At 60.4% G+C, this 115,343-nt stretch carries 98 protein-coding genes, 4 tRNA genes and 3 pseudogenes (2 of these 105 cut by a window edge); 54 read left to right on the top strand and 51 right to left on the bottom strand.

Annotation, left to right across the window (positions count from 1 at the left end; genetic code table 11):
• Positions 1–943, bottom strand: partial view of a serine/threonine transporter SstT gene (gene sstT / locus ACXR0M_RS09565; protein WP_458831660.1) — the 5' portion only. It extends 290 nt beyond the left edge of the window; only the first 943 of its 1,233 coding nucleotides appear in the window; the start codon lies at positions 941–943; its stop codon lies off the left edge, out of view.
• A 330-nt stretch (positions 944–1,273) separates the two neighbouring features.
• On the opposite strand from sstT, the gene ACXR0M_RS09560 reads away from it, so the two are divergent.
• Complete coding sequence (locus ACXR0M_RS09560; protein ID WP_458831659.1) at positions 1,274–2,437, top strand: MFS transporter; 1,164 nt, start codon at positions 1,274–1,276, stop codon at positions 2,435–2,437.
• Here ACXR0M_RS09560 and nhaR read toward each other — a convergent pair.
• Positions 2,432–3,331: a transcriptional activator NhaR gene (nhaR, locus tag ACXR0M_RS09555; protein WP_458831658.1), complete on the bottom strand. Its 900-nt coding sequence runs from the start codon at positions 3,329–3,331 to the stop codon at positions 2,432–2,434. The two genes, ACXR0M_RS09560 and nhaR, sit on opposite strands and share 6 nt — an antisense overlap.
• A 242-nt stretch (positions 3,332–3,573) precedes the next feature.
• Between nhaR and ACXR0M_RS09550 the strand changes: the two genes are divergently transcribed.
• A complete protein-coding gene (locus tag ACXR0M_RS09550) occupies positions 3,574–3,816 on the top strand; it encodes a hypothetical protein (protein ID WP_458831657.1) in 243 nt (80 codons plus the stop codon).
• Positions 3,817–3,844: 28 nt separating this feature from the next.
• Positions 3,845–4,594: a TerC family protein gene (locus tag ACXR0M_RS09545; protein WP_458831656.1), complete on the top strand. Its 750-nt coding sequence runs from the start codon at positions 3,845–3,847 to the stop codon at positions 4,592–4,594.
• A gap of 185 nt (positions 4,595–4,779) precedes the next feature.
• Here the strand turns inward: ACXR0M_RS09545 and ACXR0M_RS09540 are convergent, their stop codons facing one another.
• On the bottom strand, positions 4,780–4,947 hold the full coding sequence (locus tag ACXR0M_RS09540) for a hypothetical protein (protein WP_458831655.1): 168 nt from the start codon (positions 4,945–4,947) through the stop codon (positions 4,780–4,782).
• Between the two features lie 233 nt (positions 4,948–5,180).
• Between ACXR0M_RS09540 and ACXR0M_RS09535 the strand changes: the two genes are divergently transcribed.
• The 3 genes from ACXR0M_RS09535 (at position 5,181) to ACXR0M_RS09525 (ending at position 6,365) form a co-directional block, all read left to right on the top strand.
• A complete protein-coding gene (locus ACXR0M_RS09535; RefSeq protein WP_458831679.1) occupies positions 5,181–5,852 on the top strand; it encodes a peptidase C39 family protein in 672 nt (223 codons plus the stop codon).
• A gap of 87 nt (positions 5,853–5,939) precedes the next feature.
• Positions 5,940–6,146 carry a DUF6021 family protein gene (locus ACXR0M_RS09530; protein WP_458831654.1) on the top strand — a complete coding sequence of 69 codons (207 nt, stop codon included), beginning with the start codon at positions 5,940–5,942 and terminating at the stop codon, positions 6,144–6,146.
• Positions 6,147–6,158: 12 nt separating this feature from the next.
• Positions 6,159–6,365: a hypothetical protein gene (locus tag ACXR0M_RS09525; RefSeq protein WP_458831653.1), complete on the top strand. Its 207-nt coding sequence runs from the start codon at positions 6,159–6,161 to the stop codon at positions 6,363–6,365.
• Between the two features lie 124 nt (positions 6,366–6,489).
• Here the strand turns inward: ACXR0M_RS09525 and pbpG are convergent, their stop codons facing one another.
• Positions 6,490–7,428, bottom strand: a complete 939-nt coding sequence (gene pbpG / locus ACXR0M_RS09520; RefSeq protein ID WP_458831652.1) for a D-alanyl-D-alanine endopeptidase — start codon at positions 7,426–7,428, stop codon at positions 6,490–6,492.
• 231 nt (positions 7,429–7,659) lie between these two features.
• Positions 7,660–8,514 (bottom strand): bifunctional methylenetetrahydrofolate dehydrogenase/methenyltetrahydrofolate cyclohydrolase FolD, encoded by an 855-nt coding sequence (gene folD / locus ACXR0M_RS09515; RefSeq protein ID WP_458831651.1) that lies wholly within the window; start codon positions 8,512–8,514, stop codon positions 7,660–7,662.
• Positions 8,515–8,789: 275 nt separating this feature from the next.
• Between folD and ACXR0M_RS09510 the strand changes: the two genes are divergently transcribed.
• The 11 genes from ACXR0M_RS09510 (at position 8,790) to ACXR0M_RS09460 (ending at position 19,738) form a co-directional block, all read left to right on the top strand.
• Positions 8,790–8,866 (top strand) — tRNA-Arg (locus ACXR0M_RS09510).
• A gap of 32 nt (positions 8,867–8,898) precedes the next feature.
• Positions 8,899–8,974, top strand: a tRNA-His gene (locus tag ACXR0M_RS09505).
• A 58-nt stretch (positions 8,975–9,032) separates the two neighbouring features.
• Positions 9,033–9,117: transfer RNA gene (locus ACXR0M_RS09500), tRNA-Leu, on the top strand.
• Between the two features lie 76 nt (positions 9,118–9,193).
• Positions 9,194–9,269: transfer RNA gene (locus tag ACXR0M_RS09495), tRNA-His, on the top strand.
• Between the two features lie 399 nt (positions 9,270–9,668).
• Positions 9,669–10,979, top strand: coding sequence for a trigger factor (gene tig, locus ACXR0M_RS09490; RefSeq protein ID WP_027614582.1), 1,311 nt, complete (start codon positions 9,669–9,671; stop codon positions 10,977–10,979).
• A 92-nt stretch (positions 10,980–11,071) separates the two neighbouring features.
• Complete coding sequence (gene clpP, locus ACXR0M_RS09485) at positions 11,072–11,707, top strand: ATP-dependent Clp endopeptidase proteolytic subunit ClpP (protein ID WP_007951559.1); 636 nt, start codon at positions 11,072–11,074, stop codon at positions 11,705–11,707.
• Between the two features lie 112 nt (positions 11,708–11,819).
• On the top strand, positions 11,820–13,103 hold the full coding sequence (clpX, locus tag ACXR0M_RS09480; RefSeq protein WP_003223632.1) for an ATP-dependent Clp protease ATP-binding subunit ClpX: 1,284 nt from the start codon (positions 11,820–11,822) through the stop codon (positions 13,101–13,103).
• Positions 13,104–13,265: 162 nt separating this feature from the next.
• Positions 13,266–15,662, top strand: a complete 2,397-nt coding sequence (gene lon, locus ACXR0M_RS09475) for an endopeptidase La (protein ID WP_458831650.1) — start codon at positions 13,266–13,268, stop codon at positions 15,660–15,662.
• A gap of 148 nt (positions 15,663–15,810) precedes the next feature.
• On the top strand, positions 15,811–16,083 hold the full coding sequence (locus ACXR0M_RS09470) for an HU family DNA-binding protein (RefSeq protein WP_008077714.1): 273 nt from the start codon (positions 15,811–15,813) through the stop codon (positions 16,081–16,083).
• Between the two features lie 236 nt (positions 16,084–16,319).
• Positions 16,320–18,191 (top strand): SurA N-terminal domain-containing protein, encoded by a 1,872-nt coding sequence (locus tag ACXR0M_RS09465; RefSeq protein WP_458831649.1) that lies wholly within the window; start codon positions 16,320–16,322, stop codon positions 18,189–18,191.
• Between the two features lie 659 nt (positions 18,192–18,850).
• Entirely contained in the window at positions 18,851–19,738 is an 888-nt protein-coding gene (locus ACXR0M_RS09460; RefSeq protein WP_458831648.1) for a DUF2242 domain-containing protein, read from the top strand.
• A 419-nt stretch (positions 19,739–20,157) separates the two neighbouring features.
• Here ACXR0M_RS09460 and ACXR0M_RS09455 read toward each other — a convergent pair whose 3' ends face one another.
• A complete protein-coding gene (locus ACXR0M_RS09455) occupies positions 20,158–21,198 on the bottom strand; it encodes an AraC family transcriptional regulator (RefSeq protein ID WP_458831647.1) in 1,041 nt (346 codons plus the stop codon).
• A gap of 3 nt (positions 21,199–21,201) precedes the next feature.
• Positions 21,202–22,332 carry a nitrilase-related carbon-nitrogen hydrolase gene (locus ACXR0M_RS09450; RefSeq protein ID WP_458831678.1) on the bottom strand — a complete coding sequence of 377 codons (1,131 nt, stop codon included), beginning with the start codon at positions 22,330–22,332 and terminating at the stop codon, positions 21,202–21,204.
• 206 nt (positions 22,333–22,538) lie between these two features.
• Between ACXR0M_RS09450 and ACXR0M_RS09445 the strand changes: the two genes are divergently transcribed.
• Entirely contained in the window at positions 22,539–24,578 is a 2,040-nt protein-coding gene (locus ACXR0M_RS09445) for an oxidoreductase (RefSeq protein ID WP_458831646.1), read from the top strand.
• 140 nt (positions 24,579–24,718) lie between these two features.
• The gene (locus ACXR0M_RS09440) at positions 24,719–25,633 is read left to right on the top strand and encodes a 1-aminocyclopropane-1-carboxylate deaminase/D-cysteine desulfhydrase (protein WP_458831645.1); all 915 of its coding nucleotides are present in this window, start codon (positions 24,719–24,721) and stop codon (positions 25,631–25,633) included.
• A gap of 161 nt (positions 25,634–25,794) precedes the next feature.
• Here ACXR0M_RS09440 and ACXR0M_RS09435 read toward each other — a convergent pair whose 3' ends face one another.
• Positions 25,795–26,343, bottom strand: a complete 549-nt coding sequence (locus ACXR0M_RS09435; protein WP_458831644.1) for a cytochrome b — start codon at positions 26,341–26,343, stop codon at positions 25,795–25,797.
• 324 nt (positions 26,344–26,667) lie between these two features.
• On the opposite strand from ACXR0M_RS09435, the gene ACXR0M_RS09430 reads away from it, so the two are divergent.
• Positions 26,668–27,312, top strand: a complete 645-nt coding sequence (locus ACXR0M_RS09430; protein ID WP_458831643.1) for a hypothetical protein — start codon at positions 26,668–26,670, stop codon at positions 27,310–27,312.
• 217 nt (positions 27,313–27,529) lie between these two features.
• Here the strand turns inward: ACXR0M_RS09430 and ACXR0M_RS09425 are convergent.
• Both ACXR0M_RS09425 and ACXR0M_RS09420 read right to left on the bottom strand, forming a co-directional pair.
• Positions 27,530–27,718 (bottom strand): annotated as a pseudogene (locus tag ACXR0M_RS09425) (2-aminoethylphosphonate--pyruvate transaminase); the annotation flags it as partial.
• 72 nt (positions 27,719–27,790) lie between these two features.
• A complete protein-coding gene (locus tag ACXR0M_RS09420; RefSeq protein ID WP_458831642.1) occupies positions 27,791–29,179 on the bottom strand; it encodes a type VI secretion system Vgr family protein in 1,389 nt (462 codons plus the stop codon).
• A gap of 220 nt (positions 29,180–29,399) precedes the next feature.
• On the opposite strand from ACXR0M_RS09420, the gene ACXR0M_RS09415 reads away from it, so the two are divergent.
• On the top strand, positions 29,400–30,104 hold the full coding sequence (locus ACXR0M_RS09415) for a YebC/PmpR family DNA-binding transcriptional regulator (RefSeq protein ID WP_458831641.1): 705 nt from the start codon (positions 29,400–29,402) through the stop codon (positions 30,102–30,104).
• Between the two features lie 74 nt (positions 30,105–30,178).
• Here the strand turns inward: ACXR0M_RS09415 and ACXR0M_RS09410 are convergent, their stop codons facing one another.
• Complete coding sequence (locus ACXR0M_RS09410) at positions 30,179–31,492, bottom strand: leucine-rich repeat-containing protein kinase family protein (RefSeq protein WP_458831640.1); 1,314 nt, start codon at positions 31,490–31,492, stop codon at positions 30,179–30,181.
• A gap of 197 nt (positions 31,493–31,689) precedes the next feature.
• Positions 31,690–32,811 (bottom strand): cell division protein ZapE, encoded by a 1,122-nt coding sequence (gene zapE, locus ACXR0M_RS09405; RefSeq protein ID WP_458831639.1) that lies wholly within the window; start codon positions 32,809–32,811, stop codon positions 31,690–31,692.
• 285 nt (positions 32,812–33,096) lie between these two features.
• Here zapE and ACXR0M_RS09400 point away from each other — a divergent pair, with 285 nt between their 5' ends.
• The 7 genes from ACXR0M_RS09400 (at position 33,097) to ACXR0M_RS09370 (ending at position 39,765) form a co-directional block, all read left to right on the top strand.
• Positions 33,097–33,618 (top strand): Csu type fimbrial protein, encoded by a 522-nt coding sequence (locus tag ACXR0M_RS09400; RefSeq protein WP_458831638.1) that lies wholly within the window; start codon positions 33,097–33,099, stop codon positions 33,616–33,618.
• A 102-nt stretch (positions 33,619–33,720) separates the two neighbouring features.
• Positions 33,721–34,254 carry a Csu type fimbrial protein gene (locus tag ACXR0M_RS09395; protein ID WP_458831637.1) on the top strand — a complete coding sequence of 178 codons (534 nt, stop codon included), beginning with the start codon at positions 33,721–33,723 and terminating at the stop codon, positions 34,252–34,254.
• Between the two features lie 20 nt (positions 34,255–34,274).
• Positions 34,275–34,811: a Csu type fimbrial protein gene (locus ACXR0M_RS09390; protein WP_458831636.1), complete on the top strand. Its 537-nt coding sequence runs from the start codon at positions 34,275–34,277 to the stop codon at positions 34,809–34,811.
• Positions 34,812–34,815: 4 nt separating this feature from the next.
• On the top strand, positions 34,816–35,316 hold the full coding sequence (locus ACXR0M_RS09385; protein ID WP_458831635.1) for a Csu type fimbrial protein: 501 nt from the start codon (positions 34,816–34,818) through the stop codon (positions 35,314–35,316).
• A gap of 34 nt (positions 35,317–35,350) precedes the next feature.
• The gene (locus tag ACXR0M_RS09380; RefSeq protein WP_458831634.1) at positions 35,351–36,139 is read left to right on the top strand and encodes a fimbrial biogenesis chaperone; all 789 of its coding nucleotides are present in this window, start codon (positions 35,351–35,353) and stop codon (positions 36,137–36,139) included.
• Between the two features lie 294 nt (positions 36,140–36,433).
• Positions 36,434–38,797 carry a fimbria/pilus outer membrane usher protein gene (locus ACXR0M_RS09375; protein WP_458831633.1) on the top strand — a complete coding sequence of 788 codons (2,364 nt, stop codon included), beginning with the start codon at positions 36,434–36,436 and terminating at the stop codon, positions 38,795–38,797.
• The gene (locus tag ACXR0M_RS09370) at positions 38,794–39,765 is read left to right on the top strand and encodes a Csu type fimbrial protein (RefSeq protein WP_458831632.1); all 972 of its coding nucleotides are present in this window, start codon (positions 38,794–38,796) and stop codon (positions 39,763–39,765) included. The genes ACXR0M_RS09375 and ACXR0M_RS09370 overlap by 4 nt, the downstream gene beginning before the upstream one ends.
• Before the next feature lie 101 nt (positions 39,766–39,866).
• Here ACXR0M_RS09370 and ACXR0M_RS09365 read toward each other — a convergent pair whose 3' ends face one another.
• Together ACXR0M_RS09365 and ACXR0M_RS09360 are read right to left on the bottom strand one after the other, a co-directional pair.
• Positions 39,867–40,622, bottom strand: a complete 756-nt coding sequence (locus tag ACXR0M_RS09365) for an anti-sigma factor family protein (protein WP_458831631.1) — start codon at positions 40,620–40,622, stop codon at positions 39,867–39,869.
• Complete coding sequence (locus tag ACXR0M_RS09360; protein ID WP_458831630.1) at positions 40,619–41,125, bottom strand: RNA polymerase sigma factor; 507 nt, start codon at positions 41,123–41,125, stop codon at positions 40,619–40,621. Before ACXR0M_RS09360 ends, ACXR0M_RS09365 begins: the two co-directional genes overlap by 4 nt.
• A 235-nt stretch (positions 41,126–41,360) precedes the next feature.
• Here ACXR0M_RS09360 and ACXR0M_RS09355 point away from each other — a divergent pair, with 235 nt between their 5' ends.
• The 5 genes from ACXR0M_RS09355 to ACXR0M_RS09335 all read left to right on the top strand — a co-directional run bounded on the left by ACXR0M_RS09355 (position 41,361) and on the right by ACXR0M_RS09335 (position 46,842).
• Complete coding sequence (locus tag ACXR0M_RS09355; RefSeq protein WP_458831629.1) at positions 41,361–42,938, top strand: amino acid adenylation domain-containing protein; 1,578 nt, start codon at positions 41,361–41,363, stop codon at positions 42,936–42,938.
• Complete coding sequence (locus ACXR0M_RS09350) at positions 42,935–44,269, top strand: ferredoxin reductase domain-containing protein (RefSeq protein WP_458831628.1); 1,335 nt, start codon at positions 42,935–42,937, stop codon at positions 44,267–44,269. Before ACXR0M_RS09355 ends, ACXR0M_RS09350 begins: the two co-directional genes overlap by 4 nt.
• A 50-nt stretch (positions 44,270–44,319) precedes the next feature.
• Entirely contained in the window at positions 44,320–45,087 is a 768-nt protein-coding gene (locus ACXR0M_RS09345; RefSeq protein WP_458831627.1) for an enoyl-CoA hydratase-related protein, read from the top strand.
• Between the two features lie 118 nt (positions 45,088–45,205).
• On the top strand, positions 45,206–46,300 hold the full coding sequence (locus tag ACXR0M_RS09340) for a catalase family peroxidase (RefSeq protein WP_458831626.1): 1,095 nt from the start codon (positions 45,206–45,208) through the stop codon (positions 46,298–46,300).
• Complete coding sequence (locus ACXR0M_RS09335) at positions 46,297–46,842, top strand: cytochrome b (protein WP_458831625.1); 546 nt, start codon at positions 46,297–46,299, stop codon at positions 46,840–46,842. The genes ACXR0M_RS09340 and ACXR0M_RS09335 overlap by 4 nt, the downstream gene beginning before the upstream one ends.
• Before the next feature lie 217 nt (positions 46,843–47,059).
• On the opposite strand, the gene ACXR0M_RS09330 is transcribed toward ACXR0M_RS09335, so the two are convergent.
• Both ACXR0M_RS09330 and ACXR0M_RS09325 read right to left on the bottom strand, forming a co-directional pair.
• Positions 47,060–48,211, bottom strand: a complete 1,152-nt coding sequence (locus ACXR0M_RS09330) for a M14 family metallopeptidase (RefSeq protein WP_458831624.1) — start codon at positions 48,209–48,211, stop codon at positions 47,060–47,062.
• 477 nt (positions 48,212–48,688) lie between these two features.
• Entirely contained in the window at positions 48,689–49,027 is a 339-nt protein-coding gene (locus ACXR0M_RS09325; protein ID WP_458831623.1) for a DUF6124 family protein, read from the bottom strand.
• Between the two features lie 131 nt (positions 49,028–49,158).
• On the opposite strand from ACXR0M_RS09325, the gene ACXR0M_RS09320 reads away from it, so the two are divergent.
• A complete protein-coding gene (locus ACXR0M_RS09320) occupies positions 49,159–49,818 on the top strand; it encodes a LexA family protein (protein ID WP_458831622.1) in 660 nt (219 codons plus the stop codon).
• A gap of 39 nt (positions 49,819–49,857) precedes the next feature.
• Here the strand turns inward: ACXR0M_RS09320 and ACXR0M_RS09315 are convergent, their stop codons facing one another.
• The 4 genes from ACXR0M_RS09315 to ACXR0M_RS09300 form a co-directional block, all read right to left on the bottom strand.
• Positions 49,858–51,807, bottom strand: a complete 1,950-nt coding sequence (locus ACXR0M_RS09315) for an acetyl/propionyl/methylcrotonyl-CoA carboxylase subunit alpha (RefSeq protein ID WP_458831621.1) — start codon at positions 51,805–51,807, stop codon at positions 49,858–49,860.
• Complete coding sequence (locus ACXR0M_RS09310; protein WP_458831620.1) at positions 51,807–52,622, bottom strand: gamma-carboxygeranoyl-CoA hydratase; 816 nt, start codon at positions 52,620–52,622, stop codon at positions 51,807–51,809. The genes ACXR0M_RS09315 and ACXR0M_RS09310 overlap by 1 nt, the downstream gene beginning before the upstream one ends.
• Before the next feature lie 13 nt (positions 52,623–52,635).
• Complete coding sequence (locus ACXR0M_RS09305; protein WP_458831619.1) at positions 52,636–54,240, bottom strand: carboxyl transferase domain-containing protein; 1,605 nt, start codon at positions 54,238–54,240, stop codon at positions 52,636–52,638.
• 97 nt (positions 54,241–54,337) lie between these two features.
• The gene (locus tag ACXR0M_RS09300) at positions 54,338–55,501 is read right to left on the bottom strand and encodes an isovaleryl-CoA dehydrogenase (RefSeq protein ID WP_458831618.1); all 1,164 of its coding nucleotides are present in this window, start codon (positions 55,499–55,501) and stop codon (positions 54,338–54,340) included.
• 359 nt (positions 55,502–55,860) lie between these two features.
• Here ACXR0M_RS09300 and ACXR0M_RS09295 point away from each other — a divergent pair, with 359 nt between their 5' ends.
• The gene (locus ACXR0M_RS09295) at positions 55,861–57,558 is read left to right on the top strand and encodes an AMP-binding protein (RefSeq protein ID WP_458831617.1); all 1,698 of its coding nucleotides are present in this window, start codon (positions 55,861–55,863) and stop codon (positions 57,556–57,558) included.
• Positions 57,559–58,224: 666 nt separating this feature from the next.
• On the opposite strand, the gene ACXR0M_RS09290 is transcribed toward ACXR0M_RS09295, so the two are convergent.
• From ACXR0M_RS09290 to ACXR0M_RS09280, 3 genes are all read right to left on the bottom strand, one after another.
• Entirely contained in the window at positions 58,225–59,124 is a 900-nt protein-coding gene (locus ACXR0M_RS09290; protein WP_458831616.1) for a hydroxymethylglutaryl-CoA lyase, read from the bottom strand.
• Between the two features lie 144 nt (positions 59,125–59,268).
• On the bottom strand, positions 59,269–59,670 hold the full coding sequence (locus tag ACXR0M_RS09285) for a MerR family transcriptional regulator (protein WP_458831615.1): 402 nt from the start codon (positions 59,668–59,670) through the stop codon (positions 59,269–59,271).
• A 198-nt stretch (positions 59,671–59,868) separates the two neighbouring features.
• Positions 59,869–60,798, bottom strand: coding sequence for a LysR family transcriptional regulator (locus ACXR0M_RS09280; RefSeq protein WP_458831614.1), 930 nt, complete (start codon positions 60,796–60,798; stop codon positions 59,869–59,871).
• 157 nt (positions 60,799–60,955) lie between these two features.
• Here ACXR0M_RS09280 and ACXR0M_RS09275 point away from each other — a divergent pair, with 157 nt between their 5' ends.
• On the top strand, positions 60,956–62,185 hold the full coding sequence (locus ACXR0M_RS09275; protein WP_458831613.1) for an acyl-CoA dehydrogenase: 1,230 nt from the start codon (positions 60,956–60,958) through the stop codon (positions 62,183–62,185).
• 138 nt (positions 62,186–62,323) lie between these two features.
• Here ACXR0M_RS09275 and ACXR0M_RS09270 read toward each other — a convergent pair whose 3' ends face one another.
• Complete coding sequence (locus tag ACXR0M_RS09270; RefSeq protein WP_458831612.1) at positions 62,324–63,658, bottom strand: substrate-binding domain-containing protein; 1,335 nt, start codon at positions 63,656–63,658, stop codon at positions 62,324–62,326.
• Between the two features lie 162 nt (positions 63,659–63,820).
• Positions 63,821–64,633 carry an exodeoxyribonuclease III gene (gene xthA / locus ACXR0M_RS09265; protein ID WP_458831611.1) on the bottom strand — a complete coding sequence of 271 codons (813 nt, stop codon included), beginning with the start codon at positions 64,631–64,633 and terminating at the stop codon, positions 63,821–63,823.
• A 323-nt stretch (positions 64,634–64,956) separates the two neighbouring features.
• On the opposite strand from xthA, the gene ACXR0M_RS09260 reads away from it, so the two are divergent.
• From ACXR0M_RS09260 to ACXR0M_RS09230, 7 genes are all read left to right on the top strand, one after another.
• Entirely contained in the window at positions 64,957–65,607 is a 651-nt protein-coding gene (locus ACXR0M_RS09260; protein WP_458831610.1) for a GNAT family N-acetyltransferase, read from the top strand.
• Between the two features lie 66 nt (positions 65,608–65,673).
• Positions 65,674–67,401 carry an autotransporter assembly complex protein TamA gene (locus ACXR0M_RS09255; RefSeq protein ID WP_458831609.1) on the top strand — a complete coding sequence of 576 codons (1,728 nt, stop codon included), beginning with the start codon at positions 65,674–65,676 and terminating at the stop codon, positions 67,399–67,401.
• On the top strand, positions 67,398–71,072 hold the full coding sequence (locus ACXR0M_RS09250; protein ID WP_458831608.1) for a translocation/assembly module TamB domain-containing protein: 3,675 nt from the start codon (positions 67,398–67,400) through the stop codon (positions 71,070–71,072). Before ACXR0M_RS09255 ends, ACXR0M_RS09250 begins: the two co-directional genes overlap by 4 nt.
• Before the next feature lie 227 nt (positions 71,073–71,299).
• Positions 71,300–71,782, top strand: coding sequence for a MarR family winged helix-turn-helix transcriptional regulator (locus tag ACXR0M_RS09245; RefSeq protein ID WP_458831607.1), 483 nt, complete (start codon positions 71,300–71,302; stop codon positions 71,780–71,782).
• On the top strand, positions 71,772–73,241 hold the full coding sequence (locus ACXR0M_RS09240; RefSeq protein ID WP_458831606.1) for an efflux transporter outer membrane subunit: 1,470 nt from the start codon (positions 71,772–71,774) through the stop codon (positions 73,239–73,241). The genes ACXR0M_RS09245 and ACXR0M_RS09240 overlap by 11 nt, the downstream gene beginning before the upstream one ends.
• Positions 73,242–73,255: 14 nt before the next feature.
• On the top strand, positions 73,256–74,458 hold the full coding sequence (locus tag ACXR0M_RS09235; protein WP_458831605.1) for an efflux RND transporter periplasmic adaptor subunit: 1,203 nt from the start codon (positions 73,256–73,258) through the stop codon (positions 74,456–74,458).
• Between the two features lie 237 nt (positions 74,459–74,695).
• Positions 74,696–76,225: a DHA2 family efflux MFS transporter permease subunit gene (locus ACXR0M_RS09230; protein ID WP_458831604.1), complete on the top strand. Its 1,530-nt coding sequence runs from the start codon at positions 74,696–74,698 to the stop codon at positions 76,223–76,225.
• 103 nt (positions 76,226–76,328) lie between these two features.
• Here the strand turns inward: ACXR0M_RS09230 and lpxH are convergent, their stop codons facing one another.
• Together lpxH and ACXR0M_RS09220 are read right to left on the bottom strand one after the other, a co-directional pair.
• Positions 76,329–77,081 carry a UDP-2,3-diacylglucosamine diphosphatase gene (gene lpxH / locus ACXR0M_RS09225; protein ID WP_458831603.1) on the bottom strand — a complete coding sequence of 251 codons (753 nt, stop codon included), beginning with the start codon at positions 77,079–77,081 and terminating at the stop codon, positions 76,329–76,331.
• Positions 77,078–77,584, bottom strand: coding sequence for a peptidylprolyl isomerase (locus ACXR0M_RS09220; RefSeq protein ID WP_458831602.1), 507 nt, complete (start codon positions 77,582–77,584; stop codon positions 77,078–77,080). Before ACXR0M_RS09220 ends, lpxH begins: the two co-directional genes overlap by 4 nt.
• A 249-nt stretch (positions 77,585–77,833) precedes the next feature.
• Here ACXR0M_RS09220 and ACXR0M_RS09215 point away from each other — a divergent pair, with 249 nt between their 5' ends.
• Both ACXR0M_RS09215 and cysS read left to right on the top strand, forming a co-directional pair.
• Positions 77,834–79,534, top strand: coding sequence for a glutamine--tRNA ligase/YqeY domain fusion protein (locus ACXR0M_RS09215; RefSeq protein ID WP_458831601.1), 1,701 nt, complete (start codon positions 77,834–77,836; stop codon positions 79,532–79,534).
• A gap of 21 nt (positions 79,535–79,555) precedes the next feature.
• Positions 79,556–80,938, top strand: coding sequence for a cysteine--tRNA ligase (gene cysS, locus ACXR0M_RS09210; RefSeq protein ID WP_458831600.1), 1,383 nt, complete (start codon positions 79,556–79,558; stop codon positions 80,936–80,938).
• 201 nt (positions 80,939–81,139) lie between these two features.
• Here cysS and ACXR0M_RS09205 read toward each other — a convergent pair whose 3' ends face one another.
• A complete protein-coding gene (locus ACXR0M_RS09205; protein WP_458831599.1) occupies positions 81,140–82,987 on the bottom strand; it encodes a sigma-54-dependent Fis family transcriptional regulator in 1,848 nt (615 codons plus the stop codon).
• Between the two features lie 382 nt (positions 82,988–83,369).
• Here ACXR0M_RS09205 and ACXR0M_RS09200 point away from each other — a divergent pair, with 382 nt between their 5' ends.
• From ACXR0M_RS09200 to ACXR0M_RS09175, 6 genes are read left to right on the top strand one after another with little or no spacing between them, the layout of a single operon-like run.
• Positions 83,370–84,464 carry an ABC transporter ATP-binding protein gene (locus ACXR0M_RS09200; protein WP_458831598.1) on the top strand — a complete coding sequence of 365 codons (1,095 nt, stop codon included), beginning with the start codon at positions 83,370–83,372 and terminating at the stop codon, positions 84,462–84,464.
• Positions 84,464–85,579 carry an ABC transporter ATP-binding protein gene (locus ACXR0M_RS09195; protein WP_458831597.1) on the top strand — a complete coding sequence of 372 codons (1,116 nt, stop codon included), beginning with the start codon at positions 84,464–84,466 and terminating at the stop codon, positions 85,577–85,579. Before ACXR0M_RS09200 ends, ACXR0M_RS09195 begins: the two co-directional genes overlap by 1 nt.
• Positions 85,576–86,442 (top strand): carbohydrate ABC transporter permease, encoded by an 867-nt coding sequence (locus ACXR0M_RS09190; RefSeq protein WP_458831596.1) that lies wholly within the window; start codon positions 85,576–85,578, stop codon positions 86,440–86,442. The genes ACXR0M_RS09195 and ACXR0M_RS09190 overlap by 4 nt, the downstream gene beginning before the upstream one ends.
• A gap of 9 nt (positions 86,443–86,451) precedes the next feature.
• Positions 86,452–87,252: a carbohydrate ABC transporter permease gene (locus ACXR0M_RS09185; RefSeq protein ID WP_458831595.1), complete on the top strand. Its 801-nt coding sequence runs from the start codon at positions 86,452–86,454 to the stop codon at positions 87,250–87,252.
• Positions 87,253–87,262: 10 nt separating this feature from the next.
• Complete coding sequence (locus ACXR0M_RS09180) at positions 87,263–87,535, top strand: DUF2160 domain-containing protein (protein ID WP_458831594.1); 273 nt, start codon at positions 87,263–87,265, stop codon at positions 87,533–87,535.
• Positions 87,536–87,582: 47 nt separating this feature from the next.
• Positions 87,583–89,325 (top strand): ABC transporter substrate-binding protein, encoded by a 1,743-nt coding sequence (locus ACXR0M_RS09175; protein ID WP_458831593.1) that lies wholly within the window; start codon positions 87,583–87,585, stop codon positions 89,323–89,325.
• A gap of 78 nt (positions 89,326–89,403) precedes the next feature.
• Here ACXR0M_RS09175 and ACXR0M_RS09170 read toward each other — a convergent pair whose 3' ends face one another.
• The 4 genes from ACXR0M_RS09170 to ACXR0M_RS09155 form a co-directional block, all read right to left on the bottom strand.
• Entirely contained in the window at positions 89,404–90,279 is an 876-nt protein-coding gene (locus ACXR0M_RS09170; RefSeq protein ID WP_458831592.1) for an alpha/beta fold hydrolase, read from the bottom strand.
• Positions 90,273–91,223 carry a class I SAM-dependent methyltransferase gene (locus ACXR0M_RS09165; RefSeq protein ID WP_458831591.1) on the bottom strand — a complete coding sequence of 317 codons (951 nt, stop codon included), beginning with the start codon at positions 91,221–91,223 and terminating at the stop codon, positions 90,273–90,275. Before ACXR0M_RS09165 ends, ACXR0M_RS09170 begins: the two co-directional genes overlap by 7 nt.
• Complete coding sequence (locus tag ACXR0M_RS09160; protein ID WP_458831590.1) at positions 91,220–92,455, bottom strand: YcaO-like family protein; 1,236 nt, start codon at positions 92,453–92,455, stop codon at positions 91,220–91,222. Before ACXR0M_RS09160 ends, ACXR0M_RS09165 begins: the two co-directional genes overlap by 4 nt.
• Positions 92,456–92,526: 71 nt before the next feature.
• Positions 92,527–92,655 (bottom strand): hypothetical protein, encoded by a 129-nt coding sequence (locus ACXR0M_RS09155; protein WP_458831589.1) that lies wholly within the window; start codon positions 92,653–92,655, stop codon positions 92,527–92,529.
• A 394-nt stretch (positions 92,656–93,049) separates the two neighbouring features.
• Between ACXR0M_RS09155 and ACXR0M_RS09150 the strand changes: the two are divergent.
• From ACXR0M_RS09150 to ACXR0M_RS09140, 3 genes and pseudogenes are all read left to right on the top strand, one after another.
• Positions 93,050–93,329: pseudogene (locus tag ACXR0M_RS09150) on the top strand (DUF2790 domain-containing protein).
• 155 nt (positions 93,330–93,484) lie between these two features.
• Entirely contained in the window at positions 93,485–93,853 is a 369-nt protein-coding gene (locus ACXR0M_RS09145; protein ID WP_458831588.1) for a thioredoxin family protein, read from the top strand.
• 469 nt (positions 93,854–94,322) lie between these two features.
• Positions 94,323–94,703: a DUF6124 family protein gene (locus tag ACXR0M_RS09140; protein ID WP_458831587.1), complete on the top strand. Its 381-nt coding sequence runs from the start codon at positions 94,323–94,325 to the stop codon at positions 94,701–94,703.
• Positions 94,704–94,894: 191 nt separating this feature from the next.
• Here ACXR0M_RS09140 and ACXR0M_RS09135 read toward each other — a convergent pair.
• The 19 genes and pseudogenes from ACXR0M_RS09135 to ACXR0M_RS09045 all read right to left on the bottom strand — a co-directional run.
• A pseudogene (locus ACXR0M_RS09135) lies at positions 94,895–95,344 on the bottom strand (OprD family outer membrane porin); the annotation flags it as partial.
• 100 nt (positions 95,345–95,444) lie between these two features.
• Positions 95,445–95,759, bottom strand: a complete 315-nt coding sequence (locus ACXR0M_RS09130; protein ID WP_027614657.1) for a helix-turn-helix domain-containing protein — start codon at positions 95,757–95,759, stop codon at positions 95,445–95,447.
• Entirely contained in the window at positions 95,749–96,099 is a 351-nt protein-coding gene (locus tag ACXR0M_RS09125; RefSeq protein ID WP_458831586.1) for a toxin, read from the bottom strand. The genes ACXR0M_RS09130 and ACXR0M_RS09125 overlap by 11 nt, the downstream gene beginning before the upstream one ends.
• A 579-nt stretch (positions 96,100–96,678) precedes the next feature.
• The gene (nuoN, locus tag ACXR0M_RS09120; protein WP_458831585.1) at positions 96,679–98,142 is read right to left on the bottom strand and encodes an NADH-quinone oxidoreductase subunit NuoN; all 1,464 of its coding nucleotides are present in this window, start codon (positions 98,140–98,142) and stop codon (positions 96,679–96,681) included.
• Positions 98,143–98,149: 7 nt separating this feature from the next.
• On the bottom strand, positions 98,150–99,682 hold the full coding sequence (nuoM, locus tag ACXR0M_RS09115; RefSeq protein ID WP_458831584.1) for an NADH-quinone oxidoreductase subunit M: 1,533 nt from the start codon (positions 99,680–99,682) through the stop codon (positions 98,150–98,152).
• A 39-nt stretch (positions 99,683–99,721) separates the two neighbouring features.
• A complete protein-coding gene (nuoL, locus tag ACXR0M_RS09110; RefSeq protein ID WP_458831583.1) occupies positions 99,722–101,575 on the bottom strand; it encodes an NADH-quinone oxidoreductase subunit L in 1,854 nt (617 codons plus the stop codon).
• A complete protein-coding gene (nuoK, locus tag ACXR0M_RS09105) occupies positions 101,572–101,880 on the bottom strand; it encodes an NADH-quinone oxidoreductase subunit NuoK (RefSeq protein ID WP_003180046.1) in 309 nt (102 codons plus the stop codon). The genes nuoL and nuoK overlap by 4 nt, the downstream gene beginning before the upstream one ends.
• Before the next feature lie 3 nt (positions 101,881–101,883).
• Positions 101,884–102,384: an NADH-quinone oxidoreductase subunit J gene (gene nuoJ / locus ACXR0M_RS09100; RefSeq protein WP_007951462.1), complete on the bottom strand. Its 501-nt coding sequence runs from the start codon at positions 102,382–102,384 to the stop codon at positions 101,884–101,886.
• A 9-nt stretch (positions 102,385–102,393) separates the two neighbouring features.
• Positions 102,394–102,942, bottom strand: coding sequence for an NADH-quinone oxidoreductase subunit NuoI (gene nuoI / locus ACXR0M_RS09095; RefSeq protein WP_075120557.1), 549 nt, complete (start codon positions 102,940–102,942; stop codon positions 102,394–102,396).
• A gap of 11 nt (positions 102,943–102,953) precedes the next feature.
• Positions 102,954–103,961 (bottom strand): NADH-quinone oxidoreductase subunit NuoH, encoded by a 1,008-nt coding sequence (gene nuoH, locus ACXR0M_RS09090; RefSeq protein WP_003223797.1) that lies wholly within the window; start codon positions 103,959–103,961, stop codon positions 102,954–102,956.
• Positions 103,958–106,672, bottom strand: a complete 2,715-nt coding sequence (nuoG, locus tag ACXR0M_RS09085) for an NADH-quinone oxidoreductase subunit NuoG (protein ID WP_458831582.1) — start codon at positions 106,670–106,672, stop codon at positions 103,958–103,960. Before nuoG ends, nuoH begins: the two co-directional genes overlap by 4 nt.
• Positions 106,673–106,808: 136 nt before the next feature.
• Positions 106,809–108,164 (bottom strand): NADH-quinone oxidoreductase subunit NuoF, encoded by a 1,356-nt coding sequence (nuoF, locus tag ACXR0M_RS09080; RefSeq protein WP_458831581.1) that lies wholly within the window; start codon positions 108,162–108,164, stop codon positions 106,809–106,811.
• Entirely contained in the window at positions 108,161–108,658 is a 498-nt protein-coding gene (gene nuoE, locus ACXR0M_RS09075) for an NADH-quinone oxidoreductase subunit NuoE (protein ID WP_003223804.1), read from the bottom strand. The genes nuoF and nuoE overlap by 4 nt, the downstream gene beginning before the upstream one ends.
• A 2-nt stretch (positions 108,659–108,660) precedes the next feature.
• Positions 108,661–110,445: an NADH-quinone oxidoreductase subunit C/D gene (nuoC, locus tag ACXR0M_RS09070; protein ID WP_458831580.1), complete on the bottom strand. Its 1,785-nt coding sequence runs from the start codon at positions 110,443–110,445 to the stop codon at positions 108,661–108,663.
• Positions 110,446–110,518: 73 nt separating this feature from the next.
• Complete coding sequence (locus ACXR0M_RS09065; RefSeq protein ID WP_285416146.1) at positions 110,519–111,193, bottom strand: NuoB/complex I 20 kDa subunit family protein; 675 nt, start codon at positions 111,191–111,193, stop codon at positions 110,519–110,521.
• A 10-nt stretch (positions 111,194–111,203) separates the two neighbouring features.
• A complete protein-coding gene (locus tag ACXR0M_RS09060; RefSeq protein WP_003223812.1) occupies positions 111,204–111,617 on the bottom strand; it encodes an NADH-quinone oxidoreductase subunit A in 414 nt (137 codons plus the stop codon).
• A 635-nt stretch (positions 111,618–112,252) separates the two neighbouring features.
• Positions 112,253–113,578, bottom strand: coding sequence for an isocitrate lyase (gene aceA, locus ACXR0M_RS09055; RefSeq protein ID WP_003223815.1), 1,326 nt, complete (start codon positions 113,576–113,578; stop codon positions 112,253–112,255).
• A 474-nt stretch (positions 113,579–114,052) separates the two neighbouring features.
• Positions 114,053–114,790 carry a secretin N-terminal domain-containing protein gene (locus ACXR0M_RS09050; protein WP_458831579.1) on the bottom strand — a complete coding sequence of 246 codons (738 nt, stop codon included), beginning with the start codon at positions 114,788–114,790 and terminating at the stop codon, positions 114,053–114,055.
• 243 nt (positions 114,791–115,033) lie between these two features.
• Positions 115,034–115,343: the 3' portion of a GNAT family N-acetyltransferase gene (locus ACXR0M_RS09045; RefSeq protein ID WP_458831578.1), read on the bottom strand. 116 nt of this gene lie beyond the right edge of the window; the window shows 310 of its 426 coding nt (coding positions 117–426); its start codon lies off the right edge, out of view; the stop codon is at positions 115,034–115,036.

Here is a 115,343-nt window from a genome sequence, read left to right as displayed (position 1 = left end):
GCACGGCGGCCAGGGTCAGTACGGTGATGGTGATCGCCGCGCCGGCCATGTTGATGGTCGCGCCCAGTGGGATCGATACCGAATAGGTGTCTTCGTGCAGGCCCAGGCGCTTGCTCAGTTCCAGATTGACCGGAATGTTCGCCGCCGAACTGCGGGTGAAGAACGCGGTGATCCCGCTTTCGCGCAGGCACTTGAGGGTCAGCGGGTACGGGTTGCGACGCAGTTTCCAGAACACGATCAGCGGGTTCATCACCAGCGCCACGAACAGCATGCAACCGAGCAATACGGCCAGCAGGTGCGCGTAACCGATCAGCGCGCCGAAACCGGAAGTGGCGAGGGTCGAAGCCACCAGACCGAAAATGCCCAGCGGGGCGAAGCGGATTACTACGCGCACGATCAAGGTCACACCGTTGGACAGGTCGCCCAGCACTTCACGGGTGGTGTCCCCGGCGTGACGAATGGCGACGCCCATGCCGATCGCCCAGGCCAGAATGCCGATGAAGTTGGCGTCGATCAGCGCCTTCACCGGATTGTCCACCACGCTCAGCAACAGACTTTGCAACACTTCACCAATCCCGCCCGGCGCCGTCACGGCGACGTTTTCGGTGGACAGCACCAGATGCGAGGGGAAGGCCATGCTGGCGATCACCGCTACCACCGCCGCAGCGAAAGTGCCCAGCAGATACAGGAACAGAATCGGCCGGATATGGGTTTCCTGACCGTGCTTGTGGTTGGCAATCGAGGCCATCACCAGCACGAACACCAGAATCGGTGCCACGGCTTTCAGCGCCGAGACGAACACTTTGCCGATGAACGCGGTGCCTTTCGCCGCTTCCGGCGCGAACATCGCCAGGGCGATACCGGCGATCAGGCCGATCAGGATCTGCGCGACCAGGCTGAGGTTTTTCAGACGTTGCAAGAGAGAAGGGGATGAAACGGTCATAACGGCATCTCTGTCTTTTTATAGGGTGCAAGGTTGCGTGAAACCGGAGATACATCGGGGGCAGGTCACCGGCACGAACCGAAAGGGTTGACGCTTCAACGCGGTCAAGCAGGCGCTGAACAGGGGTACATTTTTCAGGGCGCGGACTTTATCACAGCGTAGGCCTTATCCTTCAGGCCTGTGACGATCTGCCACCGGATTGATCGGCCAGTCGGCAGGTTTGTGCAACTCAGCGCCGACACACTCTGTTAAGATTCGCCATCCTCATTTTAATAGTTGCCAGCGGGCCTTCCGGTCATCGCTGGTGTCGTCGTTTTTGCTGGAGTGCTCATGCTGTTGCCCATCCTTCTGTTGTCCGCCGCCGGATTCACGGTGCTGACCACCGAGTTCGTCATCGTCGGCCTGCTGCCGGCGATTGCCCGCGACCTCGCGGTAACCATCCCGCAGGCCGGTCTGCTGGTGACTCTATTCGCTTTCACGGTGGCGCTGTTCGGCCCATTCTTGACCGCCTATTTCGCCCGCTTCGAGCGGCGCAAGCTGTTCATCAGCATCCTGATCATGTTCGGCCTGGCCAATACGGTTGCCGCGCTGGCACCGAACATCTGGGTCATGGCCATCGCCCGCTTGATCCCGGCGCTGGGCCTGCCAGTGTTCTGGGCGCTGGCCAGTGAAACGGCGGTGGACATCGTCGGCCCGGACCACGCCGGCCGTGCCATTGCCAAGATCGGCTTCGGCATCGTCTGCGCCACGGTGTTCGGCATTCCGGTGGGTACGCTGATTTCCGATGCGTTCGGCTGGCGCAGTGCATTCGCGATTCTGGCGTTGATCGCATTTGCCAAGGCCTTGCTGCTGTTTGTGTACCTGCCGAAAACCAGCCTGCACCAGCATCAGGTCAGCTTCGCCTCGCAATTCAAGATCCTGCGCAGCCCGCTGATGCTCGGCCATGTGCTGTTGTCGGTTATGGTGTTCAGCGGCATGTTCACCGCCTACACCTATCTGGCCGACATCCTTGAGCGTCTGGCCGGATTCAACGGCACCGTGGTTGGCTGGTGCCTGATGGCCTTTGGCGCGGTCGGCTTGATCGGCAACTCGCTGGGCGGCCGTGCGGTGGATCGTCACCCGTTGGGCGCTTCGGTGCTGTTCTGCGCATTCATGATTGCCGGCATGGTTTCGCTGGTGCCGAACATTCATTCACCGCTGGGTCTGGCGGTGGCGATGGGCATCTGGGGTGTGACTCAGGCGGCGCTGTTTCTGGTCAGCCATGTGCGCCTGATGAAGGCTGCGCCGGAAGCGCCAGCGTTTGCCGCCTCGCTGAACATCGCCGGGGCCAATCTCGGTATCGGTCTGGGCGCGATGGTCGGCGGTCGTGTCATCGACAATGCCGGTCTCGGCTTTGTCGGTTTCGCAGCCGCCGGCTTCATTCTGTTGTCGGTGTTCCTTGCCATGGTGCTGATGACGCTCAAGCCGCGGGAAGCCTGCGCCCAGGCCTCATAACGCGGTAAACAACTCGCGTCGGGCACCTTCGGTAATCGCAACGATGCCGGGGTGCTTGACCTTGCGCTCCACGGAAATGGCATAGAACGACTCGCTCACCGCATCGGTCTGGCCAATCACCTCGACGCCGTACTGGCGTCTGACTTCATCGGCAATCACGCTCGGGCCGATGAAAATCCCGCTGCCGGATTGGCCAAACGCCTGCATCAAGGCGCTGTCATCGAATTCTCCAACGATTTTCGGCTGGATCTGCTGCTCGGCGAACCAGCGCTGCAGACGGCTGCGAACCACGGTTTCCGCGCCGGGAATCAACAGCGGCGCACCGTTGAGACTGCGCGGAAAATCCTGCCCGTATTGCGCCGCCAACTGTGCGGTGGCGAAAAAACTGATCCCGCATTCCCCAAGCTTCTGGCTGTAGCCCTTGATATCGAGGTGCGACGGCATCGGGCTGTCGGAAATCACCAGGTCCAGACGCTGGATCGCCAGATCTGCCAGCAGTCGTTCGAGTTTGTCTTCGCGGCAGGTGATGCGTAGCGGCTCGTTGAGCTCCATGGTCGGCGCAATCAGACGATAAACGATGGATTTCGGTACCACGTCCGCCACGCCGACGCGAAACAGGATCTGCTGTTCATTGGGCTGGGCGCGCAGCATCAGCTCCAGCTCGCCGCCCAGCTGGAACATTTGCTCGGCGTAGGGCAGGGCTTGGCGCCCGGCTTCGGTCAACTCAAGTTGCCGACCGACGCGCTGAAACAGTTCGATGCCATAGGTTTGTTCGAGCAGCGAGATCTGCCCGCTGATGGTCTGCGGTGTGAGGTTCAGCTGTTCGCAGGCGCGCACGATGCTGCCGGTCTTGGCGACCACCCAGAAGTAATGCAGTTGTCGGTAATTGAGCATTGATGACCCCCCCCTCACCTGTAGGAGCTGCCGAAGGCTCGGGCCGCGATCGGACGATCTTTTGGCTTTTAAGAACAAGATCAAAAGATCGCAGCCTGCGGCAGCTCCTACATGTATTGATTCGTAAAAACCGAAGTATAGCCGCTAAAAATACGAATTTTCCTGAAGTGTCTGCCTCCCTAGAATGCCCATCCATCGACACGTGGTCTGTGACCCGGTCTGCTCATGCGAAGGGGAGCCTCATGAAATACACATTTCCAGCACTGATGATTGGATCTTTACTGCTTATGGCCGGTTGCGACCAGGCTGAGAAAAGCGCTCAGCAGTTGATGGGCAAGGCCGCCGAAAGCGCCAAGCAGGCCATCGACGATACGCATAAAGCTGCGGAACAGGCGCTCAGTGACGCCACTGGCGGCCTGATCGAGAAAAAACCAGCACCGGAAAAAGACGCGGAAACATCCGAATCTTCCTCCAAAGCCATCTAAACCGTCTGACAAGAATCAGGACTGACTCATGGAATATCTGTTAGAACTCGTCGCCAGCCCCGCCGCCTGGGTTGCTTTGGCCACACTGGTGGTGATGGAGATCGTGCTGGGCATCGATAACCTGATCTTTATTTCGATCCTGACCAACAAGCTGCCGGTGCAGCATCGGCAGAAGGCTCGGCGCATCGGTATCGGCATGGCGCTGATCCTGCGTCTGGCCCTGTTGAGCACCATCGCCTTTATCGTGCAGTTGACCACCCCGGTGTTTGAAATCATGGGCCAGGCGTTCTCCTGGAAGGACATGATCCTGATTGCCGGTGGTCTGTTCCTGGTGTGGAAGGCCACGACCGAAATTCATCACAGCATGGACCCGGCGCCGGAAGACCCGAAAACCGCGACATCCACCGTGACCCTGGGTTTTGCTGCGGCGATTGGTCAGATCCTGATGCTGGACATGGTGTTCTCCATCGACAGTATCATTACTGCAGTGGGCATGACCGAGCACTTGCCGATCATGGTGATCGCGGTGGTGGTTTCGGTGCTGGTGATGCTGTTTGCGGCCGAGCCGCTGGCCAAGTTCATCAATGACAACCCGACGGTGGTAATGCTGGCTCTGGGCTTCCTGATCATGATCGGCATGACGCTGATCGCCGAGGGCTTCGGCGCCCACGTACCGAAAGGTTATGTGTACGCGGCGATGGCTTTCTCGGCAGCGATTGAAGTGCTGAACATGCTGTCGCGTCGGGCGAAGCAGAAGAAGCTGGCGCAGCAGGTGTAAACCGCAACAAATAAAAAGGCCCGCTGGACTCCTGGAGTTCAGCGGGCCTTTTTGCTTGATGGGCGCTTTCGCTTTATGTAGGAGCTGCCGCAGGCTGCGATCTTTTGATCTTGATCTTTTGATCTTGAAAGTCAAAAGATCGCAGCCTGCGGCAGCTCCTACAGGGTATTGCGTGAAGCGATCTGTCAGTGCGCTGCCGCAGGGCGGGCGTGGTGTTTTTCCTGCCGTTGAGTCGGTACCGACTCGACAGGATGATGGTGGCGCCGCGCAATGCGCAGCACGCCCCACAGCATGGCGGTGGCCACGGCCAGCCAGCCGGCGATCAACATTACAATGGTCATGGTCAGGCTCATCAGTGCCTCCTCTCTGCCCTGCGTCGGGCATCCTCTTTTTCAATTCGCTCTGTTTCAGTGACAGTCTAGTCAACGCGGTGTTTCAGGCTATTGACCAAAGGTCGTTGATGACCAATCAGTTCGCTCTATGCAAACGCCCGGTCTGCGGTTTAAGGCTATACCGCAGGCGTGCGCCGCCCTATGATCGCAGGCGTTGCCGGAACACGATGACCGGCGCTGATCAGAGAGTGACGATGGTGCGGGTATTGATGCGATTGCGAGGGGCGTTGCTGGTGGCCGGCTGCGCGGCCGTGTTGGCGGGGTGTGCGGGCAGTGTCGCGCCGCAGGTCAAGCGCCTGCCGGAGCGGGTCGAGCTCAGCGGTACGTTCTATCGGGGTGAAGCCAACCAGAGTGGCCCGCAAGTGCTGGCCAGCCTGTTATCGCAGCAGGGCATCGTGATCACCCCGGGCCTGCTGGAGAAACCGTTGCATCTGCCGGGCGCGCAGGATCAGTTGCAGCAGAACCTGCAGAACCTTGCGCGCGAATACGGCATGGTGGTCTATCCGCTGGACAGCAACCTGCCAGCCTTGCTGACCCAGGTCGCGGCCGGTTATCCGGTGATGGTGCGCTTCAGCGAGGGTTCGGCGTTCTGGTCTGAACCGCGTTACGCGATTCTTTCCGGCTACGATCGTTTGAAACAGAAAGTGCTGTTGCGCGCCGGCATGAATCGTCGCGAGTTGATGAGTTTCAGCTCCTTCGAATCGGCGCTGGAAAAATCCGGTGGCTGGGCGGTGCTGATCCAGAAGCCGTCGCAGATTCCCGCCGAGGTCGATCGTCAACGCTGGCTCAAGGCCGCCGATGCACTGGCGCAGGCCGGGCAGGAGCGTGAAGCGGCGCAGGCGAGAAAGGCCTTGGCCGCGCAATAAGTCCGTTCGTCATCTGCCGGGCACCCTCACGCCCGGCAGGCCTCCTACCGATAGAACCCGAATGAACGGGTGATTCAGGAGGCGAGCATGGCAGATTCCCCATCCCCGAAAGGCCCACACTCGAGCGAGCATTCGTCCGGCAATGATCTGGGCTTCGATCCGGATTCCCCGGAGCTCGACGATCCACAGGTCGACCCTGTCGGCCCGGCCAAGGCGCCGAAAGACGTGGAGTCGGGCGAAGACAGTAAGCGCCCGGCCAAGCCTTATGATCCTTTGGCTGATCTGAAACCCTGAAGTGAGGTGCGTATGAGTACCGATTCCAGCTTCGATGACAAACATCCGGACAGCGTGCCGACCACGCCCGAGGAAGAGGTGGATCCAGTTCTGGACCCGGACAGCCCGCTGCGGGACCCGTTGGCTCGGCCGACTGTGCTGACCCCTGGTCATGATCGCGAGCCGAGTGCCGGTGATGGCATTCCCGATGACGATAAAATGCCGCTGCCCAATGATTGATTCACATCACTGGGGCACAGACTTGTGGTGAGGGGATTTATCCCCGAGGGTCGCGTAAGCGGCCTTTTTTGTGAGGCCTGCTGCGCAGTCCATCGGGGATAAATCCCCTCGCCACAGGTATCCCTTACTTCGACGCTTCGACCACGCCGCTCTGGCGACTCTTGAGGTTTTTCTCGGCCTTGTATTGCTGGGCGACGGCGGGAACGTTGGCGCTGCGGCCGGTTTCCACCCAACTGCGGATGCGGCTGGCATCGGCGAAATGCGTGTACTTGCCGAAGGCATCGAGAATCACCAGTGCCACCGGGCGGTTGCCCATCCGTGTGACCAATACCAGGCAATGCCCGGCCGGATTGGTGAAGCCGGTCTTGGTGATCTTGATGTCCCAGTCAGCCTTGTTCACCAGGTGATCGGTATTGCGGAAACCCAGGGTGTAATTGGGTTTGCGGAACGCCACGGTTTTTTCCTTGGTGGTGGTCAGCTCGCTGAGAATCGGGTGCTTGCTCGCGGCCACCAGCAGCTTGCTCAGGTCGCGGGCGGTGGAGACGTTGCGCTCCGACAAACCGGTGGGTTCCACGTAGTGGGTATTGGTCATGCCCAAGGCTTTGGCCTTGGCGTTCATCGCGGCGATAAATGCGGCATAGCCACCCGGATAGTGGTGGGCCAGGCTGGCGGCAGCGCGGTTTTCCGAGGACATCAAAGCGATCAGCAGCATCTCGCGCCGTGGCAGTTCGCTCTTCAGTTTGACTCGGGAGAACACGCCTTTCATTTCCGGCGTGTGGCTGATGTCGACGTCGATCCATTCATCCATGTTCTGGTGCGCTTCAACCACCACCAGCCCGGTCATCAGCTTGCTCACCGAGGCGATCGGCACGATCACGTCCGGGTTGCTGGAATAGATGACTTTGTTGGTCTGCAGATCCATGAGCAGGGCGCTGCCGGAGGCAATCTTCAGTTGCGAGGCGTCTCGTGGCGCGGCGGTGGTTTCAGCGGCGTTGACGGTTGGCGTGATGAATGTGCCTGAAACAGCAAATATCAGGCTCAGGATCGAAAGACGAATTTTCACGCGGGTGAACTCATAAAAAAGTTGGATATTCCGTTAGTTTGTAACGGGTTATTTCTTCAAAACGTCGCATTTTAGGAGTATGGCTGAAGATCTGTCGATGGTTGTTTGAATGACCTGAAAATCTCGTGAAAAGGCCTGTAAAAAGAGGGGTTTCCGGCGAACGGTTAGTGTTTTTTCTCGGATACGAAAAACCCCGCACAAGGCGGGGTTCTTTTATCGCGGAAAAACGCTTCAGGCGTGCAGGGTTTCTGCTGCGTAGAGGGTGTTTTCCAGCAGGCAGGCGCGGGTCATCGGACCGACGCCGCCTGGCACCGGCGTGATCCAGCCGGCGCGGGGCAGGGCGGTTTCATACACCACGTCACCGACCAGTTTGCCGTCGTCCTGACGGTTGATGCCGACGTCGATGACGATCGCGCCTTCCTTGATCCACTCGCCTTTGACCAGGCCCGGCTTGCCGGCGGCCACGACCACCAGATCGGCGCGGCCGACGTGGCCGGCCAGATCCTTGGTGAAGCGGTGCGTGACGGTTACGGTGCAACCGGCGAGCAGCAGTTCCATCGCCATCGGACGCCCGACGATGTTGGACGCGCCAACCACCACGGCGTCCAGACCGTAAAGATCCACGCCGGTGCTTTCCAGCAGGGTCATGATGCCCTTCGGGGTGCACGGACGCAGCAGCGGGATGCGCTGGGCGAGGCGGCCGACGTTATAAGGATGGAAGCCGTCGACGTCTTTGTCCGGGCGGATGCGTTCCAGCAGTTTGGAAGCGTCCAGGTGCTCGGGCAGCGGCAATTGCAGCAGTACGCCGTCGATCGCCGGGTCGTCGTTGAGGCGATCGATCAGATCGGTCAGCGCTTCTTGAGTGGTTTCGGTAGGCAGGTCGTAGGCTTGAGAGAGGAAGCCGACCTCTTCACAGTCTTTACGCTTGTGCGAGACATAAACCTGAGAGGCAGGATCGCTGCCGACCAGGATCACCGCGAGGCCGGGAGTGCGCAGGCCTTGCTGGCGACGCTCGGCAACTCGTTGGGCGATCTGCTGGCGCAGGCTGGCGGCGATCGATTTGCCGTCGATTAGTTGTGCAGTCATTGCGCGTGATTAACCATCGAGAGGGGAAAAAAAGAGAACGCATTCTCGCATGTCAGACGGTGAGGGCAAAGGCGCTTGGTCAGCAAATTCCCCTAACTCCTTTAATTAAATGAATTTTTTTCAAAAAGGATTTGACGACCTTGGGAGCGCTCTATACTATTCGTCGCACTTGTCGGGCACAGCCTAGCACTGGTTAAGAAGGTCCAGCGGAATTAGCGTTCTGCGAGGCTGGAAAGCATTTAGTTTGTAGTCCTCCAAGAGTACAGATTAATAAGGCGCCCGTAGCTCAGCTGGATAGAGCATCCGCCTTCTAAGCGGATGGTCGCAGGTTCGAGTCCTGCCGGGTGCGCCATTAGGCAGCTTTGGCACAAGTAACGCGATATGGTGGGCGTAGCTCAGTTGGTAGAGCACGGGATTGTGACTCCCGTTGTCGTGGGTTCGATCCCCATCGTCCACCCCATATTTCGAAAGGCGCCAGATGTAACAGTCTGGCGCCTTTGCTTTAAAAAGCTTCATCCGCGGATGTGGTGGAATTGGTAGACACACTGGATTTAGGTTCCAGCGCCGCGAGGCGTAAGAGTTCGAGTCTCTTCATCCGCACCAATCAAAGCTTCATTCATGCCGCAGGCCTGATGAAGTTCAGCAAAGAAGTTGAATGGCTTTTTTGTGACGCAATATGGTGGGCGTAGCTCAGTTGGTAGAGCACGGGATTGTGACTCCCGTTGTCGTGGGTTCGATCCCCATCGTCCACCCCATATTTCGAAAGGCGCCAGATTTAACAGTCTGGCGCCTTTTTTGTTTTACGGCTTGTGGTTGGGTTGCACAAGGTTTCGGGTCGCAAGGGCAGGGCGTTTCGTCCTGTCTTGAGGTTTGCGGCGGGTGTGCCGACCACCGGCGATGTTCGCGGATCGGCCGTCAGGGAGATGGCTCGCAGTCTCTTCTATATATAGAAGCGGTTGCAGCAGAGCCTTGGCGCAAAGATCCTTATTCGTCTTCGGGGTGGAGTGCATGGCTGCATTCACACCTATAAATGGCCTGCTGTTTTTTTACCCGTTTTCAGTAGGGTGACTTCTTGAGTTTGACCCACTAGAATGCATGCCCTTGATTCTGGGGTCGGAAACGGCCGGCTAACGTCTGTGCAACGAGGAATATCCATGCAAGTTTCTGTTGAAAATACTACTGCTCTTGAGCGCCGCATGAGCGTCACCGTGCCGGCTGAGCGCATTGAGAGCCAGGTCAACAAGCGTCTGCAGCAGACTGCCCAAAAGGCCAAGATTGCTGGCTTCCGTCCAGGCAAAGTGCCAATGAGCGAAATCAAGCGCCGTTTCGGTGCTGACGCTCGTCAGGAAGCTGTTGGTGATGTCATCCAGTCCTCCTTCTACGAAGCTGTGGTTGAGCAGAAGCTGAACCCTGCCGGTTCGCCTTCGATCGAGCCAAAGTCGCTGGAAGCCGGCAAGGACCTGGAATACGTAGCCGTATTCGAAGTGTTCCCTGAGTTCACCGTTGCCGGCTTCGACGGCATTACTGTCGAGCGCCTGAGCGCTGAAGTGGCTGACGCTGATCTGGACAAGATGCTGGACATCCTGCGCAAGCAGAACACCCGTTTCGAAGTGGCCGATCGCGCTGCCCAGAACGAAGATCAGCTGAACATCGATTTCGTTGGCAAGGTTGACGGCGAAGCGTTCGCTGGCGGCTCGGCCAAAGGCACTCAGTTGGTACTGGGTTCCGGTCGCATGATCCCGGGCTTCGAAGAAGGCCTGGTGGGCGCCAAGGCTGGCGAAGAGCGCGTTCTGAACCTGACATTCCCAGAGGACTATCAGAACCTGGACCTGGCGGGCAAAACCGCCGAGTTCACCGTGACCGTCAACACTGTTTCCGAGCCTAAGCTGCCTGAGCTGAACGAAGAATTCTTCGCCCAGTTCGGCATCAAGGAAAGCGGCATCGACGGTTTCCGCACCGAAGTTCGCAAGAACATGGAGCGTGAACTGCGTCAGGCCATCAAGTCCAAGGTCAAGAATCAGGTCATGGACGGTCTGCTGGCCACCAACCCGATCGAAGTACCGAAGGCGCTGCTGTCCAACGAGGTTGATCGTCTGCGCGTGCAGGCCGTTCAGCAGTTCGGTGGCAACATCAAGCCTGACCAACTGCCGGCCGAGCTGTTCGAAGAACAAGCCAAGCGCCGCGTAGTGCTGGGCCTGATCGTGGCTGAAGTGGTCAAGCAGTTCGACCTGAAGCCTGACGAAGCTCGCGTTCGTGAAATGATTCAGGAAATGGCCTCGGCCTACCAGGAGCCTGAGCAGGTTGTGTCCTGGTACTACAAGAACGAGCAGCAACTGAACGAAGTCCGTTCGGTTGTGCTGGAAGAACAAGTTGTGGATACTGTTCTGCAGAAAGCTAGCGTGACCGACAAATCGGTCTCTTACGAAGAAGCGGTCAAGCCGGTAGAAGCTCCAAAAGCCGACTGATTGTTTTTGCGTTAGAAAGTACACACATAAGCCAGCCTTCGAGCTGGCTTATGCGTATTCAAGACATAACTATTTGGGAGTGACTGCAGAGCATGTTCCGTAATTCGTATATTCAGCAGAACTCTGATATCCAGGCCGCAGGCGGCCTGGTCCCGATGGTTGTCGAGCAATCTGCTCGTGGCGAACGCGCCTATGACATCTACTCGCGCCTTCTGAAGGAGCGCGTCATTTTTCTGGTGGGTCCTGTAGAGGACTACATGGCCAACCTGATCTGTGCGCAATTGCTGTTCCTTGAAGCGGAAAACCCGGACAAGGACATCCATCTTTACATCAACTCCCCGGGCGGTTCGGTGACGGCGGGCATGTCGATCTACGACACCATGCAGTTCATCAAGCCAAACGTATCGACGACCTGCATTGGTCAGGCGTGCAGCATGGGTGCATTCCTGCTGACCGCCGGCGCCCCCGGCAAGCGTTTCTGCCTGCCGAACTCGCGCGTGATGATTCACCAGCCACTGGGTGGTTTCCAGGGCCAGGCATCGGACATCGAAATCCATGCCAAGGAAATCCTCTTCATCCGCGAGCGCCTGAACACGCTGATGGCCAAGCACAGCGGTCGTACGCTTGAAGAAATCGAGCGCGACACCAACCGCGACAACTTCATGAGTGCAGAAGCTGCGAAGGAATATGGTCTGATCGACGAAGTGATCAACCAGCGTCCTGCGTAAAATAAGCAGCTCAAAATAAGGTGGGTCGGCAGGTCCGACCACCTGCGGGCTTGAAAAAGCCCGCAATAGCCTTCATCTTGTGTTGCAAGCCTATCGGATTTGGATCGAACGAATGACTGACACCCGCAACGGCGAGGACAACGGCAAGCTGCTCTATTGCTCCTTCTGTGGCAAAAGCCAGCATGAAGTGCGCAAATTGATTGCCGGCCCCTCGGTCTTTATCTGCGACGAGTGCGTCGACCTGTGCAATGACATCATCCGCGAGGAGGTGCAGGAAGCACAGGCCGAAAGCAGCGCGCATAAATTGCCTTCGCCTAAAGAAATCAGCGGCATCCTTGACCAGTATGTAATCGGTCAGGAGCGTGCGAAAAAGGTTCTGGCCGTAGCGGTGTACAACCACTACAAGCGTCTGAACCAGCGTGACAAGAAGGCTGACGACGTCGAACTCGGCAAGAGCAACATCCTGCTGATCGGCCCGACAGGCTCCGGTAAAACCCTGCTGGCCGAAACACTGGCCCGCCTGCTGAACGTTCCGTTCACCATCGCCGACGCAACCACCCTCACCGAGGCCGGTTACGTAGGTGAAGATGTCGAGAACATCATTCAGAAACTGCTGCAAAAGTGCGATTACGACGTGGAAAAGGCCCAGATGGGCATTGTCTACATCGACGAAATCGACAAGATTTCCCGCAAGTCCGACAATCCGTCGATCACCCGCGATGTGTCTGGTGAAGGCGTGCAGCAGGCCTTGCTCAAGTTGATCGAAGGCACGGTCGCTTCCGTTCCGCCGCAAGGTGGCCGCAAGCATCCGCAGCAGGAGTTCCTGCAGGTCGACACCCGTAACATCCTGTTCATCTGCGGTGGTGCGTTCTCCGGTCTGGAAAAGGTTATTCAAAACCGTTCCACCAAGGGCGGCATCGGCTTCAACGCAGAAGTGCGCAGCAAGGAAGAAGGCAAGAAAGTCGGTGAATCCCTGCGTGAAGTCGAGCCTGACGATCTGGTCAAGTTCGGTCTGATCCCGGAATTCGTCGGTCGTCTGCCGGTCCTCGCGACGCTGGACGAGCTCGACGAGGCTGCGCTGATGCAGATTCTCACAGAGCCGAAAAATGCTCTGACCAAGCAGTATGCCAAGCTGTTCGAGATGGAAGGCGTAGATCTGGAGTTCCGGACCGACGCGCTGAAATCGGTCGCCAAGCGTGCTCTGGAGCGTAAAACCGGTGCCCGTGGCCTGCGTTCGATTCTCGAAGGTGTGCTGCTCGACACGATGTACGAAATTCCTTCGCAGTCTGAAGTGAGCAAAGTCGTCATCGATGAAAGCGTGATTGAAGGCAAGTCCAAGCCACTGTATATCTACGAAAACAGTGAGCCGACGGCCAAGGCAGCGCCGGACGCGTAAGCGTCCCCACTGCCGGAACAAAGAAGGGGCCTTCGGGCCTCTTTTTTTTTAGTCGTTTTTTACATCCGCTTAGCGCTTGTTTTTTTTCGGGGCAGCCCCCATCTTGGTTTCAAGCTTAATTCCATCCGATTACGGCCATATGGCCGCCGTAGAGGCGAAATCATGAAGACCACCATCGAATTGCCTCTCTTGCCATTGCGTGATGTCGTGGTTTATCCGCACATGGTTATCCCGCTGTTCGTGGGGCGCGAGAAATCCATCGAAGCCCTCGAGGCTGCGATGACGGGCGACAAGCAGATTCTGCTGCTGGCCCAGCGAAACCCGGCTGACGATGATCCCGGTGAAGACGCTCTCTATCGCGTAGGCACTATCGCGACCGTGCTGCAGCTGCTGAAGCTGCCGGACGGCACCGTCAAGGTTCTGGTTGAAGGCGAGCAGCGCGGTACCGTTGAGCGCTTCAGCGAGGTCGACGGGCATTGCCGCGCCGAAGTCTCGCTGATCGAAGAAGTCGACGCCGCCGAGCGCGAGTCGGAAGTCTTCGTGCGCAGCCTGCTGTCGCAGTTCGAACAATACGTTCAGTTGGGCAAGAAGGTTCCGGCCGAAGTCCTGTCGTCGCTCAACAGCATCGATGAGCCTGGTCGTCTGGTCGACACAATGGCTGCGCACATGGCGCTGAAAATCGAGCAGAAGCAGGAAATCCTCGAAATCATCGATCTGTCGGCCCGGGTCGAGCATGTGCTCGCCTTGCTGGATGCCGAGATTGACCTGCTGCAAGTTGAAAAACGCATTCGCGGTCGCGTCAAAAAGCAAATGGAGCGCAGCCAGCGCGAGTACTACCTGAATGAGCAGATGAAGGCCATTCAGAAAGAGCTGGGCGACGGTGACGAAGGTCACAATGAAATCGAAGAGCTGAAAAAGCGCATCGATGCGGCCGGCCTGCCGAAAGACGCTTTGGCCAAGGCCACCGCCGAGCTGAACAAGCTCAAGCAAATGTCGCCGATGTCTGCTGAAGCCACTGTGGTGCGCTCTTACATCGACTGGCTGGTGCAGGTGCCGTGGAAGGCGCAAAGCAAGGTACGCCTCGACCTGGCGCGTGCTGAAGACATTCTCGATGCCGATCACTACGGTCTCGAAGAGGTCAAGGAGCGCATCCTTGAGTACCTCGCCGTGCAGAAGCGTGTGAAGAAAATCCGTGGCCCGGTGTTGTGTCTGGTCGGTCCTCCTGGCGTAGGTAAAACCTCGCTGGCGGAGTCGATTGCCCATGCCACCAACCGTAAATTCGTGCGCATGGCCCTCGGTGGCGTGCGTGACGAGGCGGAAATTCGTGGTCACCGCCGGACCTACATCGGTTCGATGCCGGGAAGATTGATTCAAAAAATGACAAAAGTGGGCGTGCGCAACCCGCTGTTCCTGCTCGATGAAATCGACAAAATGGGCAGCGACATGCGTGGCGACCCGGCGTCGGCGTTGCTGGAAGTGCTCGATCCGGAGCAAAACCACAACTTCAACGATCACTATCTGGAAGTCGATTACGACCTGTCCGATGTGATGTTCCTGTGCACCTCGAACTCGATGAACATTCCGCCGGCGCTGCTCGACCGAATGGAAGTCATTCGCCTGCCGGGCTACACCGAAGACGAAAAGATCAACATCGCCGTCAAATATCTCTCGCCGAAGCAGATCGCCGCCAACGGTCTGAAGAAGGGCGAGCTGGAATTCGACGAAGAAGCGATCCGCGACATCATCCGTTACTACACCCGTGAAGCCGGTGTGCGTGGCCTCGAACGTCAGATCGCCAAGGTCTGCCGCAAGGCCGTGAAAGAGCATGCACTGGAAAAACGCTTCTCGGTAAAAGTGACAGCCGACCTGCTGGAGCATTTCCTCGGGGTGCGTAAATTCCGCTACGGCCTGGCAGAGCAGCAGGATCAGATCGGTCAGGTGACTGGCCTGGCGTGGACGCAGGTGGGCGGCGAATTGCTGACCATTGAAGCGGCTGTGGTGCCGGGTAAAGGTCAGCTGATCAAGACCGGTTCGCTGGGCGATGTAATGGTCGAATCGATCACTGCCGCGCAGACCGTTGTGCGCAGTCGGGCGAAGAGCCTGGGCATCCCGCTGGACTTCCACGAGAAGCGCGACACGCATATCCACATGCCGGAAGGGGCGACCCCGAAAGACGGTCCGAGCGCGGGTGTGGGCATGTGCACGGCACTGGTTTCAGCGTTGACGGGGATTCCGGTGCGCGCCGATGTCGCCATGACCGGTGAGATCACCCTGCGCGGTCAGGTCCTGGCCATCGGTGGTCTGAAGGAAAAACTGCTCGCGGCGCATCGCGGCGGAATCAAGATTGTGATTATTCCGGAAGAGAACGTGCGTGATTTGAAGGAGATTCCTGACAATATCAAGCAGGATCTGCAGATTAAACCGGTTAAATGGATTGACGAGGTCCTGCAAATTGCGCTGCAATACGCGCCGGAGCCCTTGCCGGATGTGGCTCCGGAGATAGTTTCCAAGGACGAAAAACGTGAGTCTGATTCAAAGGAAAGAATTAGCACGCATTAATACGTTTTTGCCTGGGGGGCTTCCTTGACAGCTTTTTAGAGCCCTTGTTATAAAGCGGCTCTTAAGTGTCTGTAGGCCATTCAGCACTCGTTTTTGCTTTCACCAAAAAACTTAGAATCATCTCAAAATAGATATAAGGGGACTTAGAGTGAACAAGTCGGAACTGATTGATGCTATCGCTGCATCCGCTGATATCCCGAAAGCTGCTGCTGGCCGTGCGCTGGACGCTGTAATCGAATCCGTCACTGGCGCTCTCAAGGCTGGCGACTCCGTTGTTCTGGTTGGTTTCGGCACTTTCTCCGTGACCGATCGTCCAGCTCGCGTTGGTCGTAACCCACAGACCGGCAAGACGCTGCAAATCGCTGCTGCTAAAAAGCCAGGTTTCAAAGCCGGTAAAGCACTGAAAGAAGCTGTTAACTAAGTTAGTTTGTTTCAGGTTTTTACCCATCCGGGTCGGGGTCATGCCTGACTTGGCAGCGGAGCGGTAGAGCAGGTCGCTGACGCAGTGACCTGTAACGCCGGGATCGAGGGTTCGAGCCCTGTCCGCTCCGCCAGTTACGAGAAGGCGCATCCTCGGATGCGCCTTTCTTCTATCCGGATTCTACCCACACTCCACGGTTGCCAAATTTTTGAAGTTCAACCGTTTCTGGGGGACGCATGCTGCAGAATATCAGGGACAATTCACAAGGCTGGATTGCCAAGACCATTATCGGGGTCATCGTTGCACTGATGGCGCTGACCGGTTTCGATGCCATTTTCAAGGCCACGACGCACACCAACGATGCGGCCAAGGTCAATGGTGAAGAAATCAGCCAGAACGAGCTGAGCCAGGCCGTTGACATGCAACGCCGGCAGTTGATGCAACAGCTGGGCAAGGACTTCGATGCTTCCTTGCTCGACGAAAAAATGCTCCGCGAGTCGGCCCTCAAAGGGCTGATCGATCGCAAGCTGCTGCTGCAAGGCGCAGCACAATCGAAATTCGCTTTCTCCGAAGGTGCACTGGATCAGGTGATCCTGCAGACCCCTGAATTCCAGGTGGACGGCAAGTTCAGTTCCGAGCGCTTCGACCAGGTGATCCGTCAACTGGGTTACACCCGCATGCAATTCCGCCAGATGCTGGCGCAGGAAATGCTGATCGGTCAGCTGCGTGCCGGTGTGGCTGGCAGCGGTTTTGTCACCGATGCCGAGGTGCTGGCTTTCGCCCGCCTGGAAAAACAGACCCGCGATTTCGCCTCGCTGAACGTAAAGGCCGATCCGGCGGCGGTCAAGCTGACCGACGATGAGGTCAAGGCTTACTACGACGAGCACGCCAAGGAGTTCATGACCCCTGAGCAAGTGGTTGTCGATTACGTCGAGCTGAAGAAGTCGTCGTTCTTTGACCAGGTGGCCGTCAAGGACGAAGACCTGCAGGCGGCGTATCAGAAAGAGATCGCCAACCTGTCGGAACAGCGTCGTGCGGCGCACATCCTGATCGAAGTCAACGACAAGACCACCGACGCTCAGGCCAAGGCGAAGATCGAAGAAGTCCAGGCGCGTCTGGCCAAGGGCGAGAAATTCGAAGCGCTGGCCAAGGAGTTCTCGCAGGACCCGGGCTCGGCCAACAATGGCGGTGACCTCGGTTTCGCAGGTCCTGGCGTCTACGATCCAGCCTTCGAAAAAGCCCTGTACTCGCTGAGCAAGGACCAGGTGTCTGCGCCGGTGCGTACCGATTTCGGTTACCACCTGATCAAGCTGCTGGGTGTCGAAGCGCCAGAAGTTCCGACCTTGGCCAGCCTGAAAGACAAGCTGACCCGCGAGCTGAAGACCCAGCAGGTCGAGCAGCGTTTTGTCGAGGCGACCAAGCAATTGGAAGACTCGGCGTTCGAAGCGTCTGACCTGGCTCAGCCAGCAGCCGATCTGAAGCTGACCGTGCAAACCTCCAAGCCGTTCGGCCGTGAAGGTGGCGAAGGTATCGCGGCCAACCGTGCTGTGGTAGCGGCGGCATTCAGCCAGGAAGTGCTGGAAGAAAACGCCAACAGCACCGGCATCGAGCTGGACCCGGAAACCGTGGTCGTGCTGCGTGCCAAGGAGCACCTGAAGCCTGAGCAGTTGCCACTGGAGACCGTCAACACGGCGATCCGCGCACAACTGACCAAAGAGCACGCGAGTGCGGCGGCCAAGACCAAGGCTGATCAGTTGATCGCCAGTCTGCGCGAGGGCAAGACTGCGCTGGACAAGGCGGTTGACGGTCAGAGCTGGAAGGTTGTACCGGCGGCGACCCGCGCGCAGGAAGGGGTTGACCCGACTGTGCTGCAGGCGTTGTTCCGTATGCCGAAACCGGCGGCCAAGGGCAAACCGACGTTCACCAGCGTGACGTTGCAGGACGGTAGCCTGATGATTGTGCGTCTGGATGGTGTGAACGAAGCTGTTGCGCCGACGGATGAAGAGAAGGCGCAGTACCGTCGTTTCCTCGCTTCCCGTGAAGGGCAGCAGGATTTCGCGGCGTTCCGCAAGCAGTTGGAGAGTCAGGCGGACATCAAGCGCTATTGATGTTTGACTGATTGGTTATAGAGAAGCCCTGGCCTGATGGTCGGGGCTTTTTTGTATGCGGGGTGGGGTTTGTGTGAATATCCGTTGTTTTGGGTGTGGCGGCTGGCGGTTTCGCCCTTACGGCGAGTCACCTTTTCCAGACGCCGAAAAGGTAACCCAAAAGGCTTGCTCCTACGTCCGGCCCGCTCGCTGGGGCTCGGGGTCCCTTCGTTCCGGGATTGATCCGGGCGCAGCGCCTACGGTTTGCTTCGCTGCACCTCCTCTCGCTGTGTTTGGCTTCGCCAAACGGTCGCTGCGCTCCCACCCCCGGATCAATCCCTCCACTCAGCCTCCCGACGTCGCCCGTGGATCAAGATCAAAAGCTGCAGCCGAGCTAACGCTCATCCTGTGTAGGAGCTGCCGAAGGCTGCGATCTTTTGATCTTGATCTTGAGGAAGCTGGCTTGCCAGCGATGGCGGCCTGACAGCCGACCATGTTTTAGCTGGATGCACTCCGAGCAACCGCTAACCATCGCGCCCTCACCAATCACATCTCTCTGCGACTTTTTCCGGCAAACAACGGTCAATACGCTTGTAACGTCTTTAAGACACAATCCATGCGCCGCAGGGCCGAGTTCTGTTGCACAATACGCCCCGGACTGTTTTCCCTCAGGATGTTCAATGTTGATTTCCACTCCCATGCGTGTTGTCGGGTTGGCGCTGTTGTTGACCGCTGTTGCTGGCTGTTCGAAGGACAAGCCGATCTATGAGCATGAGAACTTCGATGATTCCGGCACGTTCTCGCGCAATTATCCGGTGGCCGATACCGCAAGTTGCGAGGCGGCTCGTCGTGCGTTGCTCAGTCAGGGCTATATCATCACCAGCAGTGACCCGAAACTGATCAGCGGCCACAAGAGCTTCCAGCAAACCGGTGAGACCCACATGGAGATCAGCTTCAATGTGGTGTGTACCGAAGACGGCAGCTCCAAGCATCATGCGACGATGTTCGCCAATGCCTTGCAGGACCGCTACGCGCTGAAGAAGACCAACAATTCGGCCAGCCTCGGGGTGGGTGTGTTGGGGTCGGTGTCGATGCCGATCGGTTCGTCGGATGATTCGATGGTCAAGGTCGCCAGTGAGACGGTGACCTCGCAGAAGTTTTATGAACGCTTCTTCACCCTGGTCGAGCTGTTCCTGCCAGCGGATGCGAAGAAAGCTGCGCACATTGAAGAGAAGCCCAGGACTGATCTGGGGGTGCCGGAGCCGAAGCCTGCTGCTGTGGCCCCAACTTCACCTGCACCGACGGTTGAGACCGCGCCAGCGCCGCCGCCGGCCGGGATTGTCGAGCCAGCCCAGAGCACCACGCCGGCAGCTCCGGCAGCAACGCCGGCGCCTGCTTCGGTGTCGCCGACGCCAACGGGCTCCGAGCCGGTGGTGCCGCCGGCCGAGTCAGCGCCGATCACCCCGGCACCGAGCACGGAGTCTGCGCCAGCCACCGAAACAATCACGCCGCCGGCCAATCCGAGCAATATCCCGCCGCCATCGGAGCCGATTCCGGCGATGCAATAACTCACACACACATCCCCTGTGGGAGCGGGCTTGCTCGCGAAAGCGGTTGTTCAGTCACATCGATGCTGAATGTACTGACGCTTTCGCGAGCAAGCCCGCTCCCACAGCTGTTTCTGCAGCATGTGAAATCTCGTTACATTCCCCCGACAAAAATCCCGCGATAAATTCCTGACCGCCTGCTACGTTTTATTCATGAAGGCCGGGTTTCATTTTTCTTTCATACGGGCACGATAGGCTCGAGGCACTGGTCATTTGACCGGGCTATTTTGAAACGGGCAGAGGGGGATTACACAATGGACGACTATCAAGAAGAACTGCTCGAATATCAGGCCTACGAACTGGATCAACCCGAACCAGCCGAAGACGCCACCGAGCTGTAAGCATTTGCTTGCAGCTTGCAGCTTGCAGCTTGCAGCTTTTCAGGCCGTTTTCCGGTGACTGCGACGAAACTCGCCAGGCGTCTGGCCGCTCCAGCGTTTGAAGGCGCGTTGAAACGCCTCGGCTGAGGCAAAGCCCAGCAGGTAGGCGATCTCGCCGAACGCCAGTTCGGTGTCGCGAATGTAGGTCATGGCCAGGTCACGGCGGGTGTCATTGAGGATCGCGCGAAACTGCGTGCCTTCCTCGGCCAGTTTGCGGCGCAAGGTCCAAGTCGGTAGTTTCAGGCGTGCCGCCACTTCTTCCAGGTCGGGTTCCCGGCCACCATTGAGCAACGGCCCGAGCAGTTGAGTGATGCGCTCGCGCAAGCTGCGGGTGCGGGTCAATTGCTCCAGTTCCCGTTCGCATAATGCAAGCAAGTGCTTCCAGGTACTCGGGCAGTGTTCCGGGTTGCGCAGGGCGAGGCTGTTCAGGTTCAGACGCAGTTGGTTGCGTTCGGCGCCGAACTGGATCGCAGCGTCGCCCAGCACGCTGTAAGCGTCACGATAGTCTGGCTCGGCGAATTCGATTTCAATGCGCTCGGCGCGCAGTGTTTCGCCCCCGACACTGGACAACTGATGCAGCCAGCCAGCAATGATCGAGTCCACCACGAAGCGGTTATAGGCGTTGTACGGGCTGATCGAGTAGAACCGCAGCCAGGCGCCATGGGTGTCTTCGTGAAAGCTCGACTGGCCGCGATAGTTGGAGCCGTACAGTGGCTCGAAGCGGAGCAGGCAACGGGCGGCCTCGCGCACGGTCGGTGCCTGGGCGGCGGTGACCCCGACCAGTCCCGCCTGGCTCAAGCGGCTGAGCTGGCCCATACGCAGGCCCAGTGCCGGATCGCCGGTCAGCTGGATCGCGCTGTGCCCAAGACGCATGTAACGCGGGATCGACAGTCGCGCCCCGGCCTCGGCCAGACGCGCTGCATCCAGGCCATATTGTTCGAGCAGCGGTTGCGGATCGGCGCCATGGCTGCGTACTGCATCGGCGAGGCTGTGAACGAAACCGACCGACAGATCCCCGAGGCGCATCGGCAATGGTTTCATGGCTTACAACCAGATGTTCAGCAGACGGGCGCCACGGGCTTCGCCATCGGCGAATTGCTGGCCGTTGCTGCTAAGGAAACTCTGCCCGGCACCGGGCTTGTCCCAGAACTGCCCACGCAGGAACACACTCATGCCGGCGATTGCACCGCTCATGGGAGGCTGAGCCGTCAGTGTCAGGCGATGCCACGCCTCACCTTCACTGATCTCCCCGGGCTTGAGGCTGACCGTCCCCGGGGTATTCGAGCCTTTATAGCCAGCCCACGGTTGATCCCACGCACCATGGCCGACCACAAACGCGGGCACCGCCACCAGTTGCGCGCCGAGTTCGTCGAGCTGACGATAATTGTCCGGGTACCAGCTGTCGCTGCCGATCAGCACGCCGAGACGTCCGGCCGGGGTGTCGACCACGGTGATTGCATGGGCGTCTTCACCCTCGAGCACATCGCGCTGTTCGAAAATCGGGTGCATCTGCCGTTGCGGCTGACCCAGCGGCACACCATCACGACCGAACACCACGCTGCTGTTGAACAGCGCGCCACTGCCGGGCTTGAGCTGGCCGTCGCGCACGCTCGGTTCGGGTAGCACGATGGAGCCGGCCACCAGTGTTACCTGGAACTCCTTGGCAAGTCCGCCGAACAGCGCCTGATAATCCTTGGCCATCGACTTGGACTTCATGCGCAGATGCGCGTCATCCAGACGATTCTCACCCTTGGCGCTGAGCCAGGCGCGGGCGAACAGCAGCGGGTTGCTCGCCGCCAGCCAGTTCATTGCTTCGGCCAGCGTCGGCGCCTGATACAGCTCGTCTTTTTCGCCGCTGATCATCAGCCAGGTGCCGACATGCTCGGGCAATACCACCACGGTTTTTTCGTTCAGCAGCCCTTGATCCTGCGCCTGTTGCAGATAAGCCGCGAGTTTGCGATGCAGGCGTTGCGGGCTTTGGTAGTCGGTTGGGAACAGTTCCGGCTGAATGCCCAGCAAGTTGCCGCGATCGGACGGGGTGCCTTGATCGACCGCCAGTTTGATCCGCAGGTCCGACAGGTAATGCCCCGCCGGCCGGTCCGCCGCCCACATGGCGTAGGTGGTGAGGGCGGCAACGATGGCCATGGAAAAACACAGGTACAGAAGTTTGCGCATGAAAACCAACAACAGCCGGGTACTGGGTGTGGCGACTAGGGTAGGGCGCATGCCTGCACTTGCCAAGGGGCGCTGCGCATTTGGATCAATAACTTGTCAGTTTCGGTCATTGAGTGACAGCAGTGCGACTCTTAGTCTGTCGAACATGACTGACGGGGGACGTAGAGCTCCCGCAATTTCCGTGATTGCTCGTTGTGGAGTTACCGATGACCGCCGCTCATTACCCGCACCTGTTGGCCCCGCTTGACCTGGGATTCACCACGCTGCGCAACCGTACCCTGATGGGCTCCATGCACACCGGCCTGGAAGAGAAACCGGGCGGCTTCGAACGTATGGCTGCCTACTTCGCCGAGCGTGCCCGTGGCGGCGTCGGCCTGATGGTGACGGGCGGTATCGGCCCGAATGACGAGGGCGGCGTGTACTCCGGCGCGGCCAAACTGACCACCGAGGAAGAAGCGCTCAAGCACCGCATCGTCACCCGCGCGGTGCACGAGGCGGGCGGCAAGATCTGCATGCAGATTCTCCATGCCGGGCGTTATGCCTACAGCCCGAAGCAGGTCGCGCCGAGTGCGATTCAGGCGCCGATCAACCCGTTCAAGCCCAAGGAGCTGGACGAGGAAGGCATCGAAAAGCAGATCAGCGACTTTGTCACCTGCTCGGTACTGGCCCAGACCGCCGAGTACGACGGCGTGGAAATCATGGGCTCGGAAGGTTATTTCATTAACCAGTTCCTCGCCGCCCACACCAACCACCGCACCGATCGCTGGGGCGGCAGCTACGAAAACCGTATGCGCCTGCCAGTGGAAATCGTCCGCCGCGTGCGTGAAGCGGTCGGCCCGAATTTCATCATTATTTTCCGCCTGTCGATGCTCGATCTGGTTGAGGGCGGCAGCACCTGGGAAGAGATCGTGACCCTGGCCAAAGCCATCGAGCAGGCCGGCGCAACGATCATCAACACCGGCATCGGCTGGCACGAAGCGCGGATTCCGACCATCGCCACCAAAGTGCCGCGCGCCGCGTTCAGCAAGGTCACTGCCAAACTGCGCGGTTCGGTGAGCATTCCGCTGATCACCACCAACCGTATCAACACCCCGGAAATCGCCGAGCAGATTCTTGCCGAGGGCGACGCCGACATGGTCTCGATGGCCCGGCCGTTCCTCGCCGACCCGGACTTCGTCAACAAGGCGGCCGAAGGCCGCGCTGACGAAATCAACACCTGCATCGGCTGCAACCAGGCGTGCCTGGATCACACCTTTGGCGGCAAACTCACCAGTTGCCTGGTCAACCCGCGTGCCTGCCACGAAACCGAGCTCAACTATCTGCCGGTGCAGCAGATCAAGAAAATCGCCGTGGTCGGCGCCGGGCCTGCAGGTTTGTCCGCCGCAACCGTGGCCGCTGAACGCGGGCATCAGGTGACGCTGTTCGATTCGGCCAGCGAGATCGGCGGCCAGTTCAACATCGCCAAGCGTGTGCCGGGCAAGGAAGAATTTTTCGAAACTTTGCGTTACTTCAAGCGCAAGCTGCAGACCACAAATGTCGAGGTGTGCCTGAACACCCGCGTCGACGTGGCGAAACTGGTGGACGGCGGCTACGACGAAATCATCCTCGCCACCGGCATTGCGCCGCGTGTGCCGGCGATTCCGGGCGTCGAGAATGCCAAGGTGTTGAGCTACCTGGACGTGATCCTTGAACGCAAGCCGGTGGGCAAACGCGTTGCAGTGATCGGTGCCGGTGGTATCGGTTTCGACGTTTCCGAATTCCTCGTGCATCAAGGCGTCGCCACCAGCCTGGATCGTGCCGCGTTCTGGAAAGAGTGGGGCATTGATACGAATTTGCAAGCCCGTGGTGGCGTGGCCGGGATCAAAGCCGCACCACACGCACCGGCCCGCGAGGTGTTCCTGCTGCAGCGCAAGAAAACCAAGGTCGGCGACGGCCTGGGCAAAACCACCGGCTGGATTCACCGCACCGGGCTGAAGAACAAGCAGGTACAGATGCTCAACAGCGTCGAGTACCTGAAGATCGACGACCAGGGCCTGCACATCCGCATCGGCGAAGCCGGCGAACCGCAAGTGCTGGCGGTGGACAACATCGTCATCTGCGCCGGCCAGGATCCGCTGCGTGAGCTGCAGGAAGGTCTGGTTGCGGCGGGGCAGAACGTGCACCTGATCGGCGGCGCCGATGTTGCGGCGGAGCTGGATGCCAAGCGCGCGATCAATCAGGGTTCGCGTCTGGCTGCCGAACTTTAACCCTTCTGTAGGAGCTGCCGAAGGCTGCGATCTTTTGACTTTGTTTTCAACAACCAGGATCAAAAGATCGCAGCCTGCGGCAGCTCCTACAGGTTATCCGGGGGCTGTTAGAATCGGTTTTTTCCGATGCAGCAGTGCCCATGCCTGTTCCTTCCGATTGGCTACCCCAAGCCCCGCTCCAATTGCTGCAACTCGACTGGCTCACCCACGCCGGAGTCGAGGTGGCGATCCTGCGTCTGGACCAGATCGACCCGCTGATCAGCGGCAATAAATGGTTCAAGCTGGTCGAACACCTCAAAGCCGCCGATCGCATTGGCGCGCGGGGCATCATCAGCCTTGGCGGCGCGCACTCCAATCATCTGCACGCGTTGGCGGCTGCCGGCAAGCGTCTGGGTTTCGAAACCGTCGGCCTGCTGCGCGGCCATCCGCAGCAAACGCCCACGGTGATGGACTTGCAAGCGTTCGGCATGCGACTGCACTGGCTGGGTTATGGCGGCTATCGGGCACGGCATGAGCCCGGGTTCTGGGGACCGTGGCAGGCGCAGTATCCACATTTGCATGCGGTACCGGAGGGCGGCGGTGGGCTGGCGGGTGCATTGGGCTGTAAAGCGCTCAAGGAACAGGTGACGGCGCAACTGGGCAAACTGGGCTGGTGCGATTATCACGGTTGGTGGCTGGCGTGCGGCACCGGGACGACCCTGGCAGGGCTGGTGCTGGCCGAGGCGGGTGCGAATCCGGTGTACGGCGCGCTGGCGGTGCCCGAAGACCACGGCGTGGCGCAGCAGGTGCAGGCGATTGTTCGCGCGGCCGGAGTGGGGGCGGCGGGTTACGCGTTGTTCGACGCGAGCCGGGGTGGTTTCGCCAAGGTTGACGCGCAGTTGCTTGAGTTCATCGAACGCAGCGAACAGGCCAGCGGCGTGCCGTTGGAGCCGCTGTATACCGGCAAGGCGTTATTGGCGCTGAAGCAGCAGGTTGAAGCGGGCGGGTTCGAATATGGCACGCGGCTGATCTTCGTGCATACCGGCGGCTTGCAGGGGCGACGAGGTCTTCGCTAAGACTATGTGGCGAGGGGGCTTGCCCCCGTTGGACTGCACAGCCGCCCATCTTGGTTAAACGGGGCGCAGGTTCAGTGCGAAGCCGCTTATGGAGCTGCTTTGCAGCTCAACGGGGGCAAGCCCCCTCACCACAATGAATTTTCAAACCTCGGCATCAGTGTTCACCCGCGCTTGGGCATCATCCGCAACAGCGTGTTATCGCCCACCACATAATGGTGATAGAGCCCCGCCAGGGCATGCAGGCCGATCAGCCAATAGCCGATATTGCCGATCAGCACGTGCCAGTGTTCCACTTGCTTGGCCAGCGCCTTGTCTTCATGGACCAGCAGCGGCAGATCGAAGCCGTAGAACATGACTTGATGCCCCTCGGCGCTGGTGATCAGCCAGCCGAGGATCGGCATGCTGATCATGAACAGATACAACAGCCAGTGCATCACCCGCGCCAACAGGGTTTGCCATTGCGCGGATGCGGGGAATATTTTCGGCGCCGGGCCCAGGCTGCGCGCTGCCAGGCGAAACCACACCAGTACGAACACGGTGAGCCCGAGCATGTAGTGCACTTCGCGAATCAGCGTGCGACCGCCACTTCCCTTGGGAAAGATCCCGCGCAACTCCATGCTGGCATAAACCAGTATCAACAGGACCAGCATCAGCCAGTGCAGCAGGACGGACACGGTGCTGTAGCGTGATTCGGAACTTGTCCACGGCATACGGTGTTTCCTCACAGATCAGGGTCGCCACATGCCGTTCTTGTGCGACGGCATGCTTTAACTGTAATCGCGTTCAAGTGTTTTTGCCCGGTGTCGAACGGTTTTTTTGCAGTTGTTGCCAAGTTGACTTGGGTGAAGGCGGTTGCGTAAGTGCTTTATATGATTTTGATCAGGTGTAAAGAGTTGTTGTTTATGTTTTGTATTGGTGTGGATTTGAGTGGTGCAGACGAAGTGGATAATGTTGCTGGCAGGCAGCAATCAGTGTCGCAAGTATCAAAAGTTAATGTGCTGTAAGGCATTCAATGTATTTAAAAGGATTTAAAAATGACAGTCAGTATTATTCTGGATAAAAGACAACAACTGCACATCAGCCGCAAGGCCATGGCAAAGCCTCCGGTCTCTCGGCCATCGGTAAAGCCTCCCGTCAAACCACCTGTTACTCCGGTGAAGCCGCCGATCAAGCCACCAGTGGCCCCGGTGAAGCCGCCGGTCAAGCCACCAGTGGCTCCAGTGAAACCGCCGGTGCCTCCGGTGAAGCCCTCCGTCAAACCACCGGTAAAACCCTTGCCACCCGTCGACAAGGCGCCGGTGGCGCCGGTCAAACCTCCGCTCAGTGTCAGGCCACCGATGCCTTGGCCGACATTGAATATCAACGTTGACCCCGTAGCTCTGATCAATTTGCTGAGTGCCATGGGCGGGTCGAAAAACCCTGATGGTACGATTTCGCTGGTCGATGGCAGTCTCGTCAACCTCGAACAAACGGCGGTCACCCGTCCCGATGGGATCATTCAGCACACGGACGGCCGGGTTGAACATCCTGACGGGCGCATCGTCTGGCCGGACGATACGGTTGAATATCCTGACGGACGTATTGTCTGGGCTGATGGTACCGAGCAACTTCCCGATGGCTCGATCAAATACCCGGATGGTCTGAGTTATGATGCGCAGGGTAACTTGCGGAGTGAATGATCAATAGTGTTTTTGATAATGGTTGCTGAGTGGCGCTAATCAACAAGCGCGGCCAACTTAAATGTTGACCGCGCTTTTTACTTGAACAGACATGCAATTGCTCTGTAGGAGTGAGCCTGCTCGCGATAGCGGTTGATCATTCAACACAGTCGTCGACTGACACGGCCCCATCGCGAGCAGGTTCACTCCTACAGGGGATTTGTGTTTGGGCTTGGGTCTCCAGCACCTCCATCTCGCGCAGCACCTCGCCCACGGCCGCCACGGCCCGGCGCATGTCGTCCGGGCTGACGTGGCCGATACAGCCGACGCGGAAGGTTTCGACCTGGGTCAGTTTGCCCGGGTAGAGGATGTAGCCCTTGGCCTTGACCCGTTCGTAGAAGTCCTTGAAGCGGTAGCGCGGGTCCTGCGCTGGAACTGGACAGCCGCGAGGCGGTGACCGAAGCGGTGGCGGCGCAGCTCCTGCAATTTGGCGCAAGCGCTACGGATCGGCGCTGTTGAGCAGCCAGTCCAGCAGCAGACTGCTGTCGCTCGCCACCGCAGATTCACTGGGTGCGGGAGGGCGCGAGTGGGTGAGGCAGAGGATCGGTCGGTCCGGATCACTGTCGAGGAAACTCACCCACACCTCACTGCCGGCGCGGGGCAGTTCATGGGCGGCGAGGCGGCCATGGACGCCGGTCAGTGCAATCGGTAACCACAGACAAACCACCGCCACCTCGGGCGTCGGCCACAGGTTGACGGCAATGCGCCCCAAGTCGTCCCGTTGCGCGGGCTGACCGGGCGCGCCCGCTATCCGCGCCAGGTGATAACCCGCGATGTTCGGACGCGCTTGTACCAGCGGCGGGCGAAACTCGGTGGACCAGGGCAGGGCGCTGAAATCGTTGAAATAGCGATGCACAGCGCTGTCGGGATCAAGGATCGAGGGGTGTTGGCCTTGGTGCTGCACCTCGGTGATCAGCCATTGTTCGTTGAATGCATTGATCGGATGCTCGCTGATCTGCAACAGATGCCCGCTGCGCAGCGCGCTGCAATCGCTGCGCCCGTGGATAGAACGCGACTGACAGCGCTGGCGTTGCAAGTGGCGGCGGCTGCGTTGTTCGGTGTGGCGCTGCTCACCCGACCACTGCGAGGGATCGAGCGTCGGCACAGGGTGATTGGCCGCATCCTCGGCGACCACCGGCTGACCTCGATTGCGAATGCCCGGCGCGGCCATCAGCGGTGTCGCGTCATGCCGCTGATACGCTGTGCTGAGGCGCGGCGAGGGGCTTGCATCTGCCACGGCGAACGGCACCGGCAGCGGCTCTTGTGGCAGGCTCAGGTTGTCATCGGCAAACACCACGACATGCCCGCGCGGCTGGTGTTCGAAGTGATAGTGAATGCCTTCTTCCTCGCACAGGCGCTGCAGCAACGCCAGATCGCTTTCCTCGTACTGAATGATGAAGGGCCGGGGCGGGTAATGGCCGACGCTCATTTCGATCCGGTAGTCGCCTGTTGTCAGGCCATGTTCACCGAGCAATTGTTCGAGGATTGCCGGCACACTGACCTGCGCGAAGACCCGGCGTCGCGGTGCCTGCGCCAGATTCAGCAACTGCGGAACGAGGCTTAGCCGGTAGCCGATCCGGTGGCTGGCGCGGTGTTCGCAACTGACGCTGTGGATCAGCCCGTGAATGCCGTGGTCAGTGCCCAGACGCAAATACGCCGGTTGGCCCAGCAGGCTGTTCGGGGTAAACGCCGGGGCCAGGCCGATCACCTCAACCTCGAAACGAAAAGGCTGATTGAGCGCCTCCTTGCCACTGAAACGCAGCACCGGCAGACACAATGGGCCGTCGGTGAGGGTCAGGGTGAACGGGGGTTGCTGATCATTGAGCATGCGTAAGGGCTCTGCGGGCAATACGGACGGCAGAGGGTACGAAAAGCCGAGCACGAATGGTCATGGCCATCTGGGTTTTCAGAATTGCCCTACAGGGCGTGGTGAAGATGTCGATTCAACAATGCGTTTTTTTGGTCGATTGCCGACTTTAGGCCGTATAAACTTGGCGCCACGCGTCGGCCAATAGATGTCTCGGCGCCACAGATCAAGAGAGTGAGTAATGGGCGCACAGTGGAAGGTTAAACACAAAGAAGCGGCAGCCAACGCCAAGGGCAAGATCTTCGGCAAACTGGTGAAAGAAATCACCATCGCTGCCCGCAACGGTGCCGATACCGCCACCAACGCACACCTGCGTCTGGTGGTCGAACAGGCCAAGAAAGCCTCGATGCCCAAGGAAACCCTGGACCGCGCCATCAAGAAAGGTGCCGGCCTGCTGGGCGAAACCGTGCAGTACCACCGCGTGACGTACGAAGGTTTCGCACCGCATCAGGTGCCGCTGATCGTCGAGTGCGTGACCGACAACATCAACCGCACCGTGGCGGAAATTCGCGTGGCGTTCCGCAAGGGCCAACTGGGCGCTTCCGGTTCGGTGGCGTGGGATTTCAACCACGTCGGCATGATCGAAGCCGCGCCGGACAGCCCGGACGCCGATCCGGAAATGGCCGCGATCGAGGCCGGTGCCCAGGACTTCGAACCGGGTGAAGAGGGCGCGACCCTGTTCCTGACCGATCCGACCGACCTCGACGCCGTGCAGAAAGCCCTGCCTGAGCAAGGTTTCACCGTGCTGTCGGCCAAACTCGGCTATCAGCCGAAAAACCCGGTCAGCGGCCTGAGCGACGAGCAGATGGCTGAAGTCGAAGCGTTCCTCGAAGGTCTCGACAACCACGATGACGTGCAGGACATGTTCGTCGGTCTGGCGGGCTGAAAGCAAAAGATCGCAGCCTGCGGCAGCTCCTACAGGTACACATGCAGGAGCTGCCGCAGGCTGCGATTTTTTTGTTACAGCGCGCGCAATACCTCAATCACCTCGCCGAACCCCGGCCGCGCCAGCACATCGGCCTGACAGCAACGCCGCTCCAGTTCTTCCAGCGTCTCGCGTCGCTCATCGTTCAACCCCGAGTCGATGCGCGCCAGCAATTCCCCAAGCAGAATCCCGAATGCCCGCACTTCGATGCGTTGCAGCGCGCGGGTTTCCAGATTGTTGACGGTCGCATGGAACGACGCCGCGCCAAAATCCCCCAGCAGACAATCGCCCTGATCGTTCAACAGAATGTTGTGTCCGTACAGGTCGCCGTGGGTGATGCCTTGTCGATGCAGGTGTTCGGCCGCCGAGGCGATGCCGCGGGCAATGTTCAGTGCGACCTCGGCGGTGAATCGGCGATCCTCGTGGTAAACATCCCGTGAGCAACTGGCCAGGCTCGGCAATGCCGCGAGGTTGCGGAAACTCGGGTCGATCAGTTGCATCACCAGCCCGTGCTGCCCGTCAGGATGACCGTGGATGCGGCCTTCGACGCGGATCAGGTTTGGGTGCAGGCCGGCGGTGATGCAGGCGTTCATCTCATGCAACGGTGAGCCGTCGCTGGTCATTTCGCCTTTGTACAACTTCACCGCGACGGGCGTCTGCGTGTGGTCGGCGCGTTGCCACAGCGCCCGGGAAATCACTCCGGATGCGCCTTCACCGAGGCGCTCTTGCAGACGCAGCGCCGACCAGTCGATCAGCGGCGTTGCCTCCAGCGCGGCGGCGTCGGCTTCGGTTTCCAGCGGATTGCCGGCATAGGCCAGCCAGGTCAGGCTCGGCAGAGTCAGCAGCCACTGCGGCAGTTCACGCAGACGGTTGGCGGCGATGCGGATCAGCTCCAGGCGATGGCATTGGCGCATCGACGCTGGCAGCGTTTGCAGGCGATTGCCGGCCAGCAACAGCTTTTGCAGGTAGGGGCGCTCGCCCAGTTCGTCCGGCAGGGTTTCGATGCAGTTATCGGTCAGGATCAACCAGCGCAGTAGCGGCGGCAGTGCTGCGCCCGGCACGTGGCTGATGCGGTTGGCCTTGAAGCCGATCATCGTCAGCGCCGCACATTGAGCGACGCATTCCGGGACCTCGGTGAATTGGTTGTCCGAGCAGAACAGAATGCGCATCCGGGTCAGCCGGTGCAGGTCGTCCGGCAGGCTGCTCAAGGCGTTGCCGCTGAGGTTGAGCACTTCCAGCGTATCGGCCAGCTGGAAAATTTCCCGGGGGAACTCGTTCAGGCCGCAAGACAGGTCGAGCCGGGTAATGCCCGACAACTCGCCGGCGCGCAATTGAGCAAGGGTGTGCATTGGGCAGGTTCACTATCAAAGAAAGAAGCGCCGGGCGCTCGGAATGGGCGACATGATAACGGCAAAGGGCCTGACTTGAACCTGGAGAACACCCGAAATCCTGTGGGAGCGGGCTTGCTCGCGAAAGCAGTGTGTCAGTCGACATCTGCGTCGGCTGATATTCCGTTTTCGCGAGCAAGCCCACTCCCACAGGGGGATCAATGCACTTCCTGCAACTGCCCCAGACGACTGCGGGTGCGGGCCAGATCGATGGCGTTGCCGCCCAGGGCCTTGTGCAGCGGCAGCTGGCTGAGCAGCGTCAGGTGTTTGTCCTGATCGTAGAGCACGTCGATCAGATTGATGAAGCGCTGTTGCGCGGCGGTCGAGCATTCGTCCAGTTCCGGCAGGTCATCGATGATCCACTGGTCGAACCGGCGGCACAGCTCCAGATAATCCATCACCGCCGTTGGTTGCTCACACAGGTCGTTGAAGGTGAAGGCGACCCGCCGCTCCTCGCACAGACGCGCCTGAACGTGGCGGCTGCCCACCGGCAGCGCGATGGCTGGAGCACCTGCGGGCGGCAAGTTCAGGGTTCGGCGCTGTGTCGCTGTTGCCGGCCACACGTAATGGCCCTGTGCAAAAACCTGATGTGCCTGGTGACGCGCCAGGCTGCGGTAATCGTGCGGGCCGCCAACCTCCAGCACTTGCATCCGCGCGTTGATCAGGTCGATCACCGGCTTGAACCGAGCGTGATACAGCGGGTTGGGCAGCAAGCCCTCCGGCGGATAGTTGGAGGTCACCAGCAACAGGACCCCGCGCTTGAACAACGCCTTGAACAGACGGGTGATGAGCATTGCATCGCCGATGTCATGCACATGAAACTCGTCGAAACACACGACCCGGCAATCGCGCAGCAGCGCGTCGAGGGTTACGCCGAGAGCGTCGTCGTGCAGACGATGATCGAACATGCCCTGATGCAGGCGGGCGAAGAACTCATGGAAATGCACGCGCTGTTTTTGCTCAGTCGGCAGTGCGTGAAAAAAGCCGTCGAGCAGCCAGCTCTTGCCGCGTCCGACCGCACCATGCAGGTACAGGCTCGTGGGCGTTCGCCCGCTGGCGCCGAGCAACATGCTGGCCTGTTGCGCCATGCACTCGATCGCTCGCTGCTGACTGTGGCTGAGGGTGTAACCCTGGGCGCGGGCCTTGTGCTGGAAGTAATCACGGATCGCCTGCGCGCTGGCGTCTTGCCCGCCGTTGGCGCTCCGGCCCTTGCCGAACCAGCGGCGCAACGCCGACCAGCGTCGGGTCAGCGGCGATCGTTTGGGCATTCGAAAGGGCACTGCGCAGTCACTCCGTATTCATCGATCCGGCGCCCGGGAGCGCGGCACGTAGTGTAACCAGTGGCACCGCCGACCTGCCATCGCAGCGCGTCGAATGTGGGCGATAACTAGACAGGATTTTCGCTGATGTACAGATATTTTCAGCGATGTCATTCCGGTTGTTGCCAACCTTTCGAAACATTTTCAGCCGCAAAGATGGATCCAATCGACTGGCGGATTCGTCGACCGTTGCTACCCTGAAACTCAATAACGTCATCCAGGTGGTTCCTCACAAGGAATGAGGCAGTGATTGCACGTGTGGTGTTGGGTGTTTTCGGCTTGCTGGCAAGCCCGGTGTTCGCAGCGGACCTTCAGGTCGAAGTCCGCGTTGACGTGCAGCGTGGTTGCCAATTGGTCGGCCAGCAGCGCGGGGCGGGCATCGAACAATTGGGCGTGCTGGATTTCGGCAGCACCGCGCGCCTCGATGATCCGGCCGGTCCCCTGAGCGCGGCGCTGACCAATCAACGCTTGCCGCGACTGGAATGCAACCCGGACACGCCGTATCAGTTGCGCGTCGACGGCGGATTGCACGGTGGCGTCGGCGAGGTTCGTTACATGGCGGGCGCGGCGGGGAGTCAACCGATTCCGTATCGCCTGTATCAGGATGCGGCGCGTCGGGTGCCGCTGGTGGTAGACGTACCGGTCAGTGGCCGGGTGCCGGACACCGGCACGGTGGAGTTGCCGCTGTATGCACGGATCGAGCGCTTGGCGCAGGTGCCACAAGTCAGTCGCTATTCGGATCTGGTGAAGGTCACGGTGACCTGGTAAATGCCGGATTTCAGGCAATTCGCAGGAGGCGGGTTGCGCAGGGAAGGGGCGTTCAATAACGAGCGCAAGGTTGCAGGGATCCTGAAGGAGTAGGAAGGGCGAATGGCAGGCAAGTTCTGGAGGGCAATCGCCACTGCGACGCTGTTGTTGCTCGCTGACAACGCACGGGCCGCGGTCAGTGGGCAGATACAGGCGCGGCTGATCCTCACTGCCGGCTGCGAAGTCAGCAATAGCGCCACCCCTACGACCCCGGTGAACAATTGGGGGATGCTCGATTTCGGCCAGCAGGGGCCGACCTGGAACGCACCGATCAAGGCTGCGCTCGACGGCGACAGCAGCGGCAAACTGCACGTCGCCTGCAATCCTTCGGTCACCGGGTTCACCGTCACCATCGACGGCGGCACCCACGGTGACGGTACCACCCGGCGCCTGAGCAACGGCCGCCAGACCCTGCCCTATCAGCTGTTTCTGGATCCGTCCGGGAGCCAGCACTACAGCATCGGCCAACAACACAATTTCGCTGTCACCAGCGCTGCCCGGATACCGATCCCGGTATTTGGCGCGGTGGTGGCGAATACCCGCGCGCTGCCGGCAGGTGTCTATACCGACACGCTGACGGTGACGCTCGACTGGTAACCCCGTAGAGGACGGACACCATGCGCACGTTTGCATCAAGGATAGGTTTGTCGTTGCTCGGTCTGACGCTGGTTTCCAGTGCTCACGCCGCCACCACGGTCACCGGGCAGGTCACCGCCAGCCTGATTCTCACCAGCAGTTGTCAGGTCAACGGCGCCGGCGGCTCCACCGGGCTGAACTTCGGTGCGCTGAACTTCGGCACCGCCAACAGTCTGTTCACCACCGCCAGCGGCCAGGTATTGGGCGGCGGTGGCGGGGCGCTGTCGATTCTCTGTTCCAGCGGTACCACACCGGTGGTCAAGGTACGCGCCGGCGCCCACGACGGGCAATCACCGGGTGGCGCACGGGCGTTGTACGACGGGGTCGCCAACTACGTGCCATACGATTTCTACACCGATGCCGGCCATTCGCAGCTGTTGCCGATTGACGGCACGATCAGCCTCGCGACCAGCACCGGCGTGGCGCAGACGGTGAACCTCTACGGTCAGGCGGTGGGCAAGGCCGGGCTGCCGGCGGGGACGTACACCGACACCGTCGCTGTTGAACTGACGTTCTGATGCCATGCGCCGCCCGGGCTGCGCCGCGTTGGTCCTGCTCTTTGCGGGCAGTGTGCCGCTGCCGCTGGGGGCGGTGACCAGCCAGAGCTTCCAGGTCAGCGCCACCGTCACGCCGGGGTGTCTGGTGGTGGGCGGCGTGTCGAATTACGGCGGGCTGAATTTCGGCTCTCGATCGGCGTTGACCACCGGCACCGTGCAAGTGGCACTGACCGGCGGCGTGCAGTTGCAATGCACGCCGGGGGTGGCATTGAACATGACGGTCGATGGCGGCCAGTACAACAACAGCGGTCGTCACCTGCAGATCAACAGTGGCAGCGCGCAGGTGGCGTATGCGCTGTTTCGCGATGCGGCCTTCAGCCAGAGCCTGGGCATTGGCCAAAGCGTGGCGGTGGCCTATAGCGATGCAAATAACATCAGCCTGCCGATTTACGGTCAGGTGCAGTTGCCGGGCAATCAGCCTGGGGGGACATACAGCGACGTGTTGCAGGTGCAACTGTCGTGGTGAGGCGACATTTGAATGGCCGACAAGGAGCAGGTTCATGGAGGCAGTTACATCACGCCGATGGTGGGTACAGTGCGCGGTACTGGCGCTGGTCATCTTTGGGGCCGGGCCTGCGCAGGCCGCCAGTTCGGTGCTGATCTGGCCGATCGATCCGGTGCTGGAGGCCGACCAACAGGCCAGTGCCTTGTGGCTGGAGAATCGCGGGACGGAAACCGCCAACCTGCAGATCCGCGTGTTCGCGTGGAGTCAGAGCGCTTTTGCCGAGCAATATCAGAACCAGCGCGAGGTGATCGGCAGCCCGCCGGTGGCGAAGATCGAACCGGGGCAGAAGCAATTGGTACGCCTGACCCGGACCAGAGAGGTGCCGCCGGGGCAGGAACTGGCCTACCGGATCATCATCGACGAAATCCCTGCCGCCCAACCGCCGGCCACCGAGGAGGGCAAAACCGCGGCGGCGATCCGCTTCCAGATGCGCTATTCGGTGCCGTTGTTTGCCTACGGCGCGGGGCTGTGGAGCAAGGAGGACAGCACCCGCCCGCGAGACCCCAAAGGCATCGGCAAACCGCAACTGAGCTGGCGCACGGTGACGGTGGACGGTAGGCCGTATGTCGAAGTGCGCAATCAGGGCGCGGTGCATGCACGGCTGACCGATGTGGCAATTAAACAGGGCGGGCAGCACAAACCGGTAGCCGAGGGCCTGCTCGGTTATGTGCTGCCAGGTGCGGTGATGCGTTGGCCGGCACCGGGACCGCTGGCGGGTGATTCGGCGCTGCAGGTGCGGGTCAATGGCGGGGCGCAGATGCAAAGTGTTGCGCCGGCGCGTTGAGGCAAAGGCATGCGCCGAGACGGCCTCTGTGGCAGGGAGACTTATCTGTGTTGAGGTGATTTATCTGTGTTGAGGTGATTTATCTGTGTTGAGGGGATTTATCTGTGTTGAGGGGATTTATCCCCGATGGGGCGCGTAGCGCCCCCTGCTTTCCCTCATAGTGACGGGCCACCTGAAATGGCGACTGCTGCGCAGCCGATCGGGGAGAAATCCCCTCGCCACAATGAGTAACTACCTGCCATTGAGGGCGGTGACATCAGGAGGATTCAGTCCATTGACGGACGTAAAGCGTGTATGAGCCCAGGATGGGCTCGCCGAATCAAACGTCCGTTGTGGCTCATGACCGGCGCATGGTGCCTGATGTTCGTCGATCCATCCGGGGCCGGTGAATTACCGCCGCCTCCCAGCGGCATGGAGGCCGTAAGTGATGCACAGTTGTATCTGGAACTGGTGGTCAATCAGATGAATACCGGGCGTGTGGTCGCGGTGCAGCAGCGCGACGGGCATCTGTTTCTGCCGGTCAGCGTTCTGACGGAAACCGGGATGACGCTGCCGGGCAGTGTCGGTAGCGATGCCGAAGTCGACCTCGACGGCCTGCCGGGACTGCACAGCGAATACGACAGCGTCGGCCAGCGCCTGCTGCTGGAGGTGCCGCCGCACTGGCTGCCGGACCAGTTCATCGGCAACCGCGAGAATTATCCGCGTACGCCGGCGCTGAGCAGTTTCGGCGCGCTGTTCAACTATGACCTGTACCTCAACGACACCGATGATGCCGACACGTATCTGGCGGCCTGGAATGAAGTGCGGCTGTTCGACAGCTGGGGCACGCTGTCCAACACCGGGCAGTACCGGCGCACCTTGTCCGGCGATGCGCTCAGTACCCTGGATAACGGCTACTTGCGTTACGACACCACCTGGCGCTACTCCGATGACGAACGCATGCTCACCTACGAGGGCGGTGACGTGATCAGCGGCGCCTTGCCCTGGAGCAACTCGGTGCGCCTCGGCGGCGTGCAGTTCTCGCGGGACTTTGCCGTGCGCCCGGATCTGGTGACCTATCCACTGCCGCAATTTGCCGGCGAAGCGGCGGTACCGTCCTCGGTGGATCTGTTCATCAATGGCTACAAGTCCAGCAGCGCCGACCTGCAACCGGGGCCTTACACCCTGACCAATGTACCGTTCATCAATGGCGCGGGGGAGGCGGTGGTGGTGACCACCGATGCGCTGGGGCGGCAGGTGTCGACCACGGTGCCGTTTTACGTCACCAGCAGTCTGCTGCAAAAAGGCCTGAGCGATTTTTCCGTGGCCGCCGGTACCTTGCGCCGCGATTACGCGTTGAAGGATTTCAGTTACGGCCCCGGCGCGACCTCGGGCAGTCTGCGCTATGGGTTCAGTGACAGCTTCACTCTGGAAAGCCACGCCGAGGCGGCCGAATCGCTGACCCTCGGCGGGATCGGCGGCAACCTGCGCCTGGGCAACTTCGGCGTGCTCAACAGCGCCATCAGCCAGAGTCGTTTCGACGGTGAGGGTGGCGGCCAGTTGAGCCTCGGTTATCAGTACAGCAGTCAGCGTTACAGCTTTTCCTATCAACGTCTGCAGCGCCGCGATCAGTACGCCGATCTCAGCGTCATCGATACCCCGTACGCCAGTCTGAGCCGGCGCAGCGAGCAAGCAACCCTGAGCGTCAACCTCGAGCGCTGGGGCAGTCTCGGTGCCGGCTATTTCGACGTACGCGCGTCGGACGCTTCGCGCACCCGGCTACTCAATCTGAGCTGGAGCAAACCGCTGTGGCGCAACAGCAGTTTTTATCTTTCGGCCAACCGCGAGATCGGCGACAGCCACTGGGCGGTGCAGGCGCAACTGGTGATTCCGTTCGATCTGCGCGGCAGCCTGGCGATCAGCAGCGAACGCAGCCGGAACGGGCAAAGTCAGCAGCGGATCAATTACAGCCGCTCGGTGCCAACCGAGGGCGGGGTCGGTTTCAATCTGGGCTACGCCAAAGGCGATGGTCCGGACTATCGCCAGGCCGACGTGACCTGGCGTCTGCAATCGGTGCAGTTGCAGGCCGGGGTTTACGGCACGTCCGATGCTGAAACCCGCTGGGCCGATGCCAGTGGCTCGCTGGTGTGGATGGACCGCCAGGTGTTCGCCGCCAACCGCATCGACGACGCGTTTGTGGTGGTCAGCACCCAGGGTTTCGCCGATATCCCGGTGCGCTATGAAAATCAGCAGGTGGGCCAGACCGACAACAACGGCCATCTGCTGGTGCCGTGGAGCAGCGCCTATTACCGTGGCAAATACGAAATCGATCCGCTGAATCTGCCGGCCAACGTGCGCAGTCCCGATGTCGAGCAGCGCGTTGCCGTGCGCCGCGGCAGCGGTTATCTGCTGGAATTTCCGCTGACCCGGGTCGTCGCCGCAAGCATCGTGCTGGTGGATGCGCAGCAACGAGAACTGCCGTTGGGCGCGGGGGTGCTGCACGAGCAGAGCGGGGCGCGCACGGTGGTCGGTTGGGATGGCCTGGTGTATCTGGAGGATCTGCAAGCGCAGAACTCGCTGCAGGTGTCGCTGGCCGATGGCCGGACCTGCAAAGCGCAGTTCAGCGTGGATCTGCAGCAAACGCAGGTGCCGTTGATCGGGCCGTTGGTGTGTCAATGATGGCCGCGCGGATCTGCCTGTGCCTGGCGTTGCTGCTGCCGGGAGCTGCGCAGGCCTTGTGTTCGGTGGTCAGCACCACGCCAGCGGCGTTCGGTTCACTCAGTTCGATCACGCTGCGCACCACGTCGCAACCCAGTTCCACGCTGAACGGCGGATTGGCCTGCACCGGCTCGCTGCTGTCGCTGCTGACCAGCAACGACCACTTCTACGCCACCATCACCTCGACCCAGAGCGGGCTGCTCGGGCCGACCGGCGACGTCATCAGCTACACGATCTACGCCAACAACAGCACCAGCTACCCGGTCACCCGCGGCACTGCGTTCGACTTTGCCCGCAACGGCATCATCGACGCCTTGGGATTGCTCAACGGCACCACACCGAAAACCGTGCCGCTGTACCTGGGCACGACCATCGGCAGCAACGTCGCCGCCGGGGTTTACACAGAAACCCTGAGCATTTTCTGGAACTGGAATTACTGTTCCGGACTGGGTGTCGGCAGCCTCTGCGTGGGGCGTGACATCAACAGCGGCACGGTGACGCTGACGGTCAACCTGACCGTGGCCAACGACTGCACGATCACTGCGCCGAACATCGCCTTCGGCAGCGCGCCGGTGGTCAGCGCCTTTACCCCGGTGAGCGGGCAGACGATCAATCTGGCCTGCACCAAGGGCAGCGCCTACACCGTCGGTTTGAGCGACGGACAGAATCCGGCCAGTGTCGGTGGCCGGCGGCGGATGATTTCCGGGAGTAACTACCTGGCCTACGACATCTTCAAAAGCGCCGGCACCACCCGTTGGGGCAGCGTCGGCAGTGCGCGCCGGGCCAGCACCGATGCCGAGGTCAATCCGGGCAACGGGCTGGGCACCGGCAGCCAGATCTTCAATTACAACGCGAAGATTTACACCGACCAGAGCACGCCGCCGGCGGGGACGTATCTGGATAATGTGGTGCTTGATGTGGGTTTCTGAATGCACAAAATCCTGTAGGAGCTGCGGCACGCTGCGACCTTTTGATTTTTAACAGCAAGATCAAAAGAGCACAGCGTGCCGCAGCTCCTACAGGGGGGATTTCAGAATTGCAGTGATTGCTTGAGTTGCTGCGCCGCTGGCGAGTCGGTCGGGCTGACCATTGCGTAGTTGTAGCCGCCACCGGACCAGTAATCGGCCTGCAGATCACCCTCGTTGCGACTGCCGCGGGGCAGGAAGGTATTTTTCGGCCCCGGGGGGCGCACGTAGAAGCTCACCTTGTGGCCGCTGCGATCTTCATACATCACCATCGCTGCCGGGCCTTCGTCGGTGCTGAGCAGGCGACCGCTGACCGGTTCGAAGCCGGCGGATTTCAGGTCCGGCAAACGACTGACCCGGGTGAAGTAGCGGTCGAGCCAGCGCTGCATGTCGCCATCGCTGTCGACCTTGTAGTCCGCCGGCAAGATGCCTTGCTGGGCAATCAGCCGATAGGCCTGCAACGCATCGGTCATCGGCAGCACGGCGGAGCGCGTCATGGTCATTTCCCGCGCCTGCCAGCCACTGAAGCCGCCAATGCCGACCGCGATCAGCAACACCGCTGCGCTGGCCAGGTGCCGTCGTGCCTGACGCTTGAGGCGGTGGCGTATCAGCGCCGGATCGAGCGCCGGATTGACCGGTTGCTGCAACGCACCACTCAGCGCCGCACGCAGTTGTTGGGCATCCTGTTGCCAGGCACGCACCTGCGCGGCGGTGTCCGGATGGTTGGCCAGCCAGGCGTCGAGGGCGCGCCGGTCGGCCTCGCCGAGTTGGTGATCGACGTAGGCGTGCAGGTCGCGTTCGCTGGGGGGCATGCTGATCATTTGAGTATCCGCAAAGAAGGGCTGCTGATTTCGCCGTCGCTCAACTGGCGCAACGCCTGGCGCGCGCGTGACAGACGCGACATCACGGTGCCGGTAGGGACGTCGAGGATCTCGGCGACTTCCTTGTACGTCAGGCCTTCCACCGAAACCATCAACAGCAGGGCACGCTGCTCGGTGGGCAGCCGATCGAAGGCTTGCAGGGCCGATTGGGCGATCACCGTGCGCTCGGTCGAAGGCTCGGCATCGTCGCGGCCGGTGAACAATTCGAGCATCCGCGCGTAACGGCGCGAGCGTCGATGGGCATCGAGAAATTGTCGGTAGAGGATCGAGAACAGCCACGCCCGCACGTCACCCTCATCACGCTTGCCGCCCCAGGCCGACAGGGCCCGTTCGAGGCTGGCCTGCACCAGATCATCGGCGCTGGCGCTGTTGTGCGTCAGCGACAGGGCGAAGCGCCTCAGACGAGGGATCAACTCGCGTAAATGTTCGTCGATTGTGTTCATGGACAGTGGCAGGCCTGAGTCGAGACGGTGGTATTGACAAGCAAGACGTCGCTTGACGCAGGTTATTCCATGAAGCGGTGTGAAAGATTTTTTTCTTAACTGCGTAGGAAAGTTCGCCGCGTTTTGTAATCAACGTAATGATTTTGCCGGCCCCGGCTCAACCGGTTGGACACGCACAGACAGGCAACCGTCGCTGATTGCGCGTTCCAGCCAGATGAGACCCAAGGGGACTTTTATGCAAGCTTTCGCAATTTCCAGCCAGACGCCATCCCGAGCGGTAACTGATAGCGCATGGCAACGTTTCGGTTGTGGCCCCAAGGCCGTACCGGCATTTTCCCAGATTCACTACGCCATTGAAGCACAAGCCCTGCACATGCCACGAGGCATTGCCGCGCACTGCCGGGGCGAGACCATTACCTACGGCGAATTGAACCGTCAGGCCAATCGCCTCGCCGCGCATTTGCTGGAGCGAGGGGTGGTCGCTGGCGATCATGTGGCGCTGTTTGTCGAGCGCTCGATCCCGATGCTGGTGGGGATGCTGGCCACGTTGAAAATCGGCGCGGCGTACATTCCCCAACATGTAACGATCACCCCGACGCAACAGTTGCAGCACATCATGAACGTCGCCCGCACGCGGATCGTCCTGACGCTGTCGGCGCTGGCGCCCGCCATCCCGCTGACGGCGCAGCAGCACTGCATACACCTCGATACGTTTATCGATGCGCCTTCCTCGCCAGCCGATGAGCACAATCCAGCCGGCTTACAGATGTCGCCCGACGCGCTGTGCTTCGTGCTCTTCACCTCGGGCACCACCGGCGTCCCCAATGGCGTGCGCGTCACGCAGCGCAATGTCTGCAACATCCTGCTGACCGCCCCGGGCAATCTGGGCATGCAGCCGGGATTGAAGGTCGGGCAAATACTCAACATCGCCTTCGACATGGCGGCCTGGGAGATTCTCGGCTGTCTGGCCCATGGCGCAACGTTGCTGATCCGCGGCAAAAATATCGCCGAAACCGCCGAGCAGTGCGATGTGTTGATCGCCACGCCGTCGATTCTGGCCACGCTGGATCCGGCACGTTGTTCCAGCGTGAAGGTGGTGGCGCTGGCCGGTGAGCCTTGTCCGCAACCACTGGCCGATCGCTGGGCGGCGTTTTGCCGGTTCTACAACGCCTGCGGACCGACCGAAACCACCATCGTCAACACCATGCAGCATTACCGGCCCGGTGCCGCCCTGACCATCGGCAAACCGACGCCGAACAACACCGTGTATGTGCTGGATGAGGCGGGGCAGTTATGCGCACCCGGTGAGCCGGGCGAAATGTGGGCCGGCGGCGCTTGTGTGACGGCGGGGTATCTGGGTAATCCGCAATTGACGGCTGAACGTTATCGCGCAGATCCCTTCCTCGGCCAGGGCCGCCTGATGTTTCGCACCCGCGACCTCGGCCGCTGGACCCCGGACGGTGAGCTGGAGCATCTGGGGCGCGTCGATGATCAGGTCAAAATTCGCGGTTTTCGAGTGGAACTCGACTCTGTGTCCACGGCACTTGAGGCGTCCCCCGGCTGCCAGCGCGCGGTGACGTTGAAGCTCGACAATCGCAACCTCGTCGCTTTTGTCTACCCACGCAGCACCGATGTTGCAGCTGCCCGTCGTTGCTGCGAAGAGCGGCTGGCCTATTACTGCGTGCCGTCGCTGATTCTGCCGGTGGACAGCATCCCGCTCACCTCACGCGGCAAAGTCGACAAGCGCTTGTTGCTCGAATGGGCGGTGGCGCATCAGGCCCAGCACGGTGACGTTCAGGAGCCGGGGCAATGAGTGATTTCGAGGCCGGTTGCGGATTGCCACCCCGGCGGGCACTTTGGCGGCGGTTGGGTTCGTTGCCGGTGTTTTCGCACTACAACCGTTTGTTTGCCCTGGTGCTGATCGTCAATCTGGCGGCGTTGGCTTATGGTCTGAACGCCGGGCAATGGTGGGCGGGCGATAGTCTTGCGCTGCCGACGTTGTCCGGCTGGGTGACGGCGAACCTGTCACTGGCGATTCTGGTTCGTCAGCAGTTTCTGATCAATCTGCTGTTCTGGCTCGCCACCCGCGCCCCGACGAGTTGGCCGCTGGCCATTCGCCGCTCACTGGCCAAGGTCTATCACTTTGGCGGCCTGCACAGCGGCGGCGCCGTCGCCGCGATCGGCTGGTTTGCGGCGTTGTTCGGCACGATGCTCTGGCAGCGGTTTACCGGGGCGGGCGCGGTATCGCTGACGCTGCTGGGCCTGCATGGCGCATTGCTGGGTTTGCTGCTGCTGGTGGCGATCATGGCCCAGCCGCGCATTCGTTCGCGCTGGCATAACGGCTTCGAACGTACCCACCGATTTGCCGGCTGGGCGGCCCTCGGACTGTTTTGGGCGATCACCTTGCTGGGCACACGCAGCGTAGAGCCAGAGGCGAGTCTGCTGCAGGACCTCGCGGGCTCGGCCACATTCTGGATGTTGCTGGTGTTGACGTTAAGCATCGCCTTGCCCTGGCTGCGCTTGCGCAAGGTGCCGGTGACACTGGTCAAGCCGTCCTCACACGCCCTGATTGCGCGCTTCGATCATCTGACGCCGTTCGCCGGATCGTCCACGGCCATCAGCCTCAATCCACTGTGGGAATGGCATGCCTTTGCCAATATTCCGGCACCGTGCCAGACGGGTTTTCGCTTGATCATTTCCCGTGCCGGTGACTGGACCGGACGCCTGATCGATCAGCCACCCACGCATGTCTGGGTCAAGGGCATCACCACCGCCGGCGTGGCGCATATCGAAACCCTGTTCAAGTCGGTGGTGTATGTCGCGACAGGCAGTGGCATCGGCCCGGTGTTGCCTCATCTGCTGGCCCGCCAGGTGCCGATCCACCTTATCTGGTCCACCCGCAGCCCGCGCAAGACTTATGGCGACGAGTTGGTGGACGAGATTCTGCTGGCGCAGCCCGACGCGCATATCTGGGATACCGACGTAGCGGGCAAGCCGGATCTGGTGGCGCTGGCCTATGCGGCCGTCCAGGCAAGCGGCGCCGAGGCGGTGATCTGCATTGCCAATCAGACGCTGACCGGGCGGGTCGTCGAGGAAATGGAAGCGCGCGGCATCGCCGCCTATGGCGCGATCTGGGATTCCTGACCAGCGCGCCTGTACTGAATCTTTATTTTCCCTTTATTGAAGAGATGGTCATGAATCTGTTGATTGAACGACATGGGCGTGTTGCCCTGATCCGCCTGAACCGCCCGCAGGCGCGCAATGCGCTGAACACGTCACTGATGCATGAGTTGCTCGCGACGTTGCAGGCGCTGGACAGCGAGCCGCAAGTGGGCTGCGTGGTGATTACCGCTACCCAGGATTACTTCGCTGCAGGCGCCGATATTCGGGAAATGTACGGCAAGAGCTGTGCTGACATGATCCGCGAAGACTACTTCGCCGATTGGCAGGCGTTTGCGCAGTTGCGCACGCCCACCGTCGCGGCGGTCTGTGGTTACGCGTTCGGTGGCGGCTGCGAGCTGGCGATGATGTGCGATGTGATCATCGCCAGCAGATCGGCGCAATTCGGCCTGCCGGAAATAAAACTCGGGGTCATGCCCGGCATGGGCGGCACCCAGCGTTTGACCCGTTTGATCGGGCGTGCCAAAGCCATGGACATGATTCTGACCGGACGCTCGATGGGTGCCGAAGAAGCCGAACAGTCAGGGCTGGTCTCTCGGGTGGCCGACGCCGACGAGGTGGTACCGCTGGCGCTGGCCGTTGCCCGGCAGATCAGTGGTTTCCCGCGCGCGGCAGTCCGGGCGGCTCGAGAAGCGGTAGACCGGGTTGACGAGTCGGGCTTGCGCGAGGGGATGGTGTTCGAGCGTCGCGCGTTCCATGGCCTGTTTGCCACGCCGGGGCAACAGGAGGGCATGCGCGCATTTCTGGAGAAGCGTGCGCCGCGATTTGACCTCGACAACTAGCCGTTTCAACGCGGCACTCGCGATCTGCTGAAAGAAACTACAGTTCAACGGGAATAATCCTGCGAGACGTACGTCTCATAGCACCTTTCCCTATGGCCATTGGCCCTGGAGTCTTTTCATGGTTGATCGCACCTCACCCCCGGGCGGGCCGCAACGCCCGCCCTTGAGTGCCGCGAGCACAGTGCTGCGTCTGGCGGCCATTGCCGTGGTGGTTGCCGCAGTCGCCGGGGCGTTTGCCTACGTGCACGGTAATCTTGACCCACAACGGCTGACGCCCAAAGCGTTGGTCGATGTGCTGGAGAAAAACAACGGCGTGCATCCCGGGTTTCGGCGCAACCACGCCAAGGGCGTGTGCGTGATCGGGCATTTCGAGAGCAGCGGCGAGGCGCGGGCGTTTTCCTCCGCGCAGGTGTTCAACGAAGCGCAGACTCCGGTGGTCGGACGTTTCGCGTTGCCGGCCGGCAATCCTTATGCGCCGGACAGCAGCGTGCCGATCCGCAGTCTGGCGTTACGCTTCACCCAAGCCAACGGTCAGCAATGGCGCACCGGGATGAACAGCATGCCGGTGTTCCCGGTCGGTACCCCCGAGGCGTTCTACCAGTTGCAGCAGGCGCAGTCGCCGGACCCGGCTACGGGCAAACCGGATCCGTCGAAAGTCCCGGCGTTTTTTGCCGCGCACCCGGAAGCCGTGCCGTTCCTGACTTGGGTGAAGACCGCCAAACCCTCGGCGAGCTATGCCACCGAAACCTACAACAGCGTGAATGCGTTTTATCTGGTCAACGCCAGTGGCCAGAAGCAGGCCGTGCGCTGGAGTGTCACGCCGCTGGCGCGCGATGCCGCCGGAGCCACGGCGCCAGAGGGCGCGGACTTTCTCGAGAAGGATCTGGTGCAACGTCTGGCCGAAGGGCCGTTGCGTTGGCAGTTGAACATCACCCTGGCCAATCCCGGTGACCCGGTGAACGACGCCAGCAAGGCCTGGCCCGAGGGGCGCAAAGTGCTGAACGCCGGCACGCTGGTGTTGGAGAAAACCCAGCCGCAGCTCAGCGGCGAGTGCCGCGACATCAACTACGATCCGCTGGTGCTGCCGGCCGGCATCGAGGGCTCCGACGACCCATTGCTCGCTGCGCGTTCCGCCGGTTACGCCGATTCCTATCTGCGCCGGACCAGTGAAGTCAGCCAATTGCCCGCCACCCGCCAGGAGGCTCGCCCATGAGCACGCAACCGACTCATTTCGCGCTGCTGGCGCGGCTGCTGCACTGGCTGATGGCGCTGATGATCATCGCCATGTTGTTTATTGGCGCCGGCATGGTCACGTCGGTGTCGCAACGGCATGAATGGCTGATTCATCTGCACAAACCGCTGGGCATCGCGATTCTGCTGCTGGTAGTGGTGCGCCTGTTGGTGCGCTTTTCCACGCGCCAGCCGCCGTTGCCGGCGGATCTGCCGGGCTGGCAAGTGCTGGCGGCCAAGGCGTCGCATGTGCTGTTGTACGCACTGATGCTGGTGCTGCCGCTGCTCGGTTGGGCGATGATCAGCGCCTCGGGCGAGCCGGTGATGCTCAGCAGTTCACTGCAGCTACCGTCGATTCTGCCGGCCGATGCGCAGGTGTTTGCCCTGCTGCGCAAGGCGCATGGTTATCTGGCGTACCTGTTGTTCCTCACCGTGCTGTTGCACCTGGCGGCGGCGCTGTTCCACGGTTGGGTACGCCGCGACGAGGTGCTCGACAGCATGCTGCGCGGCCGGGATCGCGGCTAGCCAGCCCGGGTGGCGATTTGTTTGGGGGGCACCTGATCCACATCGCGAACGCCGAAGTGCTGGAGTGGATGGGCGACATGCAATATTCGCCCTGATCCCTGTAGGAGCTGCCGCAGGCTGCGATCTTTTGACGTCGTTTTTGGCCACCCATAACCCAGGTGTCGGGCAAAAAAATCGCAGCGTGAGCTGCGATTTTTCGTTGCGGCGCGGGAAGGGATCAGCGCAGGGTATCAACCATATCGGCGAGGGTGGTCAGCACGTCCTTGCCCAGCTGTTTGGAGCGTTTGCCCGACCAGCCGGTGACGTTGTCGGGATGGTCGTCATGATCCTTGAACGGCATTTCCAGGGTCAGGGACAGGCAGTCGTATTTCTGACCGACAGCGTTGCAAGCCAGGGTCATGTTGGCCTGACCCGGCTCGTCGCGGGTATAGCCGTATTGGGTCTGGAAGTCTTTGGTGGTGTGCTTGAGGTGCGTGCGGAAATGCTCCTCGAGCTTCTCGATGCGCGGCGTGTAGCCCGGGTTGCCTTCGCAACCGGCGGTGAACACGTGGGGGATTTCTTCGTCACCGTGTACGTCGAGGAACATATCGACGCCGTACTTTTCCATCTGCTGCTGTACGAAAAATACCTCAGGGCTGACGTCCTGAGTGGCGCTCTGCCAGGCACGGTTCAGATCCTGGCCCATCGCGTTGGTGCGCAGATGACCGTGGAAGGCGCCGTCCGGGTTCATGTTCGGCACCAGATACAGATCGGCGCTGGCCAGCAGTTTGTTCAACACCGGGTCGTCGTGGCGTTCCAGACGCTCGATCACGCCTTCCATGAACCATTCGGCCATGTGCTCACCGGGGTGCTGCTGGGCGATGATCCAGACTTTGCGTTGGCCTTCGGCGCCGCTGCCCTTGCGCAGCAGTTGAATGTCACGACCTTCGACGCTCTTGCCGTTGGCCAGCAGTTCAGTGCCGGCCTTGGTCAGCGCCTGTTCGATCAGCCAGTCATGCCGACCGCGGCTGTAGGGTTCGAAGTAGGCGAACCAGGCGTGAGTCTGCTCGGCTTCGAGGCAGAAGCGCAGGCTGTCACCTTCGAATTGGGTCGGGATGCGGAACCAGTTGACGTGGTCGTAGGAGGCGACGGCCTGATAACCGGTCCATGCCTTGTTGTAGGAGGACTGGCTGGCGTTGACCAGGCGAAACCAGTGCTCCTGATGCACATGCAGACCGCTGGCTTTGAAATGGAACCATTGAAAGTGCGCGCTGCGGGTATCCGGGCGAATGGCCAGAACCGGGTTGAGCGGATTGGAGATGTCGATGACTTGAATATTGCCGCTGTCGAAGTTGGCGCTGATGTCGAACGAAGATTTGGCCACGGTCATATCGGTTCCTGAATATGATTTTTATGGCGGCTACTTTACACGCAAGACAGCGGTGAAACCGAGGGAATTTGCGGCTTGCGTGGGGGCGTCTTCCATGACGCGCTAGCAGCTTAGAGAGTGTGCAATTGATTCTCAAGTGCTAATTGGCACAAGTTTCCCCCAATAGGGCCGGGCTTGGCTTGCCAAGCGATATTCTTTTGATATGATCCGCGCCATCGAATTTGCTGCACCCAAAGACTTCATTAGCCTGAAGACATAAGCCTGAAAAACGGGCAAAAAAAGACCCGGCAAAAAGCCGGGTCAAAAACCGTGATTAGCCTGATGAGGAGATAGTCCAGAAGACCGACCTAAGGTCTCTGGTCTATCGACTGATCTCGCGACCAGTTGCTTGCAATAGTAATCATTATCATTTGCAAGTCAAATGTTTTTATCTGCGCGCTGGGAAAAATCTCTCCCGTTTTCTGTTTCCCGTATCCCTCAGAGCTGTTCGCCATCGATTGAATGGTCGACCATCGCTCGCGCCATATCCACCATATGCACTACCGAAAAAGCCAGGTCGCGGCTTGCGCCCTGCAGGTTTTCGGCTGCCTTGAAAGCGGTGGCCGCTGCACAGCGCAACAGATCCGAGGCGTGCACTAGCGCTTCTTCGCCGCTGAGATGACGTTTCACATTGAAGAAACGCTCTTCGACCTCGGGCTCTGACACAGCTGGTTTCAAGTAATAGTCCAGCGCCCGCTGCGCTGCCGCGTTGCCTTGAGGGGAGGTGAACGTGGTATCCATGTGCAGATCGGGCAAGTCTTTGCTGCTGATGTTCATGATGAAGGGTCACTCCTTGTTCGTTTGAATAGTCCGTGCTTTCAGGATAGTACGATGCGTAGTTGTGACCAGAATTTAAATACTACAATATGTGTTTTGCCGGCCGAAGGCGTCGACGTAAGGTGCCCCACATGGATAAATGGATTGAGTTGGTCAAGGCCAAGATGAGTGAACTCAAAATCACTCAAACAGAGCTCGGAGAGCGCGTCGGCATGTCCCAGGGCGGCATCGGCCATTGGCTGAACAAACGTCGCGAGCCGGGCATTACCCAAATGAACCGCGTGTTGCAGGCGCTGGGCATGGACTTCCTCGAGGTGGTGCTGGTGATCCGCGAACCGCAGGAGTCCACGGATGACGAGATGCCCCTGGCACAGAAGTACAACCCGTACTTCCGGTACCCGGTCAGTGACTGGCGCACGTCCTGCGAAATCCGCGAGAGCGCAACCGCCGCTTATGCGCCGACGAAAGACAAACAGCGTTTCGAACTGACGGATTATCACGCCCGTGGTGCGGCGTTCTGGCTGACGGTGGCGGGGGACTCAATGACCGCACCCACCGGCCAGAGCATCGCCGAAGGCATGCTGATCCTGGTGGATCCGGAGGCGGAAGCGCTGCCCGGCAAACTGGTGATCGCCCAGTGGCAGGACAGCGAAGAAGCGATCTTTCGCAAGCTCGACGAAGAGGGCGGCCAGCGTTACCTGGTGCCGCTCAATCCGACCTGGCCGAAAGCCCTGTTCACCGATGAGTGTCGAATCATCGGCGTGGTGGTTCAGGCGACGGCGCGTTTCTAGTCAGATCGATCCTCGCCAGGCGTAGGATCGATCCTTTATTTACACCACTTCCAGTTCAACCAGTGCGCTGCCTTCACCGACCATTTCGCCTTCCTGGCAATACAGCGCCTTGATCACTCCCGCATGGGGCGCACGGATGCTGTGCTCCATCTTCATCGCCTCCAGCACCACCAGTTGTGCACCGGCCTCGACCGTTTGCCCGGCCTCCACCAATACCCGCACGATGCTGCCGTTCATCGGTGCGGTCAGCCCGCCCTGATGGCCGTGGCTGGCGTCAGCGGCGCTGATCGGGTCGTAGATCTCGATCCGGCGCAACTCGCCATCCCATTGCAGGTACAACGAATCGTCCTGGCGAATGGCGCGCACGTTACGGCGTACACCATCGTGCTCGAGCACCAGAATTTCACCCGACAGCCTGGCGTTACCGACGGCGTTCAGAGTCAGTGCGCGATCCTGGCCGTCGCAGCTCAGGTGCAAGGTGATTTCTGCCGGCAAACCGGCGCGCAAACCATTGTTCGATGCCCACGGCGAATCCGGATCATCCTCCCGTGCCGCGCACGGCAAACTCTGCGTGAACGCCTGCGCTGCGGTGTGCCAGAACTCATCACTCAGCTCGCCCGGCTCCGGCAATAGCTGCTCCTGATAGCGCGGAATAAACCCGGTATCAAGTTGCGCAGCGGCAAAGGCTGGATGCGCGATGATCCGTCGCAGGAAGCTGATGTTGGTCTTCAGACCGCCAATCGCGAACTCATCGAGCATGTTCAACAAGCGCAGGCGCGCCTGCTCACGGTCCTCGCCCCAGGCAATCAGCTTGCCGAGCATCGGGTCGTAGAACGGCGAGATCTCGTCGCCTTGTTCAACGCCGCTGTCCACCCGCCGGCCCGGACCGGCAGCCGATTCCCGATACAGCTGCAGACGCCCGGTCGCCGGCAGGAAGTCATTCGACGGGTCTTCGGCATACAGCCGCACTTCAATCGCATGGCCATTGAGTGGTACTTGATCCTGAGTGATCGGCAACGCTTCACCACGCGCCACACGGATCTGCCACGCCACCAGATCGAGGCCGGTGATTGCTTCAGTCACTGGGTGCTCGACCTGCAGGCGCGTGTTCATTTCCATGAAGAAGAACTCGCCGCGCGCATCCAGCAGAAACTCCACGGTGCCGGCGCCGACGTAACCAATCGCCTGCGCCGAACGCACTGCCGCTTCACCCATGGCACGGCGCAGTTCCGGGGTCAGGCCCGGCGCTGGCGCTTCTTCGACGACTTTCTGGTGGCGGCGCTGGATCGAACAATCACGCTCGTTGAGGTACAGGCAGTTGCCGTGCTGGTCGGCAAACACCTGGATCTCCACATGGCGCGGTTTGAGCAAGTATTTCTCCACCAGCATCCGCGAATCGCCGAACGACGACTGCGCTTCCCGCTGCGCCGAGGCCAGCGCTTCGGCCAGTTGGCTGACGTCCTCGACCACTTTCATGCCTTTGCCACCGCCGCCGGCAGTGGCCTTGAGCAGCACCGGATAGCCGATGCGTTCACAGGCAGCGCGGAAGGTGTCGAGGTCCTGCGCCTCGCCGTGATAGCCCGGCACCAGTGGCACGCCAGCGGTTTCCATCAAGGCCTTGGCCGCCGATTTGCTGCCCATGGCGTCGATGGCCGAGGCGGGCGGGCCGAGGAAAATCAATCCGGCCTGTTCGATGGCCCGGGCAAAACCGGCGTTCTCCGAAAGAAAACCATAACCCGGATGAATAGCCTGCGCGCCGCTGGCCTTGGCCGCTGCGATCAGTTTGTCGATCTGCAGGTAGCTGTCGGCGGCCTTGCTGCCGCCGAGGTCGACGCGGATATCGGCTTCACGGCTGTGACGCGCGTCGCGGTCGGTGGCGCTGTGCACGGCGACGGTGGTCAGGCCCAGCGCCTTGGCGGTACGCATCACCCGGCAGGCGATTTCGCCGCGGTTGGCCACCAGCAGGGTGGTGAGAACAGGTGCGCTCATCAACGCGGCTCCTTGGGGGTGGTTGTGGCTTGCCAGCTCGGCGCGCGTTTTTGCAGGAACGCGCGCAAGCCTTCCTGGCCTTCCGGGCTGACACGAATCCGGGCGATGGCGTTTTCGGTGTAGCGGCGCAGGGCCGGGGTCAGCGCACCGTTACCGACTTCGCGCAGCAGATCTTTGCTGGCACGCATCGCGGCGGGGCTGTTGAGCAGCAGATTATCGATCCATTGCTCAACGGCTTGATCAAGTTCGGCGGCCGGGTAGCTCTCGGACAACAAACCGATCTCCCGCGCCCGCTGCCCGCCGAAACGCTCGGCGGTCAACGCGTAACGACGAGCCGCGCGTTCGCCAATGGCCTGGACCACGAACGGACTGATCACTGCCGGCGCCAGGCCGATGCGTACTTCCGACAGGCAGAACTGCGCGTCATCGGCACCAATCGCCATGTCGCAGCAACTGATCAACCCCAACGCGCCACCGAACGCCGCACCCTGGACCACGGCCAGGGTCGGGATTTTCAGTTTGGCGAGGTTGTACATCAGCTCCGCCAGTTCGCGGGCGTCGTCGAGGTTGGTGTGGTAATCGAGTTCGGCCGACTGCTGCATCCACGCCAGATCGGCGCCGGCGCTGAAGTGTCTGCCACGCCCGCGCACCAACAGGAAACGCAGGCTGGCGTCGCTGGCGACTTTGTCCAGCGCCAGAATCAGCTCGCGAATCATCTCGGCGTTGAACGCGTTGTTCTTTTCCGCGCGATTGAGCCAGAGGGTGGCGAAACCCCGTGGATCGCTCTGCAGTTCGAGGGTGTTGAAATCGCTCATGAGATTCTCCCGATCACATCCGGAACACGCCGAAGCGGCTCGGTTCGATAGGCGCGTTCAGCGCCGCGGACAAGGCCAGGGCCAGCACCTCGCGGGTCTGCGCCGGGTCGATGACTCCGTCATCCCATAGCCGTGCGCTGGAGTAGTAAGGGTGACCCTGCTCTTCGTACTGATCGAGGATCGGTTGCTTGATCTCGGCTTCCTGTTCGGCGCTGAAGGCCTGACCGCTGCGTTCTGCCTGTTCGCGTTTGACCTGCACCAGCACGCCGGCGGCCTGCTCGGCACCCATTACGCCGATGCGCGCGTTCGGCCACATCCACAGGAAGCGCGGATCGTAAGCCCGCCCGCACATGCCGTAGTTACCGGCGCCAAAGCTGCCGCCGATGATCACGGTGAATTTCGGCACCTTGGCGCAGGCCACCGCGGTCACCAGTTTCGCGCCGTGCTTGGCGATGCCGCCGGCCTCGTATTTCTGCCCGACCATGAAGCCGGTGATGTTCTGCAAAAACAGCAGCGGGATGCCGCGCTGGCAGGCCAGTTCGATGAAGTGCGCGCCTTTTTGCGCGGCTTCGGCGAAGAGGATGCCGTTGTTGGCGAGGATCGCGATCGGGTAACCGTGCAGGTGGGCGAAACCGCAGACCAGCGTAGTGCCGAAAAGCGCCTTGAACTCATCGAACACCGAACCGTCGACCAGCCGCGCAATTACTTCACGCACATCGAACGGCTGCTTGGCGTCGGCCGAGACCACGCCGTACAGCTCGTCACTGGCATACAGCGGCGCAATGGGTGCGCGTCGTTGTACCTCGCCGAGTTTGCGCCAGTTGAGGTTGGCGATGCTGCGGCGGGCGAGGGCGAGGGCGTGTTCGTCGCTCTCGGCGTAGTGGTCGGCCACCCCGGACGTCTTGCAGTGCACATCCGCACCGCCAAGGTCTTCGGCGCTGACCACTTCACCGGTCGCGGCTTTCACCAGCGGCGGGCCGGCGAGGAAAATCGTCGCCTGATTGCGCACCATGATCGCTTCGTCGGCCATCGCCGGCACATACGCGCCACCGGCGGTGCACGAGCCCATGACCACGGCAATCTGCGGAATGCCCATCGCGCTCATGTTGGCCTGGTTGAAGAAGATCCGCCCGAAGTGTTCGCGATCGGGGAACACCTCGTCCTGACGGGGCAGGTTGGCGCCGCCGGAGTCCACCAGATAGATGCACGGCAGGCGATTCTGCTGGGCGATGGTTTGCGCACGCAGGTGTTTTTTTACGGTCAGCGGGTAGTACGAGCCGCCTTTCACCGTCGCGTCATTGGCGACGATCATGCACTCGACGCCTTCGACGCGGCCGATCCCGGCAATCACGCCTGCTGCCGGCACGTCTTCGCCATATACCGCGTGCGCGGCGAGCTGACTGATTTCCAGAAACGGCGAACCCGGATCGAGCAGACGATTGATCCGCTCACGGGGCAGCAGCTTGCCGCGCGAGGTGTGGCGCTCCTGAGCTTTCGCGCCGCCTCCCTGCGCCACTTGGGCGAGCAGGGTGCGCAGGGCGTCGACCTGTTTGAGCATTGCCGCGCTGTTGGCGGCGAACTCGGCAGAACGCGGGTTGAGCTGGGTATGCAAAATCATGGCTTACTCCGTAAGCAGCTGTGAGCGGCAAGCTTCAAGCGGCAAGTAACAGCTGTTCTCTTGCAGCCTGGCGCTTGCGGCTGGCAACTGACGAAATTCATTTCGTCTCGTTGAACAGTTCGCGACCGATCAGCATGCGACGAATCTCACTGGTGCCGGCACCGATTTCGTACAGCTTGGCGTCACGCAGCAGTCGTCCGGCGGGGAATTCGTTGATGTAACCGTTGCCGCCGAGAATCTGGATCGCGTCGAGGGCCATTTGCGTGGCGCGTTCGGCGGTGTAAAGGATCACCCCGGCGGCATCCTTGCGCGTGGTTTCGCCGCGCTCGCAAGCCTGCGCCACGGCGTACAGGTAGGCGCGGCTGGCGTTGAGCTGGGTGTACATGTCGGCGACTTTGCCCTGGATCAGCTGGAATTCGCCGATGCTCTGGCCGAACTGCTTGCGGTCGTGGATGTATGGCACGATCAGGTCCATGCACGACTGCATGATCCCGGTCGGGCCGCCGGACAGCACCACGCGTTCGTAATCGAGGCCGCTCATCAGCACTTTCACACCGCCGTTGAGCACGCCGAGGATGTTCTCTTCCGGCACTTCGACGTCATCGAAGAACAGCTCGCAGGTGTTGGAGCCGCGCATGCCGAGTTTGTCGAACTTGTTGCTGCGGCTGAAGCCTTTCCAGTCGCGCTCGACGATAAACGCGGTAATGCCGTGCGGACCTTTTTCCAGATCGGTCTTGGCGTAGATCACATAGGTATTGGCGTCGGGGCCGTTGGTGATCCAGGTTTTGCTGCCATTGAGCACGAAACGGTCGCCGCGCTTGTCAGCGCGCAGTTTCATCGAGACCACGTCGGAACCGGCGTTCGGCTCGCTCATGGCGAGGGCGCCGACGTGTTCGCCGCTGATCAGTTTCGGCAGGTATCTGGTTTTTTGCTCGTGGTTACCATTGCGGTTGATCTGGTTGACGCAAAGGTTGGAATGCGCGCCGTAGGACAGCGCCACCGAGGCCGAGCCCCGGCTGATTTCTTCCATCGCGACCACGTGCGCCAGGTAACCCAGACCCGCGCCGCCATACTCTTCCGGCACGGTGATGCCGAGCAGGCCCATGTCGCCGAATTTGCGCCACATGTCGGCCGGGAACAGGTTGTCGTGATCGATCTGCGCCGCGCGAGGGGCGATCTGGTCGGCGACAAAGGACTGAACCTGATCGCGCAGCATGTCGATGGTTTCACCGAGGGCGAAGTTCAGGGATGGATAGCTCATGGGGCACCTTTTTGGCTTTTTTGTCGGGCGGCGAGGGCGGTCGAACAGTTCTCGCCTTTACGTTAACGTAAACTTGCGAAAAGAGGCTGTCAATGGACTTTACGTTAACGTCAACCTGGGCGAGAGTAGGGCAAGTTGAAGATTGAAAGCGGACAGGCTTTGTGGAAGTGAGCCTCTGTGGTGAGGGGATTTTATCCCCGATGGTTGGCGAAGCCGACCCAAAACCTGTGAGTGCGGTTCAACAGGAAAACTGAGGGTGCGCTTCGCACACCATCGGGGATAAATCCCCTCGCCACAAATGCCACCCGCAGAAAAGTGAGCTCCGGTAAACCCCACTAATAAAGACAACAGGGATCGTCATGGATCAACCCAGTGCAAACCCGCAAAGCAGTTACACCCGTGGTGCCCAAGACAAAGCCTTGCTGGCGCTGACCATCGGACAGAAGTTCGACCAGACCGTGGCGCAATACCCGGACAGCGAGGCGCTGGTGGTACGTCATCAACAGTTGCGCTACTCCTGGCGACAACTGGCCGATACAGTGGATCTGCACGCCAGAGCCCTGCTGGCGCTGGGTTTGCAGGCGGGGGATCGGCTTGGCATCTGGGCGCCGAACTGCGCGCAGTGGTGCATCACGCAGATTGCCACGGCGAAAATCGGCGTGATCCTGGTCAACATCAACCCGGCCTACCGCAGTGCTGAACTGGAATATGTGCTCAAGCAATCCGGCTGTCAGTGGCTGGTGTGCGCCGGGGCGTTCAAGTCCTCGAACTACCACGCCATGCTGCAAGGGCTGGTCCCGGAACTCGCCGAGCACTCCATCGGCCAATTGCGCAGCGAGCGTCTGCCGGACTTGCGCGGGGTGATCAGCCTCGACGTTCAGCCGCCGTCCGGCTTCCTGCCGTGGTCGCAACTGGCCGATCTGGGCAAAAGCATTGCCCCCGAACAACTGCGCGAACGCAGCGACAGCCTGCACTTCGATCAAGCGGTAAACATCCAGTACACCTCCGGCACCACCGGTTTCCCCAAGGGCGCGACCCTCAGTCACTACAACATCCTCAACAACGGTTACATGGTCGGCGCAAGCATCGGCCTGACCCGGAGCGACCGCCTGGTGATCCCGGTGCCGCTGTACCACTGCTTCGGCATGGTCATGGGCAATCTCGGTTGCATCACCCACGGCAGCACGATGATCTATCCCAACGACGCCTTCGATCCGCTGCTGACTCTGCAAACCGTCGCCGAAGAACAGGCCACCGCTCTCTACGGCGTGCCGACCATGTTCATCGCCATGCTCGATCAACCGCAGCGCGCCGACTTCGATCTGTCGAGCCTGCGCACCGGGATCATGGCCGGCGCCACGTGTCCGATCGAAGTAATGCGCCGGGTCATCAGCGAGATGCACATGAGCGAGGTACAGATCGCCTATGGCATGACCGAAACCAGCCCGGTGTCGCTGCAAACCGGGCCCGATGATGAGCTGGAGTTGCGCGTGACCACCGTCGGCCGCACGCAGCCGCAACTGGAAAGCAAGATCATCGACCCGACGGGCAACCTGGTGCCGCGCGGCACCATCGGCGAGCTGTGCACCCGCGGATACAGCGTGATGCTCGGCTACTGGAACAACCTGCAGGCCACCAGCGAGGCCATCGACGAGGCCGGCTGGATGCACACCGGCGACCTGGCGAGCATGAACGATGCGGGTTACGTCAACATCGCCGGGCGCAACAAGGACATGATCATCCGGGGTGGCGAGAACGTTTATCCGCGTGAGCTGGAAGAGTTTTTCTTCACTCACCCGGCGGTGGCGGACGTGCAGGTAATCGGCATTCCCTGCACGCGTTATGGCGAGGAGATCGTCGCCTGGATCAAATTCCATCCCGGCCACGCTGCGACCGAACAGGAACTGCAGGCGTGGTGCAAGGAGCGTATCGCGCACTTCAAGACGCCGCGGCATTTCAAGTTCGTCGAGGAGTTTCCGATGACGGTGACGGGCAAGATCCAGAAATTCCGGATGCGTGAAATAAGCATTGATGAATTGAAGTTAATCGATCGGTAACCATAGTCCCCTGTGGGAGCTGGCTTGCCAGCGATGACGGCAGGTCAGCCAGCATCCATGTTGAATGATCTACCGCTATCGCTGGCAAGCCAGCTCCCACAGGGTTTTGTAAGATTTTGCGGAATCACAGAATGCACAAAGGGGAGCCGAAGCTCCCCTTTAATTTTGTCGTCGCGTGCTCTTTCTTATTATTGAGGGGCGGTCTGTTGTTGTTTTTGGCAACCGTGGCCCTTTACCGCTGTTTTTGGCGACCCCCATCCGGGGTCAAGAGCAAACGTATTTTTTTGAGCGCTGATCTGCTTTCTCGTTAACGATCCAACCGATTCGGGAGCTACCTGAAGGTAGTTTTATTGTTCTCTGCCCGGTTGCGGGTCACTCCTGAGAGCACCCTGAAAAGCACACCTTCTCCAAAAAAATCTGTTAGCTGCGTCTCTGCCGTGTTGTTCTTGTTATGTCAGAGTCGGTACGTCTTATTTTTATTGGTTTGCTGCTTTTTATTCTTGTTATGCCATAGAGATAGCAGAAGCCGTGCCAACTATTTAAAAGCCTTGTAAATCAAGGCTTTGAGTTTTTTGAAGGATTTTTCCTTCAGGACAATCCAGACAATTTGTTTCCGTGTTACTCGTCCATGCCCACGTTTCGGACGCAGCGGTAACACCTTCGCCCTCACTGGGCGTTACGGGCCTTGGCCACACGCGAACCGCTCGCGCGACCGAGCACCGCGCTGATCTGCTGACCCGCGGCAATCAAGGCGTCCAGGTCGATACCGGTCTCGATGCCCAGGCCGTTGAGCAGGTACACCACGTCTTCGGTGGCGACGTTACCGCTCGCGCCCTTGGCATACGGGCAGCCGCCGAGGCCGGCGATAGAACTGTCGAACACCGCAATGCCCTCCAGCAGACTGGCGTAGATGTTGGCCATGGCCTGACCGTAGGTGTCATGGAAATGCCCGGCGAGTTTTTCCCGTGGCACCTGCGCCGACACCACCTCAAACAGGCGACGAGTCGCGCCAGCGGTGCCGGTGCCAATGGTGTCGCCGAGGGACACTTCGTAGCAGCCCATCGCATACAGCTCGCGGGCGACCATCGCCACTTGCTCCGGGGCGACCGTGCCTTCGTACGGACAGCCGAGCACGCAGGACACGTAACCGCGCACGGTAACGCCATGCTGTTTCGCCGCTTCCATGATCGGTGCGAAGCGCGCCAGGCTCTCGCTGATCGAGCAGTTGATGTTGCGCTGCGAGAACGCTTCGGACGCTGCAGCGAACACCGCGACTTCCTTCACGCCGGCCGCCACGGCATCTTCAAAGCCGCGCAGGTTTGGTGCCAGCGCGCCGTAGGTCACGCCGGGCTTGCGCTGGATCTGCGCGAACACTTCGGCGGAACCGGCCATCTGCGGCACCCATTTCGGCGAGACGAAACTGCCGACTTCTATATAACCAAGGCCGGCCGCGCTGAGGGCGTCGACCAGTTGCACCTTGTCAGCCACGCTGATCGGCTGGGCTTCGTTCTGCAGGCCATCGCGCGGGCCGACTTCGATCAGACGTACTTGGGAGGGGAGGGGCATGGGGTTGACCTGCTCTTCTGAATTCCTGCGGAACCCCCTTGTGGGAGCGGGCTTGCTCGCGAAAGCGGAGTGTCAGTCGACAAAAATGTTTCTGAAACACCGCTTTCGCGAGCAAGCCCGCTCCCACATTGGGATTTATTTAGGTTACTGAGCTGAATGCTGGCTTTTGAGCGTCTGCTCCAACGCCTGCACGCAGCGTTCTTCAGCGGTATCGAGTTCCAGTTTCATCTGTTCGATATCCAGCAGCTGCTGCTCAAGCTGTTGCCGGCGTTCGCTGATTTTCGCCAGCATGCTGTTGAGCTGTTTGGTGTTACCGCCGGACGGGTCGTAGAGTTCGATCAGCTCGCGGCATTCGGCCAGCGAGAAACCGATGCGCTTGCCGCGCAGGATCAGCTTCAGCGTGACCTTGTCGCGTGGCGAATAGATGCGTTCCTGGCCACGGCGCTCAGGGCTGAGCAGGCCTTGTTCTTCATAAAAACGGATCGCCCGGGTGGTGATGTCCAGCTCGCGGGCGAGATCGGAAATGCTGTAGGTCTGGCTGCTCATGAAAGCGCTCGAAAAAGGTTCTGGCGTTAAAGCTAATGGGGCGTTGACGTTTACGTCAAGGATTCAAAATGTGCGCTGATTTTGGTGGTCTCTTCGCGAGCAAGCCCGCTCCCACATTCGACCGCATTCGTTCAGATGGACGGCGATTAACTGTGGGAGCGGGCTTGCTCGCGAAAAACGATAACGCGGTGCAAAGCCCTACACCTTGTCGAGCTTCTTCTCCTGCGCCGTCACCTGCTGGCACAACTCGATGATCTGCTCACGCATCCAGCGGTTGGCCGGGTCCTGGTCGGTGCTTTCATGCCAGTACAGGTGCGTCTCCAGCGGCGGGACGTCGTTGACCGGCAGGTTGAACGCATGCAAATCGTTACGCCGGGCAAAACGCTCGGGCACGGTCATCACCATGTCGGTCTGCTGCATGACCTGCGACGCCATCAGGTAATGCTGCGAGCGCAGGGCGATCTTGCGTTGAATGCCCATCTTGCCCAGGGACAGATCCACGTAACCCAGACCGCTGCGGCGGCTGGAAATATGAATGTGGGTCAGCCCCAGGTAATCGTCGAGGCTGAGCTTGTCCTTGCCCGCCAGCGGATGGCCCTTGCGCATCGCACACACGTAGCGGTCCTCCATCAGCTTGACGTGACGCACCTGCGGGTCGGTGTTGAGCGGCGCATCGACGGCGAAATCCAGACGCCCGGCGGCCAGTTCCTTGGTGGTTTCGCGGCGTTTCGACAGAAAACTTTCGATGATCACCGTTGGCGCCAGCCGTCGCAGACGCTGGAACAGCGGCGGCAGAATCACCGCCTCCGTGAGGTCGGTCATGCTGATGCGGTAAGTCTTGACCGCCTGCGCCGGGTTGAAAATCCGGCTTTCCTGCACTGACACCCGCAGCAGCGACAACGCATTACGCACCGGGCCGATGATGTTCTGCGCCATCGGCGTCGGCACCATGCCTTGGGCGGTGCGCACGAACAGCGGATCGTTGAAGGTCTCGCGCAACCGTGCCAGCGCGTTGGACACCGCCGGCTGAGTAATGCCGACAATCTGCCCGGCGCGGGTCAGGTTGGCTTCGGTGTAGATCGCGTCGAAGACAATGAAAAGGTTGAGGTCGACCTTGCTCAGATTCATAACGCGGTTTCTCTTGTTCTGTGGGCTGACGATCAGCGGATCATATATCGGTGATGAATGTTTATACACGCCGAGAATAGGCTAGGTAAATTATCAGCGCTGTTCTAGCATCGATTGCATGATCTGAACAACCTCTGCCGAAAGAAGGTAATTGCTCATGGATTTCGCTTATTCGCCCAAGGTGCAAGAACTGCGTGAGCGCGTGACCGCGTTCATGGACGCTTACGTTTACCCGGCCGAAGCCGTGTTCGAACGTCAGGTTGCCGAGGGCGATCGCTGGCAGCCGACCGCGATCATGGAAGAGCTCAAGGCCAAGGCCAAGGCCGAAGGTCTGTGGAATCTGTTCCTGCCGGAATCGGAGCTTGGCGCTGGGCTGACCAACCTCGAATACGCGCCGCTGGCGGAAATCATGGGCCGCTCGTTGCTCGGGCCGGAGCCGTTCAACTGCTCGGCGCCGGACACCGGCAACATGGAAGTGCTGGTGCGCTATGCCAACGAAGAACAGAAACAGCGCTGGCTCGAACCGCTGCTGCGCGGCGAGATCCGTTCGGCGTTCGCCATGACCGAACCGGACGTGGCTTCGTCCGACGCCACCAACATGGCCGCCCGCGCGGTGCGTGACGGCGACGAGTGGGTGATCAACGGCAAGAAATGGTGGACCTCAGGCGCTTGCGATCCGCGCTGCAAGATCCTGATCTTCATGGGCCTGAGCAACCCCGATGCACCGCGCCATGCGCAGCACTCGATGATTCTGGTGCCGGTCGACACCCCCGGCGTGAAGATCGTCCGTCCGCTGCCGGTGTTCGGTTATGACGACGCACCCCATGGCCATGCCGAAGTGCTGTTCGATAACGTGCGCGTGCCGTACGAAAACGTCCTGCTCGGCGAAGGACGCGGCTTCGAAATCGCCCAGGGTCGGCTTGGCCCAGGGCGAATCCACCACTGCATGCGTTCAGTCGGCATGGCCGAGCGCGCACTGGAATTGATGTGCAAACGCTCAGTGAGTCGCACTGCATTCGGCAAACCGCTGGCGCGTCTGGGCGGTAACGTCGACAAGATCGCCGACTCGCGGATGGAGATCGACATGGCGCGCCTGCTGACCCTGAAGGCGGCGTACATGATGGACACCGTGGGCAACAAAGTGGCGAAAAGCGAGATCGCCCAGATCAAGGTCGTCGCACCGAACGTCGCCCTGCGGGTGATCGACCGCGCGATCCAGATCCACGGCGGGGCCGGGGTCTCGAACGACTTCCCGCTGGCCTACATGTACGCCATGCAACGCACCCTGCGCCTGGCCGACGGCCCCGACGAAGTACACCGCGCGGCCATCGGCAAGTTCGAGATCGGCAAGTATGTGCCGAAAGAGATGCTGCGCAGCGGGCATTAAGACCGCGTCGCCGGCTTCGCGAGCAAGTTCGCTCCCACACGATTCTCCAGTGAACACGAATTGGTGAACGCCAGAGAAACCTGTGGGAGCGGGCTTGCCCGCGAAGGCGCCAGATCAGCCAATACATCACCGTCAGGCTCAATACACCCAAACCTCAACCCGTCGATTCTTGATCCGTCCCTCATCGCCGTTGTTCGCCGCCACCGGCATCAACGCGCCAAACCCGCGCACCTCGCGCAGCACCACGCCGTTCTTCACCAGTTCGCGCCGCACCGCCATTGCCCGCAACTTCGACAGCAGGTCGGCCCGGGCCGGATCGTCTTTCTCGTCACCAAAACCCACCAGCGTCACCGCCCGATCAGCCTTGTCGTGGCGCTTTATATAGTCGAGCACCCGCGCCAGATCCTGTCGCGCCTTGTTGTCGAGGCTGGCGCTGCCTTCTTCAAAGCGGAAATTCACCGTCAGACGCTGGGCATGCCGGATGAGGGATTGATAACCCTCGGGCATCAGCGGATTCGGCGTAACACTCATCGCATGGATGCTCTGGCTGATAAAACCGTTGGCCGCGACAATCTTCTGCCCTTGTGGACTTTGCGCAAACGCCACCAGCGCGCAGGCCCAGGGATTCTGGCTGATGGGCGGCAGATATAAGAACAGGCGGCGCGACAGCGGATAGTCTTCCGTCGCGATCAGGCTGCTGAGCGGCAACATCGATTGCGACGCACCGTCAGCGATGGCCACGGCTTTGGCCTGACGCACATAAGGCAGGCCGATAAACCCGATGCCTTGCGGATCGCTGCTTACCGCGTCGGACAATTGCTCGCTGGATTCGAAGCGTTTCGCCGTCGCGCTCAGACTTTTCTCATGGCGAGCCAGCACCAGTTCCTTGAACGTGTCGTAGGTGCCGGACTGATCATCCCGCGCATATAAATGAATCGCGCCGCCACGGCCACCGAGCGCTTCCCAGGTTTTCACCTCGCCGGCGAAGATCCGCGCCAGTTGCGCGGTGTCTAGTTGCTGCAGCGGATTGTCGGGATGCAGGATGATCGCCAGGCCATCGATGGCGATGACCTGCTCGGCCTCGGGACTCTTCATGTCGCCGAGCGCTTGCAGGCTGAGCAGTTCGCTGTCCTTGATCGGACGGGAGGCGGCGGCGAGGTCGGCGCTGGCGTTTTTCAGTGCTGTGAAACCGGTGCTCGAGCCGTGGGCGGCGACTTCGATCACCACGCGTTGGCCCTGAGCGGTTTGGCCGACGATGTGTTGTTCGTTGGCGGCGTCAGGGTTTTCCCGGTGGATTTTCAGCAGGCCCTGTTGCTGCAGAAAACCTTCAACCAGCGCCGGACCGAGATCGGCGCCAATGGTGTTGGAACCCTGAATGCGCAGTGCCGGGCCGTTTTCCGGGATGGGCAGGGCGGCGGCAGACACCGACAGCCATGCACTCAACACAAACACGAACAGAACACGCAGGGTCATGCCGGCACCGAATCAAGCCAAGGGGATTGCCGGGGAGATTAAGTCAGGCGCATGACCAAAACATGACAGATCAAAAGATCGCAGCCTGCGGCAGCTCCTACACGGAAACGCGTTCCAATGTAGGAGCTGCCGCAGGCTGCGATCTTTTGATCTTGCCGTATATCAGCTCAATTCCAGCCAGATCGGCGCGTGATCCGACGGCTTCTCCATCCCACGCAGTTCATAGTCCACCCCCGCATCCTTCACTCGCGGCAACAGACCATGCGAGGCGAGGATCACGTCGATCCGCAGGCCACGTTTGGGCTCGTCTTCAAAGCCACGGCTGCGATAGTCGAACCAGCTGAAGGTGTCCGTAACGTCCGGGTTCAGGTGACGGAAGCTGTCAGTCAGGCCCCAGTTTTTCAGGCGCGCCATCCACTCGCGCTCTTCCGGCAGGAAGCTGCATTTGCCGGTTTTCAGCCAGCGCTTCATGTTGTCCGGGCCGATGCCGATGTCGCAGTCTTCCGGGGAAATGTTCACATCGCCCATCACCACCAGTGGCTGCTCGTTGTGAAACTGGCTTTCCAGCAGGGCCTGCAGATCGCTGTAGAAGCGTTGCTTGGCCGGGAACTTGGTCGGGTGGTCACGGCTTTCGCCCTGGGGGAAGTAGCCGTTCATGATGGTCACCGGCACGCCATTGGCGTCGGCGAAAGTGCCCCAGATAAAGCGGCGCTGGGCGTCTTCTTCATCGGTGGCGAAGCCTTTGTGAATGGCAATCGGCTCGTTGCGCGAGAGCAGGGCGACGCCGTAGTGACCTTTCTGGCCATGAAAATAAACGTGATAACCCAGCGCACGCACTTCTTCCAGCGGGAATTGGTCGTCGTGGACCTTGGTTTCCTGCAGGCCGATCACGTCCGGCTGATGCTTTTCAATCAGCGCTGCCAGCTGATGCGGACGGGCGCGCAGTCCGTTGATGTTGAAGGAAACGATCTTCATGGGTGGCAGTCCTGGCAAAAGGGCGATGCTAGCTGACATGTGGGATGGGGGCCAGTGTGGGGTGGGCAGATTCCCTTTGTTCTGTCAGATGAAGGAACTCTTTAGGGCCCATCGCTTGCAAGCCAGCTCCCACAGGTTCAGTTGTGTGCAGCTAATTTGTGTCCGACGCGGACACTGTGGGAGCTGGCTTGCCAGCGATGAGGCCCGACCTGTCGATGAAGATCCCGCCTTGGTCTATACCTGTGGGGAACTGCGCCACCCGCAAAAGGTTCGTAGCAAAAACAACGCAACCCTTTGCACGCGCCCCGTGGAGAATCACCGCCATGCCTGAAACCCAGACTGCCATCGCCGACATCCACATGCTCGACCGCGGCTACTCGCGCGAAGCCCGCTCCTTGCTGTATCAGGCTTACCGCCACGAGCCGACCTTCGGTTACCTGTTCGAGGCCGAGCGGCCGGGCTATGAGCAGCGCGTGCGGGCGACGGTGCGCGAACTGGTCAAGCAGCACTTCCTCCAGGATCAACCGGCGATCGGCCTGCTGGTCAATGACCGGTTGATCGGCATCGCCCTGATCGCGCCACCGCAGCGGCGCCTGGGCGTCACCGAAAGCTGGGCCTGGCGCCTGCGCATGGTGCTCAGTACCGGGTTCCGTTGCACCCGGCGTTATCTGGAGTACCACGCGGCGGTCGCCGCCTGCGTACCCGGTGACTCGGTGCACATGTTGCCGCTGCTGGGGATTCATCCGCAGTTTCAGGGCCAGCACTTCGGCGAGCAGTTGCTGACGGCGGTGCACAACTGGTGCGCGGTGGACGAAACCTCCCGAGGCGTAGTGCTCGACACCGGCAACCCGCGCTACCTGGAATTCTATAAACGTCAGGGCTACGAAGAGATCGGCGAAGTCGCCGTCGGCCCGGTGCGCGAACACGTGTTTTTCCATGCCAATCCGCAGGTGTTACAAACTGCAACAGCATGACGATCGAACTTCTTGGGAAATTTCCTGTTCTATCACGCTCCCAAGCCCGTGATAGCATCCGCGCCTATGAAGTTTCCCGGAAGATTTACCAGTGGCGTGCTCATGCTGTTAACCAGCTGCGCGGCGCTGGCGCAAAGCGAATTGGACGTGCGGATCAAACCGTCCAACGACGAACTCAAGGCCAATATAGAAGGCTATATCGGCAGTCTCGGCGATCGTGACGAACAAGCCTTGTTGCGCTTCAGTCGCGGCGCCGAAGAGCAGGCGCGCAAAGCCGCGCAGGCCTTGGGTTATTACCAGCCGCAGATTGACAGCGACGTGAAGGGCGGCGAAAAGCCGCGCCTGGTGCTGAACATCGACCCTGGCGAACCGATTCGCCTGCGCAACGTCACCATTCAAGTCAATGGCCCGGCGGCCTCGCTCAAATCCTTTCGGCTGCCGAGCAGCGATACGCTCAAGTCCGGCGCGGTCCTCAATCATGGGCGTTATGAAGACGCCAAACGGCTGATCCAGAATCAGGCTTCGCGTTTCGGCTTCTTCAGCGGCCATTTCACCAGCCAGAAACTTTTGGTCGATCCGCGTGCCGGGGTGGCCGATGTTGAACTGATTTACGAAAGCGGCCCGCGCTATGCGCTGGGCAAGGTCAGTTTCGAGGGCGACACACCGTTCGATGAAGACCTGTTGCAGCGCATGGTGCCGTTCAAGGCCGGCGACCCGTACGACTCCGAGCTGATCGCCGAACTCAACCGCGACCTGCAATCGAGCGGCTACTTCGAAGGCGTGCGGGTCGATGCCGCGCCGACCGCGGCGCAAAACCAGGTGATCCCGGTCGAGGTCAAACTCGACACGCGCAAGCCGCGCACCATGGGCCTCGGTCTCGGGTATTCGACCGACGTCGGCCCGCGGATCAAGGCCAACTGGACCCGCCACTGGGTCAATCCGCAGGGCGACAGCTACGGCTGGGAGGCCGAGCTGTCGGCGCCACGGCAAAACGTCGGGCTGTTCTATGACATCCCGCTCGACCCGCCGCTGACCGACAAACTGCGCTGGGCCGGCGGTTATCAATACGAAGACATCGACGGCTCCGACACCCTGAGCAAGCTGCTGACCTTCGGCCCGGAATGGCACAGCAAGTTGCCCAGCGGCTGGCAGCGAGTGATCTCGCTGAAATGGCAGCGCGAGGAGTATCAGCTCGGCGACGATTCCGGCCTCAGCACCTTGTTGATGCCCGGCATCAGCTATTCGTACCTGAAAAGCGACAACCGCATCGACCCGCACAACGGCTATCGCCTGACCTTTGAAAGCAAAGTGGCGAAAGAAGGCCTCGGCTCGGACAACAACCTGCTGTATGGCACGGCGTTGATCAAAGGCCTGACCACGGTGTTCGACAACCATCGCTTCCTCGGTCGGGTGCAGGTCGGCGGCAGCGCCACCAACGGCTACAACTCGATCCCGCCGTCGCTGCGTTTCTTTGCCGGTGGCGATCAGAGCGTGCGCGGTTACGACTACCAGAGCCTGTCGCCGAAAAACGCCGAGGGCGACCGCATCGGTGGGCGTTACATGGTCGCCGGCAGTGTCGAGTATCAATATTCGATTGCGGAGAAATGGCGGATCGCGACCTTCGTCGATCAGGGCAACTCTTTCAACAAACTCGAACTGCCGAGCCTCAAGACCGGGGTCGGTATCGGTGTGCGCTGGGTTTCGCCGGTGGGGCCGATCCGCCTCGACCTGGCCCACGCGCTGGACGACGACGGCGGCATCCGGCTGCACTTTTCCATGGGGCCTGAGCTGTGAAGCGTGGTTTGAAAATTACGGCGCTGACGCTGCTGGCGCTGCTGTTGTTGATCGTATTGAGCATCAGTGCGGTACTCGGTACGCAGGCCGGCAGCCGCTGGGCGCTGGGCTTGGTGCCGGGTTTGAGCGTGGAGAATTTCCACGGGCGCCTCGGCGGCCAGTGGAGCGCCGATCGTCTGCTGTGGCAACAGGGCAGCAGCCGCGTCGAGCTGAACCGGCCAATTTTCGCCTGGTCGCCGCTGTGCCTGACGCGCATGACCCTGTGCATCGAACAGCTCAAGGCCGATCAGGTGATCCTGCAATTCCCGCCGAGTGAAGAGGTTACTGAAAGCGGCCCGATCAAACTGCCGGATCTGCAATTGCCGGTGGCCATCGAGCTGGGCGAAGTGCAGGTCGGCAGTCTGCTGTTCAACGGCAGCGAGCAGCTCAAGGATCTGCAACTGGCGGCGCACTGGACTGCGCAGGGGTTGCAGATCGACAGCGTCAAACTGCAACGCGACGACCTCAGCCTGAACCTTTCGGGCCTGCTGCAACCGCGCGGCAACTGGCCGTTGAATCTGGCCGGCGACCTGACCCTGCCAGCGGTGGGCAACGAACCCTGGAACCTGGCGCTGAAGGTTGACGGTGATCTGCTGAAAACCCTCAACCTGCACGCCGACAGCCACGGTTACCTCGACGGCCAATTGAGCGGCGAGCTGCAGCCACTGGCGGAAAACCTCCCGGCCAAAGTGCGCATCACCAGTGACGCGTTCAAACCGAGCGCCGATCTGCCGGACACCCTGCAATTCAATCAACTGATGCTGACTGGCGAAGGCGACCTGAAGAACGGTTACCAGTTGCTCGGCAACGCCACATTGCCTGCGGAAAAAGCCCCAGTGGCGCTGCTGCTCCAGGGCAAGGTTGACGCCAGCGGCGCACAGATCGCCGGCCTCGATCTTACGGCCAACGACAAACAAAGCCTGAAACTCACCGGCAGCGTCGACTGGAGCAAAGGCCTGACAGCGCAGGCCAATATCAACTGGCAGGATTTCCCGTGGCATCGCTTGTATCCCGAGATCGACGAGCCGCAAGTCGCATTGCGTACGTTCACCGGCGAAGTCTCCTACACCGACGGCCAGTACATCGGTAACTTCGCCGCCGCTCTGGACGGCCCGGCGGGGGCGTTCAGCCTGAGCAGTCCGTTCAGCGGCAACCTGCAACAGATCGCTTTGCCGCAACTGCAAATGCAAACCGGGCAGGGCAAGGCCGAAGGTCATGTCAATGTGCAGTTCGCCGATGGCATCGCCTGGGACACGGCGCTGGAGCTGTCGGCACTGAACCCGGCGTACTGGGTCGCGGAGTTGCCGGGCACCTTGGCCGGACCGCTGAAAAGCAAAGGCGAGATGAAAAATGAACGCCTGAGTCTGAGCGCCGACCTCGACCTCAAGGGCAAACTGCGCGGCCAACCGACGATCCTCCAGGCCAAGGCGGACGGCGCCGGCGAGCAGTGGAACCTCAACGCCCTGCAGATCCGCCTCGGCGACAACAGCATCAGCGGCAAGGGCAGCCTGCAACAGAAACTCAACGGGCAGATCGACATCAAGCTGACGCGGCTGGCCCAGCTCTGGCCGCAGCTGCGCGGGCAGGTCACCGGGCAAGTCAACGTCGCCGGCACGCTGAAAGCGCCGCAAGGCAAACTCGGCCTGCAAGGTTCGCAACTGGCGTTCCAGGACAATCGCCTGCAAAGCCTCAACCTCGATGCCACCCTCGACAGCGCGCAACGGGCGAAGATCGATCTGAAGGGCAGCGGCATTCAGACCGGCGACACCAACCTCGGCGTGCTGACTGCGAGCGCTCAAGGCGATATCAAAAGCCAGAAACTCAATCTCGAACTGCTTGGGCCGAAGCTGAAACTGGCCCTGGGCCTCGACGGCAATCTGGATAAGGGCAACTGGCGCGGGCGTCTGGCCAGCGGTGACGTTCAGGCCGGCGGACAGGACTGGAAACTGCAGAATCCGGCAAAACTCGAACGCCTGGCCGATGGCAAGATCAACTTCGGCGCGCACTGCTGGATCTCCGGCAATGCCAGTTTGTGCGGTGAAGACCAACGCCTGATGCCCGAGCCGAAACTGCGTTACCACCTCAAACAGTTCCCGATTGAAAGCCTCGCGCAATGGCTGCCGAAGGATTTCGCCTGGCAGGGCAAGCTCAATGCCGACCTGCAACTGGACCTGCCGGCCAGCGGCCCGAACGGCGTGGTCAGCATCGACGCCAGCGGCGGCACCTTGCGCATGAAGGAAAAGGATCAGTGGCTGGACTTCCCGTACCAGACCCTCAAGCTCACCAGCAAACTCACGCCGAAGCGCGTCGACACCGACCTCAACTTCGTCGGCGGCAAACTCGGCGAACTGATGGTGCAGGCGCAGCTCAATCCGCTGCCGAAAAACAAACCGTTGAGTGGCTCGTTCCGTCTCAGCGGTCTGGACCTGTCGGTGGCGCGGCCGTTTGTGCCGATGGTCGAGAAACTCACCGGGCGCCTGAACGGCAGCGGCACCCTTTCCGGCGGACTGCTGGCGCCACTGGTCAACGGCACGGTCAAACTCAGCGACGGCGAAGTGTCCGGCGCCGAGCTGCCGATGGAGTTGCAGAACCTGCAACTGACTGCGGTGATCGCCGGTGAGTCGGTGCGTCTGGACGGCGGCTGGAACAGCGGCAAAACCGGCCAGGGCAGCCTCAACGGCGATGTCGCCTGGGGCCAGGCGCTACTGGTCGACCTGGCGCTCAAGGGCACGCAATTGCCGGTCACGGTCGAGCCGTACGCCAAGCTGGAAGTCGCGCCGGACCTGAAGATTTCCATGGCCGGCGATGAGCTGAAAGTTGCCGGCAAGGTGTTGGTGCCGCGCGGCGAAATCACCGTGCGCGAGTTGCCGCCCTCGACAGTCAAAGTCTCCGACGACACGATCATCGTCGGCGCGCAGACTGAGGAGGGCAAGCCGCCGCTGGCGATGAAAATGGACATCGACGTGGCAGTCGGCGACGACAAACTCGCCTTCGCCGGATTTGGCCTGACCGCCAACGTGCAAGGGCATGTGCACATCGGCGACAACATGGACACCCGTGGCGAGCTGTGGCTCAACGACGGCAAATACCGCGCCTACGGCCAGCGCCTGAATGTGCGGCGCGCGCGTCTGCTGTTTGCCGGGCCGATCGATCAGCCGTATCTGGACATCGAAGCGATTCGCCAGACCGACGACGTGATCGCCGGTATCCGCCTGAGCGGCAGCGCCGAACAGCCGACCACACAGATCTTCTCCGAGCCGGCCATGAGTCAGGAACAGGCACTGTCGTATCTGGTGCTGGGGCGTCCGCTGAGCACCAACGGCGAAGATAACAACATGCTCGCGCAAGCGGCGTTGGGCCTGGGCCTGATGGGCAGCTCCGGGGTTACCAGCGGTCTGGCCAAGGATCTGGGGATTCAGGACTTCCAGCTCGACACCCAGGGCAGCGGCAACACCACCAGCGTGGTCGCCAGTGGCAACATCTCCGAAAAACTCAGCCTGCGTTACGGCGTCGGCGTGTTCGAACCGGCCAACACCATTGCGCTGCGCTACAAGCTGAGCAAGAAGGTGTACGTCGAGGCCGCCAGTGGCGTGGCCAGTTCGCTGGATATTTTCTACAAGCGCGATTTCTGATTCCCTCCGAAAGATCAAAAGATCGCAGCCTTCGGCAGCTCCTACAGGGTTCACCTCAACCCCTGTAGGAGCTGCCGAAGGCTGCGATCTTTTTGCTTTTACAACCGAAAAACCCAGCCCATTGGTCAACTAATTACAAAGCAGCCTAACTATTACGTTGACATTCGCTGCCTAGGCAGTAACATCTCGACATACATTCACTGCCTAGGCAGTTATTAGGTGAGCAAATGAAGCACTTCACCCCGGACGAATTCAAAAACTGCCATCTCGGCCTGTTGCTCGGCCGCGCTGCGCTGCTCAAGGACCGGATCATCGACACCCACATGGAGCCGCACGGCATCACCGCCGCGCAGTTCAAGGTGTTGATCATCATGGCCCAGTTCGGCGTCGACACCCCGGCCGAGCTGTGCCGGCACCTGTCGCTGGACAGCGGTTCGATGACGCGCATGCTCGATCGTCTGGAGCAGAAAGGTTTCCTGCTTCGCCAACGCAGCGAAGGCGATCGCCGTCAGGTGCAGCTCAAACTCACCGAGCAAGGCCAGCAACTGGCCGATCGCCTGCCGTACATCGGCGCCGATGCGATGAATGAACTGGCCGGCGCGGTGACGCCGGACGAGTTGAAGACCCTGGAATACATCCTCAAGAAAATCCTGCTGGCAGCCGGTGACCCGATCACCATCCAGCGCCTGGGTGAACACAATGAGCGGTAAAACCTTGCGCAGCAGCCTAACCCTGGTGCTGTCGGCGATGATCCTCGCCGGCTGCGCCAACTACAGCGGCCTCAACACTCAGGGCCAACGCCTTGAGGCGAAAAGCCTCAACGCCAGCCAGTCCCTCAACGGCGTGAGCCTGTCGCCGGCCGCGTGGCCGAAGAACGACTGGTGGACCAGCCTCGGCGATCCGCAGCTCGACGGTCTGATCCGCGAAGCGCTGCGCGACAGCCCGGACATGCAGATCGCCGAAGCCCGCGCGCATCAGGCCAGCGCCGCCGCGTACGCCGCCGATGCCGAGCGTTATCCGACCCTCGACGCCAGCGCCGGCATCAGCCGTTCGCGCCTGGCCAAGGATCAGGACCCGCGCGGGCAGGGCGATGCCTACGCCACCGTGCGTAACGTCAGCGCCGGTTTCAATTACAACTTCGACCTGTGGGGCGGTCAGCGTGATGCCTGGGAAGCGGCACTCGGTCAGGCCCGCGCCGCCGAAGTCGACCGCCAGGCCGCACAGTTGACCCTCGCCGCCGATGTAGCCCGAGCTTACAGCGATCTGGGTCAGGCGCACATCGTCTATGACCTGGCCAACGAAGACCTCAAGCGCACCAGACAGATGCTGGATCTCAGCCAGCGCCGCTTGAGCGCCGGGATCGACAGCCAGTACCAGTTCCAGCAAACGCAAAGCCTTGAGGCCAGCTCCGAAGCCAGCCTGATCGATGCGGAAAAGCGCTTGAACAGCGCGAAAATCGCTCTGGCCGTATTGCTTGGCAAAGGGCCGGACCGTGGCAACGAAATCGCCCGGCCGAAAGTCTTGCAGGCCAGCGCCGTGGCCGTTCCATCGGTTTTGCCGGCGGAACTGCTCGGTCGGCGTCCGGATCTGGTCGCCGCGCGCTGGCGCGTGGAAGCGGCGAGCAAGGACATCGACTCGGCGAAAACCCGCTTCTACCCGAACCTCAACCTGACGGCATCCGCCGGTGCCGAATCCCTGCTGGGTGACGCGATGTTCGGCTCAGCCAGTCGCTTCTTCAACATAGCCCCGACCATCTCGGTGCCGATCTTCGACGGCGGACGCCTGCGCGCCAACCTCGATGCGCGCGACGCCGATTACGACCTGGCGGTGGCGCAGTACAACAAAAGCCTGGTGAAAGCCCTGGGCGATGTCAGCGACACGATCAACCAGCTGCGCGATATCGGCCGGCAGATCGGCGCGCAACAACACGCCACCGACATTGCTCAGGACTCTTACAACACCGTCGTCCAGCGTTACGGTTCCGGCATCGGCAACTACCTGGACGTGCTCAGCATCGAGCAGCAATTGCTGCAGGCCCAGCGTCAACTGGCGACCCTCAATGCCGAGCAGATCGACCTGTCGATTCAACTGATGCAAGCGCTGGGCGGCGGCTTCCAGGGTGACACCCTGACCGCAGCCAACGCCATCCCAGCCACACCGCACAACTAATTCAGGTATTTGTCATGGCCACTGCCGAAAACACACAAACTCAAGACAACACTCAGGACACCGGCAATCCACGCAAGCGCAAAGTGATGCTGCTGGTGCTGGCCCTCGTGGTCCTGCTCGCCGGTGCTGGCGTCTGGGCCTATCACGAATTCATCGGACGCTTCAGCGAAAGCACCGACGACGCCTACGTCAACGGCAACGTGGTGGAAATCACCCCGTTGGTCACCGGCACCGTGGTCAGCATCGGTGCTGACGATGGTGATCTGGTCCACGAAGGTCAGGTGCTGGTCAACTTCGACCCGAACGACGCCGAAGTCGGTCTGCAAAGCGCCCAGGCGAAACTCGCGCGCACCGTGCGTCAGGTCCGCGGCCTGTACAGTAACGTCGATGGCATGAAAGCCCAGGTCAACGCGCAACAGGCGGAAGTGCAGAAAGCCCAGGACAACTACAACCGCCGGAAGAACCTGGCGCAGGGCGGGGCGATTTCCCAGGAAGAACTGTCCCACGCCCGCGACGACCTGACCTCGGCGCAAAACGCCCTGGCCAACGCCAAGCAGCAACTGAAAACCACCAGCGCGCTGGTCGATGACACCGTGATTTCCTCGCATCCGGACGTGATGGCCGCCGCTGCCGAATTGCGCCAGGCCTACCTGACCAACGCGCGCAGTACGCTGATCGCGCCGGTCACCGGTTACGTCGCCAAGCGCACCGTGCAACTCGGTCAACGGGTGCAGCCGGGCACTGCGCTGATGGCGGTGATTCCGCTGGATCAGCTGTGGATCGACGCCAACTTCAAGGAAACCCAGCTGCGTGACATGCGTATTGGTCAGCCGGTGGACATCGAGTCCGACATCTATGGCAGCAGCGTGAAGTACAGCGGCACCGTCGACAGCCTCGGCGCCGGTACCGGCAGCGCGTTTGCCTTGCTGCCGGCGCAGAACGCCACCGGCAACTGGATCAAGATCGTGCAGCGTGTGCCGGTGCGGATTCACGTCAACGCCGAAGAGTTGGCTAAACACCCGCTGCGGGTCGGTCTGTCGACCAACGTTGAAGTGAACCTGCACGACCAGAGCGGCCCGGTGCTGGCGCAGCAACCGCCGCAAAAGGCCTCGTTCAGCACCAACGTCTACGACCGCCAACTGGCCGAAGCCGACGCGATGATTGCGCAGCTGATCCACGACAACAGCGCTGCCGCCAGCAAGACCGCGCAACGCTGATCCCGAGTCCGCACCTTTGTAGGAACAGTCTTGATGGTGAAGGGATTCAGGATGATCTGTGGTGAGGGGATTTATCCCCGATGGACTGCGCAGCAGGCCCTGCTTTTGTGAATAAACAGAGGGCCGCTTCCGCGACCCATCGGGGATAAATCCCCTCACCACAAAGGCTCACTCCTTCAAAAAAGGTGGCTGTGTCTGTAACAGACACGGCGTCAACCCGGCTTCATAGGATTCACAATGAGCAATAACGCCTCTTTCACGCCGCCCAGCCTGTTGCTCAGCACCATCGGCCTGTCGCTGGCGACGTTCATGCAAGTGCTCGACACCACCATCGCCAACGTGGCGCTGCCGACGATCTCCGGCAACCTCGGGGTGAGTTCGGAGCAGGGCACCTGGGTGATCACCTCGTTTGCCGTGAGTAACGCGATTGCGCTGCCGCTGACCGGCTGGCTCAGTCGACGTTTCGGCGAGGTGAAGCTGTTTCTCTGGGCCACCATCCTGTTTGTGCTGGCCTCGTTCCTTTGCGGTATCTCCACTTCGATGCCCGAGCTGATCGGCTTCCGTGTACTGCAAGGTCTGGTGGCCGGGCCGCTGTACCCGATGACCCAGACGCTGCTGATTGCGGTCTATCCCCCCGCGAGGCGCGGCATGGCCCTGGCGTTGCTGGCGATGGTCACGGTGGTGGCGCCGATTGCCGGGCCGATTCTCGGTGGCTGGATTACCGACAGCTACAGCTGGCCGTGGATCTTCTTCATCAACGTACCGATCGGCATCTTTGCGGTGATGGTGGTGCGTTCGCAACTGGCCAAGCGTCCGGTGGAAACCAGCCGTCAGCCGATGGATTACGTCGGGCTGATCAGCCTGATCATCGGCGTCGGCGCGCTGCAGGTGATCCTCGATAAGGGCAATGACCTGGACTGGTTCGAATCGAACTTCATCATCATCGGCGCGGCGATTTCGGTGATCGCGCTGGCGGTGTTCGTGATCTGGGAAATGACTGATCAGCATCCGGTGGTCAACCTGCGGCTGTTCGCCTACCGCAATTTCCGGGTCGGCACGCTGGTGCTGGTGCTGGGTTACGCCGGGTTCTTCGGCATCAACCTGATTCTGCCGCAATGGCTGCAGACGCAGATGGGCTACACCGCGACCTGGGCCGGTCTGGCCGTGGCGCCGATCGGGATTCTGCCGGTGCTGCTGTCGCCGTTTGTCGGCAAGTACGCGCACAAGTTCGACCTGCGCCTGCTGGCCGGGCTGGCGTTCCTCGCGATTGGCCTGAGCTGCTTCATGCGCGCCGGGTTCACCAACGAGGTGGACTTCCAGCACATCGCTCTGGTGCAACTGTTCATGGGCATTGGTGTGGCGCTGTTCTTCATGCCGACCCTGAGCATCCTGATGTCCGACCTTCCGCCGAGCCAGATCGCCGACGGCGCCGGCCTGGCGACCTTCCTGCGGACCCTGGGCGGCAGCTTCGCGGCATCGCTGACCACGTGGATCTGGATCCGCCGCGCCGATCAGCACCATGCCTACATGAGCGAAAGCATCAGCACCTACGAGCCGGCAACCCGCGAGACCCTGAACCATCTGGGCGGCGCCAGCCAGTCGGCGTACGCGCAGATGGACCAAATCCTCACCAGCCAGGCGTACATGCTCTCCACCGTGGATTACTTCACGTTGCTGGGTTGGGGGTTCATGGGGTTGATACTGATTGTGTGGCTGGCGAAACCGCCGTTTGCGGCGAAGGCGGGGCCGGCAGCTTCCGGGCATTGATTGTGCGGTGATTGCTAAAAGATCGCAGCCTTCGGCAGCTCCTACATTGGAATGCATTTCCCTGTAGGAGCTGCCGAAGGCTGCGATCTTTTGATTCTGGCTTTCAGTTCATGGGGGCAGGCAAAGCCGCTGGCGGAACAAAATCAAACGGCGCCAACGCAAACCCGCTCTCATCCACCTGCAACGCCCAGCCCTGCCGATCCCAATCCCCCAGTACAATCCGCTTCGCCGCCTGCTCGCCGAGCTGCAGCTTGTGGATCGCCGGACGATGGGTGTGGCCGTGGATCAGGGTTTTCACCCCGAACTGCTGCATCACCCGCGGAATTTCCTCGGGTGTGACATCAACAATGTCATTGGCCTTCATCCGCGTTTGCGCACGGCTTTCGCTGCGCAGCTTGCGCGCCAGTTTATGGCGAGTGCTCAGCGGCAGATGGCGCAGGATGAACAGGGTGATCGGATTGCGCAGGTAGCGCCGCAGCTTCATATAGCCGACGTCGCGGGTGCACAGGCTGTCGCCATGCATCAGCAGTACCGGCTCGCCGTAAAACTGCGCGACACTCGGGTCCTTCAACAGCGTGCAGCCGGCTTCCTTGCAGAAGGCCTTGCCGAGCAGGAAGTCGCGATTGCCGTGCATCAGAAAAATCGCCGTGCCGCTGTCGCTCAATTGGCGCAGAGCCTGGCAGATGGAGCGCTGGAAGGGTGTCATGGCGTCGTCGCCAATCCACACCTCGAAAAAGTCGCCGAGAATGTACAACGCACTCGCCGAGCGGGCGCGTCCGGCGAGCAAATCCAGAAACGCCCGGGTAATGTCCGGGCGCTCCTCTTCCAGATGCAAGTCTGAAATCAGCAATATCACGCTTCGATGATCTCGGCTTTCTCGATGATCACGTCGTCTTTCGGCACGTCCTGGTGACCGGCCTTGGAAGTGGTGGCTACGCCTTCGATCTTGTCGACGACATCGGTACCGGCAACCACTTTACCGAACACGGCGTAGCCCCAGCCCTGAGCGGTCTTGGCGGTGTGGTTGAGGAAGCTGTTGTCGGAGGCGTTGATGAAGAACTGCGCCGAAGCCGAATGCGGGTCCATGGTACGGGCCATGGCGATGGTGTACTTGTCGTTCTTCAGACCGTTGTCGGCTTCGTTCTGGATGCTCGGGCTCTTGTCTTTCTTTTCCTGCATGCCAGGCTCGAAACCGCCGCCCTGGATCATGAAACCCTTGATCACACGGTGGAACACGACGTTCTCGTAGTGACCTTTCTTGACGTATTCGATGAAGTTGGCGGTGGTGACAGGCGCCTTTTCAGCGTTCAGTTCGATGATGATGTCGCCATAGTTGGTGGTCAGTTTGACTTGAGTCATGATCGCTACTCTTCTAGGGAATTCGTGGTTTTCGGACACTGAGGACCGAAACCGGTTCAGCCTGCTTCGGCCAAGGTGCGCAGTTTAGCGTGACAGGCGCGAATTTCGAGGCTGTTTTTCACATCCCGGCGATTAATTGCGCTGCTTTACAGGCCTTGCTCTGTCAGCCCCTTGACAGCATCGGCTATGATAGCGGCTTTGTTTTGTCTGGCCCCCACTGCGGCCGCGCACCAGTAAGTCAAGGATCCTATGAGCAAGCCCACTGTCGACCCTACCTCGAATGCCAAGTCCGGCCCTGCCGTGCCGGTCAATTTCCTGCGGCCGATCATCCAGGCAGACCTGGACTCGGGCAAGCACACCCAGATCGTCACCCGTTTTCCGCCTGAGCCCAACGGCTACCTGCACATCGGCCACGCCAAGTCGATCTGTGTGAACTTCGGCCTGGCCCAGGAGTTCGGCGGCGTCACGCACCTGCGTTTCGACGACACCAACCCGGCCAAGGAAGACCAGGAATACATCGACGCGATCGAATCCGACGTCAAATGGCTGGGTTTCGAGTGGTCCGGCGAAGTGCGCTACGCCTCGCAGTATTTCGACCAGTTGCACGACTGGGCGGTGGAACTGATCAAGGCCGGCAAGGCCTACGTCGATGATCTGACCCCTGAGCAGGCCAAGGAATACCGTGGCACGCTGACCGAGCCGGGCAAGAACAGCCCGTTCCGCGACCGTTCGGTGGAAGACAACCTCGACCTGTTCGCCCGCATGCGCGCCGGTGAGTTCCCGGACGGCGCCCGCGTGCTCCGCGCGAAGATCGACATGGCCTCGCCGAACATGAACCTGCGCGACCCGATCATGTACCGCATCCGCCACGCCCATCACCACCAGACCGGTGACAAGTGGTGCATCTACCCGAACTACGACTTCACCCACGGTCAGTCGGACGCCATCGAAGGCATCACCCACTCGATCTGCACCCTCGAGTTCGAAAGCCATCGTCCGCTGTACGAGTGGTTCCTCGACGCGTTGCCAGTGCCGGCGCACCCGCGCCAGTACGAGTTCAGCCGCCTGAACCTGAACTACACCATCACCAGCAAGCGCAAGCTCAAGCAACTGGTTGACGAGAAGCACGTCAACGGTTGGGACGATCCGCGCATGTCGACGCTGTCGGGCTTCCGCCGCCGTGGCTACACCCCGACGTCGATCCGCAACTTCTGCGACATGATCGGCACCAACCGTTCCGACGGCGTGGTCGATTTCGGCATGCTCGAATTCAGCATCCGTCAGGACCTCGACGCGAACGCGCCGCGCGCGATGTGCGTGCTGCGTCCGTTGAAGGTGGTGATCACCAACTACCCGCAAGACCAGGTCGAGAACCTCGAACTGCCGCGTCACCCGCAGAAAGAAGAACTCGGCGTGCGCAAACTGCCGTTCGCCCGTGAAATCTACATCGACCGCGATGACTTCATGGAAGAGCCGCCAAAGGGCTACAAGCGCCTGGAGCCGAACGGCGAAGTGCGTCTGCGCGGCAGCTACGTGATCCGTGCCGACGAAGCGATCAAGGACGCCGACGGCAATATCGTCGAGCTGCGTTGCTCGTACGACCCGGACACCCTGGGCAAGAACCCTGAAGGCCGCAAGGTCAAGGGCGTGATCCACTGGGTGCCGGCCGCTGCCAGCATCGAGTGCGAAGTGCGTCTGTACGATCGCCTGTTCCGCTCGCCGAACCCGGAGAAGGCCGAAGACAGCGCGAGTTTCCTCGACAACATCAACCCTGACTCACTGCAAGTGCTGACCGGTTGTCGTGCCGAACCCTCGTTGGGCGATGCACAGCCGGAAGACCGTTTCCAGTTCGAGCGCGAAGGCTACTTCGTCGCCGACATCAAGGATTCGAAACCAGGTCAGCCGGTATTCAACCGTACCGTGACCCTGCGTGATTCGTGGGGCCAGTGATTCGCGTCAAGGAAATTTAAAGTGCTGACGATCTACAACACGCTCACCAAGAGCAAAGAAGTCTTCAAGCCGCTGGATGGCAACAAGGTGCGCATGTACGTGTGCGGCATGACCGTGTACGACTACTGCCACCTCGGCCACGGGCGCAGCATGGTCGCGTTCGACCTGGTGACGCGCTGGTTGCGCTTCAGCGGTTACGATTTGACCTACGTGCGCAATATCACCGACATCGACGACAAGATCATCAATCGTGCCCGCGAGAACGGTGAGTCGTTCGAAGCGTTGACCGAGCGCATGATCGCCGCGATGCACGAAGACGAAGCGCGCCTGAACATCAAGAAGCCGGACATGGAGCCGCGTGCCACGGATCACATTGCGGGCATGCACGCGATGATCCAGACCCTGATCGACAAGGGCTACGCTTACGCTCCGGGCAATGGCGACGTGTACTACCGCGTCGCCAAATTCATGGGCTACGGCAAGCTGTCGCGCAAGAAGATCGAAGACCTGCGCATCGGTGCGCGCATCGAAGTCGACGAGTCCAAGGAAGACCCGCTGGACTTCGTGCTGTGGAAAGCCGCCAAGCCGGGCGAGCCAAGCTGGGAATCGCCGTGGGGCGCCGGGCGTCCGGGCTGGCACATCGAGTGCTCGGTGATGTCCACCTGCTGCCTCGGCGAGACTTTCGACATTCATGGCGGCGGCAGCGACCTCGAATTTCCGCACCATGAAAACGAAATCGCCCAGAGCGAAGCGGCCACCGGCAAGACCTACGCCAACGCGTGGATGCATTGCGGCATGATTCGCATCAATGGCGAGAAGATGTCCAAGTCCCTGAACAACTTCTTCACCATTCGCGACGTGCTCGACAAGTACCACCCGGAAGTCGTGCGTTACCTGCTGGTGTCGAGCCATTACCGCAGCGCGATCAACTACTCGGAAGACAACCTCAAGGACGCCAAGGGCGCCCTCGATCGTTTCTACCACGCGTTGAAAGGCCTGCCGAGCGTGGCCCCGGCCGGCGGCGAAGCCTTCGTCGAGCGTTTCACCACGGTGATGAACGACGACTTCGGCACGCCGGAAGCCTGTGCGGTGCTGTTCGAGATGGTCCGTGAGATCAACCGCCTGCGCGAGAGCGATCTCGACGCGGCGGCCGGTCTGGCGGCACGTCTGAAAGAACTGGCCAGCGTGCTCGGTGTGTTGCAACTGGAAGCCGACGACTTCCTGCAGGCCGGCGCCGAAGGGCGGGTCGATGCGGCTGAAGTCGACGCGCTGATTGCCGCGCGTCTGGCGGCACGCGCCGCCAAGGACTGGGCCGAATCCGACCGCATCCGCGACCAGCTCACCGCCATGGGCGTGGTGCTGGAAGACGGCAAGGGTGGCACGACCTGGCGTCTGGCTGACTGACCGCCTGATCTGCTTCAAAACAAAACCCGCCTAGTGCGGGTTTTTGTTTGTCTGTTGCATCTGGATTCTGCGGTGACAGAGCGGGCCTCATCGCTGGCAAGCCAGCTCCCACAGGTTTCTTCGGAGCTCACACATCTGCGGTGCGCCATCAATCCTTGTGGGAGCTGGCTTGCCAGCGATGAGGCCCGCCCAACCACTACATCACTCAGCCTGCCTCAATCTTTTATAAAGCGTATTGCGACTAACCCCCAACCGCCGCGCCAAATGAGAAATATTGCCCCCGGAAGCCTTCAGCTCTCGGTTCAGCGCTTCACCATCATTCAGATCAACCCCCAGCGGCACCGCGCTCTCCACCGGCTCCATCTCCAGATCAACAAAAAAATCATCCGGCAAGTGCTCCGGCCGCACCGGCTGTTCCTCGGCCATCGCCAGCGCCACCTGCATCACGCTGCTGACCTGACGCAAATTCCCCGGCCACGGATGGCGCTCGAACAGCTCCAGCACCTCGCGGCTCAGTCCGGCCCATTGGGTCGGTTCGCGGTGCTGCTCCCATAGCCGTTTGAACAGCGCCTGTTTATCGCTGCGCTCGCGCAATGGCGGCAGCTCAAGGGTCAGCCCGCCAATGCGGTAATACAAATCCTCGCGAAACCGCCCCAGTTGCACCTGTTCGCGCAAGGAGCGGTTGGTCGCCGAAATAATCCGCAAATCCACCGGGAACAGTTCGCTGCTGCCTACCGGTTGCACGCAGCGCTCCTGCAGCACCCTCAGCAACCGCGCTTGGGTCGGCAGCGGCATGTCGCCGATTTCGTCGAGGAAGAGGGTGCCTTTGTCGGCCTTGCGGATCAGGCCGATGCTGCCTTTCTGATTGGCGCCGGTGAATGCGCCTTTCTCGTAGCCGAACAGTTCCGATTCCACCAGTTCGGCGGGGATCGCCGCGCAGTTGACGGCAATGAACGCCTGTTTGCTCCGCGAACTGGCCTGATGCAAGGCTTTGACGAACACCTCTTTGCCGACCCCGGTTTCGCCGTGGATCAGCAGCGGGATGTCTTTTTCCAGCAGGCGTTCGGCCTGGCGTACGGCTTTTTCCACACGACTGTCGCCGAAGTGCAGGGTGTTGAGACTGATCGTCCCCGGCGCTTTGCTCGGCGCAGCGGCGGGTTTGGACTCGGCGAATACCCGCGCCTGAATCGGCGCCTGTTGCGGTCGCTTCAACAAGCACTGGAAGCGGTTGCGCCCCGAGGTCTGCAGGGCGAACGGCAAGCCGTCGGGCTGGTTGATCAGTTCCAGCAGCGACACATTGAACAGACTTTCAACGCTGACCCGCGACAGGCGCACGCCCAGCAGATTGTCCGCGCGGCGGTTGGCCGACAGTACTTGCCCGCTCTCATCGAATATCAGCAGCCCGGCCCACTGACTGTCGAGGTTGTTCAATCCGGTGTTGAAGGTCAGTTGAAAGTGTTGGCCGTGGAACAGGTTGAGGATCAGCCGGTTCTCCACGGTCTGGCTCATCATCTTGACCATGCCCAGGGTGTGCGAGGGCGGCAGGTAGCTGTCGCTGGACACGTCGAGCACCGCGATGACTTTGCGCTCGGCATCGAAAATCGGCGCCGCCGACCCGGTCATGAAGCGGTTGGCCTTGAGAAAATGTTCATCGTGTTCGATGTGCACCGCCTGCTCGCAAGCCAGCGCGGTGCCAATCGCATTGGTACCGCTCGAACGCTCGATCCAGCTCGCACCGGCACGAAAGCCGCGGGCCAGATTGGGCTCGATAAAACGCTGAGTGCCCCACGACGTCAGCACCTGGCCCTGATGGTCGGCGAGCATGATCAGGCAATTGGAATTGCTCAGGATGTTCTCGTAATACGGCAGCACTTCCTGATGGGTGGTCTGCACCAGCGAGTGATGACGGTCGAGCAACTGCGCGATGCCGGCGGCCGGTAATTGATCGAAAGCCGGGGTGCTCTGGTGGTCAAGACCGAAGGCGCGGCAACGTTGCCAGGAAGTCTGGACGATTGCGTCATGGGACAGCGGCGGGGCGGGTGCGGGCATGGCGATGGGCCTCTGCTGCAGCGTTTTTATTATTGTTATGAACCCGAATCTTGACCACAACGCAGATCAACTGTGGGAGCGGGCTTGCTCGCGAATGCGGTGTGTCAATCAACGAATCGGCTGAATGATCCACTGCATTCGCGAGCAAGCCCGCTCCCACAGTGGAACCACTCGCTATCAAGATCGGGGCAAAAAGCGTTCATAGAGTGTTGTTCACTATTGTTCATTGTCAATCGCCAGACTGTTCAAAAGTGTTCAGCAATGAACGCCCGTTCCCTGCGTTTTCGGCACTTTTCATCACAAATCAAGCACTTGCCATTTTTGGCACGAATGTCGCTCTACTGCACAGGTCGCTTGACTCCAATAATAAAAAGGCCGAGCCATGTCACTCACCCTGGAGCACGTCAGCCGTACCGTCGAGGGCCAGATCTGGATCGACGATGCCTGCCTGACTTTCGAACCCGGATCCTTCAACGTTTTGCTCGGGCGCACGCTGTCCGGCAAGACCAGTCTGATGCGCCTGATGGCCGGTCTGGACAAACCTGACAGCGGGCGCATCCTGATGAACGGCGTCGACGTCACCCAGCGCCCGGTGCGCCTGCGCAACGTGTCGATGGTCTATCAGCAGTTCATCAATTACCCGACCATGACCGTGTTCGAGAACATCGCCTCGCCGTTGCGTCAGGCCGGGGTCTCGAAAGAAATTATCCAGAGCAAGGTGCTGGAAACCGCGAAGATGCTGCGCATCGAGAAGTTTCTGCAGCGCTATCCGCTGGAACTGTCCGGCGGTCAGCAGCAGCGCACGGCGATGGCCCGGGCGCTGGTCAAGGATGCCGAGCTGATCCTGTTCGACGAGCCGCTGGTCAACCTCGACTACAAGCTGCGCGAAGAGCTGCGTCAGGAAATGCGCGAACTGTTCAAGCTGCGCCACACCATCGCGATTTACGCCACCACCGAACCCAACGAAGCGCTGGCGCTGGGCGGCACCACGACTATTCTGCACGAGGGCCGGGTGATCCAGAGTGGCCCGTCAACGGCGGTCTACCATCAGCCGCAAAGCGTGCTGGCGGCGGAGTTGTTCTCCGAACCGCCGATCAACCTGATGCCAGGACGCATCGCCGGCAACGAGGTCAGCTTCGCCAATTTCGTGCACTTTCCGTTGAACGTCGACCTGCGCCCGGTGGGTGAGGGCGAATACCGCTTCGGCGTGCGCCCCAGCCATATCTCGCTGGTGCCGAGCAACGATGACGATCTGGAACTGGCGGTCACCGTCGAAGTGGCGGAGATCAGCGGCTCGGAAACCTTTCTGCATGTGCGCAACGAGCATTTCCTGTTGGTGCTGCACCTGCCCGGGGTACATGAGTACGACGTCGATGCGCCGATCCGCATCTACATCCCGACCCATAAACTGTTCGTGTTCGATGCGCAGGGCCGTCTGGTGCAGGCACCGGGCCGGCGTGTCGCGAGGGTTGCCTGATGGCCGAAATCCGTTTGCAGCACCTCGCCCACAGCTACAGCAAGCAGCCGGGCGGGCCGGAGGATTACGCGATCCGCGAAATGGATCACATCTGGGAGCAGGGCGGCGCCTTTGCCTTGCTCGGCCCGTCGGGTTGCGGCAAATCGACCTTGCTCAACATCATTTCCGGCCTGCTCAGCCCCTCGCAGGGGCATGTGCTGTTCGATGGCAAAGCGGTCAACGAGCTGACCCCGGAGAAACGCAACATCGCCCAGGTGTTCCAGTTCCCGGTGGTCTACGACACCATGACGGTGTTCGACAACCTCGCCTTCCCCCTGAGAAATCAGGGCATGGCTGAGGCGAAAGTGCACAGCAAGGTGCAGGAAATTGCTGAAGTCCTCGACCTGCAGAACCTGCTGAGCAAGAAGGCGCGCAACCTCACCGCCGACGAAAAACAGAAAGTTTCCATGGGCCGTGGCCTGGTGCGCGACGACGTCTCGGCGATCCTGTTCGATGAGCCGCTGACGGTGATCGACCCGCACCTGAAGTGGAAGCTGCGGCGCAAGCTCAAGCAGATCCACGAGCAGTTCAACATCACCATGGTCTACGTCACCCACGACCAACTGGAAGCCTCGACCTTCGCCGACAAGATCGCGGTGATGTACGGCGGGCAGATCGTGCAGTTCGGCACGCCACGGGAATTGTTCGAACGGCCGAGCCACACTTTTGTCGGCTACTTCATCGGCAGCCCCGGCATGAACCTGATCGAGGTGCAGCCGCAGCCAGGCGGCGTTGGTTTCGCCTCGACGCATCTGCCACTGTCCGACGCCTTGCAGCGCCGTATCGAACACGGTCAGTGGAAAAATCTGAAGGTCGGCATCCGCCCCGAGTTCATTCATGTGTGGGATGAGCCGTTTGATGACGCGATGCAGGCCAGGGTCGCACACGTGGAAGACCTCGGCACCTACAAGATCCTCACCCTCGATCTCGACGGCGCGCCGCTCAAGGTGCGCCTGAGCGAAGACAAGCCGGTGCCGCAGGGCACGGCGTACATCAGTTTTCCGGCGCAGTGGCTGATGGTCTATGCCGACGAGTTCCTTCTGGAAGACAGCGAGCCGAGCGAGGTGCAGCCATGAACAAGGTGCAGAACAACAAGGCCTGGTGGCTGGTGTTGCCGGTGTTTCTGCTGGTGGCGTTCAGCGCGGTGATCCCGATGATGACCGTGGTCAACTACTCGGTGCAGGACATTTTCGACCAGTCCAGCCGCTACTTCGTCGGTGCCGACTGGTACAAGCAGGTGCTGCTCGATCCGCGCCTGCATGATTCGTTGCTGCGCCAGTTCATCTATTCGGCCTGCGTGCTGCTGATCGAAATCCCGCTGGGCATCGCCATCGCCCTGACCATGCCGACCAAGGGCCGCTGGTCGTCGGTGGTGCTGATCATCCTGGCGATTCCGTTGCTGATCCCGTGGAACGTGGTCGGCACCATCTGGCAGATCTTCGGCCGCGCCGACATCGGCCTGCTCGGTTCGAGCCTGAATGCGCTGGGCATCAGCTACAACTACGCGGCCAACACCATGGACGCCTGGGTCACGGTGCTGGTGATGGACGTCTGGCACTGGACCTCGCTGGTGGCGTTGCTGTGTTTTTCCGGGCTGCGTGCGATTCCCGACGTGTACTACCAGGCGGCGCGCATCGACCGGGCGTCGAACTGGGCGGTTTTCCGCCATATCCAGTTGCCGAAGCTGAAAAGCGTGCTGCTGATCGCGGTGATGTTGCGCTTCATGGACAGCTTCATGATCTACACCGAGCCGTTCGTGCTCACCGGTGGCGGGCCGGGCAACTCGACGACGTTCCTCAGTCAGACCCTGACGCAAATGGCGGTCGGCCAGTTCGACCTGGGGCCGGCAGCGGCGTTTTCGCTGGTGTACTTCCTGATCATCCTGCTGGTGTCGTGGCTGTTCTACACGGCCATGACCCACAACGATGCCAACCGCTGAGGCCCGGCCATGAACAAGAAAAAGCTGATCGTGCTGCTGCTCTACATCCTCTTTCTGCTGGTGCCGATCTACTGGCTGCTGAACATGTCGTTCAAGAGCAACACGGAAATCCTCGGCGGTCTGACCCTGTTCCCGCAGCACTTCACGCTGGCGAACTACAAGGTGATCTTCACCGACCCGAGCTGGTACACCGGCTATCTCAACTCGCTGTATTACGTCACGTTGAACACAGTGATATCGCTGACGGTGGCGTTGCCGGCGGCCTACGCGTTTTCGCGCTATCGCTTTCTCGGCGACAAGCATCTGTTCTTCTGGCTGTTGACCAACCGCATGGCGCCGCCGGCGGTGTTTCTGCTGCCGTTCTTCCAGTTGTATTCATCGATCGGGCTGTTCGACACACACATCGCCGTGGCGCTGGCGCACTGCCTGTTCAACGTGCCGCTGGCGGTGTGGATTCTTGAAGGCTTCATGTCCGGTGTGCCCAAGGAAATCGACGAAACCGCCTACATCGACGGTTACAGTTTCCCCAAATTTTTCGTGAAGATTTTCCTCCCGCTGATCGGTTCCGGGATCGGTGTCACGGCGTTTTTCTGCTTCATGTTTTCCTGGGTCGAACTGCTGCTGGCGCGCACGCTGACCTCGGTCAACGCCAAGCCGATTGCCGCCGTGATGACCCGTACCGTATCCGCCTCGGGGATCGACTGGGGCGTGCTGGCGGCGGCGGGGGTGTTGACTATCCTCCCGGGCATGCTGGTGATCTGGTTTGTTCGCAACCACGTGGCCAAGGGCTTTGCCCTCGGTCGGGTCTGAGGAACGCATGATGGAATGGATGAGCTGGACCACCCCCACAGCGGGGTTCTTTATCGCCATCGGCCTGGTGCTGGTGGGCATGACCACTTGGGAATTGCGCTCGCCGAGCATTCTGCGGCGCGGATTTCTGCCGATTGCCACCACCCGTGGTGATCGCTTGTTTATCGGTCTTCTCGGCAGCGCCTACCTGCATCTGCTGGTAATCGGCGCCACCGAATGGAGCATCTGGGTAGCGTCCGCGCTGTCTCTGGTGTGGCTGTTGGTTGTGATGCGCTGGGGCTAGCCGGGTCGCTCGGCAATCGTGCTCCGTAACTCAAACTGGAGGTCTCTATGTTCGACAAAAACAATAAGCTGCGACATAGCATTTCATTGGCAGCCTTGCTGGCACTCAGCGGTTTGAGCGCATCTGCCTGGGCCGATGCCTACGAGGACGCGGCGAAAAAGTGGATCGGCAGCGAATTCAAGCCGTCGACCCTGACGGCGGATCAGCAGCTCGAAGAATTGAAGTGGTTCATCAAGGCCGCCGAGCCGTTTCGCGGCATGGAAATCAAAGTGGTTTCCGAGACCCTGACCACCCACGAATACGAGTCGAAGGTGCTGGCCAAGGCCTTCACCGAAATCACCGGGATCAAGCTTACCCATGACCTGCTGCAGGAAGGCGACGTGGTCGAGAAGATGCAAACGGTGATGCAGTCGGACAAGAACATCTACGACGGCTGGGTCAACGACTCGGACTTGATCGGTACGCACTTTCGTTACGGCAAGACCGAATCCCTTACCGACCTGATGGCCAACGAAGGCAAGAACTTCACCTCGCCGACCCTCGATCTCAAGGACTTTATCGGCACCTCGTTCACCACCGCACCGGACGGCAAGCTCTATCAACTGCCCGACCAGCAGTTCGCCAATCTGTACTGGTTCCGCGCCGACTGGTTCGAGCGGCCAGACCTGAAAGCCAGGTTCAAGGAGAAGTACGGTTATGAATTGGGCGTGCCGGTGAACTGGTCGGCTTATGAAGACATCGCGCAATTCTTCAGCGAAGACGTCAAGGAAATCGACGGCAAGCGCGTCTACGGGCACATGGACTACGGCAAGAAAGACCCGTCGCTGGGCTGGCGATTCACCGATGCCTGGTTCTCCATGGCCGGCGGCGGCGACAAGGGTCTGCCCAATGGCTTGCCGGTGGACGAGTGGGGGATTCGCGTCGAGGACTGCCACCCGGTCGGCTCCAGCGTGACCCGTGGCGGCGACACCAATGGCCCGGCCGCGGTGTTCGCCACCACCAAATACGTCGACTGGCTGAAAAAGTACGCGCCACCGGAAGCGGCCGGCATGACCTTCTCCGAGTCCGGCCCGGTGCCGTCGCAGGGCAACATCGCCCAGCAGATCTTCTGGTACACCGCGTTCACCGCCGACATGACCAAACCGGGCCTGCCGGTGGTCAACGCCGACGGCACGCCGAAATGGCGCATGGCGCCGTCGCCGCGCGGGCCGTATTGGGAGGAGGGCATGAAGCTCGGTTATCAGGACGTGGGTTCGTGGACGTTCATGAAATCCACGCCTGAGAAACAGAAACTCGCGGCGTGGCTGTACGCTCAGTTCGTCACCTCGAAAACCGTGTCGCTGAAGAAAACCATCGTCGGCCTGACGCCGATTCGCGAGTCGGACATCAACTCGCAGGCGATGACCGATCTGGCGCCTAAACTCGGTGGTCTGGTGGAGTTCTACCGCAGCCCGGCCCGCGTGCAATGGACCCCGACCGGGACCAACGTGCCGGACTATCCGCGTCTGGCGCAACTGTGGTGGAGCCACATCGCCGAAGCGGCCAGCGGCGAGAAGACTCCGCAACAGGCGCTGGACGGCCTGGCCAAGGATCAGGACGCGATCATGACCCGCCTCGAACGCTCCAAGGCCCAGGCGGTGTGCGCACCGAAGATGAACCCGGAACGTGACGCGCAATACTGGTTTGATCAGCCGGGCGCACCGAAACCGAAACTGGCCAACGAGAAGCCGAAGGGCGAGACCGTGAGCTACAACGAACTGCTGAAGTCGTGGGCGGATGCGCGCAAGTGATCATGCAGCGCTGAATGTGAACGGCACCTTTGGGTGCCGTTTTCTTTGCCGTCTTCAGCGCCGTTGCAGCGCGCAGGTTCATGTGTCTTCAGTCTTCCGGTCCCGCAGCAAAGCGCCCCGCACGCATTTCAGTACACCCGGTTCAAAGGCGTTATGCCCGGCCTGCAGCAATCGACAATCCACATCGGTACGCTGGCGTAACCAGCGTACGCTGGCCATCCCCCAGTCATCGCGAATGCCCTGGATCAACAGGGTGTTGGCATCGAGCGTCAGTTGTTCATCGGCGGCGCTGAAGAAATAGCGATGCCAGTGGTAGTGCAGTTCCAGATGGATCGCGTCGATGGCATCGTCATCGACAAATTTTTCCAGGTGCTCCGCGCGCATCGATTGGCCGTTCAGGTGCAGGCAGGCGAGCAACCATTGTTTCGCCGCCCGGCGGCATTGCTCGCGGTCGCCGTGGTTGAGTGTCTGGTAGAGATCCTGCGCGTTCGCGCCAGGGCTGCCATTGTCCTGAGCAATCAGTGCTTTGCTCAGGCGCGCATCGTAATCGGCGTGATTGGCGGCGAAAGGCACGAACAGTGAAACCAGTGTGGTGTTCAGCAACCGCTGCGGGTATCGGTGCTGGTACTGGATCGCCAGCCAGCTGCCCCAGGAAACTCCCAGCACGCTGACGCGCTCGAAACCGAAATACTGGCGCAAGGCGTCGATGTCCTCGACGCATTGCCAGGTGCTGTTGCTGGCTCGATCGCCCCGGGGAATAGACCGACCACAACCGCGCTGGTCGAACAGAATGATCTCGAAATGACCCTCATCGAAAAAATCCAGATGATGCCGGCTGATGCGCCCACCGGGGCCGCCATGCAGGAACAACACCGGTTCACCGCCGGCCGTACCATGCCGTTGCCAATAAAGCTGATGACCGTCGCTGGTCGGGAAGTAGCCGTTGCTCAGCATGGCTCCAGCCTGCGCAGTCGGTAGAACTGAAACAGTTCGTTATGGTCAGTGCGGGCCGCCGTGCTGGACAGCAGCTGCAGCTTCAACGCTTGCGCCTCGAACGGTACAGCCGGCAGCACCGGCGTGTGGCCGAACAGCAGAATGGTTCCTTGCGGTCTGACCCGGGCTGCCATGTCGCGCAATAGCTGTGCTGCCTCTTCGCGGGTCATCACTTCGGCGTTCAGAAAACGCAGAATCAACACATCGCACGGCGTTGCGTCTGCTGCCGTGTCGCGAGCATCCGCCAGACTGAAGCGCACGGTGGAGGCGCGATGCCGGTGCCGTGCATGTTCGATCATCGATGCCGAACGATCTGACCCCAGGCACACGCAATCCGGCAGCGCCTGCGCCAGAGTGGCGATGAACTCACCGGTTGAACAGGCCGGGTCGTGAATGACCATGCCTGGCTGCGAGAACGTCTTGATCAGGTCCGCGCAATATTCACGCAAGTGCTGCTCGTCAGCATTCAACTGGTCGGCGAACGCCGCGTCACACTGCCAGTATTCGGCTGGGCAGACAAACTCCCGACCCTGTTCATCCATGGCCGGAAAAGGGAAATACAGCTCGCTGTCCGTGCTTGCCTGTGCGCGTTGAAAGGCGGCTTGCTGTTGCTGCGCAGACACCGCGCGAAAGTCCACCAGCAGGCCCTGATCGCCCCAATGCCATTGAAGCAGCGGCCCGAGCAGCATCCACGGTTTCAGCGCACTGCTGAGGTGCCAGCCATCCGGTTCGCGATGCTGGAGGATTTTGCGGCCGACCCAGTCGCCGTCGTTCAGGCGCAATATAAACAGATGGTGCAGTCCCGGACCTCTGGGCTCGATGAAACGATCCAGTTCCCCGGGGGCTGTGGTGCGCGTGACAAACGTTCGCGCAAGCTGATGTTCTCGACGCAACGCCGGACTCATGCCATCACCTCCGGGCGTTGTTGCAGCAGGCGACCCCGCGCCTGCGGGACCACGACGTTGCCGCTGAGCACGACAAAAAAACGTTCCAGCCCGGGAATGACCACGTTGACCAGTGTCGTGCCCAGAGCGGTCTGATGCAGCAGGGTTACGCCCAAGGTGCGCCCGTGTCGTTGCAGATCGGTTGCCAGTCGTTCGATTTGCCGGGCCAGGGGCTGCTCCGGACACGCCTCGGGAAGTGTCACACGCTGCTGTTCGCGAAGGGCAAGCAGCGTGCACAGATCGAAGCGCAAGCAACGCAGCAGTCGGGGGAACGGGGCGAGGAGTCGCTGCGCATTACTGCGGTAATGCCGGGCTTGCGCTGTGGCGGCGATGTGTTGCAGTTGCACCAGTTCGGTCAGTGCGCGTCTGGCCGCGTGGCGCGGGCTGATCGAGCACCCGCTGCCAAACACCTGTGGCTGTTCACCCGGACGCAGGGCGAACGCCAGAAAGGTGCGCGGGAGAAATTCGCTGCTGATGTCGAGCAGTACGACCTCCGCGCCGGTTTCTGCCTCGGCGTTCAGCCATAGCTGACCCAGTTCGTCGTGCGCCGGCAATCGATCGACCCGGCGCAGGGCGGTGGTGTTCTGGTAATAAAAGTGTTCAAGCAGAAACAGTGACAAGGCATCGCGCTCGATACTTTCGTTGATGGCGTGCAGCAGTGCTTCGTTATAACTGGCGCCGATGGCAGTGCCACTGTTCGAGGCGTAACGCTTCAGTGCCTTGTAGTCGGCACTGTCCTGGGCGAAGGTCGCTTCTGAATAGTTGGGCGAAGATAAAATGACCGGATACAGAAAGGTGCTGTTATCACAGATATTGGTGTAAGTTCGGCAAGCGGTCAGGGCATTGTTCTGTTCAATCAGCGGCGCAAGGACAGAATCATCTTTGAATAAATGCGATGCGCAAAAATAAGCGGGCGACAGGTGTTGAATGTCTTGAGTGCCGATATATGCACTCAGGTAATGTTCCAGCGCTTCGTAGAGCGCGCCTACCTGCGCCTCGACCAGCTCACCTTTGCCAGCGCCGTGACCCGGAGTTTGCTGGTCGGCGGACAGCAGAGACACCTGCACCGCAACAAGCTTTCGACCCAAAACCCGTTGTCCGGGCTGCAGGTTCAGGTTGTCCAGCTCAGCGTGAATACGTTGATGCGCCTGCTCAAGGCTGAGTTCTCGTTCGGCGCTCGGGAAACTGTTCATGGTTCGCTCCGATGAAAGCAACGTTATCAATGATGCCTGTGGGAGCCCGAAGGCTCCCACAGGTGCCGGAATCAAACAGCTTCGACTTCGGCCTGTTCAACTTCAGTCAGTTGCAGTTCTTCAATGTGTTCCGCGGTGGGAACTTCATGTTCTTCCAGCTCGACAACTTTATTGGTGTTGAAACCTACGAGGTAACCCATGGTAGTGACTCCTTGTTGTTTGAATGTTTGTGCTCGATCAAGCACGGAGCCACTGTATGAGTTTAAAAGTGGTGGGTCAAAAATTACCGAAAGTGTCAGTTTATGGAGTTTCAGGATTGGAAAAACGTACACATTAATCTGCGGTTGACGGTTTTATATCCTGATTAAAGGCGTTCTTTAACGGCTCGATAGAATGCCGCCATCGATTTTTCTTCAAGCGGTGTGGGAAATTTCATCCAGAATAGTAGGCCAGTTTTGTCGATCAGAATTATTCGGGTATTTAGCAGATTGAATGAAGAGACTTTTCCTACGGAATTTGGACAAGATCAGTGATTGTGCTCAGGATCGGCAGCAGCAGAGTCTGTTGCAGGACCACCGTTATCGGGAAAAGCCCATGGCCGAAGGCAGCGGTGACCGCACGTTGGAGCGCGCCTTCAGCGCCAAAGCCAAAGCCAAGCCATGGAGTAATATGCCGCCAACCAGGGCAAGGTAGCGCCAGTGGTGAAGGCTACGAATACGGGATGAAGCTGGACGTGGTGAAAATCGTCAGCGTGGTGAAGCCACAGTCAGCGTGCGCGGTGGTGCCGATAGCCATTACTTGGGAGGATTCGCAAGGGCAGTTCAATACGCTCAGGTACAGCGCGGCGGGGGTGTGCCGCAATAGCGGTGGTTAAATACCGCGGTGCAAGCCTGCATTGGGATCACGATTGATTCGACGGCATATCGTTACACCGTGCAGAGAAGCTTTTGGCATAGATAACCCTCCAATTTAGCCTAAAGAACTGTCAACTTTGACAGTTGCGTCAATGAGCGATGGCATCAAAAGTAGTTGGGTAAATACGTTCACTCACCACCGAGGAGAGGCAAGACAATTAACGGTCCAATACAGAAATGCGACGACTACAATTTTGAAGATGAAGTGTTGCATAACGCCACTGCTACATTGGTTATGTTCTCAGCCACGTGGAACGTCCTGAGTAAGACCCTGGCGCCAATGTTCGACAAAGCTGCTTCCGAGTACTCAGGCAATGCGAGATTTGCCAAGGTGAATGTAGATGAAGCACCTGCGTTAGTGACGAAATTTAAAGTCATAATCATACCTACAGTGCTTTTATTCAAAGGTGGAGCTGTTGTGGCGACATTGGTGGGGGTCTCTTCCAAGGAACGATTGATTGCCGTGCTCGATGCGAATATTTAGTGCCCAGGCGTGACGACTTTGTAGGAGCTGCCGTAGGCTGCGATCTTTTGACCTTGATCTTAAAAAGCAAAATCAAAAGCTCGCAGCCTGCGGCCGCTCCTACAGGGGCTTGGTTGCAAAAGCACGATCTGTATTTAGATTCGGAATGTTTAAAATCTGAGTGGGAAATGCTGAACCTTCCCACAATGTTTTCAGGTTGTCCGTCGGACGTCCGCTCTCTAGCCTGTGTGGGTCGCTGCCAAATCAGCGATCGGGATTGGAACCCTCGGCTTAACTGACGCAAAACGCACCGTTCATGACGTATGCTTGCGCACTTTAATGTGTGCACTCCGTTATGGCGGCTGTGCGCGGGAGACTTCGAGTCTGTCGGGTTTTGCTCAGTTGCCCGGGTTCCAACCTGCGTACAGCTGCCACCCTTTCGCGTGGAACCGAAAGGACCAGCTCCACCGTCAAGCTGAGTAAAAACATCATGAAAAAACCAACCCCCAATCCTCCCGAAGCAGATGCTGTTTTAGACCCCGCCCCAACATCCCCCTACGCGTCGGTCGACACCCGCAAGCTCCACGAAGCCGCCGAACGCGCCCTCGATTTCTACCTCAACCCCGCACCGTCAGTCATGGCCGCACCTTACACCGCCAACGCGCTGTTCCTGGTCAACCCCGACGCCGACACCGAATCCCTGCTGGTCAACGCCTGCGAATCCCTGGCCTCGGCCACGGTGATGCTCGGCGACTTCGCCGCGTTGCTGGAAGGCACACATAGCAAGACCCTGCTGGGGATTGCGCAAGTCGTCATGCTTGGCGAACTGGCGGTGAACAAGGCATTGGATAACGTCGATCCCACCGCCTAACCCTTGTAGGAGCTGCCGAAGGCTGCGATCTTTTGATCTTTAAAATCACAGTCAAAAGATCGCAGCCTTCGGCAGCTCCTACAGGATTGAGCTTAAGGACGAAAAAAGGGCGCCCCGAAGGGCGCCAAAAAATTCACCTCTGACCAAAGGAGCAAAACGCTTCTAAAGGTGAATGGTATTGCTCGGGAAACTCAGAGAATCGCCAGCGGATACTCGACAATCACCCGCACTTCATCCAGATCCGACTCGAACGCCGTGGCGCGTGTCGTCGCCTGGCGCAAACGCAAGGACAGGTCTTTCAGCGAGCCGCTCTGCACCACGTATTTGACTTCGATATCGCGCTCCCAACGCTTCTGGTCGGTCAACGGATTGCCGTCGGCATCACGGCGCATGTACACCGCGTTGGCATTGGAGTAGTCGGCATCGGTACCGCGTGCGTAACGTGTCATGAACGACAGACCGGGTACGCCGTGAGTGCTCATGTCGAGGTCATAGCGCACCATCCACGAACGTTCTTTCGGCGAATTGAAGTCGCTGTACTGGATCGAGTTATCGAGGAAGATCGAGTCCGACTGGCGCAGGTAGTCGACGCCGTCGTTGCCGTTGTTGCGCTGGTGGGAGAGGGCGACGGGCAAGGGGCCCGTCGGCATCGGTCGCCGGGTGACATCGTTGCAAGCTGCGGTAACGCCAAGGTGATGGGGGAATTACCATTTGGTCATGTGGGGGAGTGAAGGGCCTGTGTCAGGTCAGGGCTGCGAGTTGTTCGATCGTTTGTGGAAAACGCTCGACCAGACGGATCAGGGTTGTGGCCTGAGCATTGGGCGTCGCTCGTCCTTGCTCCCAGTTTTCGAGCGTCCGCGTATTGGTGCGCAGATACATCGCGAATACTGACCGGGAAAGATTAAGTTGCTGACGGATGGCTATTACTTCTTCTGCGGTGATCGGCATCAGTTTTGGCAGTTGAACCTTGTGGGTGCGCAAGGTGATTTTGCCTTGGCGTTCATCGGCCAGTGCTTCCAGGCCATCCATCAGTTCGGAAAAAATGTCACGTTTCATGGTGGGTTCTCGCATTGAGTTCTCTATCCAGCGTTTGTCTGAAAAGTTTTTTCTGGGCAGGCGTCAGATCGTCCTGCGCGTTTTTGCTGTACACGGTAAAGAGCCAGAACTGATCGAAACCTGACCACCAGTAATAAATCACTCGTAATCCGCTGCGTTTACCTTTCCCTCTTCGTTGGTCGCTAAAGCGAATCTTACGCAGCCCGCCTGTGTCCTCGATGAGATCGCCCGCTTGCGGATTTTTCAGCAACTCCAGTTGAAAGCTGCGAAACAGATCGTCATCCAGATAGTCGTCTCTGTGCTTCTGAAACACAGGCAATTCGATAAATAGAGCGTCCATGTTCTGTACGTTACCTACGTATAGTGTTGTCTCGATAATCGAATCGGTCAAGGCCTCCTGGCCTTGCTTTTCGTCCCTTTTTCAACGGTAGACGCCGGTCGTAAAAACACCTGTAGGACGAATCGGCGAGTGTGGTGAGAGCGTTCGATTGATAGGGAGGAGACTTCACAACTGACGTGTCGGAACAATCCTGCAGCAGCGTCAGCGCCGAATGGCGACAGCGGCAGGGTGCCAGATGATGAGGAAGTTGAATGTGCCGACGCCTTCGCGGGCAAGCCGCGCTCCCACAGTGGTTCGTGGTGGCCGCAGAATTTGTGCATGACACACAACCTGTAGGAGTGAGCCTGCTCGCGATAGCGGTGTGTCAGGCACTGAAGAGGGTGGTTGTGCCGACGCCATCGCGAGCAGGCTCGCTCCCACAGTGATCCAGTGTGGTGGCAGACCTTGTGGACACCATCGAAACTTGTGGGAGCCGGGCTTGCCCGCGATTAGGCCAGCGTAAGCGCTCGAGATATTGAATCCGGCAAAAACAAAAACGGCACCCGAAGGTGCCGTTTCCGTTTGTAGCCAGCCGATCAATCAGCCCGCCAGACCCGCCTGCTGAACCAGCGTCAGCAATGGTTGCGGGTACACGCCGAGGAAGAACGCGACCAGGGCGATCGCCAGCAGCATCACACCGCCGGCCTTCTGTTCCCAGTGCAGCTGGGCGTCGTGGCGACGCAGGTTTGGCTCGATCAGGTACAGGGTGACCATCACGCGCAGGTAGTAGAACACGCCGATGGCGCTACCCAGAACCAGAGAACCCACCAGCCACCATTGGTGCGACTCGACGCCGGTAGCGATGATGTAGAACTTGCCGATGAAACCTGCAGTCAGTGGGATACCCGCCAGCGACAGCATCATCACGGTCAGTACCGCGGTCAGGTACGGACGACGCCAGAACAGGCCGCGGTACTCATACAGCGCATCGGCGTCACGACCGTTGTACGGCGAGGACATCAGGGTGATCACGCCGAACGCGCCGAGGCTGGTGATCACATAAGTCACCAGATACACGCCGATGGCTTCCACCGCCAGACCCTTGCTCGCCACCAGCGCAATCAGCAGGTAACCGAAGTGCGCAATGGACGAGTAACCGAGCAGACGCTTGAGGTTGCTCTGGGTCAGGGCCAGCAGGTTACCGAACAGGATCGAGGCGACGGCGATCACGCTCAGGACGTCGCTCAGCACGCCACTGCTCGCGGCAGGGGAGATCTGGAACAGACGCACCATCACCGCAAACACCGCAACTTTCGACGCGGTAGCGAGGAACGCCGCCACCGGTGCCGGAGCACCTTCGTAGACGTCCGGCGTCCACAGGTGGAACGGAACCAGCGACAGCTTGAACGCCAGACCGATCAGCATCATGCCCAGACCCAACTGCGCCAGCGAGCTCGGCAGACCGGTTGCAGCCAGCGCCTGACCGATACCGTTTAAGCTCAGGGTGCCGGCGTCAGCGTAGAGCAGGGCCATACCGAACAACAGGAACGCGGAACCGGCAGCCGACAGCACCATGTACTTGATGCCGGCTTCCAGCGAACGCTTGTTGAAGAAGGCGTAAGCCACCAGACCGTAAACCGGTACCGACAGCAGTTCCAGACCGATGAACAACCCGGCCAGGTGCTGCGCGCTGACCAGGACCAGGCCACCGGCAGCGGCCATCAGGATCAGCAGGTACAGTTCTTCACGGTTGCCCGGGTAACCCGAACCGCCATCGCCGAGGTAGGCGTGGGCGAGGGTCACACAGGCGAGGGTGGCGACCAGGATCAGCGCCATGTACAGGCAGGCGAAAGAGTCGATCTGCAGCAATGGGGTCACGGCCAGAGGCGCGACTTTCAGGGCTGGCAGGATCGACAGAAGGGCCAGGTTCAGACCGGCGACCGAGATCAGGAAGGTCTGCGAGTGGTTGCGGCGCCAGGCGATCGCCAGCATCACCACGACAATGGTGAGGCTGGTGATCAACAGAGGCGCAAGCGCAATAAAGTGTTGAATCGTGAATTCCATAGCGCTCTTACCGGGCCGAAGCGAGTTGAGAGAAGGCGGTGCCGAGCCACTGCTGCACGCCATGCATCGTGGCGGCGGAAGTGTCGAGGAACGGTTGCGGATACACGCCGAGGTAAACCAGCAGCACCGCAAGGCCCAGCACCATGATCAGTTCGCGACCGTCCATGCCGTGCAGGATCGAATCCGATTTCGCCGGACCGAAGTACGCACGGTGGATCATGATCAGCGAGTAGACCGAACCGAACACCAGACCGGAGGTGGCAATCGCGGTGATCCATGGCGCGCTGGCGAAGCTGCCGATCAGGATCAGGAACTCGCCGACGAAGTTGCCGGTGCCCGGCAGACCCAGCGACGCGGCGGCAAAGAACAGGCTGATTGCCGGCAGGTACGCGATACGCGACCACAGACCGCCCATCTCGCGCATGTCACGGGTGTGCAGACGCTCGTACAGCTGACCGCTGAGGATAAACAGTGCCGCGGCCGACAGACCGTGCGCCAGCATCTGGATCACTGCACCTTGCAGCGCCAGTTGGCTGCCGGAGTAGATGCCGATCAACACGAAGCCCATGTGGGAAACGGAAGAGAAGGCGATCAGACGCTTGATGTCGGTTTGTGCGAACGCCAGGAACGCACCGTAGAAGATCCCGATCAGACCGAGGGTCATGGCGATCGGCGCGAACTCGGCCGAGGCATTCGGGAACAGCGGCAGGGCGAAACGCAGCAGACCGTAGGCGGCAGTTTTCAGCAGGATACCGGCGAGGTCGACGGAACCGGCAGTCGGTGCCTGGGCGTGGGCATCCGGCAGCCACGAGTGGAACGGCACCACTGGCAGCTTGACCGCGAAGGCGATGAAGAAGCCGAGCATCAGGATGTACTCGGTGGTCATCGACATCTTGGTCTTCAACAGGTCGGCGTAGTTGAAGGTAATCACGCCGGTGTTGTTGAAGTTGACCAGCACCAGACCGAGGATCGCCACCAGCATGATCAGGCCGGAAGCCTGAGTGAAGATGAAGAACTTGGTCGCGGCGTAGATCCGGGTTTTCTTGCCGTCCGAAGAACTGTGACCCCAGAGCGCGATGAGGAAGTACATCGGCACCAGCATCATTTCCCAGAAGAAGAAGAACATGAACAGGTCGAGGGCGAGGAACACGCCGACCACGCCGCCCAGGATCCACATCAGGTTCAGGTGGAAGAAGCCGACGTGACGTTGAATCTCTTTCCACGAGCAGAGTACCGAGAGGATACCCAGCAGACCGGTCAGCAGAATCATCAACAGCGACAGGCCGTCGAGGGCCAGGTGCACGTTGATGCCGAAGCGCTGGATCCAGACATGCTTGAACTCAAGCGCCCAGGTCGGATCGGCGCCAGGCGCCGGTGCAAATGAATAGTCACCGTGGGCCCACAGCCAGAGGCCGAGCGCGAGTTCCAGGGACATGGTCAACAGCGCAATCCAGCGGGGGAGGGTGGCGCCGAAGCGCTCACCCATCCAGCACAGCAGGCCGCCGATGAAGGGGATCAGGATTAGCCAGGGCAGAATCATGACGGGCTCGTTTCCTTTCGCAAATTCGCAAGGTTCATATCAGACCGCTACCAGCACGATGGCGCCAATAACCAGCACGGCACCAGCCGCCATCGAAGCAGCGTACCAACGCAGTTGACCGGTCTCGGTACGGCTCAGGGCGGTGTGACCACCCTTGGCCATGCGCGGGATCAGACCGATGGTCTGGTCGAGCGGGTCTCTGCGCAGCAGGTGGCTGATCGCAAGGTACGGCTTGACGAACAGTTTGTCGTAGATCCAGTCGAAGCCCCAGGCAGCGAACCACCAGGCCGAAAGGAAACGGCCGATGCCGCTGTTGGCAACTGCCGTCACGAAGCGACGCTTGCCGAGGAACAGCAGGGCCGCCAGCAGGATACCCGCCAGGGCGATGGCGCCCGAAGCGATTTCCAGACTGTGCTTGGCTTCGCCGCCGGCATGCCCGACGCTTTCCGGCAGTACGCCGTGCAGCGGCGGTACGATCATCGCGCCGACAAAAGTCGACAGTACGATGAGCACCGACAGTGGCAGCCAGTGAGCGATGCCGTGACCGGCGTGAGCTTCGGTCTTGGCTTCACCGTGGAAGGTGATGAAGATCAGGCGGAAGGTGTACAGCGACGTCATGAAGGCGCCGACCAGACCGGCATACAGCAGACCGTGGTTGCCGCTGGCGAACGCTTCCCAGAGGATTTCGTCCTTGGAGTAGAAGCCTGCGGTGACCAGTGGCAGAGCGGCCAGCGCAGCGCCGCCGACGATGAAGCTGGCGTAGGCCAGTGGCAGTTTCTTCCACAGACCGCCCATCTTGAAGATGTTCTGCTCGTGGTGGCAGGCAACGATCACCGCACCGGAAGCAAGGAACAGCAGGGCCTTGAAGAAGGCGTGGGTCATCAGGTGGAAAATCGCGCCATCCCAGGCACCCACGCCCAGCGCCAGGAACATGTAGCCGATCTGGCTCATGGTCGAGTAGGCGAGGATACGTTTGATGTCGGTTTGTACCAGCGCGGCGAAACCTGCCAGCACCAGGGTCACACCACCGACGATACCGACCAGGTGCAGGATGTCCGGCGCCAGGGTGAACAGACCGTGGGTACGGGCGATCAGGTAGACACCGGCGGTGACCATGGTCGCGGCGTGGATCAGTGCCGACACCGGGGTCGGGCCGGCCATTGCGTCTGCCAGCCAGGTCTGCAGCGGCAGTTGTGCCGATTTGCCGACAGCGCCACCCAGCAGCATCAGGGTTGCCAGGGTGATCCAGGTGTCGCCGGCCTGGAATTTCTGCGGTGCCAGCACCAGCAGTTCCTGGATGTTCAGCGTGCCCACTTGCTGGAACAGGATGAACAGGCCGATGGCCATGAACACGTCGCCGATCCGGGTCACGATGAAGGCCTTGAGTGCGGCGTTACCGTTGTTGCGGTTGCTGTAGTAGAAACCGATCAACAGGTACGAGCACAGGCCCACGCCTTCCCAGCCGAAGTACAGGAACAACAGGTTATCGCCGAGCACCAGGAACAGCATGCTGGCGATAAACAGGTTGGTGTACGAGAAGAAGCGCGAGTAACCGGCTTCGCCGCGCATGTACCAGGACGCGAACAGGTGGATCAGGAAACCCACGCCCACCACCACGCCGAGCATGGTGATCGACAGGCCGTCGATGTAGAGGGCGAAGTCAGGCTTGAAGCCTTCGACCGCCATCCACTTCCACAGCACCAGGGTGTAGTGACCGCCTTCGGGAGGCGCGACGTTGAATTGCCAGATGACGTAGGCGGCGACAATCGCCGACAAGCCAATGGAACCCACGCCGATCAGTGCCGAGAGGTTTTCCGACCAGCGTCCACGGGAGAACGACAGCAGCAGGAAACCGATGAGAGGGAATACGAAAGTCAGAAAGATCAGGTTCATCCGCGCATCTCACTGGCAGCGTCGATGTCGAGCGTGTGGAAGCGGCGATACAGTTGCAGCAGGATCGCCAAGCCAATACTGGCTTCGGCGGCTGCCAGGCTGATCACCAGGATGAACATGATCTGTCCATCCGGCTGCGCCCAGCGGGCGCCAGCAACGATGAAGGCCAGTGCAGAGGCGTTCATCATCACTTCCAGACTCATCAACACGAACAAAATGTTGCGGCGGACCATCAGGCCGACCAGACCAAGGCAGAACAGGATGCCGGCAACGGCCAATCCATGCTCGAGAGGGATAGCAGGCATGTCTTACTCCTTCGCCTCGTTACGGCCCAAATGGAACGCCGTGACGGCTGCGGCGAGCAGCAGCATCGAGGCGAGTTCGACCACCAGCAGATACGGGCCGAACAGGCTGATGCCCACGGCTTTCGCGTCTACGGTGGTGTGGCCGATGGCCTGGCCGCTCTGGTGAGCGAACAGCACATACAGCAGTTCGGCCAGCAGCAGGGCGGCGAGAATCACCGGTCCTGCCCAGATACCGGGCTTGAGCCAGGTGCGTTCCTGCTGAACCGAGGCCGGGCCGAGGTTGAGCATCATCACCACGAACACGAACAGCACCATGATGGCGCCGGCGTAGGCGATCACTTCCAGCACGCCGGCGAACGGTGCGCCGAGAGCGAAGAAGGTCATGGCCACGGCGATCAGCGAGATGATCAGGTAGAGCAGGGCGTGCACAGGGTTGGTGTTGGTGACCACACGTAGCGTGGACACAACCGCGATACCCGATGCGAAATAGAAAGCGAATTCCATCGTTCTTCCTTAAGGCAGCAAGCTCTTCACGTTGATCGGTTCGGCTTCGTTCTGCGCAGCGCCTTTCGGCTTGCCAGCGATTGCCATACCTGCAACACGATAGAAGTTGTAATCAGGGTTTTTGCCGGGGCCGGAGATCAACAGATCTTCTTTCTCGTACACCAGGTCCTGACGTTTGAACTCGGCCATCTCGAAATCCGGGGTCAGCTGGATCGCGGTGGTCGGACAGGCTTCCTCGCAGAGACCGCAGAAAATGCAGCGCGAGAAGTTGATCCGGAAGAAGTCCGGGTACCAGCGACCGTCTTCGGTTTCAGCTTTCTGCAGCGAGATGCAACCCACCGGGCATGCCACGGCGCACAGGTTGCAGGCTACGCAACGTTCTTCGCCATCGGGGTCACGGGTCAGCACGATGCGACCACGGTAGCGTGGTGGCAGGTAGACCGGCTCTTCCGGGTATTGCAGGGTGTCGCGCTTGCGAAAGCCATGGCCGAAGACCATGACCAGGCTGCGCAACTGGGTACCGGTACCCTTAACGATGTCGCCAATATATTTGAACATGGGTCAAATCCTCACTGAACCGCAACCGCAGGTGTGTTCCACAACACAACCGCAGCGGTTATCAGCAAATTGATCAGGGTCAGTGGCAGGCAGAATTTCCAGCTGAAATCCATCACCTGGTCATAACGCGGGCGCGGAATGGAGGCGCGCAGCAGGATGAACAGCATGATGAAGAACGCGGTCTTCAGTGCGAACCAGACGAAGGACAGTTGCGGCAGGATGCCGAACGGACCGTGCCAGCCACCGAAGAACAGGGTGACCAGCAGCGCCGAGATCAGGATGATGCCGATGTATTCACCAACGAAGAACATGCCCCATTTCATACCGGCGTATTCAATATGGTAACCGTCGGCCAGTTCCTGCTCCGCTTCCGGCTGGTCGAACGGGTGACGGTGAGTCACGGCGACGCCAGCGATGAAGAAGGTACAGAAGCCGAAGAACTGCGGAATGATGAACCACAGGTTCTGCGCCTGGTACTCGACGATGTCGCGCATGTTGAACGAGCCGACCTGGACCACGATGCCCATCAGCGACAGGCCCATGAACACTTCGTACGACACGGTCTGCGCCGAGGCACGCAAGCTACCCAAAAGGGCGAACTTGTTGTTACTCGACCAGCCGGCGAACAGCACCGCGTAGACTGACAGGCCGGCCATGGCGAAGAAGAACAGCAGGCCGATGTTCAGATCCGCCACGCCCCAGGTCGGGGTGATCGGGATGATCGCAAAGGCGATCAGCAGGGCGGACATGGCCACCACCGGTGCCAGGGTGAAGATCACCTTGTCGGCAAACGGCGGAGTCCAGTCTTCCTTGAAGAACATCTTCAGCATGTCGGCGGCGATCTGGAACATGCCGAACGGGCCAACGCGGTTCGGACCGTAACGGTCCTGCCACCAGCCCAGCAGGCGACGTTCGACAAAGCTGAGCAACGCGCCTGCGACCACTACGGCCAGCAGGATCACGATGGCTTTGATGACCGTCAGGATCACATCGATCACTTCAGGGGTGAACCAGGTCATTGCGCTGCCTCCTGCAGACCGTCGACGGACAGACCGGCGAATGCCGGTGGAATGCCGGCGATACCCGCAGGCAAGGCCACCAGACCAGCGCCCAGTTCTTCATTGATGCGCAGCGGCAGACGCAGGGTCTGGCCGGCCACGTTCAGGCTCAGCAGGGCACCGTCATTGACGCCCAGACGATCGGCTTCGGATTTCGCCAGCGCCACGTACGGAGCCGGAATGCGCTCTTGCACCGGTGCGGCTTTCGAAGAGTTCTCTTCGCTGCCGAACAGGTGGAAGAACGGCACGGCCTGCCAGGTGCCCGGCGCCGGGTTGAAGGCGCGCGGTGCGGCAGCGAACCAGTTCAGCGAATCGCCGGTGCTTTCGATCAGGCGGGTGCCCGGGTCGCCAGCACGCAGATGACCACCGACTTCGTCCTGGAACTTGTTCCAGGCTTGCGGCGAGTTCCAGCCCGGCGACCAGGCGAATGGCACTTGCTGCCGTGGTTCAGCCGAACCCGAGTAGCCTTCCATGGAGAAGGCGAACGCGGTGTCCTTGTCTTGCGGGGTGCGCGGTTCGTGAACGCTGATGTCGGCGCGCATTGCGGTTCGGCCGGAGTAACGCAGCGGCTCACGGGCCAGTTTCAGCCCCTTGATGCGGAACGCGGCAGACGGTGCGGCATCGACGATGCGCGCCAGTTGCTCGGTGCTCGAAGCCACGGCAGCGGTGACGTGGTCGAGTTGCGTCCAGTCGATCGGCTGGTTCAGCAGGGTCGAGCGCAGGGCGTGCAGCCAGCGCCAGCCTTCGTGTACCAGAATGCTCGCATCCATGTATTGCGGATCGAAAACCTGGAAGAAGCGCTGGGCGCGGCCTTCCTGGCTGACCAGCGTACCGTCGCCTTCAGCGAAGCTCGCGGCTGGCAGCACCAGTTGCGCGCGGTCGGTGGTGGCGGTCTTCTGATGATCAGCGACGATCAGCACTTGTGCAGCGTTGAGGGCTGCATCGACCTTGGCTTTTGACGTACGGGTGTATAGATCGTTTTCCAGCACGACGATGGCGTCAGCCTTGCCGTCGATTACGGCTTGCAGCGCCGCGTCGACCGATTCGCCACCGAGCATGGCCAGGCCAAGGCTGTTGGCTTCCGGCACGATCAGGCTGATCGAACCGTTCTTCTCGCGCAGCTTCAAGGCTTTGGCGATGTTCGCGGCCGCTTCGATCAAGGCTTTGGAGCCCAGCGAAGTACCGGCGATGATCAGCGGACGCTTGGCCGCGAGCAGGGCATCAGCAATGCGCTTGGCCAGTTCCAGTGCTTCGGCGTCCAGACCTTCAACGGCCGGGGCGCTGGCGTCCAGGGCGTGGGCCACGGCGAAACCGATGCGCGCCAGATCGTCGGGAGCGGCGTGTACACACTCTTCAGCGATGTCGTCGAGCTTGGTTTCAGCGAGGCTGGCGATGAACAGCGGGTTCAGTTCGTGCTGACCGATGTTCTTCACCGCGGCGTCGAGCCACGGCTGAACGCGCATGGCTTCGGCCATGTCTTCGGCTTTGCCCTTGACCGACTGACGCAGGGCCAGCGCCATGCGCGCGGCGGTCTGGGTCAGGTCTTCACCGAGCACGAATACGGCGTCGTGGTCTTCGATGTCACGCATGTTCGGCACCGGCAGCGGGCTGTCTTTCAGCACTTGCAGGACCAGACGGATGCGCTCCAGTTCAGAGGCTTCGATACCCGAGTAGAAGTGCTCGGCGCCGACCAGCTCACGCAACGCGTAGTTGCTTTCGAGGCTGGCACGCGGCGAACCGATACCGACGATGTTGCGCCCGCGCAGCAGGTCGGCGGCTTTATCCAGCGCGGCATCCACGCTGAGTTTGCTGCCGTCGGCCAGCAGTGGCTGACGTGGACGGTCGGTGCGGTTGACGTAGCCATAACCGAAACGGCCACGGTCGCACAGGAAGTACTGGTTCACCGAACCGTTGAAACGGTTTTCGATGCGTCGCAGTTCACCGTAACGCTCGCCCGGGGAGATGTTGCAACCGCTGGAGCAGCCATGGCAGATGCTCGGTGCGAACTGCATGTCCCATTTACGGTTGTAGCGCTCGGAGTGAGTCTTGTCGGTGAACACACCGGTCGGGCAGACCTCGGTGAGGTTGCCGGAGAACTCGCTTTCCAGCACGCCGTCTTCAACGCGACCGAAGTACACGTTGTCGTGGGCGCCGAACACACCGAGGTCGGTGCCGCCGGCGTAGTCCTTGTAGAAACGCACGCAGCGATAGCAGGCGATGCAGCGGTTCATTTCGTGGGAAATGAACGGGCCCAGTTGCTGGTTCTGGTGGGTGCGTTTGGTGAAGCGATAACGGCGTTCGTTGTGGCCGGTCATCACCGTCATGTCTTGCAGGTGGCAGTGACCGCCTTCTTCGCACACAGGGCAGTCGTGCGGGTGGTTGGTCATCAGCCATTCGACAACGCTGGCGCGGAACGCCTTGGATTCTTCATCGTCGATGGAGATCCAGGTGTTGTCGGTGGCCGGGGTCATGCAGGACATGACGATGCGACCACGGGTGTCGTTCTCGTCGGTGTACTGCTTGACCGCGCACTGGCGGCAGGCCCCGACGCTACCAAGCGCGGGGTGCCAGCAGAAATAAGGGATGTCGAGGCCTAGCGACAGACATGCCTGTAACAGGTTGTCTGCCCCGTCGACTTCGAGCGCTTTGCCGTCTACGTGGATAGTGGCCATGGTTCAAAGGTCTTCGTTGGCCCGGTGTCAGCGGGCGTGGCTAATGGAATCTTGTTATCCGTCCGAATCCAGTCAGCCCCGAAAGGCGTCATCGGACGAAAGGCGAAGGGCACGGACCCTTCGCCTTTTTAAGCGTTTACGCGCCGACTACGATCGGCCTTGCCAGAGGCGGGACGGCGGCGCTTGCGGGCGCGATACCGGCTTCGAACTCTGGACGGAAGTATTTGATGGCACTGCCCAACGGCTCCACGGCACCCGGTGCGTGAGCACAGAAGGTCTTGCCCGGGCCGAGGAAGCCGACCAGACCCAGCAGGGTCTCGATGTCGCCTGGCTGACCGCGGCCTTGTTCGATGGCCATCAAGAGCTTGACGCTCCATGGCAGGCCATCACGGCACGGGGTGCAGAAGCCGCACGACTCGCGGGCGAAGAACTGCTCCATGTTGCGCAGCAGGGACACCATGTTGACGCTGTCGTCCACCGCCATGGCCAGGCCGGTACCCATCCGGGTGCCCACTTTGGCAATGCCGCCGGCGTACATTTGTGCGTCGAGGTGTTCCGGCAACAGGAAACCGGTACCGGCGCCACCTGGCTGCCAGGCCTTGAGCTTGTAACCGTCGCGCATGCCGCCGGCGTAGTCTTCGAACAACTCGCGCGCGGTCACGCCGAATGGCAGCTCCCACAGGCCCGGGTTCTTGACCTTGCCGGAGAAGCCCATGAGCTTGGTGCCCATGTCTTCGCTGCCTTCGCGGGCCAGTGATTTGTACCAGTCGACGCCGTCGGCAATGATCGCCGGAACGTTGCACAGGGTTTCGACGTTGTTCACGCAGGTCGGCTTGCCCCACACGCCAACGGCGGCAGGGAAGGGCGGCTTGGAGCGCGGGTTGGCGCGGCGGCCTTCGAGGGAGTTGATCAGTGCGGTTTCTTCACCGCAGATGTAACGCCCGGCGCCGGTGTGGACGAACAGCTCGAAATCGAAGCCGCTGCCCAGAATGTTTTTACCCAAAAGGCCTGCAGCCTTGGCTTCTTCCACGGCACGGTTGAGGTGCCTGGCGGCGGTGGTGTATTCGCCACGCAGGAAGATGTAGCCACGGTAGGTTTTCAGCGCGCGGGCACTGATCAGCATGCCTTCGATCAGCAGATGGGGCAGTTGCTCCATCAGCATGCGGTCTTTCCAGGTGTTCGGTTCCATCTCGTCCGCGTTGCACAGCAGGTAGCGGATGTTGATGGATTCGTCTTTGGGCATCAGGCCCCATTTCACGCCAGTAGGGAAGCCGGCACCGCCGCGACCTTTGAGGCCGGCGTCTTTCACGGTCTGGACGATGTCGTCCTGAGCCATGTCGGCGAAGGCTTTGCGCGCTGCGGCGTAACCGTTCTTGGCCTGGTATTCGTCGAGCCACACGGCTTCGCCGTCGTCACGCAGACGCCAGGTCAGCGGGTGAGTCTCGGCCGAACGCTTGATGCGGTTGGCGGGACCGAAAGATGTCAGGGTCATACGTAGCCCTCGAGCAGTTTGGCCACGCCGGCAGGTTGCACGTCGCCAAAGGTGTCGTCGTCGATCATCAGCGCCGGCGCCTTGTCGCAGTTGCCGAGGCAGCAGACAGGCAGCAGGGTGAAACGACCGTCGGCGGTGGTCTGACCCAGGCCGATGCCCAGATTGTTCTGGATTTCGCTGACCACCGACTCGTGGCCACCGATGTAGCAGACCATGCTGTCGCAGACGCGAATGATGTGACGGCCGACCGGCTGACGGAAGATCTGGCTGTAGAACGTCGCCACGCCTTCAACGTCGCTGGCCGGGATGCCGAGGATCTCGCCGATGGCATAGAGGGCGCCATCCGGCACCCAGCCGCGTTCCTTCTGAACGATCTTCAGGGCTTCGATCGACGCCGCGCGCGGGTCTTCGTAGTGATGCAGCTCGTGCTCGATGGCCGAGCGCTCGGTTTCACTCAAGGTGAAACGGTCTGTCTGGATAAGCGTGCTGTTCATGCTTAGCGGTCCACGTCGGCCATAACGAAGTCGATACTACCCAGGTACGCAATCAAGTCCGCGACCATGCTGCCTTTGATCACCGAAGGGATCTGTTGCAGATGCGGGAAGCTCGGAGTGCGGATCCGGGTACGGTAGCTCATGGTGCCGCCGTCGCTCGTCAGGTAATAACTGTTGATGCCCTTGGTCGCTTCGATCATCTGGAAGGATTCGTTGGCCGGCATCACCGGGCCCCACGAAACCTGCAGGAAGTGCGTGATCAGGGTTTCGATGTGCTGCAGCGTGCGCTCTTTCGGCGGCGGCGTGGTCAGCGGGTGATCCGCCTTGTACGGGCCTTCCGGCATGTTGCGCAGGCACTGGTCGATGATCTTGATGCTCTGGCGCATCTCTTCGACGCGGACCATGCAGCGATCGTAGGCATCGCCGTTGGCGGCCAGCGGTACTTCGAACTCGAAGTTCTCGTAGCCGGAGTACGGACGCGCTTTACGCAGGTCGAAGTCGCAACCGGTCGAACGCAGGCCGGCACCGGTGACGCCCCACTCGAGGGCCTCTTTGGTGTTGTACTGCGCAACGCCGATGGTCCGGCCTTTGAGGATGCTGTTCTGCAGGGCGGCCTTGGTGTATTCGTCGAGGCGCTTTGGCAGCCATTCGACGAAGTCTTTCACCAGTTTGTCCCAGCCGCGCGGCAGGTCGTGGGCCACACCGCCAATGCGGTACCAGGCCGGGTGCAGACGGAAACCGGTAATGGCTTCGATCACCGTGTACGCCTTCTGGCGGTCGGTGAAGGTGAAGAACACCGGGGTCATCGCACCGACGTCCTGGATGTAAGTCCCGAGGAACAGCAGGTGGCTGGTGATGCGGAAGAACTCGGCCATCATGATGCGGATGACGTCGACCTTCTCCGGCACCTTGATCCCGGCGAGTTTCTCGACCGAAAGCACGTACGGCAGGTTGTTCATCACGCCGCCGAGGTAGTCGATACGGTCGGTGTACGGGATGAAGCTGTGCCACGACTGACGCTCGGCCATCTTCTCGGCACCACGGTGGTGGTAACCGATGTCCGGCACGCAGTCGATGATCTCTTCACCGTCCAGCTGCAGAATGATGCGGAACGCACCGTGCGCCGAAGGGTGGTTCGGGCCGAGGTTGAGGAACATGTAGTCCTCGTTGGCCCCGGAACGCTTCATGCCCCAGTCTTCAGGGCGGAAGCGCGCGGCTTCTTCCTCGAGCTGCTGCTTGGCCAGGTTGAGGCTGAACGGATCGAATTCGGTGGCGCGCGCCGGGAAGTCCTTGCGCAGCGGGTGACCTTCCCAGGTCGGCGGCATCATGATGCGCGACAGGTGCGGGTGGCCTTTGAAGTCGATGCCGAACATGTCCCAGACTTCTCGCTCGTACCAGTTGGCGTTCGGCCAGATGCTGGTGACGCTTGGCAAGCTCAGGTCGCTTTCGGACAAGGCGACTTTGATCATCACGTCACTATTACGCTCGAGCGACATGAGGTGATAGAACACGGTGAAATCGGCGCCGGATGGCAGCCCTTGACGCTTGGTGCGCAGACGCTCGTCCACGCCGTGCAGGTCATAGAGCATGACGTACGGCTTGGGCAGGTTGCGCAGGAAGGTCAGGACTTCAACGAGTCTGGCGCGCGCCACCCACAGCACCGGCATGCCGGTGCGGGTCGGCTGAGCGGTGAACGCTTCGGCGCCAAAACGGTTGTTCAATTCGACGACCACATCCTGGTCGTCTGCCTTATAAGGCGGGATGTACAGAGCGCTGCCTGTAGTCATGGTTATTTTTTCGCTTTCGGTCAACGTAAAGAATGAAGCCAGCTTCTCGTTTCTATTTCAGAACAGATCTGGATCAGACTTCGTCAGGGCTGCGCAGGTTGGTTACCTGAATACGCTGTTCGCGGCGCTGTTCCTTTTGCGAAGGCATGTCGGCGCGATAAACGCCTTGATCACCAACGACCCAGGACAGTGGACGACGCTCCTGGCCAATCGATTCCTGCAACAGCATCAAGCCTTGCAGAAATGCTTCTGGACGGGGCGGGCAGCCAGGTACGTAGACGTCCACGGGCAGGAACTTGTCCACCCCCTGAACCACGGAGTAGATGTCGTACATGCCACCGGAGTTGGCGCACGAACCCATGGAGATCACCCACTTCGGCTCGAGCATCTGCTCGTAGAGACGCTGAATGATCGGCGCCATCTTGATGAAGCAGGTACCGGCGATCACCATGAAGTCGGCCTGACGCGGTGATGCCCGGATAACTTCGGCGCCAAAGCGCGCGATGTCGTGGGGCGCCGTGAAGGCGGTGGTCATTTCCACGTAGCAGCACGAAAGGCCGAAGTTGTACGGCCACAGGGAGTTTTTACGCCCCCAGTTGACCGCGCCACTCAGCACGTCTTCGAGCTTGCCCATGAAAATGTTTTTGTGGACTTGATCCTCTAACGGATCGGCAACGGTTTCCCGCTGGCCAATCGGATACTGCTCGTTAGGAGCATCGGGGTCGATTCGGGTGAGATTGTATTGCATTGCCAAAGCCTCATTGTTTCAGCTTCGCCTGCCGCTTGCGACGAGCTTCCGGAGCCCAGTCAAGGGCGCCCACTCGGAACAGGTAGACAAGACCTGCCAACAGAATTGCTATGAAAACGAGAGCTTCGACGAATCCGGTCCAGCCGCTTTCGCGGACGGACACAGACCATGCAAAGAGAAAGAGGGCTTCGATATCGAAGATCACGAACAGCATCGCGACCAGATAGAATTTGGCTGAGAGCCGCAAGCGGGCGCCACCGGTAGGTAGCATGCCGGACTCGAACGGTTCGTTTTTGCTGCGGCCCCAGGCTTTTGACCCAAGGAGGCTGGAGACGCCAAGCATGAAGGCACACAGGCCGACGACACCCAGAAGGAAAATGGCAAAGCCCCAGTTGTGGGCCATGAGTCCTGTCGCTTCGGGCATGCTGGTAATCCTTAACAGAGAGCAAAGGTCTCTGAGCTTGATAAAGAAATAGGCAGTGACGATATGTCGCAGCAATCAATCGGGCTGATTTTATGGCTAAACACCCGGCAAGTAAAATTCCTATAGCGAAATTATTTATTGGAATAAGGACATAGCACACCTCCATTGCCCTGCAGCCCATGCGTTGCGGGCATTAGCCGGGTTTGTGCGAATTATGTTTTGTAGGAAATGTAACGAACATAGTTGCTGCTAAATGATAATTGATATCGTTTGCGTGGGTTTTGTAACTGTTTAGCGGTGCAGTAAGCAGAAAGTTGTCTTATATGCCTGTTACTGCAAGTAGCGGTGGCGCCCGTTTTAGCCGATTTTTGTGACGTGGGTACTGGTCTGGATCAATGTTTTGTCCGCACCACGCCGATCCATGTAGGAGCTGCCGCAGGCTGCGATCTTTTGATTCTGCTTTTGATTCTGCAAAAACAAGATCAAAAGATCGCAGCCTGCGGCAGCTCCTACAAGGGCGCGGGTGGTTTTCTGTGGGCAAAAAAACGCCCCGAACCAGTCGGGGCGTCAGTCTTGCGGCTCTGCGGTTAGCTTTCTATTCGATCCGCAAAGGCCGTTTGCTCAGCGAAGCCGAATCAGTGGAACTGTTCTTCTTCGGTCGAACCGGTCAGCGCGGTCACCGAGGACGAGCCACCCTGAATCACGGTGGTCATGTCGTCGAAGTAGCCGGTGCCCACTTCCTGCTGGTGCGCCACGAAGGTGTAACCCTTCGCGGCATCGGCGAATTCCTGCTCCTGCAGCTTCACGTAGGCAGTCATGTCGTTGCGGGCGTAGTCGTGCGCCAGGTTGAACATGCTGTGCCACATGTTGTGAATGCCGGCCAGGGTGATGAACTGGTGCTTGTAGCCCATGGCGGACAGTTCGCGCTGGAACTTGGCGATGGTCGCGTCGTCCAGGTTTTTCTTCCAGTTGAAGGAAGGCGAGCAGTTGTACGACAGCAGTTGGTCCGGGTATTCCTTCTTGATCGCTTCGGCGAAGCGACGGGCTTCTTCCAGATCCGGCTTGGCGGTTTCGCACCAGATCAGGTCGGCGTACGGCGCGTAAGCCAGACCACGGGCGATCGCCTGGTCCAGACCGGCGCGAACCTTGTAGAAACCTTCCTGAGTACGCTCGCCAGTCACGAACGGCTGGTCGTACGGATCGCAGTCCGACGTCAGCAGGTCAGCGGCATTGGCGTCGGTACGGGCCAGGATGATGGTCGGAGTACCGGCAACGTCAGCAGCCAGACGCGCAGCGGTCAGCTTCTGTACGGCTTCCTGAGTCGGAACCAGTACTTTACCGCCCATGTGACCACACTTCTTCACGGAAGCCAGTTGGTCTTCGAAGTGCACGCCGGCGGCGCCTGCCTCGATCATGCTTTTCATCAGTTCGTAGGCGTTCAGCACGCCGCCGAAACCGGCTTCAGCGTCAGCCACGATTGGCGCGAAGTAGTCGATGTAGCCTTCGTCGCCCGGGTTCTTGCCGGCTTTCCACTGGATCTGGTCGGCACGACGGAACGAGTTGTTGATGCGCTTGACCACGGTTGGAACGGAGTCCACCGGGTACAGCGACTGGTCCGGGTACATCGATTCGGCGGAGTTGTTGTCCGCAGCCACCTGCCAGCCCGACAGGTAGATCGCCTGGATCCCGGCCTTGACCTGCTGAACAGCCTGGCCACCGGTCAGGGCGCCCATGCAGTTGACGAAATCTTTCTCTGGGCGGAAGGACGGCTTGGCACCCTGGGTCACCAGGTTCCACAGCTTCTCGGCGCCCATTTTTGCAAAGGTGTGCTCAGGTTGAACCGAGCCACGCAGACGGACGACGTCAGCAGCGGAGTAAGTGCGAGTCACGCCTTTCCAGCGCGGGTTTTCAGCCCAGTCTTTTTCAAGGGCTGCAATTTGCTGTTCGCGTGTCAGTGCCATGGAGATAAACCTCGTCGCGTCTTTATGAAAAGTTGTTCTGCGGTGGAAAATTCCTTGCGCTCGCTGACCAGAAGCTTAGGTGGTCAGGTCGGGTTCGGCGGGGCAGGCGACGGGATGAACGATGGGCTCGAGGGGAAGTGAGCAGGTAGTGGCGGACTGCGGGCGCATTCGGGCGTCGTGGGCCTTTATACGAACTACAGCATGGAGCCGGGTTACCTAATTACGCTTCCGTCCCTCGGGACAACTTCGTTCCAGTCGACAACCACGTCAAACACACCTTGTGGGCGGTACAGACACGATGCGGTTCGCGGGGTAGGTGCGAACAGCGCTTCGAAGGCCCTTGCCAGGGCCTCTGATTAGCGGGAGCGAGGCCATCATGCCCGCGCTTTTTTGCCTCGTCAAACGTTTTGTAGTGCTTTTTTTAAAGCACTACATCTTTCGTCTAATACGACTAATCAGTCAGTTTTCGGTGCTTTAGTCCAAGGCGTCGACTTTCACCCGCAACGTCATGTCATCCCGGCCTTGAGTCGAGTAGCTGCGGCTCTGGCTCTGTTTGTCGGCCTGGGTTTCACGGTTTACCCCAGCGAGGGTAATCCATTCGCCGAGGCGTCCGCTGACCGTTGTGTCGGTACTTTGTACGTTCACTACATCGGGACGTTCCTGGCTCATGCGGTCACGGTTGGTACTGATCGCCAGGTGAACGATGTCGCCGGTGACGCTGGCAGTGACATAGAAACCCTGGGTGACGTTGCGGTATTGCGTCTGGCTGCTGTAATCGCCGTACGAATTGCTCTGGCTGCTGGTGATCGGCACGCTTTGACCGACCTGGATCAGCGCCGGTGTGCCTTCGCTGGTCTGAACCTGCTGAATGCCGCCGTCACGGCTGGCGGTGCTGTAGTTGATGATCCGGGTCTGCTGGTCGCCGGTGTTCTGCTGGTTGTTTTCGTTGGTGTCGACGGTGATCAGCAGGCGTTTGGGGGCGGTGTCGAGTTGGGTGATCAGCGCCTTCAGCTCCTGAATCTTGTCCGGCTCGGCCTTTATGATCAGTTGATTGCCATAGGCACTGGCCTGACCGTCCTTGCCTAGAAAATCCTGGGCCATCGGCAGCATGTCGGCGCTGGTGCGGTACTTGAGGGGCACGATTTCTGTGGCTGCCATCACCGACAGGCTGCAGCCGAGCAGCAGGGTGGTGAGCAGGGTGCGTAGGGACATGTCCGTTATCTCCGCTTTCGAAAGGCTTGATATTGCCAGTTTGTCGGCCCAGGGTGGGGCAAGTTGAATCGTAGACAGCAAAACGCCCCGGCATCCGAGAATGGCGGGGCGTTTTGTGGTGTTCTGAAGGGCCTCTTCGCGAGCAAGCCCGCTCCCACATATGATCTCTGCTGGGCACAAAATCTGCGTTCGCGGGAGATTTCCTGTGGGAGCGGGCTTGCTCGCGAATGCCGCGACGCAGACTTATGCCGAATGCCGAACCATATCGACATGCGGAATCCCCGCTTCGAGGAATTCCTCGCTGACCAGGCTGAAACCCAGGCGCTCGTAGAACGCCGTGGCCTGCACCTGCGCGCTGAGCATTTGCTGCTGCAGGCCACGTTCTTCAGCTTCAGCGATGACCGCTTGCATCAGCGCATCGCCGACCTTCATCCCGCGCCAGTCCTTCAGGACCGAAACCCGACCAATGTGCCCGTCGGGCAAGAGGCGGGCGGTGCCGATCGGAAAGTCGCCTTCGAACGCCAGAAAATGCACGGCGGTCGCGTCGTCGGCG

Source organism: Pseudomonas sp. Eth.TT006 (assembly GCF_054456575.1).
The sequence above is the reverse complement of the archived record's forward strand: the minus strand, read 5'-3'. Positions and strand labels throughout refer to the sequence as shown.

Coding starts and splice junctions, on each gene's coding strand:
- ACXR0M_RS09560 (WP_458831659.1), top strand. CDS start 1,274: ATGCTGTTGCCCATCCTTCTGTTGTCCGCCGCCGGATTCACGGTGCTG.
- nhaR (WP_458831658.1), bottom strand. CDS start 3,331: ATGCTCAATTACCGACAACTGCATTACTTCTGGGTGGTCGCCAAGACC.
- ACXR0M_RS09550 (WP_458831657.1), top strand. CDS start 3,574: ATGAAATACACATTTCCAGCACTGATGATTGGATCTTTACTGCTTATG.
- ACXR0M_RS09545 (WP_458831656.1), top strand. CDS start 3,845: ATGGAATATCTGTTAGAACTCGTCGCCAGCCCCGCCGCCTGGGTTGCT.
- ACXR0M_RS09540 (WP_458831655.1), bottom strand. CDS start 4,947: ATGAGCCTGACCATGACCATTGTAATGTTGATCGCCGGCTGGCTGGCC.
- ACXR0M_RS09535 (WP_458831679.1), top strand. CDS start 5,181: ATGGTGCGGGTATTGATGCGATTGCGAGGGGCGTTGCTGGTGGCCGGC.
- ACXR0M_RS09530 (WP_458831654.1), top strand. CDS start 5,940: ATGGCAGATTCCCCATCCCCGAAAGGCCCACACTCGAGCGAGCATTCG.
- ACXR0M_RS09525 (WP_458831653.1), top strand. CDS start 6,159: ATGAGTACCGATTCCAGCTTCGATGACAAACATCCGGACAGCGTGCCG.
- folD (WP_458831651.1), bottom strand. CDS start 8,514: ATGACTGCACAACTAATCGACGGCAAATCGATCGCCGCCAGCCTGCGC.
- tig (WP_027614582.1), top strand. CDS start 9,669: ATGCAAGTTTCTGTTGAAAATACTACTGCTCTTGAGCGCCGCATGAGC.
- clpP (WP_007951559.1), top strand. CDS start 11,072: ATGTTCCGTAATTCGTATATTCAGCAGAACTCTGATATCCAGGCCGCA.
- clpX (WP_003223632.1), top strand. CDS start 11,820: ATGACTGACACCCGCAACGGCGAGGACAACGGCAAGCTGCTCTATTGC.
- lon (WP_458831650.1), top strand. CDS start 13,266: ATGAAGACCACCATCGAATTGCCTCTCTTGCCATTGCGTGATGTCGTG.
- ACXR0M_RS09465 (WP_458831649.1), top strand. CDS start 16,320: ATGCTGCAGAATATCAGGGACAATTCACAAGGCTGGATTGCCAAGACC.
- ACXR0M_RS09460 (WP_458831648.1), top strand. CDS start 18,851: ATGTTGATTTCCACTCCCATGCGTGTTGTCGGGTTGGCGCTGTTGTTG.
- ACXR0M_RS09455 (WP_458831647.1), bottom strand. CDS start 21,198: ATGAAACCATTGCCGATGCGCCTCGGGGATCTGTCGGTCGGTTTCGTT.
- ACXR0M_RS09450 (WP_458831678.1), bottom strand. CDS start 22,332: ATGCGCAAACTTCTGTACCTGTGTTTTTCCATGGCCATCGTTGCCGCC.
- ACXR0M_RS09445 (WP_458831646.1), top strand. CDS start 22,539: ATGACCGCCGCTCATTACCCGCACCTGTTGGCCCCGCTTGACCTGGGA.
- ACXR0M_RS09440 (WP_458831645.1), top strand. CDS start 24,719: ATGCCTGTTCCTTCCGATTGGCTACCCCAAGCCCCGCTCCAATTGCTG.
- ACXR0M_RS09435 (WP_458831644.1), bottom strand. CDS start 26,343: ATGCCGTGGACAAGTTCCGAATCACGCTACAGCACCGTGTCCGTCCTG.
- ACXR0M_RS09430 (WP_458831643.1), top strand. CDS start 26,668: ATGACAGTCAGTATTATTCTGGATAAAAGACAACAACTGCACATCAGC.
- ACXR0M_RS09420 (WP_458831642.1), bottom strand. CDS start 29,179: ATGCTCAATGATCAGCAACCCCCGTTCACCCTGACCCTCACCGACGGC.
- ACXR0M_RS09415 (WP_458831641.1), top strand. CDS start 29,400: ATGGGCGCACAGTGGAAGGTTAAACACAAAGAAGCGGCAGCCAACGCC.
- ACXR0M_RS09410 (WP_458831640.1), bottom strand. CDS start 31,492: ATGCACACCCTTGCTCAATTGCGCGCCGGCGAGTTGTCGGGCATTACC.
- ACXR0M_RS09395 (WP_458831637.1), top strand. CDS start 33,721: ATGGCAGGCAAGTTCTGGAGGGCAATCGCCACTGCGACGCTGTTGTTG.
- ACXR0M_RS09390 (WP_458831636.1), top strand. CDS start 34,275: ATGCGCACGTTTGCATCAAGGATAGGTTTGTCGTTGCTCGGTCTGACG.
- ACXR0M_RS09385 (WP_458831635.1), top strand. CDS start 34,816: ATGCGCCGCCCGGGCTGCGCCGCGTTGGTCCTGCTCTTTGCGGGCAGT.
- ACXR0M_RS09380 (WP_458831634.1), top strand. CDS start 35,351: ATGGAGGCAGTTACATCACGCCGATGGTGGGTACAGTGCGCGGTACTG.
- ACXR0M_RS09375 (WP_458831633.1), top strand. CDS start 36,434: ATGAGCCCAGGATGGGCTCGCCGAATCAAACGTCCGTTGTGGCTCATG.
- ACXR0M_RS09370 (WP_458831632.1), top strand. CDS start 38,794: ATGATGGCCGCGCGGATCTGCCTGTGCCTGGCGTTGCTGCTGCCGGGA.
- ACXR0M_RS09365 (WP_458831631.1), bottom strand. CDS start 40,622: ATGATCAGCATGCCCCCCAGCGAACGCGACCTGCACGCCTACGTCGAT.
- ACXR0M_RS09360 (WP_458831630.1), bottom strand. CDS start 41,125: ATGAACACAATCGACGAACATTTACGCGAGTTGATCCCTCGTCTGAGG.
- ACXR0M_RS09355 (WP_458831629.1), top strand. CDS start 41,361: ATGCAAGCTTTCGCAATTTCCAGCCAGACGCCATCCCGAGCGGTAACT.
- ACXR0M_RS09350 (WP_458831628.1), top strand. CDS start 42,935: ATGAGTGATTTCGAGGCCGGTTGCGGATTGCCACCCCGGCGGGCACTT.
- ACXR0M_RS09345 (WP_458831627.1), top strand. CDS start 44,320: ATGAATCTGTTGATTGAACGACATGGGCGTGTTGCCCTGATCCGCCTG.
- ACXR0M_RS09340 (WP_458831626.1), top strand. CDS start 45,206: ATGGTTGATCGCACCTCACCCCCGGGCGGGCCGCAACGCCCGCCCTTG.
- ACXR0M_RS09335 (WP_458831625.1), top strand. CDS start 46,297: ATGAGCACGCAACCGACTCATTTCGCGCTGCTGGCGCGGCTGCTGCAC.
- ACXR0M_RS09330 (WP_458831624.1), bottom strand. CDS start 48,211: ATGACCGTGGCCAAATCTTCGTTCGACATCAGCGCCAACTTCGACAGC.
- ACXR0M_RS09325 (WP_458831623.1), bottom strand. CDS start 49,027: ATGAACATCAGCAGCAAAGACTTGCCCGATCTGCACATGGATACCACG.
- ACXR0M_RS09320 (WP_458831622.1), top strand. CDS start 49,159: ATGGATAAATGGATTGAGTTGGTCAAGGCCAAGATGAGTGAACTCAAA.
- ACXR0M_RS09315 (WP_458831621.1), bottom strand. CDS start 51,807: ATGAGCGCACCTGTTCTCACCACCCTGCTGGTGGCCAACCGCGGCGAA.
- ACXR0M_RS09310 (WP_458831620.1), bottom strand. CDS start 52,622: ATGAGCGATTTCAACACCCTCGAACTGCAGAGCGATCCACGGGGTTTC.
- ACXR0M_RS09305 (WP_458831619.1), bottom strand. CDS start 54,240: ATGATTTTGCATACCCAGCTCAACCCGCGTTCTGCCGAGTTCGCCGCC.
- ACXR0M_RS09300 (WP_458831618.1), bottom strand. CDS start 55,501: ATGAGCTATCCATCCCTGAACTTCGCCCTCGGTGAAACCATCGACATG.
- ACXR0M_RS09295 (WP_458831617.1), top strand. CDS start 55,861: ATGGATCAACCCAGTGCAAACCCGCAAAGCAGTTACACCCGTGGTGCC.
- ACXR0M_RS09290 (WP_458831616.1), bottom strand. CDS start 59,124: ATGCCCCTCCCCTCCCAAGTACGTCTGATCGAAGTCGGCCCGCGCGAT.
- ACXR0M_RS09285 (WP_458831615.1), bottom strand. CDS start 59,670: ATGAGCAGCCAGACCTACAGCATTTCCGATCTCGCCCGCGAGCTGGAC.
- ACXR0M_RS09280 (WP_458831614.1), bottom strand. CDS start 60,798: ATGAATCTGAGCAAGGTCGACCTCAACCTTTTCATTGTCTTCGACGCG.
- ACXR0M_RS09275 (WP_458831613.1), top strand. CDS start 60,956: ATGGATTTCGCTTATTCGCCCAAGGTGCAAGAACTGCGTGAGCGCGTG.
- ACXR0M_RS09270 (WP_458831612.1), bottom strand. CDS start 63,658: ATGACCCTGCGTGTTCTGTTCGTGTTTGTGTTGAGTGCATGGCTGTCG.
- xthA (WP_458831611.1), bottom strand. CDS start 64,633: ATGAAGATCGTTTCCTTCAACATCAACGGACTGCGCGCCCGTCCGCAT.
- ACXR0M_RS09260 (WP_458831610.1), top strand. CDS start 64,957: ATGCCTGAAACCCAGACTGCCATCGCCGACATCCACATGCTCGACCGC.
- ACXR0M_RS09255 (WP_458831609.1), top strand. CDS start 65,674: ATGAAGTTTCCCGGAAGATTTACCAGTGGCGTGCTCATGCTGTTAACC.
- ACXR0M_RS09245 (WP_458831607.1), top strand. CDS start 71,300: ATGAAGCACTTCACCCCGGACGAATTCAAAAACTGCCATCTCGGCCTG.
- ACXR0M_RS09240 (WP_458831606.1), top strand. CDS start 71,772: ATGAGCGGTAAAACCTTGCGCAGCAGCCTAACCCTGGTGCTGTCGGCG.
- ACXR0M_RS09235 (WP_458831605.1), top strand. CDS start 73,256: ATGGCCACTGCCGAAAACACACAAACTCAAGACAACACTCAGGACACC.
- ACXR0M_RS09230 (WP_458831604.1), top strand. CDS start 74,696: ATGAGCAATAACGCCTCTTTCACGCCGCCCAGCCTGTTGCTCAGCACC.
- ACXR0M_RS09220 (WP_458831602.1), bottom strand. CDS start 77,584: ATGACTCAAGTCAAACTGACCACCAACTATGGCGACATCATCATCGAA.
- ACXR0M_RS09215 (WP_458831601.1), top strand. CDS start 77,834: ATGAGCAAGCCCACTGTCGACCCTACCTCGAATGCCAAGTCCGGCCCT.
- ACXR0M_RS09205 (WP_458831599.1), bottom strand. CDS start 82,987: ATGCCCGCACCCGCCCCGCCGCTGTCCCATGACGCAATCGTCCAGACT.
- ACXR0M_RS09200 (WP_458831598.1), top strand. CDS start 83,370: ATGTCACTCACCCTGGAGCACGTCAGCCGTACCGTCGAGGGCCAGATC.
- ACXR0M_RS09195 (WP_458831597.1), top strand. CDS start 84,464: ATGGCCGAAATCCGTTTGCAGCACCTCGCCCACAGCTACAGCAAGCAG.
- ACXR0M_RS09190 (WP_458831596.1), top strand. CDS start 85,576: ATGAACAAGGTGCAGAACAACAAGGCCTGGTGGCTGGTGTTGCCGGTG.
- ACXR0M_RS09185 (WP_458831595.1), top strand. CDS start 86,452: ATGAACAAGAAAAAGCTGATCGTGCTGCTGCTCTACATCCTCTTTCTG.
- ACXR0M_RS09180 (WP_458831594.1), top strand. CDS start 87,263: ATGGAATGGATGAGCTGGACCACCCCCACAGCGGGGTTCTTTATCGCC.
- ACXR0M_RS09175 (WP_458831593.1), top strand. CDS start 87,583: ATGTTCGACAAAAACAATAAGCTGCGACATAGCATTTCATTGGCAGCC.
- ACXR0M_RS09170 (WP_458831592.1), bottom strand. CDS start 90,279: ATGCTGAGCAACGGCTACTTCCCGACCAGCGACGGTCATCAGCTTTAT.
- ACXR0M_RS09165 (WP_458831591.1), bottom strand. CDS start 91,223: ATGAGTCCGGCGTTGCGTCGAGAACATCAGCTTGCGCGAACGTTTGTC.
- ACXR0M_RS09160 (WP_458831590.1), bottom strand. CDS start 92,455: ATGAACAGTTTCCCGAGCGCCGAACGAGAACTCAGCCTTGAGCAGGCG.
- ACXR0M_RS09155 (WP_458831589.1), bottom strand. CDS start 92,655: ATGGGTTACCTCGTAGGTTTCAACACCAATAAAGTTGTCGAGCTGGAA.
- ACXR0M_RS09140 (WP_458831587.1), top strand. CDS start 94,323: ATGAAAAAACCAACCCCCAATCCTCCCGAAGCAGATGCTGTTTTAGAC.
- ACXR0M_RS09130 (WP_027614657.1), bottom strand. CDS start 95,759: ATGAAACGTGACATTTTTTCCGAACTGATGGATGGCCTGGAAGCACTG.
- ACXR0M_RS09125 (WP_458831586.1), bottom strand. CDS start 96,099: ATGGACGCTCTATTTATCGAATTGCCTGTGTTTCAGAAGCACAGAGAC.
- nuoN (WP_458831585.1), bottom strand. CDS start 98,142: ATGGAATTCACGATTCAACACTTTATTGCGCTTGCGCCTCTGTTGATC.
- nuoM (WP_458831584.1), bottom strand. CDS start 99,682: ATGATTCTGCCCTGGCTAATCCTGATCCCCTTCATCGGCGGCCTGCTG.
- nuoL (WP_458831583.1), bottom strand. CDS start 101,575: ATGAACCTGATCTTTCTGACTTTCGTATTCCCTCTCATCGGTTTCCTG.
- nuoK (WP_003180046.1), bottom strand. CDS start 101,880: ATGCCTGCTATCCCTCTCGAGCATGGATTGGCCGTTGCCGGCATCCTG.
- nuoJ (WP_007951462.1), bottom strand. CDS start 102,384: ATGGAATTCGCTTTCTATTTCGCATCGGGTATCGCGGTTGTGTCCACG.
- nuoI (WP_075120557.1), bottom strand. CDS start 102,942: ATGTTCAAATATATTGGCGACATCGTTAAGGGTACCGGTACCCAGTTG.
- nuoH (WP_003223797.1), bottom strand. CDS start 103,961: ATGACCTGGTTCACCCCTGAAGTGATCGATGTGATCCTGACGGTCATC.
- nuoG (WP_458831582.1), bottom strand. CDS start 106,672: ATGGCCACTATCCACGTAGACGGCAAAGCGCTCGAAGTCGACGGGGCA.
- nuoF (WP_458831581.1), bottom strand. CDS start 108,164: ATGACCCTGACATCTTTCGGTCCCGCCAACCGCATCAAGCGTTCGGCC.
- nuoE (WP_003223804.1), bottom strand. CDS start 108,658: ATGAACAGCACGCTTATCCAGACAGACCGTTTCACCTTGAGTGAAACC.
- nuoC (WP_458831580.1), bottom strand. CDS start 110,445: ATGACTACAGGCAGCGCTCTGTACATCCCGCCTTATAAGGCAGACGAC.
- ACXR0M_RS09065 (WP_285416146.1), bottom strand. CDS start 111,193: ATGCAATACAATCTCACCCGAATCGACCCCGATGCTCCTAACGAGCAG.
- ACXR0M_RS09060 (WP_003223812.1), bottom strand. CDS start 111,617: ATGCCCGAAGCGACAGGACTCATGGCCCACAACTGGGGCTTTGCCATT.
- aceA (WP_003223815.1), bottom strand. CDS start 113,578: ATGGCACTGACACGCGAACAGCAAATTGCAGCCCTTGAAAAAGACTGG.
- ACXR0M_RS09050 (WP_458831579.1), bottom strand. CDS start 114,790: ATGTCCCTACGCACCCTGCTCACCACCCTGCTGCTCGGCTGCAGCCTG.